The sequence below is a fragment of the Branchiibius sp. NY16-3462-2 genome, assembly GCF_001594145.1.
Classification (GTDB): Bacteria; Actinomycetota; Actinomycetes; order Actinomycetales; family Dermatophilaceae; genus Branchiibius.
The window spans coordinates 401,453-515,963 of record NZ_LVCF01000001.1 but is presented as its reverse complement, the minus strand read 5'-3'; the positions used below and the strand labels follow the sequence as shown (position 1 = coordinate 515,963).

109 protein-coding genes, 4 tRNA genes and 1 pseudogene (2 of these 114 cut by a window edge) are annotated in these 114,511 nt (G+C 67.3%); 95 read left to right on the top strand and 19 right to left on the bottom strand.

The genetic code is table 11. The annotated features are described in order from the left end of the window. Positions 1–1,763, top strand: the 3' portion of a protein-coding gene (locus AZH51_RS02470) for a plasma-membrane proton-efflux P-type ATPase (RefSeq protein WP_291520943.1). The gene continues 796 nt to the left of window position 1, outside the view; only the last 1,763 of its 2,559 coding nucleotides appear in the window; its start codon lies off the left edge, out of view; it ends in the stop codon at positions 1,761–1,763. A gap of 44 nt (positions 1,764–1,807) precedes the next feature. Further along, complete coding sequence (locus AZH51_RS02465; protein ID WP_291520942.1) at positions 1,808–1,966, top strand: hypothetical protein; 159 nt, start codon at positions 1,808–1,810, stop codon at positions 1,964–1,966. A 103-nt stretch (positions 1,967–2,069) separates the two neighbouring features. On the opposite strand, the gene rarD is transcribed toward AZH51_RS02465, so the two are convergent. After that, positions 2,070–3,002 carry an EamA family transporter RarD gene (gene rarD / locus AZH51_RS02460; protein ID WP_291520940.1) on the bottom strand — a complete coding sequence of 311 codons (933 nt, stop codon included), beginning with the start codon at positions 3,000–3,002 and terminating at the stop codon, positions 2,070–2,072. 115 nt (positions 3,003–3,117) lie between these two features. Here rarD and AZH51_RS02455 point away from each other — a divergent pair, with 115 nt between their 5' ends. Together AZH51_RS02455 and AZH51_RS02450 are read left to right on the top strand one after the other, a co-directional pair. After that, a complete protein-coding gene (locus AZH51_RS02455; RefSeq protein WP_291520938.1) occupies positions 3,118–4,065 on the top strand; it encodes an ATP-binding cassette domain-containing protein in 948 nt (315 codons plus the stop codon). Next, positions 4,062–4,880 (top strand): ABC transporter permease, encoded by an 819-nt coding sequence (locus AZH51_RS02450; protein WP_291520936.1) that lies wholly within the window; start codon positions 4,062–4,064, stop codon positions 4,878–4,880. The genes AZH51_RS02455 and AZH51_RS02450 overlap by 4 nt, the downstream gene beginning before the upstream one ends. Before the next feature lie 617 nt (positions 4,881–5,497). On the opposite strand, the gene AZH51_RS02445 is transcribed toward AZH51_RS02450, so the two are convergent. After that, positions 5,498–8,590, bottom strand: a complete 3,093-nt coding sequence (locus AZH51_RS02445) for a BTAD domain-containing putative transcriptional regulator (protein ID WP_291520934.1) — start codon at positions 8,588–8,590, stop codon at positions 5,498–5,500. Positions 8,591–8,761: 171 nt separating this feature from the next. On the opposite strand from AZH51_RS02445, the gene AZH51_RS02440 reads away from it, so the two are divergent. From AZH51_RS02440 to AZH51_RS02390, 11 genes are read left to right on the top strand one after another with little or no spacing between them, the layout of a single operon-like run. After that, positions 8,762–10,351 (top strand): aspartate:alanine exchanger family transporter, encoded by a 1,590-nt coding sequence (locus tag AZH51_RS02440; protein ID WP_291520932.1) that lies wholly within the window; start codon positions 8,762–8,764, stop codon positions 10,349–10,351. 58 nt (positions 10,352–10,409) lie between these two features. Further along, positions 10,410–10,787, top strand: coding sequence for an NADH-quinone oxidoreductase subunit A (locus AZH51_RS02435; protein WP_367188019.1), 378 nt, complete (start codon positions 10,410–10,412; stop codon positions 10,785–10,787). Between the two features lie 56 nt (positions 10,788–10,843). Then, positions 10,844–11,332, top strand: coding sequence for an NADH-quinone oxidoreductase subunit B (locus tag AZH51_RS02430; protein ID WP_367188024.1), 489 nt, complete (start codon positions 10,844–10,846; stop codon positions 11,330–11,332). Then, the gene (locus AZH51_RS02425; RefSeq protein WP_291520930.1) at positions 11,329–11,847 is read left to right on the top strand and encodes an NADH-quinone oxidoreductase subunit C; all 519 of its coding nucleotides are present in this window, start codon (positions 11,329–11,331) and stop codon (positions 11,845–11,847) included. Before AZH51_RS02430 ends, AZH51_RS02425 begins: the two co-directional genes overlap by 4 nt. Continuing rightward, positions 11,844–12,800 (top strand): complex I subunit 1 family protein, encoded by a 957-nt coding sequence (locus AZH51_RS02420; RefSeq protein WP_291520928.1) that lies wholly within the window; start codon positions 11,844–11,846, stop codon positions 12,798–12,800. Before AZH51_RS02425 ends, AZH51_RS02420 begins: the two co-directional genes overlap by 4 nt. A gap of 56 nt (positions 12,801–12,856) precedes the next feature. Then, positions 12,857–13,282: a 4Fe-4S binding protein gene (locus AZH51_RS02415; protein ID WP_291521317.1), complete on the top strand. Its 426-nt coding sequence runs from the start codon at positions 12,857–12,859 to the stop codon at positions 13,280–13,282. Next, the gene (locus AZH51_RS02410) at positions 13,279–13,797 is read left to right on the top strand and encodes an NADH-quinone oxidoreductase subunit J (RefSeq protein WP_291520925.1); all 519 of its coding nucleotides are present in this window, start codon (positions 13,279–13,281) and stop codon (positions 13,795–13,797) included. Before AZH51_RS02415 ends, AZH51_RS02410 begins: the two co-directional genes overlap by 4 nt. Continuing rightward, positions 13,794–14,099 carry an NADH-quinone oxidoreductase subunit NuoK gene (nuoK, locus tag AZH51_RS02405; protein WP_291520923.1) on the top strand — a complete coding sequence of 102 codons (306 nt, stop codon included), beginning with the start codon at positions 13,794–13,796 and terminating at the stop codon, positions 14,097–14,099. The genes AZH51_RS02410 and nuoK overlap by 4 nt, the downstream gene beginning before the upstream one ends. Further along, a complete protein-coding gene (locus tag AZH51_RS02400) occupies positions 14,096–16,066 on the top strand; it encodes an NADH-quinone oxidoreductase subunit L (RefSeq protein WP_291520921.1) in 1,971 nt (656 codons plus the stop codon). The genes nuoK and AZH51_RS02400 overlap by 4 nt, the downstream gene beginning before the upstream one ends. After that, positions 16,063–17,538, top strand: coding sequence for a NuoM family protein (locus tag AZH51_RS02395; protein WP_291520919.1), 1,476 nt, complete (start codon positions 16,063–16,065; stop codon positions 17,536–17,538). Before AZH51_RS02400 ends, AZH51_RS02395 begins: the two co-directional genes overlap by 4 nt. After that, on the top strand, positions 17,535–19,007 hold the full coding sequence (locus tag AZH51_RS02390; protein ID WP_291520917.1) for a proton-conducting transporter membrane subunit: 1,473 nt from the start codon (positions 17,535–17,537) through the stop codon (positions 19,005–19,007). Before AZH51_RS02395 ends, AZH51_RS02390 begins: the two co-directional genes overlap by 4 nt. 73 nt (positions 19,008–19,080) lie before the next feature. Here the strand turns inward: AZH51_RS02390 and AZH51_RS02385 are convergent, their stop codons facing one another. Further along, positions 19,081–19,428 carry an Lsr2 family protein gene (locus AZH51_RS02385; RefSeq protein ID WP_291520915.1) on the bottom strand — a complete coding sequence of 116 codons (348 nt, stop codon included), beginning with the start codon at positions 19,426–19,428 and terminating at the stop codon, positions 19,081–19,083. Positions 19,429–19,682: 254 nt separating this feature from the next. On the opposite strand from AZH51_RS02385, the gene htpX reads away from it, so the two are divergent. From htpX to AZH51_RS02370, 3 genes are read left to right on the top strand one after another with little or no spacing between them, the layout of a single operon-like run. Beyond that, positions 19,683–20,567, top strand: coding sequence for a zinc metalloprotease HtpX (gene htpX, locus AZH51_RS02380; protein ID WP_291520913.1), 885 nt, complete (start codon positions 19,683–19,685; stop codon positions 20,565–20,567). Between the two features lie 38 nt (positions 20,568–20,605). Next, positions 20,606–23,074 carry an aminopeptidase N gene (pepN, locus tag AZH51_RS02375; protein ID WP_291520911.1) on the top strand — a complete coding sequence of 823 codons (2,469 nt, stop codon included), beginning with the start codon at positions 20,606–20,608 and terminating at the stop codon, positions 23,072–23,074. After that, entirely contained in the window at positions 23,071–23,856 is a 786-nt protein-coding gene (locus AZH51_RS02370) for a serine hydrolase (protein WP_291520909.1), read from the top strand. Before pepN ends, AZH51_RS02370 begins: the two co-directional genes overlap by 4 nt. Positions 23,857–23,871: 15 nt before the next feature. On the opposite strand, the gene AZH51_RS02365 is transcribed toward AZH51_RS02370, so the two are convergent. Genes AZH51_RS02365 through AZH51_RS02355 form a run of 3 tightly spaced genes read right to left on the bottom strand, consistent with a single transcriptional unit; the run spans position 23,872 to position 26,268 of the window. Further along, positions 23,872–24,324 (bottom strand): MaoC family dehydratase, encoded by a 453-nt coding sequence (locus AZH51_RS02365; RefSeq protein WP_291520907.1) that lies wholly within the window; start codon positions 24,322–24,324, stop codon positions 23,872–23,874. A gap of 2 nt (positions 24,325–24,326) precedes the next feature. Then, positions 24,327–25,085 (bottom strand): SDR family NAD(P)-dependent oxidoreductase, encoded by a 759-nt coding sequence (locus AZH51_RS02360; RefSeq protein ID WP_291520905.1) that lies wholly within the window; start codon positions 25,083–25,085, stop codon positions 24,327–24,329. 37 nt (positions 25,086–25,122) lie between these two features. Further along, positions 25,123–26,268 carry an acyl-CoA dehydrogenase family protein gene (locus AZH51_RS02355; RefSeq protein ID WP_291520903.1) on the bottom strand — a complete coding sequence of 382 codons (1,146 nt, stop codon included), beginning with the start codon at positions 26,266–26,268 and terminating at the stop codon, positions 25,123–25,125. Between the two features lie 178 nt (positions 26,269–26,446). On the opposite strand from AZH51_RS02355, the gene AZH51_RS02350 reads away from it, so the two are divergent. The 6 genes from AZH51_RS02350 (at position 26,447) to AZH51_RS02325 (ending at position 32,890) form a co-directional block, all read left to right on the top strand. After that, the gene (locus AZH51_RS02350) at positions 26,447–27,046 is read left to right on the top strand and encodes a TetR/AcrR family transcriptional regulator (protein WP_291520901.1); all 600 of its coding nucleotides are present in this window, start codon (positions 26,447–26,449) and stop codon (positions 27,044–27,046) included. Positions 27,047–27,097: 51 nt separating this feature from the next. Continuing rightward, on the top strand, positions 27,098–27,703 hold the full coding sequence (locus AZH51_RS02345) for a helix-turn-helix domain-containing protein (protein WP_291520899.1): 606 nt from the start codon (positions 27,098–27,100) through the stop codon (positions 27,701–27,703). Between the two features lie 114 nt (positions 27,704–27,817). Beyond that, entirely contained in the window at positions 27,818–29,371 is a 1,554-nt protein-coding gene (locus AZH51_RS02340; RefSeq protein ID WP_291520897.1) for an ABC transporter substrate-binding protein, read from the top strand. After that, positions 29,368–30,390 carry an ABC transporter permease gene (locus AZH51_RS02335; protein WP_291520895.1) on the top strand — a complete coding sequence of 341 codons (1,023 nt, stop codon included), beginning with the start codon at positions 29,368–29,370 and terminating at the stop codon, positions 30,388–30,390. Before AZH51_RS02340 ends, AZH51_RS02335 begins: the two co-directional genes overlap by 4 nt. Beyond that, positions 30,387–31,307: an ABC transporter permease gene (locus AZH51_RS02330; protein WP_291520893.1), complete on the top strand. Its 921-nt coding sequence runs from the start codon at positions 30,387–30,389 to the stop codon at positions 31,305–31,307. The genes AZH51_RS02335 and AZH51_RS02330 overlap by 4 nt, the downstream gene beginning before the upstream one ends. After that, positions 31,304–32,890 (top strand): ABC transporter ATP-binding protein, encoded by a 1,587-nt coding sequence (locus tag AZH51_RS02325; protein ID WP_291520891.1) that lies wholly within the window; start codon positions 31,304–31,306, stop codon positions 32,888–32,890. The genes AZH51_RS02330 and AZH51_RS02325 overlap by 4 nt, the downstream gene beginning before the upstream one ends. Positions 32,891–32,988: 98 nt before the next feature. Here AZH51_RS02325 and AZH51_RS02320 read toward each other — a convergent pair whose 3' ends face one another. After that, complete coding sequence (locus AZH51_RS02320) at positions 32,989–33,486, bottom strand: YajQ family cyclic di-GMP-binding protein (RefSeq protein ID WP_109683704.1); 498 nt, start codon at positions 33,484–33,486, stop codon at positions 32,989–32,991. 106 nt (positions 33,487–33,592) lie between these two features. Continuing rightward, positions 33,593–34,489, bottom strand: coding sequence for an alpha/beta hydrolase-fold protein (locus tag AZH51_RS02315; RefSeq protein ID WP_291520888.1), 897 nt, complete (start codon positions 34,487–34,489; stop codon positions 33,593–33,595). Between the two features lie 82 nt (positions 34,490–34,571). Between AZH51_RS02315 and AZH51_RS02310 the strand changes: the two genes are divergently transcribed. Beyond that, a tRNA-Tyr gene (locus AZH51_RS02310) sits at positions 34,572–34,655 on the top strand. Between the two features lie 49 nt (positions 34,656–34,704). Here AZH51_RS02310 and AZH51_RS02305 read toward each other — a convergent pair. After that, positions 34,705–36,645, bottom strand: coding sequence for an acyl-CoA dehydrogenase (locus tag AZH51_RS02305; RefSeq protein ID WP_291520886.1), 1,941 nt, complete (start codon positions 36,643–36,645; stop codon positions 34,705–34,707). Between the two features lie 47 nt (positions 36,646–36,692). Beyond that, a complete protein-coding gene (locus AZH51_RS02300) occupies positions 36,693–37,382 on the bottom strand; it encodes a TetR/AcrR family transcriptional regulator (protein ID WP_291520884.1) in 690 nt (229 codons plus the stop codon). A 95-nt stretch (positions 37,383–37,477) separates the two neighbouring features. Here AZH51_RS02300 and AZH51_RS02295 point away from each other — a divergent pair, with 95 nt between their 5' ends. From AZH51_RS02295 to AZH51_RS02255, 9 genes are all read left to right on the top strand, one after another. Then, positions 37,478–38,758 (top strand): acetyl-CoA C-acetyltransferase, encoded by a 1,281-nt coding sequence (locus AZH51_RS02295; RefSeq protein WP_291520882.1) that lies wholly within the window; start codon positions 37,478–37,480, stop codon positions 38,756–38,758. Then, positions 38,758–40,128 (top strand): 3-oxoacyl-ACP reductase, encoded by a 1,371-nt coding sequence (locus AZH51_RS02290; protein WP_291520880.1) that lies wholly within the window; start codon positions 38,758–38,760, stop codon positions 40,126–40,128. Before AZH51_RS02295 ends, AZH51_RS02290 begins: the two co-directional genes overlap by 1 nt. Before the next feature lie 6 nt (positions 40,129–40,134). Beyond that, positions 40,135–40,998 (top strand): MaoC/PaaZ C-terminal domain-containing protein, encoded by an 864-nt coding sequence (locus AZH51_RS02285; protein WP_291520878.1) that lies wholly within the window; start codon positions 40,135–40,137, stop codon positions 40,996–40,998. 143 nt (positions 40,999–41,141) lie between these two features. After that, positions 41,142–41,214 (top strand) — tRNA-Thr (locus AZH51_RS02280). Positions 41,215–41,259: 45 nt separating this feature from the next. Then, a tRNA-Met gene (locus AZH51_RS02275) sits at positions 41,260–41,333 on the top strand. Positions 41,334–41,423: 90 nt separating this feature from the next. Then, entirely contained in the window at positions 41,424–41,594 is a 171-nt protein-coding gene (rpmG, locus tag AZH51_RS02270) for a 50S ribosomal protein L33 (RefSeq protein ID WP_109473970.1), read from the top strand. 77 nt (positions 41,595–41,671) lie between these two features. After that, positions 41,672–42,118 (top strand): MaoC family dehydratase N-terminal domain-containing protein, encoded by a 447-nt coding sequence (locus AZH51_RS02265; RefSeq protein WP_291520874.1) that lies wholly within the window; start codon positions 41,672–41,674, stop codon positions 42,116–42,118. Beyond that, on the top strand, positions 42,118–42,531 hold the full coding sequence (locus tag AZH51_RS02260; RefSeq protein ID WP_291520872.1) for a MaoC/PaaZ C-terminal domain-containing protein: 414 nt from the start codon (positions 42,118–42,120) through the stop codon (positions 42,529–42,531). Before AZH51_RS02265 ends, AZH51_RS02260 begins: the two co-directional genes overlap by 1 nt. After that, positions 42,528–43,598, top strand: coding sequence for a UDP-N-acetylmuramate dehydrogenase (locus AZH51_RS02255; RefSeq protein ID WP_291520870.1), 1,071 nt, complete (start codon positions 42,528–42,530; stop codon positions 43,596–43,598). The genes AZH51_RS02260 and AZH51_RS02255 overlap by 4 nt, the downstream gene beginning before the upstream one ends. Here AZH51_RS02255 and AZH51_RS02250 read toward each other — a convergent pair. After that, positions 43,564–44,616, bottom strand: coding sequence for an adenosine deaminase (locus AZH51_RS02250; RefSeq protein ID WP_291520868.1), 1,053 nt, complete (start codon positions 44,614–44,616; stop codon positions 43,564–43,566). The genes AZH51_RS02255 and AZH51_RS02250 overlap by 35 nt on opposite strands. Positions 44,617–44,747: 131 nt before the next feature. Between AZH51_RS02250 and AZH51_RS02245 the strand changes: the two genes are divergently transcribed. The 12 genes and pseudogenes from AZH51_RS02245 (at position 44,748) to AZH51_RS02190 (ending at position 60,149) form a co-directional block, all read left to right on the top strand. Further along, positions 44,748–44,820 (top strand) — tRNA-Trp (locus AZH51_RS02245). A 76-nt stretch (positions 44,821–44,896) separates the two neighbouring features. Continuing rightward, positions 44,897–45,163 (top strand): preprotein translocase subunit SecE, encoded by a 267-nt coding sequence (gene secE, locus AZH51_RS02240; protein ID WP_291520866.1) that lies wholly within the window; start codon positions 44,897–44,899, stop codon positions 45,161–45,163. A 100-nt stretch (positions 45,164–45,263) separates the two neighbouring features. Next, positions 45,264–46,220, top strand: coding sequence for a transcription termination/antitermination protein NusG (gene nusG, locus AZH51_RS02235; RefSeq protein ID WP_291520864.1), 957 nt, complete (start codon positions 45,264–45,266; stop codon positions 46,218–46,220). A 94-nt stretch (positions 46,221–46,314) separates the two neighbouring features. Next, positions 46,315–46,742: pseudogene (rplK, locus tag AZH51_RS02230) on the top strand (50S ribosomal protein L11). Between the two features lie 76 nt (positions 46,743–46,818). Beyond that, positions 46,819–47,541, top strand: coding sequence for a 50S ribosomal protein L1 (gene rplA / locus AZH51_RS02225; protein ID WP_291520862.1), 723 nt, complete (start codon positions 46,819–46,821; stop codon positions 47,539–47,541). 145 nt (positions 47,542–47,686) lie between these two features. Then, positions 47,687–48,496 carry a hypothetical protein gene (locus AZH51_RS02220; RefSeq protein WP_291520860.1) on the top strand — a complete coding sequence of 270 codons (810 nt, stop codon included), beginning with the start codon at positions 47,687–47,689 and terminating at the stop codon, positions 48,494–48,496. Positions 48,497–48,745: 249 nt separating this feature from the next. Continuing rightward, a complete protein-coding gene (gene rplJ, locus AZH51_RS02215; protein WP_291520858.1) occupies positions 48,746–49,378 on the top strand; it encodes a 50S ribosomal protein L10 in 633 nt (210 codons plus the stop codon). A gap of 57 nt (positions 49,379–49,435) precedes the next feature. Further along, positions 49,436–49,828, top strand: coding sequence for a 50S ribosomal protein L7/L12 (gene rplL, locus AZH51_RS02210; RefSeq protein ID WP_291520856.1), 393 nt, complete (start codon positions 49,436–49,438; stop codon positions 49,826–49,828). Positions 49,829–49,973: 145 nt separating this feature from the next. Continuing rightward, on the top strand, positions 49,974–51,155 hold the full coding sequence (locus tag AZH51_RS02205; RefSeq protein ID WP_291520855.1) for an acyl-CoA dehydrogenase family protein: 1,182 nt from the start codon (positions 49,974–49,976) through the stop codon (positions 51,153–51,155). A gap of 17 nt (positions 51,156–51,172) precedes the next feature. Continuing rightward, entirely contained in the window at positions 51,173–52,258 is a 1,086-nt protein-coding gene (locus AZH51_RS02200) for an acyl-CoA dehydrogenase family protein (protein WP_291520853.1), read from the top strand. A 380-nt stretch (positions 52,259–52,638) separates the two neighbouring features. Next, complete coding sequence (gene rpoB, locus AZH51_RS02195) at positions 52,639–56,124, top strand: DNA-directed RNA polymerase subunit beta (protein WP_291520851.1); 3,486 nt, start codon at positions 52,639–52,641, stop codon at positions 56,122–56,124. A gap of 128 nt (positions 56,125–56,252) precedes the next feature. Further along, entirely contained in the window at positions 56,253–60,149 is a 3,897-nt protein-coding gene (locus tag AZH51_RS02190) for a DNA-directed RNA polymerase subunit beta' (protein WP_291520849.1), read from the top strand. Positions 60,150–60,216: 67 nt separating this feature from the next. Here the strand turns inward: AZH51_RS02190 and AZH51_RS02185 are convergent, their stop codons facing one another. Both AZH51_RS02185 and AZH51_RS02180 read right to left on the bottom strand, forming a co-directional pair. Then, positions 60,217–62,496 (bottom strand): hypothetical protein, encoded by a 2,280-nt coding sequence (locus AZH51_RS02185; protein ID WP_291520847.1) that lies wholly within the window; start codon positions 62,494–62,496, stop codon positions 60,217–60,219. 12 nt (positions 62,497–62,508) lie between these two features. Then, positions 62,509–63,201, bottom strand: a complete 693-nt coding sequence (locus AZH51_RS02180; RefSeq protein WP_291520845.1) for a bifunctional 2-polyprenyl-6-hydroxyphenol methylase/3-demethylubiquinol 3-O-methyltransferase UbiG — start codon at positions 63,199–63,201, stop codon at positions 62,509–62,511. A gap of 234 nt (positions 63,202–63,435) precedes the next feature. Between AZH51_RS02180 and AZH51_RS02175 the strand changes: the two genes are divergently transcribed. The 9 genes from AZH51_RS02175 (at position 63,436) to AZH51_RS02135 (ending at position 76,183) form a co-directional block, all read left to right on the top strand. Further along, the gene (locus AZH51_RS02175) at positions 63,436–65,748 is read left to right on the top strand and encodes a hypothetical protein (protein WP_291520843.1); all 2,313 of its coding nucleotides are present in this window, start codon (positions 63,436–63,438) and stop codon (positions 65,746–65,748) included. A gap of 340 nt (positions 65,749–66,088) precedes the next feature. Then, positions 66,089–66,463 (top strand): 30S ribosomal protein S12, encoded by a 375-nt coding sequence (gene rpsL, locus AZH51_RS02170; protein ID WP_109683731.1) that lies wholly within the window; start codon positions 66,089–66,091, stop codon positions 66,461–66,463. Then, positions 66,463–66,933 carry a 30S ribosomal protein S7 gene (gene rpsG / locus AZH51_RS02165; RefSeq protein ID WP_291520840.1) on the top strand — a complete coding sequence of 157 codons (471 nt, stop codon included), beginning with the start codon at positions 66,463–66,465 and terminating at the stop codon, positions 66,931–66,933. The genes rpsL and rpsG overlap by 1 nt, the downstream gene beginning before the upstream one ends. 138 nt (positions 66,934–67,071) lie before the next feature. Next, positions 67,072–69,186 (top strand): elongation factor G, encoded by a 2,115-nt coding sequence (gene fusA / locus AZH51_RS02160; RefSeq protein WP_291520838.1) that lies wholly within the window; start codon positions 67,072–67,074, stop codon positions 69,184–69,186. A gap of 92 nt (positions 69,187–69,278) precedes the next feature. After that, positions 69,279–70,475 carry an elongation factor Tu gene (gene tuf / locus AZH51_RS02155; RefSeq protein WP_291521315.1) on the top strand — a complete coding sequence of 399 codons (1,197 nt, stop codon included), beginning with the start codon at positions 69,279–69,281 and terminating at the stop codon, positions 70,473–70,475. 211 nt (positions 70,476–70,686) lie between these two features. Further along, complete coding sequence (locus tag AZH51_RS02150; protein ID WP_291520836.1) at positions 70,687–72,771, top strand: S53 family peptidase; 2,085 nt, start codon at positions 70,687–70,689, stop codon at positions 72,769–72,771. Between the two features lie 174 nt (positions 72,772–72,945). Beyond that, a complete protein-coding gene (locus AZH51_RS02145) occupies positions 72,946–74,094 on the top strand; it encodes an iron-containing alcohol dehydrogenase (RefSeq protein WP_291520834.1) in 1,149 nt (382 codons plus the stop codon). Further along, positions 74,091–75,509 carry a histidine kinase gene (locus tag AZH51_RS02140; protein WP_291520832.1) on the top strand — a complete coding sequence of 473 codons (1,419 nt, stop codon included), beginning with the start codon at positions 74,091–74,093 and terminating at the stop codon, positions 75,507–75,509. Before AZH51_RS02145 ends, AZH51_RS02140 begins: the two co-directional genes overlap by 4 nt. Continuing rightward, a complete protein-coding gene (locus AZH51_RS02135; protein WP_291520830.1) occupies positions 75,509–76,183 on the top strand; it encodes a response regulator transcription factor in 675 nt (224 codons plus the stop codon). Before AZH51_RS02140 ends, AZH51_RS02135 begins: the two co-directional genes overlap by 1 nt. Here the strand turns inward: AZH51_RS02135 and mftM are convergent. From mftM to mdo, 4 genes are all read right to left on the bottom strand, one after another. After that, positions 76,176–77,108: a mycofactocin oligosaccharide methyltransferase MftM gene (gene mftM, locus AZH51_RS02130; protein WP_291520828.1), complete on the bottom strand. Its 933-nt coding sequence runs from the start codon at positions 77,106–77,108 to the stop codon at positions 76,176–76,178. The genes AZH51_RS02135 and mftM overlap by 8 nt on opposite strands. Beyond that, positions 77,105–78,637, bottom strand: coding sequence for a VWA domain-containing protein (locus AZH51_RS02125; protein ID WP_291520826.1), 1,533 nt, complete (start codon positions 78,635–78,637; stop codon positions 77,105–77,107). The genes mftM and AZH51_RS02125 overlap by 4 nt, the downstream gene beginning before the upstream one ends. A 6-nt stretch (positions 78,638–78,643) precedes the next feature. Continuing rightward, positions 78,644–79,831 carry a MoxR family ATPase gene (locus tag AZH51_RS02120; protein WP_291520824.1) on the bottom strand — a complete coding sequence of 396 codons (1,188 nt, stop codon included), beginning with the start codon at positions 79,829–79,831 and terminating at the stop codon, positions 78,644–78,646. 82 nt (positions 79,832–79,913) lie between these two features. After that, on the bottom strand, positions 79,914–81,206 hold the full coding sequence (mdo, locus tag AZH51_RS02115; protein ID WP_291520822.1) for an NDMA-dependent methanol dehydrogenase: 1,293 nt from the start codon (positions 81,204–81,206) through the stop codon (positions 79,914–79,916). A gap of 305 nt (positions 81,207–81,511) precedes the next feature. Between mdo and mftA the strand changes: the two genes are divergently transcribed. The 37 genes from mftA (at position 81,512) to map (ending at position 109,382) form a co-directional block, all read left to right on the top strand. Then, a complete protein-coding gene (mftA, locus tag AZH51_RS02110) occupies positions 81,512–81,625 on the top strand; it encodes a mycofactocin precursor MftA (protein WP_291520820.1) in 114 nt (37 codons plus the stop codon). Beyond that, a complete protein-coding gene (mftB, locus tag AZH51_RS02105) occupies positions 81,610–81,894 on the top strand; it encodes a mycofactocin biosynthesis chaperone MftB (RefSeq protein WP_291520818.1) in 285 nt (94 codons plus the stop codon). The genes mftA and mftB overlap by 16 nt, the downstream gene beginning before the upstream one ends. Next, the gene (mftC, locus tag AZH51_RS02100; protein ID WP_291520815.1) at positions 81,891–83,105 is read left to right on the top strand and encodes a mycofactocin radical SAM maturase; all 1,215 of its coding nucleotides are present in this window, start codon (positions 81,891–81,893) and stop codon (positions 83,103–83,105) included. Before mftB ends, mftC begins: the two co-directional genes overlap by 4 nt. After that, on the top strand, positions 83,105–83,851 hold the full coding sequence (gene mftE / locus AZH51_RS02095) for a mycofactocin biosynthesis peptidyl-dipeptidase MftE (protein ID WP_291521313.1): 747 nt from the start codon (positions 83,105–83,107) through the stop codon (positions 83,849–83,851). The genes mftC and mftE overlap by 1 nt, the downstream gene beginning before the upstream one ends. Further along, positions 83,848–84,627 carry a mycofactocin-coupled SDR family oxidoreductase gene (locus AZH51_RS02090; RefSeq protein WP_291520813.1) on the top strand — a complete coding sequence of 260 codons (780 nt, stop codon included), beginning with the start codon at positions 83,848–83,850 and terminating at the stop codon, positions 84,625–84,627. The genes mftE and AZH51_RS02090 overlap by 4 nt, the downstream gene beginning before the upstream one ends. A gap of 5 nt (positions 84,628–84,632) precedes the next feature. Next, positions 84,633–86,090, top strand: a complete 1,458-nt coding sequence (gene mftF / locus AZH51_RS02085; RefSeq protein WP_291521311.1) for a mycofactocin biosynthesis glycosyltransferase MftF — start codon at positions 84,633–84,635, stop codon at positions 86,088–86,090. After that, complete coding sequence (gene mftD, locus AZH51_RS02080) at positions 86,090–87,328, top strand: pre-mycofactocin synthase MftD (protein WP_291520810.1); 1,239 nt, start codon at positions 86,090–86,092, stop codon at positions 87,326–87,328. The genes mftF and mftD overlap by 1 nt, the downstream gene beginning before the upstream one ends. 89 nt (positions 87,329–87,417) lie before the next feature. Next, positions 87,418–88,704 (top strand): aminotransferase class I/II-fold pyridoxal phosphate-dependent enzyme, encoded by a 1,287-nt coding sequence (locus AZH51_RS02075; RefSeq protein WP_291520808.1) that lies wholly within the window; start codon positions 87,418–87,420, stop codon positions 88,702–88,704. Between the two features lie 2 nt (positions 88,705–88,706). Further along, positions 88,707–89,537, top strand: coding sequence for a pyruvate, water dikinase regulatory protein (locus AZH51_RS02070; protein WP_291520806.1), 831 nt, complete (start codon positions 88,707–88,709; stop codon positions 89,535–89,537). Between the two features lie 88 nt (positions 89,538–89,625). Continuing rightward, entirely contained in the window at positions 89,626–91,995 is a 2,370-nt protein-coding gene (gene ppsA, locus AZH51_RS02065) for a phosphoenolpyruvate synthase (protein ID WP_291520804.1), read from the top strand. Further along, positions 91,996–93,639 (top strand): hypothetical protein, encoded by a 1,644-nt coding sequence (locus AZH51_RS02060; protein ID WP_291520802.1) that lies wholly within the window; start codon positions 91,996–91,998, stop codon positions 93,637–93,639. Between the two features lie 77 nt (positions 93,640–93,716). After that, positions 93,717–95,303 carry a hypothetical protein gene (locus AZH51_RS02055; protein WP_291520800.1) on the top strand — a complete coding sequence of 529 codons (1,587 nt, stop codon included), beginning with the start codon at positions 93,717–93,719 and terminating at the stop codon, positions 95,301–95,303. Positions 95,304–95,966: 663 nt separating this feature from the next. Beyond that, entirely contained in the window at positions 95,967–96,236 is a 270-nt protein-coding gene (locus tag AZH51_RS02050) for a DUF559 domain-containing protein (protein ID WP_291520798.1), read from the top strand. A gap of 433 nt (positions 96,237–96,669) precedes the next feature. Continuing rightward, entirely contained in the window at positions 96,670–96,978 is a 309-nt protein-coding gene (gene rpsJ / locus AZH51_RS02045) for a 30S ribosomal protein S10 (RefSeq protein ID WP_006946210.1), read from the top strand. A gap of 16 nt (positions 96,979–96,994) precedes the next feature. Next, positions 96,995–97,648: a 50S ribosomal protein L3 gene (gene rplC / locus AZH51_RS02040; RefSeq protein WP_291520771.1), complete on the top strand. Its 654-nt coding sequence runs from the start codon at positions 96,995–96,997 to the stop codon at positions 97,646–97,648. Between the two features lie 5 nt (positions 97,649–97,653). Next, positions 97,654–98,325: a 50S ribosomal protein L4 gene (rplD, locus tag AZH51_RS02035; protein WP_291520769.1), complete on the top strand. Its 672-nt coding sequence runs from the start codon at positions 97,654–97,656 to the stop codon at positions 98,323–98,325. After that, positions 98,322–98,627: a 50S ribosomal protein L23 gene (gene rplW, locus AZH51_RS02030; protein ID WP_291520767.1), complete on the top strand. Its 306-nt coding sequence runs from the start codon at positions 98,322–98,324 to the stop codon at positions 98,625–98,627. Before rplD ends, rplW begins: the two co-directional genes overlap by 4 nt. A gap of 24 nt (positions 98,628–98,651) precedes the next feature. Beyond that, entirely contained in the window at positions 98,652–99,488 is an 837-nt protein-coding gene (gene rplB / locus AZH51_RS02025; RefSeq protein WP_291520765.1) for a 50S ribosomal protein L2, read from the top strand. 3 nt (positions 99,489–99,491) lie between these two features. Then, a complete protein-coding gene (rpsS, locus tag AZH51_RS02020; RefSeq protein WP_291520763.1) occupies positions 99,492–99,773 on the top strand; it encodes a 30S ribosomal protein S19 in 282 nt (93 codons plus the stop codon). 61 nt (positions 99,774–99,834) lie between these two features. Further along, the gene (gene rplV, locus AZH51_RS02015) at positions 99,835–100,203 is read left to right on the top strand and encodes a 50S ribosomal protein L22 (protein WP_291521309.1); all 369 of its coding nucleotides are present in this window, start codon (positions 99,835–99,837) and stop codon (positions 100,201–100,203) included. After that, positions 100,203–101,063, top strand: coding sequence for a 30S ribosomal protein S3 (gene rpsC, locus AZH51_RS02010; RefSeq protein WP_291520762.1), 861 nt, complete (start codon positions 100,203–100,205; stop codon positions 101,061–101,063). Before rplV ends, rpsC begins: the two co-directional genes overlap by 1 nt. Next, positions 101,063–101,482, top strand: coding sequence for a 50S ribosomal protein L16 (gene rplP, locus AZH51_RS02005; protein ID WP_291520761.1), 420 nt, complete (start codon positions 101,063–101,065; stop codon positions 101,480–101,482). The genes rpsC and rplP overlap by 1 nt, the downstream gene beginning before the upstream one ends. Beyond that, the gene (gene rpmC, locus AZH51_RS02000; protein WP_291520759.1) at positions 101,482–101,730 is read left to right on the top strand and encodes a 50S ribosomal protein L29; all 249 of its coding nucleotides are present in this window, start codon (positions 101,482–101,484) and stop codon (positions 101,728–101,730) included. The genes rplP and rpmC overlap by 1 nt, the downstream gene beginning before the upstream one ends. 1 nt (position 101,731) lies before the next feature. Continuing rightward, positions 101,732–102,019: a 30S ribosomal protein S17 gene (rpsQ, locus tag AZH51_RS01995; RefSeq protein ID WP_291520757.1), complete on the top strand. Its 288-nt coding sequence runs from the start codon at positions 101,732–101,734 to the stop codon at positions 102,017–102,019. Positions 102,020–102,138: 119 nt separating this feature from the next. Continuing rightward, a complete protein-coding gene (rplN, locus tag AZH51_RS01990) occupies positions 102,139–102,507 on the top strand; it encodes a 50S ribosomal protein L14 (protein WP_291520755.1) in 369 nt (122 codons plus the stop codon). A 2-nt stretch (positions 102,508–102,509) separates the two neighbouring features. Beyond that, complete coding sequence (gene rplX / locus AZH51_RS01985; RefSeq protein WP_291520753.1) at positions 102,510–102,881, top strand: 50S ribosomal protein L24; 372 nt, start codon at positions 102,510–102,512, stop codon at positions 102,879–102,881. After that, positions 102,881–103,465 (top strand): 50S ribosomal protein L5, encoded by a 585-nt coding sequence (rplE, locus tag AZH51_RS01980; RefSeq protein ID WP_291520751.1) that lies wholly within the window; start codon positions 102,881–102,883, stop codon positions 103,463–103,465. The genes rplX and rplE overlap by 1 nt, the downstream gene beginning before the upstream one ends. Positions 103,466–103,467: 2 nt before the next feature. Continuing rightward, the gene (locus AZH51_RS01975) at positions 103,468–103,653 is read left to right on the top strand and encodes a type Z 30S ribosomal protein S14 (protein ID WP_048552970.1); all 186 of its coding nucleotides are present in this window, start codon (positions 103,468–103,470) and stop codon (positions 103,651–103,653) included. A gap of 90 nt (positions 103,654–103,743) precedes the next feature. Next, positions 103,744–104,142: a 30S ribosomal protein S8 gene (rpsH, locus tag AZH51_RS01970; RefSeq protein WP_291520748.1), complete on the top strand. Its 399-nt coding sequence runs from the start codon at positions 103,744–103,746 to the stop codon at positions 104,140–104,142. 22 nt (positions 104,143–104,164) lie between these two features. Continuing rightward, the gene (gene rplF / locus AZH51_RS01965; protein ID WP_291520746.1) at positions 104,165–104,704 is read left to right on the top strand and encodes a 50S ribosomal protein L6; all 540 of its coding nucleotides are present in this window, start codon (positions 104,165–104,167) and stop codon (positions 104,702–104,704) included. 3 nt (positions 104,705–104,707) lie between these two features. Continuing rightward, the gene (gene rplR / locus AZH51_RS01960) at positions 104,708–105,088 is read left to right on the top strand and encodes a 50S ribosomal protein L18 (protein ID WP_291520744.1); all 381 of its coding nucleotides are present in this window, start codon (positions 104,708–104,710) and stop codon (positions 105,086–105,088) included. Positions 105,089–105,122: 34 nt separating this feature from the next. Beyond that, positions 105,123–105,821 (top strand): 30S ribosomal protein S5, encoded by a 699-nt coding sequence (rpsE, locus tag AZH51_RS01955; RefSeq protein WP_291520742.1) that lies wholly within the window; start codon positions 105,123–105,125, stop codon positions 105,819–105,821. Then, positions 105,821–106,003, top strand: a complete 183-nt coding sequence (gene rpmD, locus AZH51_RS01950; protein ID WP_291520740.1) for a 50S ribosomal protein L30 — start codon at positions 105,821–105,823, stop codon at positions 106,001–106,003. The genes rpsE and rpmD overlap by 1 nt, the downstream gene beginning before the upstream one ends. Positions 106,004–106,005: 2 nt before the next feature. Further along, on the top strand, positions 106,006–106,476 hold the full coding sequence (gene rplO / locus AZH51_RS01945; RefSeq protein WP_291520738.1) for a 50S ribosomal protein L15: 471 nt from the start codon (positions 106,006–106,008) through the stop codon (positions 106,474–106,476). Between the two features lie 136 nt (positions 106,477–106,612). After that, positions 106,613–107,932, top strand: a complete 1,320-nt coding sequence (gene secY / locus AZH51_RS01940) for a preprotein translocase subunit SecY (protein ID WP_291520736.1) — start codon at positions 106,613–106,615, stop codon at positions 107,930–107,932. Continuing rightward, complete coding sequence (locus AZH51_RS01935) at positions 107,932–108,516, top strand: adenylate kinase (RefSeq protein WP_291520733.1); 585 nt, start codon at positions 107,932–107,934, stop codon at positions 108,514–108,516. The genes secY and AZH51_RS01935 overlap by 1 nt, the downstream gene beginning before the upstream one ends. A gap of 5 nt (positions 108,517–108,521) precedes the next feature. After that, positions 108,522–109,382 carry a type I methionyl aminopeptidase gene (gene map, locus AZH51_RS01930; RefSeq protein WP_291520731.1) on the top strand — a complete coding sequence of 287 codons (861 nt, stop codon included), beginning with the start codon at positions 108,522–108,524 and terminating at the stop codon, positions 109,380–109,382. Here the strand turns inward: map and AZH51_RS01925 are convergent. Further along, positions 109,379–109,636 carry a hypothetical protein gene (locus tag AZH51_RS01925; RefSeq protein WP_291520729.1) on the bottom strand — a complete coding sequence of 86 codons (258 nt, stop codon included), beginning with the start codon at positions 109,634–109,636 and terminating at the stop codon, positions 109,379–109,381. The two genes, map and AZH51_RS01925, sit on opposite strands and share 4 nt — an antisense overlap. Positions 109,637–109,954: 318 nt before the next feature. Between AZH51_RS01925 and AZH51_RS01920 the strand changes: the two genes are divergently transcribed. The 3 genes from AZH51_RS01920 (at position 109,955) to AZH51_RS01910 (ending at position 114,321) form a co-directional block, all read left to right on the top strand. Beyond that, positions 109,955–111,319, top strand: a complete 1,365-nt coding sequence (locus AZH51_RS01920; protein WP_291520727.1) for an FAD-dependent oxidoreductase — start codon at positions 109,955–109,957, stop codon at positions 111,317–111,319. 81 nt (positions 111,320–111,400) lie between these two features. After that, positions 111,401–113,656, top strand: coding sequence for a sensor histidine kinase (locus AZH51_RS01915; protein ID WP_291520725.1), 2,256 nt, complete (start codon positions 111,401–111,403; stop codon positions 113,654–113,656). Then, positions 113,653–114,321, top strand: coding sequence for a response regulator transcription factor (locus AZH51_RS01910; RefSeq protein WP_291520723.1), 669 nt, complete (start codon positions 113,653–113,655; stop codon positions 114,319–114,321). The genes AZH51_RS01915 and AZH51_RS01910 overlap by 4 nt, the downstream gene beginning before the upstream one ends. Here the strand turns inward: AZH51_RS01910 and AZH51_RS01905 are convergent. Further along, positions 114,318–114,511: the final stretch of a cytochrome P450 gene (locus AZH51_RS01905; protein WP_291520721.1), read on the bottom strand. It continues 1,141 nt past the right edge of the window; only the last 194 of its 1,335 coding nucleotides appear in the window; the start codon falls outside the window, past its right edge — the gene reads right to left on this strand; the stop codon is at positions 114,318–114,320. The two genes, AZH51_RS01910 and AZH51_RS01905, sit on opposite strands and share 4 nt — an antisense overlap.

Below are 114,511 nucleotides of genomic sequence, written 5' to 3'. Positions count from 1 at the left end.
ACGGCTGGGAGTGGAAGGACGCGCTGCGGATCCTGCAGTTCGTCCTGGTCCTGCTGGTGGCCGCGATCCCGGTGGCGATGCCCGCGGTCTTCTCCGTGACGCTGGCCCTTGGCGCCTTGGCCCTGTCCAAGAAGCAGGCGATCGTGTCCCGGTTGCAGTCCATCGAGGAGATGGCCGGGGTGGACATCCTGTGTACCGACAAGACGGGGACCCTGACCAAGAACCAACTGACCCTGTCCGACCCGATCCTGTTGCACGCCACGGACGGCGCCCAGGTCGTCCTTGCCGGTGCGCTGGCCTCGCGCGCTGAGGATCACGATGTCATCGACGACGCAGTGCTCTCGGGCCTGACCGATCCGAATGCCACCAAGGCGTGGAGTGTCACCGAGTACACGCCGTTCGACCCGATCACCAAATACACCAAGGCGAAGGTCACCGGCCCGGACGGTCAGCACCTCGTGGTTGCCAAGGGTGCACCAGCGGCGATCGTCAAACTGGCCGGTGGGATCGGTCCCGATGCCGACACCGTGACCAAGACCGTTGCCGACCTGGCGGCCAATGGTCGTCGGGCGCTGGCGGTGGCCCAGTCCACCGACGACGGTGCGACCTGGCAGATCCTGGGCATCCTGCCGATGTCCGACCCACCCCGCGACGACAGCAAGGCAACGATCGATGCGGTCGAGGCCAAGGGGTTGTCGGTGAAGATGATCACCGGTGACGACACCGCGATCGCGATCGAAACCGCCAAGGAACTGGGAATGGGGACCAACATCCTGGCGGCGGCCGATGTGTTCCCCAAAGACCTGGATCCCGACAACGTCCCGTCCTCGATCGTCGATCAGATCGAGAAGGCGGACGGTTTCGCGCGCGTCTTCCCCGAGCACAAGTACGCCATCGTGAAGTCACTGCAGAAGCGCGGGCACCTGGTCGCGATGACCGGTGACGGCGTGAACGATGCTCCGGCGCTGAAACAGGCCAACTGCGGTACGGCGGTGTCCGGTGCCACCGACGCCGCCCGCGGTGCTGCGGCACTGATCCTCACGGCGCCCGGGTTGTCGGTCATCAACAGCGCCATCGATGAGGCGCGGCGCATCTTCGGGCGGATCACGTCGTACACGATCTATCGCGTGGCGCTGACGCTCACGATCATGTTCCTGGTGGTGATCGCCACGATCCTGGAGGGCTTCCAGCCGCTCACGCCGATCATGATCGTGGTCCTGTCCCTGCTGGATGACATCCCGATCATGACCATCGCCTACGACAACACCCCGGTGAGCACGACGCCGATCCGGTGGAACATGCGCCGGCTGCTGGTCAGCGCCGGCATCCTGGGGCTGTTCGCGGTGGTGCAATCACTGATCATGCTGTTGATCGCCGTGGGGCTGCGCCGGACCGGAGCCCTCGATGTCACCACCGAGGGTGCTATCCAGACGATCGTCTTCCTGCAACTGGTCACCGGTGGGCACTTGCTGATCTTTGTCACCCGCAGTGCCGGGTGGTTCTTCCAACGTCCATTCCCGGCCAAGCAGTTGTGGCTGGCGATCCTGGCGACCCAGATCATCGCGGTGCTGATGGCCGCCTTCGGCTGGTTGGTCCCGGCCATCTCCTGGGGAGCGATCCTGCTGGTCCTGGCCTACTGCCTGGTCTGGGTGTTCATCATGGGTGCGGTGCGCGTGGTGTCTGAACGGGTGCTCGACAACGGCACCCCGGTGCGCCGGCACCACACCGCGTTGGTCGAGCAGGATCTGGCGAGGGCCGTCTGAGCGCCACACATCGTGGTGGGGTCTGCCGTGAGACGATCACCGGCATGAACGCCACGCTGATCCTGGTCCTCGCGCTCGTGTTGGCGATCGTGGGAATCGTCCTGCTGGGCAAGATCCTCTGGTTGGGCGGGGTGTTGCTGGTGCTGGGGATAGCGGCGTTCCTGCTGGCGCAGAACCTGCACCGTCGCGACCTGGAGCGCTGACCCCGGTCGCGTGGCGCGGCGCAGCCGCGCGAAGGCACACCCGCGGGGCTTCATGACTTCAAGTCATGAACCGGGCGAAAACAGACTGGTCTGTTGCTCGGAGCTAGATCGCAGCCTCCTCTGCGGCGCGCGCTAGTCGCCGACCACGCGAGGCACTCATGAGTGCGTCAATCGATAGCAGGATCAACGCAATCCACACGATGCCGAAGCCGATCCAGCGTCCCCTCGTCAGGTGCTCGCCGAGCAGCGCGACGCCGCAGATCAACTGCAGCACCGGGGTGATGAACTGCATCAGCCCGATCGAGACCAGGGGCACCCGGGAGGCTGCCGCGGCGAAGAGCAGCAGCGGGAGCGCGGTGGCGATACCGGTCGACACCAGCAGCAAGGAGTGACCCACGCCGTCAGTGGTGAAGGTGGTGTCGCCGCGAATCGTGAGGAATATCAGCAGGATTGCGGCCACCGGTGCCAACACTGCGGTCTCGCTCGACAGCGACTGTAGGGCGGTGAGTGAGCCGCCGATCTTGTTCTTCAACAACCCGTAGGTCCCGAACGACAGGGCCAGTGACAGCGCGATCCACGGTGGTCTGCCGTCGTCGATCGCCAGATAGATACACGCGGCGAGGCCGATGAAGACCGCCGCAATCTGCAACGGCCGCAGACGTTCTCGTAGGACCAGCACGCCGAGGGCCACCGTGAAGAGTGGGTTGAGGAAGTAGCCGAGCGATGCCTGCGTGACGTGGCCCGTGACGACCGCCTGCACGTAGATGGTCCAGTTCGCGGCAATCGCCACACTGGCCACCGCGATCATCGCCAGCCGTCGCGGGTTGTGGCGCAGGTCGCGGATGAAGGCCGTCTGTCGGGTGATCGCCAGGGCGATCGCGCACACCACCAACGTCCACAGGATCCGGTGACACAGAACCTCCCAGGCGCCGGCCGGCTCCAGCAGATGGAAGTAGAGCGGGAAGACTCCCCAGATCAGGTAGGCCAGGATGCCGTAGGTGGTGCCCTTGGCCTCCTCGGATCGCTGCGCCGTCACCTCGCCACGGTAGCCCCGCCCGATCAGGGCCGTGTCAGTGCCATGTCAGCGCTGGGCGTGATGCTGGATCCAGTTCGCCGCACACCTGCGGCGCCCAAGTGAGAGGAGGCCCGCGATGAGCGATCCGATGATCTACGCGGAGAACCTGCACAAGAAGTTCGGCGACTTCACCGCCGTGCACGACGTCAGCCTGGCGGTGCCCGCCGGCACCGTGCTCGGCGTCCTTGGCCCCAACGGCGCGGGCAAGACCACGACCGTGCGGATGCTGGCGACCCTGTTGACGATGGACGGCGGCCACGCCACGGTCGGCGGCTTCGACGTCGCCAAGCGGCCGAGCGACGTACGTCGGACCATCGGCCTGACCGGGCAGTACGCCTCAGTGGACCAGGACCTGACCGGCACCCAGAACCTGGTCATGATCGGCCAGTTGCTCGGGCTGAAGACCAAGGATGCCAAGGCCCGGGCCGCCGAGCTGCTCGACTGGTTCGACCTGACCGAATCCGCGGGCCGGATGGCCAAGACCTACTCCGGCGGAATGCGCCGGCGCCTGGACCTGGCGGCCAGCCTGGTCGGCCGCCCGGCAGTCATCTTCCTCGACGAGCCAACCACCGGGCTGGACCCGGCCAAGCGCGAGGACATGTGGGACGTCGTACGCCGATTGGTCACCGACGGCTCGACCGTCCTGTTGACCACGCAGTACTTGGAGGAGGCGGACGCGCTGGCCGATGAGATCACGGTCATCGACCACGGCCGGGTAATCGCCCACGACACCCCTGAGGGGCTCAAGCGCGTGATCGGGGGCCAGCGCATCGTGCTGGTGCCGGCCGATCGGGAGCGGTTGGACGACGTACGCCGGGTGCTCACCGACACGACAAGCCGCACGCCCGAATTGACCGGGCGAAGCGAACTCACGGTGGCGGTCGACGACGACTCAGCCTTCCCTCAGATCGTCAACACCCTTGCCCAACAGGGGATTTCCATGAACGAGGTGTCGTTGCACCTGCCGAGCCTGGATGAGGTCTTCATGACTCTGACGGGCGACAAGAAGAAGGAGGCGGCATGAGCACGCTTGAAGCAACCAAGACCGGAACCCTCACCGCGGCCAGCACCTCGGGCGGCGGCAGCGCGCTGTGGCATGCGGTCGTCCTGGCCAAACGCAGCCTGATCAAGACCTTCCGCACCCCTGAAGCGCTGATCGATGTGACGCTGCAGCCGATCATCTTCCTGGCGATGTTCACCTACATCTTCGGTGGCGCGATCGCCGGCGGTTCGCAGCACGACTATCTGCAGTTCCTGCTGCCAGGGATTCTGGCGCAGACGATCGCCACCGCCAGCGTCAGTATCGGCCAGAACCTCAACGAGGACATCGAGAAGGGCGTCTTCGACCGGTTCCGGTCACTGCCGATCGCGCGCTCGGCGCCCCTGGTGGGGACGGTGCTGGCCGACGTGGTGCGCTATCTGATTCTCTTCACCGTGATCATGACGGTGGGCTCGTTGATGGGCTTCCGGGTCGAGACCAATCCGCTGAACCTGCTGGCTGCCCTCGTGCTGTCGATGGCCTTCGCGTTGTGCTTCTGCTGGATCTCGGTCTTCGTCGGGATGATCGCCCGCACGCCCGGCTCGGTGCAGGGCATCATGTTCATGCTCGTGCTGCCGCTGACCTTCGCCAGCAGCACCTTCGTGGCGGTCAACACGATGCCCGGTTGGCTGCAGGCCTTCGTCAACGTCAACCCGATCACCCATCTGGTCGACGTGATCCGCGGTCTGCTGCTCGGGACCCCGATGGGCGACCACCTGCTGTGGCTGGTGGTCTGGATGGTCGGGTTGCTGGTGGTCTTCGTGCCGCTGGCGCTGCGCGCCTACCGCCGCCGCGCCTAGTTGCGGGTGCTCTGCAGGTACGGTGAGCTCACCGCGGGGTGACCAGGGGGTGTGAGGTGGCGCGGAGACGGCGTGGATTCCCTTGGTATGCATTGGTCGGCGTGCCCGGTCTCGCGCTACTCACCTCCTGCGGACCATCGGTCGACGGGGGTGTTGCACTCACCAAACTTCCCGATGGCTCGGTTTCCGGTGTGGCCCTTATGTGCCACGAGGAACCGACGGGCGCTGTCCTCTACGAAGTGGCGCAGTCGTCCTCTGCATCGGACCAGGTGTTGGCCAGATGGGCTCTCGCGACTTCTGGTCCCCACGGCAAAGGGATGTTTGCCGCAGCAACCCCTGACTGGCTTGTGGAGCCTGCCCGGAAGGTTGGACTAGCCGACGGGCGCCGGTACACGCTGATCGCTGGAGGAGACAACACAGACGTCGCTTCTGCGCCGTTGAACTTCTCTCTGCGCGATCTGCAGGACCTTGACGTAGGTGGTTTCCTGATCACCTCCCGTGATGCGGAAGGCACCGTTGCGGGGAGCCTCGCGGATTTCGAGCAAGCGGCGTGTAGCTGATTGCTTTGAGGACGTCGCGCTCTGTCCAGCCGACGGTCGAGGCGAGCTTCGTCCGCTTTAACGGTTGGGAAAGAGCACGGCCGGGTCGACGTCAGCGATGGCGTCGGCCCGGTTCTTGCTCCGTCCCTTGGCGTACGCCGAGTCGAACCTTTCGCCCAGAGCGGCCCGCAGCCGCCTGGCCAGGACCGCGACGATCGGGTCCGCAGGATCGTCGATGCCACGGATCGCGGCCGCTTCGCCGAGGCATTCGGCAGCACGCTCGGGCCGGTCCAGCGACACTGCGAACGCCGCTGCCACGGCGTACATCGCCAACAACGGCATGTCAGCGGTCGCGACGGCCGACGGGTAGGCCTTCGTCAGGGCTCGGACGGCCGCGGCCCCGTCACCATCCTCGGCCTCCAGCAATGTGATCGAGGTCTGCAGCAGCGTCTGACTGTGGTCGTGGAACGCACCGGGCACCGGATGGGGATCACGCAGAAGCGCTCGCGCTTCGGCCAAGCGCTCCGAATTGCCCTCCGCGACAGCAACATTCACCAGGAACGCGTTCGGCAGGTCAGCCCCGAGCACTTCGTTCCACTGGCGGGGGATGTCCCGGATCGCGGCACGAGCAGCGTCGTACTGGCCCAGGCGCAACTGCAGGTCCATGGCACGGATGGCCAGGTACATCTCGTCGCCGCTGCGACCCAGGGTGCTGATCAACTGGCGCGCCTGCTCCAGCGAGGTCAGGGCGCGCGCGGGGTCACCGTCCTGGGCCTCCACCTGCGAACGCCGGACAAGGAAGGCTGCCGTCAGCCACCGGTCGTCCAGCGGTCCGACGAGTTCGGCCATGGCGGCCAGGGCCTCGCGCACGGCACCCTGGTCCCCGGCGTTATCCGCGACGTCGACTTCTGTTTGCAGAGCCACCGCCCGCAGCCACGGCGTCTCGTGCACCAGCGGACTGCGCGTGAGGCGCTCCGTGAGGTCGGGGACGTCCACCCAGATCGATGCCTGCAGTAGGACGATCTGCAGGTGCGGCCACTGCTCGATGAGGCCGGGGTCGGCGTCGACGTCCTGCGCCGCCTGCCGGATCTGCTCCTTGGCCGACTCCAGATCGGTGCGAGCCGTGGCGGCCAAGGCAGCCACGTGCAGCATGCGGACTGTCGCCCGGGACGCGCCGGTGACCTCACCAGGAGCGTCGAGGGCGATCTGGGTCAGCGCAACCGTCCGCTGGTCGTCGTCCAGCATGAACAGCCACCAGTTCAGTGCCAGCAGTAGATCCGTGGCGGCCTGCGCTCGATGACTGTCGGCGAGGTAGCGCAGTGCCGCCAGCAGGTTATCGGCCTCTGCCGCAAGGGAATCCAGCGCATCGACCTGCTCGGGTCCTCGCAAGCGGACATCCTGCGTGCGAGCGAAGTCCAGCGCCCACGCCGCGTGGGCATCGCGGACGCCGGGCGCGAGCCCCGCCGCGTCCAATTGGTTCAGCCCGAACTCCCGGATCGTTTCGAGCATCCGGTAGCGCACGGCGGTGCCCTCCCGGTCCACGACCAGCAGCGACTTGTCGACCAGTGACGCCAGCCGCACCTCGGCATCCGGCGCCCCGGTCACTACCGCAGCCGAGATCGCGTCTGCGCCGCCGGAGAAGACCGAAAAGCGTTGCAGGAGATCGCGTTCGGCCTCATCGAGCAGGTCCCAACTCCACGCGACGACGGCGTAGAGGGTGCGGTGCCGGGGGAGTGCCGTGCGACGACCTCCGGTCAGCAAAGCGAACCGGTCCGACAACCGCTCGGCGATCACCGGGACCGGCATGGTGCGCACCCGTGCGGCGGCCAACTCGATGGCCAACGGCAGGCCGTCCAATCGCCGTACGATCTCGGCCACGCTGTCGGACTCCGCGGCGCTCACCGGCACCCCCGCAGACGCGGCGCGGTCCAGGAAGAGTTGCACCGCCGGCGACGGGCGCAGCGGCGGCAACGGCAGCACGTGCTCCCCGTCGATGGCCAGGGGCTCGCGGCTGGTGGCGATGACTCGGGTCTGCGGCGCGCTGACCAGCAACCGTTCGATGATCGCAGCAGCTTCGTCGAGTAGGTGCTCGCAGTTGTCCACGATCAGCAGCGCCGGCCCCGAAGCCAGCGCGCCGGTGAGCAGCGCCCAGTCATCGACGGCACGCCCCGCCGCGCGCAGCCGCTCGAACACGCGCGAAGTCTGCAGGTCAAGGGCGGCGACGAACGTCGGCAGGACGGCGGCCGGCTCGCTCACCGGGGCTAGTTCCACCAGCCAGACGGGTGCGTCGTGTTCGTCGCGCCAGGCAATGCCCGCCTCGGTGGCCAGCCGCGTCTTGCCCGCGCCGCCCGGACCCAGCACGGTGACCAGCCGGTGCTCGGCCAGGTCAGCAGAAAGCTCGGCCAGTTCCGACTCGCGCCCGACGAAGCTGGTCAGGCCGGTGCGCAGCGCGCTGCCGGGGGTGCTGGCAGGCGCGCCGCGTAGCAGGTCGGCGTAGAGGTCCTGCAATGCCGTTCCCGGGTCGGTGCCCAGGGTGTCGGCCAGGGTGCGCCGGGTCTGCTCGTACGCCGCGAGCGCCTCGCTGGTCTGACCCTCCGCCCGCAGCGTACGGATGAGTTGGACGGCGAACTCCTCATCGAGCGGGTGGGTGGCGACCAGGTCGCGCAACCGGGCCGCAAGACCGGTGAGATCGCCTGCAGTTAAACGGTCTTCGATGATCGCGTGCTCAGCTTCCACCGCCTCCTGCTCGATCCGGGAGACCAGCGGCAGCGCCCAGGGCTGGTCGGCGACCACCGGCAGAGGTGGGCCGTCCAGAAGGGCCAACCCCTCGACGTACGCCGAGTGGTCACCTGACCGGCCACGCTCGATGAGTGCCTCGAACCGGTGCAGGTCGACGGCCAGGGGATCGACCACGAGCCGGTAGCCGCTCCCTGTCTGCTCGATCGTGACGCCCAGGGTGCGACGCAACCGGGAGACCAGCGCCTGCAACGCACCGGCCGGATCCGCCGGCAGGTCCGCCCAGATGGTGTCGAAGAGTTCACCGGTGGACACCGGTCGACCGGCGTCCACCGCGAGACGGACCAACAGTTGCTGCAACCGCGCGCCCGCGACGGGGATCGTCGCGCCGCTCTCGTCCTGCACCCGCAGGTCGCGAAGGACGGTGATCAGCACACCGGCGATTCTCGCAGCCCGATTCCCGGGCCCACCCCCCGCGGTTTGTGGCGGGATTGCCCTGCGGCAGCCGTCAGGAGGGGTATCGCTGCACAAACCGCAGCCCTACGCCGCAGCGGCATGTCAGGGTGGATGCATTGAAGCTGCCGTGGCCCTCGGAAGGCGGTGCGCGTGGTCCATGTCCTGCAATTCCTCGCTGACCACCCACTGATCCTGCTCAGCCTGGTGATCGCGATCGGGGCCGGCGTGGGCCGCATCCGCATCGCGGGCGTGTCGCTGGGCCCGGTGGCGGTGCTGTTCGTGTCGATGGCGCTGACTGCGTGGGGCACCGCCGAGAACATCACCCTGGAGGTGCCCGAAGTGCTGGGCAGTCTCGGTCTGGCGTTGTTCGCGTTTGCGACCGGGATCCTGGCCGGGCCGAGCTTCTTCACCACGATCCGCTCGGCCTGGCAGCTCGTGCTGGCCGTGACGGGACTACTGATCGTGGCGGCGGTTGCCGGCCAAGTCGTGGGCCACCTGTTCCACCTCGGGCCCAAGGCGATCGCCGGGACGTTCGCCGGCGCCATGAACAACACGCCGGCGCTGGCGGCCGCGGGCGGCTCACCCCAGGCGACGATCGGGTACGCGACGGCCTACGTCTACGGCGTGCTGTTCATGCTGGCTGTCACCGGCATCGCGATCGCCCGGGGGATCCGCGACCGGGACACCCCTGCCGAGGTCGTCGACGTGACCGTGCGCATCGAGGCTGACCGCGAACTCTCGTTGACCGACCTGCGGCACCGGTACGGCGACCGGTTGACCTTCTCGCGCGTAGCCCACCACTCCGACGAGGACCCCGGTCCGGTGTACGTCGAGACGACCGTCGCCGCCGGTGACCTCGTCAACGTGGTCGGACCCAAGGAGGAGGTCGACCGGCTGATCAGCGAGCTGGGGCACCGTTCCTCCCATGATCTGACGGCCGACCGGGCCGCCCTGGACTTCCGGCGGATCACCATCTCCGACCCGCGCATGGCGGGCCGGCGCGTCGCTGACGTCGACCGCGACCTGGAGGAGCGACACGGGGCAGCGATCACCCGTGTCCGGCGCGGTGACGTCGATCTGGTCGCGGCCCCGGACCTCCTGCTGCAACTGGGCGACCGGGTGCGGGTGGTAGCTGCTCCCGAGGCACTGGTCGCGATCGGCAAAGAACTCGGCGACTCCGCGCGCGGCCTGACCGACGTCAACCCGGTCGCGCTCGGCGGTGGGATCGGCCTGGGCCTGGCGATCGGGTTGATCCCCATCCCGATTCCCGGGATCGGGATGGTGTCGGTCGGCGCAGCGGCCGGCACGCTGCTGGTGGGGCTGGTGATGGGCCGGATCGGGCGGATCGGGCGAGTCGTGACGACCCTGCCGCACACTGCTGCGACCGTGATGATCGAGCTGGGACTGCTGGTGTTCCTCGCGTACGCCGGAACCCGCGCGGGGTCGCTGATCCTGGAGGCACTGGCCGGCGGCGAGGTGGTCAAACTCTTCGTGACCGGTGCGGTGATGACGACGATCGTGGGGGTCGGGATCGTGGCGATCATGCGGTGGGGCTTCAAAGTGGGCCGGATACGGCTGGCGGGCATCGTCTCGGGCACGCACACCCAGCCTGCGCTGCTGGCGTTCGCCAACACCCGCACCGGCCACGACCCACGGGTCGCCCTCGGCTACGCACTGGTCTACCCCGCCGCGATGGTCGTCAAGATCATGCTCGCCCAGATTCTTGCGGCCCTGACCTGAGGCGGGTCGGGGTGAGTCAGTCCCACGCGGGAGCGGCCAGGATCGTTAGGCTTCCGGGGTGATCGACCTGACCGGCTACCTGGTGCTTGGCTGTGTGCTGATCGCCGGTGTCGTGCTGTTCAGCGCCGCCATGGTGATGCGGCGGCTCCTCGCGCCCCGGGCCGTCGTGCCGGCGGGCCTGACCACGTACGAGTCCGGTGTCGACCCGGTCGGCGCGGGCTGGACCCAGGTCAACGTGCGCTACCTGTCCTTCGCCTTCCTCTACGTCATCTTCGCCGTGGACGCCGTCTACCTCTTCCCGTGGGCCCTGGTGCTGCGCGACCACCACCTGGGGCGTACGACGCTCGTCGAGGTGGCCGTCTTCGTCGCCATCGTGCTGGTCGGCCTGGTCCACGCGGGTCGCCGCGGGCTGCTGACCTGGGAGGACGACGCGTGAGCACCGACCTGGGAATGCCGAAGGTCGGCCCCGTGCAGCAGGCCGCACCGCGGCCGATGCGGCTGATCCTGAACTGGGGTCGGCGCTACTCGCTGTGGGTCTTCAACTTCGGGTTGGCGTGCTGCGCGATCGAATTCATCGCCGCCTCGATGGCCCGGCATGACTTCATCCGGCTCGGTGTGATCCCGTTCGCTCCCGGCCCGCGGCAGGCCGACCTGATGGTTGTCTCGGGCACGGTCACCGACAAGATGGCTCCGGCGGTGCGGCGCCTCTACGACCAGATGCCCGAGCCGAAGTACGTCATCTCCTTCGGCGCCTGCTCCAACTCCGGTGGCCCCTACTGGGATTCCTACTGCGTGACCAAGGGTGTCGACCAACTGATCCCGGTCGATGTCTATGTGCCCGGTTGCCCACCGCGACCCGAAGCCTTGCTGGACGGCATCGTCAAACTGCAGGCGAAGATCAAGGACGAGAAGCTCACCAGCGGCAATTTGCGTCGCAAGCGCGCCTCGATTCTGATGCGGGACAAGGTGCGCCAGCCGTGACCGAGACCATCGCCTGCGAACCGACCGGGTGGCTGCCCACGCTGGCCGGGCTGCGCGAGGACGGCTACGCGTTCTTTGACTTTCTGACCGCCGTGGACCAGGGGGACGACGCCGGTTTCGAGGTCGTGACCCATCTGTACCGGTTCATGGCCGACGCCACGAGCGAGATCTTCGTCAGCACCGGGCTCGAACCCGGCCAGAGTCTGCTGACCATCACCGGTCTGTGGCGGGGCGCGGCCTGGCACGAGCGGGAGACCTACGAGATGTTCGGGATCGTCTTCGACGGGTTCGATGACGGCACCGGCCTCGGACTACGACCGCTGCTGCTACCCGATGCCTTCGAGGGCAACCCGTTGCGCAAGGATTTCGTCCTCACCGCCCGGGCCAGCAAACCGTGGCCCGGTGCCAAGGATCCCTCCGACGCCACGGAGTCGCGCGACGTGCGCCCCGGCCGGGCGCCGCGGCGCAAAACGCTGCCACCCGGCGTACCTCCGGCCAGTTGGGGACCCCGATGAGCGTCGGCGAAGCGATCCTGCGGGCCGTCCTGGTGCTCGTCGGGTTCCTGGTCCTGCCCCTGGTCGTGGGTCAGAGCGAGCACAAGGTGATGGCGCACATGCAGGGCCGGCTCGGTCCGATGGAGGCCGGTGGCTTCCATGGGTGGGCCCAACTGGTCGCCGACGGAGTGAAGTTCGTCCAGAAGGAAGACATCGTCCCGCGGGCTGCGGACGGCAAACTCTTCCGGATCGCACCCGTCCTGGGGATCGTGTCCTATCTCGCGGCGCTCGCGGTCATCCCGCTCAGCCCCGACCTGGTCGGTGCCGACGTTCCTGCGAGTCTGGTGTGGGTGCTGGCCGTCGGTGGGGTCGGCACGGTCGGGACGCTGCTTGCGGGCTGGTCCAGCGGCAACAAGTACGCACTGCTGGGTGCGATGCGCGCGGCGGCATCACTGATCTCCTACGAGGTCGCGCTGATCCTGGCTGCGGCCTCCTTCGCGATCGCCGCCGGATCACTGTCCCTGGTCGGCATCGCCCACGCCTGGACGCCGTGGTGGCTGATCTGGCAACTGCCCGCCGCGTTCGTCCTGTTGGCAGCGGGAACCGCTGAGCTGCAGCGGGTTCCGTTCGACACACCCGTTGCTGACGCCGAGATCGTGATGGGTCCCTACACCGAGTACACCGGTCTGCGGTTCGCGCTCTTCCTGCTGGCCGAGTACGCCGGCATCGTGGTGCTGGCTCTGCTGGTCGCGGTCCTGTGGCTGGGTGGTTGGACCGGTCCGTTCGATGCGCACCTCGGCTGGCTCTGGACGGTCATCAAGGCCGCGCTGATCGTCTTCGTCATCATCTGGATGCGGGTGTCGTGGCCGCGGGTCCGGGTCGATCAACTGCAGCGCTTCACCTGGCTGGTCCTGGTGCCGGTCGCGTTGCTGCAGTTGCTGATCACGGCAGCGGGGGTGGTCCTGTGGCAGTAGGAAAGAACGGTGTCGGCAAAGGTCTGCTGAAGGGCCTGGCCACGACCGCCAAGACGATGGTCCACCCGGCGCACACGGTGCAGTACCCGCACGTGCAACCGGACCTGCCCGACCGCTCCCGTGGTGTGATCGCGTTGCTGGAGTCCAACTGCACCTCCTGCATGCTGTGCGCCCGGGAGTGCCCGGACTGGTGCATCTACATCGACTCGCACAAGGAGACGATCCCGGCCGGCCCGGAGGGCGGACGCGACCGGCAGCAGAACGTGCTCGACCGCTTCGCCATCGACTTCAGCCTGTGCATGTACTGCGGGATCTGCATCGAGGTGTGTCCGTTCGACGCGTTGTTCTGGGCGCCCACCTTCGACTACGCCACCACGGATATCCGGGATCTGTTGCAGGAGAAGGAGAAGCTGGGGGAGTGGCTGGCCGACGTGCCGCCGCCACCGGCGATCGACGGTGGAGCGCAGGAGGGAACGCCGTGACCGCCGCCGACCTGCTCTTCACCCTGATCGGTCTGGTGTGCGCCGGCTCGGCGGTCCTCGCGGTCACCAGCCGCCACCTGGTGCACGCGGCGCTGTGGTTGACCGTGGCCCTGGGCTCCCTGGCGGGCTGCTATCTGGTCCTCGGCGCCGAACTCGTGGCGCTGGCCCAGTTGCTGGTCTATGTCGGAGCAGTCGTCGTGCTCGTGCTCTTCGCGTTGATGGTCACCCGTACCCCGACGAGCCCCAGCCGGGAACTGAGCTCCGGCATGCTGCAACGCGCGATTGCTGCGGTGGTCTCCCTCGCAACGGCTGCTCTGCTGTCCGCCGCGCTGATCGTCGCCTTCGCGGACACGCCCGTGCGGACCGGGGGCACCGGCACCGTCGAACTAGCGCACGACCTGTTCAGCACGTGGGTGTGGCCCTTCGAACTGCTCTCCCTGCTGTTGCTGATCGCGTTGGTCACCGCCTTCGCCACCTACCGGCTGCCCGGCCGAAGCGATGAGGATTCCCGGTGATCCATCTCGCGCTGCCCTACCTGTTGGTGGGGGTCCTGTTCGGCTGCGGCCTCTACGCCACGATCAGCCGCCGCAACGCCGTGCTCATGCTGGTCGGAGTCGAACTCATCCTGGCCGCTGCCGGCCTGCTGTTGGTCACCACCTCAATGGTCCTGCGGCAGAGCGCCGGTCAGGTCGTCACGCTCTTCCTCATCACGATCGCCGCCGCCGAGATCGCGGTGGCGCTCGCGCTGGTCAGTGCCGTCTTCCGCAGCCGCGGGACCGTTGATCTGGACACCCGGGCCGAGGAGGACCGGTCGTGAAACAGATCACCGACCACCTGGGCCAGTTGACCGTGCTGTTGCCGGCGCTCACTGCCGTGCTCGGGCTCTGGGCCGGGCGCGGGAGCCGCCGATCGGCGTACGTCGTGTCCATGCTCGGCGGGCTGCTCACCCTGGCGGCGGCGGGCTGGTTGCTCTTCCACGTCACCCGGCACGGCACGGTCAGCGAGAGCACCATCGGCCCACTACCGGTCGGCGACCAACTGCGAATCCCGTTGCGACTGCAGGTTCCTGGCTGGGCGGCGATCGTCGCAGTCGCCGTCGCGCTGGTGTCGCTGGTGGTCCAAGCCTTCGCCCGCTGGTACCTGGACATGGATCCGCGCTACCAGCGGTTCGCCGCGACGGTCTCCTTGTTCACCGCTGCGATGTTGCTGGTTGTGCTGTCCGAAGACGTGTTGCTGACCCTGGCCGGCTGGGAGCTGATGGGTTGGTGCTCCTACCTGCTCATCGGCCACGAGTCGGAGCGGGGCAAAGCGCGCCGCGCCGCGCAGAAGGCCTTCCTGGTCACGCGGGTCGCCGACGCCCCCTTCACGATCGCGCTGGTCGGCCTGGCGGTGCACGCCCGCACCACCAGCATCGACGCCATCGTCGGGCTGCCCCCGGCGTCGGTCACCGCGCTGCTGGTCCTGCTGGTCATCGGCGTGGCCGGCAAGTCCGCCCAGGTGCCCTTCCAGGACTGGCTGCCGGACGCGATGGAGGGCCCGACCCCGGCCTCCGCGTTGATCCACGCGGCGACGATGGTCGCCGCCGGCACCGTCGTGCTGACCCAACTGCACCCGCTGCTGGCCGGCTGCCGGCCCGCGCTGCTCACCCTGGCGATCCTGGCCGCGGTCAGCGTGGTGCTCGCTTCGGTGCTGGCGTTACTGCAACACGACCTGAAGCGCCTGCTGGCCTGGTCCACGATCGCGCAGGTCGGCATCATGCTGCTGGCCATCGTGGTCCAACCCGCCACCGGGGCAAGCCAACTGGGCATCATGCAGTTGCTCGGCCACGCGATGTTCAAGGCGCTGCTCTTCCTGATGATCGGCTGGGCCGCGGTGCTGGCGGGCGGCACCATCGTGGAACGCATCTCCGGTGTGGCCTGGCGACGAGCCGAACTGCGCCGCCGCCTCGGGATCGGCCTGCTGGCCCTGGCCGGGGTGCCGCCACTGGTCGGCTTCGTCAGCAAGGACCTGATCATCGACGAGTCCGCCCGGCAGCTGGCGGCCACCCGTGACCTGGCACCGACCATCGCCCTGGTCGCGCTGGTGATCGCCGTACCCCTCACCGCGGCCTACTGCGCGCGGGCGTGGTTGGTCCTCACCCACCCCAGCGCCGTCGAGCGGCACGGCTACTACGACCTCATCGAGGACTCCGAGACCGTGCAGGACGTCGGTCTCGTCGAACTCCTGGAGACCACGCCCGCTCTCGGCGAACCCCAGGAAGCCGACCTCGAACCGATGACCCCCTACGACGAAGAAGCAGCCGACCTCACCGACGCAGGCCGCACCGGCCTCTGGGCGCTGGCAGTGCTGAGCGTCGTCGGTGGACTGGTCTTCTTCGCCCCCGCGCTCGGGCACCTCGACCTGACCGGGATCAGCCCGATGCTCATCGCCGGTGGCCTGGTCGCGATCGCCGCCGCCGGGCTGCTGATGCGGGCGATGTCCGTGCACACCGTCTGGGGCGATCCGATGTCGCGGGTGCCGGCCTGGCTGCGCGGCACCGCCAGCCGCGGCCTGGATGTCGACCGCGCCTACACCGCGCTGGTGGCCACGCCCGTGCTGCGCCTGAGCGACCTCGTGCGCCGCCTCGAGGGACTGCTGGATCACGCGATCGGTTCGCTGGCCGGCTGCGCGGCCTGGTTGGGGAACCGCTCCGAGCGGTTGCACGACCGCTCCCCGTCGCGAGCCATCGCCGGGATCGCCATCGGAGTGCTGGTCGTCTGCTTCCTCGGAGTCGGCCTGTGGTGAGTCTGCTGCTGATCGCGCCGTTGTTGCCGATCGTCGCCGGGATCGTCCTGACCGCCATGGATATCGGTCCCCGCCGGGTGCCGCATCGCCTCGCGTACGTCGTGTCCCTGGTGACCGCCCTGGTCACTGCTGCCGCCGTGGCCGGGATCGTGATCGCGCGACCGGTCCTCGACACCGCCTGGGTGCCGTCCATCGGGTTGCGGCTACACCTGGCCGCCGACGACATCAGCGTCCCGCTCATCGTGCTCACCGCAGCCATCCTGGTCCTGCTGGTGGCTCGCAGCACCGCGCCGCAGGGGGATCGCAACGGCCTGTTCCTCGGTAGCGTGCTCGGGGTCGCCGGAGCAGCGCTCGCGGCGTTCCTGACCAAGGACGTCATCGGCTTCTTCGTGGCCTTCGAAGTGGCGTTGGTGCCGATGTGGGTGTTGATCCGCCGGTTCGGGGAGCCGGCCGAAGCGCGCCGCGCCGCCTGGCTGTTCGTGCTCTACACCGTGCTCGGCTCGATGTTGATGCTGGCGGGCATCCTGGTGCTGGTCACGACCGCCGGGACCACCGATATGGACCGCCTGGCCCACGGGATCGGCGGATCCCACGGCACGCAGGTCGTGGCCGCCACCCTGCTGCTCGTGGGCCTCGGCATCAAGATCCCGATCTGGCCGTTGCACACCTGGCTGCCGGCGGCGCACACCGCGGCTCCCACGGCCGGTTCGGTCTTGCTCGCGGCGGTCCTGCTGAAGATGGGCAGCTACGGCATCGTGCGTCTCGTCGTCGGACCGCTACCGGACGGACTGCACTCCGTCGCACCGGTATTCGCGGTCCTGACGGTCATCGGGATGATCTGGGCGGCGCTGGTCTGTCTGCGCGAGGACCGGTTCAAGCGCATCGTGGCCTGGTCCTCGATCGTGCACATGGGCTTCGTCATGCTGGCCCTGCTCACCGGCACCGTGCTCGGGGTGCAGGCCGCGCTGTTCGGCAACATCGCGCACGCGCTGATCAGTGCCCTGCTCTTCCTGCTCGCCGGTGAACTCAAGACCCGCTGGGGCAATGACGACCTGTCCGTGGCCCACCCGGCACTGCGGGATGCCACGCCCCGGTTGGGTTTCCTGCTGATCCTGGGCGTGGCCGCTGCGATCGGAGTGCCTGCGCTCGCCGGGTTCTGGAGCGAGATTCTGACGCTGCTCGCGCTGTGGCAACACGGCCGGGAGTGGCGCTTCATCGCGATCGCTGCGGTGACGGCCGCCGTGCTCGTCGGGGCCTACAGCGTCCGGTTGCTGCGCCGGGTGTGGGCTGGCGAAGACGGTTCAACTACTGAGTTGCCGCCGTCACCCAGCCAGCCCGCCGCGGACCTGACGGTGGGCGCCCAGGTGGGACTCGGCGTACTCGCGCTGGCCATTGTCGTCCTCGGCGTCTACCCGACGGCGCTGCTGCGGCTCACCGAGGCCAGTGTCCAGGTCCTGGTCGGTGCGCGATGACGGTGACGTTCGACTTCGGTCTGCTGGCGCCGGTCCTGGTGGTCGGGCTCGCCGCCGTCGGTGTCCTGCTCGTGGACGCGGCGCTGCCGCGCCTGGGCCGGGTCCACTGGTGGCTGGCCGCGCTGACGCTCCTGGTCTCGACCGTGGTCCTGGCGGTGCGCTGGGTGCAGATCCCGGCGCGCGGGGACGCCACGTTGTGCGGCGACGGATATTGCGCGTACGGCGTGGACCGGGTCGTCCTGTCCCTGCAACTGGCCATCGCCGTCAGTGCGTTCTTCGTCGTGCTGCTGATCAGCGCCATCCCCGCTCCCACCTCCCGCACGCCCGTGCAAGTCGCGCTGCTGCTGAGCGCCACTGCCGGCGGCCTGATCGTCTGCGCCAGCCGGGATGCGGCCTCGTGGTTGATCGCCCTCGAACTGGCCACCCTGCCGACGGTCGGTCTGGTCGCGTTGCGGGCCCGCCGGTCGGCGATCGACGGCAGCCTCTCGCTGCTGGTGTCTGCTCTCACTTCGTTCGCGCTGGCCGCGATGGGGGTCGCGCTCTGGTACGCCGCGACGGGCACCCTGCGCTTCAACCAGTCGGCTGCCCTGCACGCCATCGCCGACTCCGGCCGCAGCCGGGTGCTGATCCTGGCCATCATGCTGTTGCTGGCCGGGGTGGCCTTCAAACTTTCACTGGCACCCTTCCACGCCTGGACACCCGACACCTTCGCCGGGGCGTCCGTGCCGGTGTCGGCCTATCTCGCGGTGACTTCCAAGGTGGCCGCGGTCGGTGCGCTGATCGTGGTCATCCGGTCCTTGACCGGGGTCGGGGGTGCCACCTTGTCGGTCATCGGGCTGGTCAGTGTGCTGTCCATGACCCTGGGCAATCTGATGGCGTTGCGGGAGGTGCGGATGCTGCGCCTCTTGGCCTGGTCCACCGTGGCCCAGGCCGGTTGGGTGGTGATGCCGCTGGCTCCAGCCGGGTCCGCCGCCGTCGGAGAGTCCGTGCGGTACCTGCTGATGTATGCCCTCGCGACGCTGCTGGTCTTCGCCGTGGTGACGGCCGTGGCCCACTCCCGCGGACGCAATGCGGCGCTGGATCTGACCTCCTACCACGGCCTGGCGCGCAGTCGGCCGATCCTGGGCTGGGCGATGGCGTTCGCCCTGCTCACCCTGGCCGGGGTACCGCCGGCACTGCTCGGCGTGGCGGCGAAGGTAGCTGCCATCGGCCCGGTAGTGGCTGCCCATCTGTGGTGGCTCGCGATAGCCGCCGCCATCAACACCATGATCGGCCTGGCCGTCTACCTGCGGTGGATCCTGGCCATCGTCATCCGGGACGGCCGGACGCCGGCCGCGGATCTGCGGTCGGTCGCTGGCAGCGACAGCGACGCGATCGCCCCGGTGCATTCGATCGTGGTGGTGGTGCTGGTCCTGGCGCTGATCGCGGCGTCGGTGTGGCCGCAGCTGCTGTTCGGACTTCCGGGCTGATCCACGCGTGACGAAGGGCCGGCTGGATCAGCCGGCCCTTCGTCGCGAACGCACTGCTCAGTGCTTGCTTGTGTCAGTGCTTGTGCGCTGCCTCGTAGGCGTCCAGGACCTCGGCCTTGATCCGGCCGCGGTCGGCGACCTGGTAGCCGTGGTCCTTGGCCCACTCGCGGATCTTGGCCAGCTGCTCACGGTCTGCCCCCGTGGCGGAGGAAGTGGCGGAGCCGGTGCGCTGCTTGCGGCCACCGACCCGCTGGGCGTGGCCCGTGTAGAGCGCGAGTGCCTCGTCGAATTCCTTGGCTTCCTGCGCCGTAAGGTCAATTACGTAGTCCACTCCCCGGAAGGAGAATGGGATGCTTTCGCCGTCGACAACCTCGACTCGGGAAATGTCCGAGATGGTGATGATCTGCGTCCGCTGGGCCATACGAAAGACTCCCTTGATTTGGTTCGTTGTCACATTATTCACAACAAATTGAGACATCCACGTCTCCTGAGCCGTGCTGAGGCGGCTCTGACGTTGCAGTTTGCACGTTCGTTCAGGTGGTGCAACAAGCAAATTACCCGATGCGATGAGAATATTCGAATTACACCACACTTGAGTTTAGACACTCAGGCCAATTTGGTATAGGCGTGTTACCGGCTGCAGCCGGTAACACGCCCGGGAACGTCTTCGCGCGCATGGACGTTACCCCTGATATGCCGCATCGCCATTACAACGGGTTGAAGACGACCCTGCTCTTCGCCGCAATCTGGGCATTGTTGCTGGCCATCGGCTCACAGGTGGCTGGTGGCCGCTTCATCTGGCTGTTCGCCCTGCTCGGGGTGGGCACCACGTTCTACGGCTACTGGAACAGCGCCGCTCTGGCGATCAAGTCCATGCAGGCCTACCCCGTCACCGAGGCACAGGCGCCCGGTATGTACCGGGTGGTGAGAGAGCTCTCCACGGCCGCCGGTAAGCCCATGCCCAAGCTGTACATCTCTCCGACCCAGGCACCCAACGCCTTCGCGACCGGCCGTAACCCGGCCAATGCGGCAGTGTGCTGCACCGAGGGCATCCTGCAGTTGCTCGACGAGCGTGAACTGCGCGCCGTGCTCGGACACGAGTTGATGCACGTCTACAACCGGGACATCCTCACCTCATCGGTCGCCGCGGCGCTGGCCGGCGTGATCACCGCAGTCGCCCAGATGATGCTGTTCTTCGGAGGCGGCGACAGGGAGCGGCCCAACCCGCTGGCCCTGCTGGCGATGTCCTTCCTGGCCCCGGTCGCCGCCGCCATGATCCAGATGGCGATCAGCCGGACTCGCGAGTTCGACGCCGACGAGGACGGCTCCCGGCTCACCGGTGACCCCCTTGCGCTCGCCAGTGCCTTGCGCAAGATCGAGGCCGGAGTGCTGCAGGCGCCGCTTGCCCCCACCCCGAAGGTGGTCAACACCAGCCACATGATGATCGCCAATCCCTTCCGGGCGCAGGATGTTTCGCGGATGTTCTCCACACACCCCCCGACGGCTGAGCGCGTGCTGCGACTGGAGGAGCAGGCTCGGCAACTCGGGCAGCGGGGCTGATCACCGCGCGACTACCTGGGGCTGGCACAGTGGCTGCCATGCCATTGCTCTACCAGGCCGAAGCGCAGGCGCGGTCCGCGCTCATCCAGGTCACGTCGTACGACGTGGATCTGGATCTGACCGATCCGGGCGAGACGTTCGCCTCGACCAGCACGATCACCTTCACCGCACGCGAAGCCGGTAGCGAGACCTTCGCCGAGGTCGTCGCCCAGGAACTGGGCGACGCGACCCTCAACGGGCGCGCGCTGGATCCGCCGGTCGATGGCCGCCTTCGTCTGCCCGATCTGGCCGAGAGCAACGTCCTTCGGGTCAGCGGCACCTTCGCCTACTCCCGCGACGGGCAGGGCTTGCATCGCAGCGTGGATCCGGCCGACGGGCGGGTCTACATCTACGGGATGTCCTTTCTCGACGCTGCACCCCAGGTGTTCGCCTGCTTCGACCAGCCGGACCTCAAGGCGCCGTTCGACGTGCGGGTCACGGCCCCCGAGGACTGGGTGGTGGCCGGCAACGGACATGCCGAAATGGTGTCCCGCGGCCGCTGGGTGCTGGCGACCACACCACCGTTGGCGACGTACTTCGTGACGGTGTGCGCCGGTCCGTACGCGACCGTCGAGCGCGAGCACGACGGGATAGCGCTCGCCGTTCATGCGCGGGCCTCGATGGCGCAGCAGTTGAGTGAGCAGGCCGATGACATTCTGACGGTCACCGAGCGCAGTTTCGACTACTACCACCGGCTGTTCGGGATTCGTTATCCGTGGGGTGACTACCACCAGTTCTTCGTACCCGAATTCAATGCCGGGGCCATGGAGAACCCTGGTTGCGTCGTGTTCCGTGACCAGTACATCTTCCGGGGCCAGCCGACCCGCGGTGAGTTGCTGTCCCGCGCAAGTGTCATCGCCCATGAAATGGCCCACCAGTGGTTCGGCAACCTGGTCACGATGCGCTGGTGGGACGATCTGTGGCTCAACGAGTCGTTCGCCGAATACATGGGTTACCGAACGACCGCGGTCGCCAACGAATTTCCCGACGCCTGGGCGCGGATGGGGATCGAACGCAAAACCTGGGGGTATGCCGAGGACCGGGGCCCGGGAACCCATCCCGTAGCCGGGTCGGCAGCCGGCGACAATTACACCGCGCTCACGAACTTCGACGGCATCTCCTACGCCAAAGGCGCCAGTGTGCTGCGGCAACTGGTCGCTTGGATGGGCGACGAGGCCTTCCTCGCGGGCGTGCGCGCTCACCTGAACGCGCACCGCTTCGGCAACGCGACCCTGGCCGACTTCCTGGCTGCCATGCAGGAGGCCAGCGGTCAGGACGTGGCGACCTGGGCGGATGCCTGGTTACGGACCACGGGGGCGGACACTTTCTCGGTCGGGCTCACCGACGGTGTCGCCACGCTGACCTGTACTCCGCCCGCGGAGCCGGCTGACCGGCGGCATGTGATCGAGATCGGAGCGTTTGCAGGCGGTCAGGAGACCGCGCGGTTACCGCTGGTCGTGGACAAGAGCGTGACCCCCGTGCCGGAGGTGCCGCTCGGCGCCGCTGTCGTCGTGCCCAACGCGTCCGACGAAACCTGGGCGCAGGTCGACCTGGACGAGCACAGCTTGCAATTGCTTCCCGCGGAGCTGGCAGAGATCCCGGACCTCGATGCGCGGCAGGTGATCTGGTCCTCTCTCATCGAAGGGGTGGGCCGGGTGGTGCTCGACCCGCGCCGCGCGCTGGAGGTGTTCGCCGCAGCATGGCCGGGCGAGCAGAGTGACGTCGTCGCGGGTCCGGTCGGTGTGAAGGCCGCCTTCCTGTTCGCGGGTGACTACCTGCCCTACGAGGAGCGTGAGGCGGCGATCGCTACGGTGGCGCAGGCGGCAGCACACCGGCTCGCCGTACTCGAAAGCACTGATCCCGCAACTATTTCCGCTGCCCGACTGCTTGCCGGAACCACCACCGACGAGGACTTGTTGGAGGCGTGGACGCGGGGGGAGCAGCTACCGCTCACGCTGACCGAGGATCGTGATATCCGCTGGTCGGCTCTGCAGCGGTTGGCCGCGCTCGGACTCACTGACCAGGACTCCATCGATGAGATGCGTCGCAGCGACAGCACACTCACCGGTGCCCTCGCTGCCCGCGCTGCTGCGGCAGCCATCCCGACCGAGGCTGCTAAAGCGCGCGCGTGGGCGGACCTCATCGGTGGGGGATTGTCGAACTACGAGGCGGCCGGCGTGGCCGGGTCGTTCTTCTATGTGACCGACGCCGGGAGTGTCGAGTTGTTGCGCCCGTACGTCGATCGCTTCTTCGCCGAGATACCCGGCCTGTCCTACGGCGAATTCGCGCTCGCCAGGATCGTGGCCGCAGGCTTCCCGTTGGCGATCACCGAGCCCCGCACAGCGGACCTGGCCCAGGCGGCTATCAACACCGACGGCCTGACGGCGAGCGCGCGTCGCGCGCTCGTGCAGGGCCTGGCCCTGTTGCAGGACGCGTTGCGCTCCCACGAACGGTTTTCTGCCTCATGACGGTCCGGTGGAGTGTGTTCGTGGCGCCGGTGGGTCAGCCGGAATCGCCCTGGGCGCAGGAGAATCCAGACCTCGTGTTGCCCACGGCCTCGGTCGGCAAACTGGTGTTGCTCGGTGAACTGGCCCGGCAGATCGAAGCCGGCTCGATCGACCCGGCTGAGCGGGTCACCTGGACCGACGAGGACTTCCTGCACGACTCCGGTCTGTGGCACGTGCTGGACCAGCGCGACCTGACCATCGCCGACGCCGCGCGCCTGGTAGGGGCGGTCAGCGACAATCTGGCTACCAACGTGCTGCTGCGTCGGGTGGGTCTGCCCGCCGTGCGCGCCTACGGGGAGCGTCTTGGTCTTCCCCCGATGGAGTTGCTCGACTTCGTCCGCGAGGAGCGGGACCTGTCTGTCCCGGGAGTGGCCCGGACTCTCTCGGTAGGCAGTGCCAGGTCGCTGTGGAACTACATGGACCTGCTGGCCGCCGGGAAGATCCCCGCGCTGGTTGCCCAATGGCTGTCGCTGGACACCGATCTGTCCATGGTCGCCTCAGCCTTCCTGCTCGACCCTCTTGCCCACACGCCGTACGACGCGGACGACGTCCTGCTCATCAACAAGACGGGCACGCTGAACGAGGTCCGTGCGGACGTGGGCCTGGTGGAGTCGGAAGGCGTTAGGGTCGGCTACGCCGCGATCGCTGAATTCGACCGCGCTGCAGGGGAATTGGTGCCGGTGATGGCCCGGATGCGACAGATCGGGGACGCCATCCGCGAACGGATGACGCCCCCGACCTGAGGGAACGCAGCAGCGTCAGGGCACGATCAGACTGACCGTCTCGGCGACGCAGGCCGGCCGGTCACTGCCGTCGATCTCGACGGTCACGCGACTGACCACCTGGACGCCCTTGGGCCCTGGGATCACCTCGGCCAGTTCAACGCCGGCCCGCACCCGGGAGCCGACAGGAACCACCGAGGGGAAGCGAACCTTGTTGGAGCCGTAGTTGATTCCCATGCTGACGCCCTCGATCTTGTAGACCTCCCAGCTCAGCATCGGCAACAGCGACAACGTCAGGTAGCCGTGTGCGATGGTCGTGCCGAACGGTCCGGCGGCCGCCTTCTGCGGATCCACGTGGATCCACTGGTGATCACCGGTCGCATGCGCGAAGGTGTCGATCTGCTGCTGGGTGATCTCGTGCCACTCGCTGTAGCCGAGGTGTTCGCCAACAGCAGCGGTGAGCTCATCGACCCCGGTGAAGATGCGCACCCTCAGTCCTTCGGTCCGCCGGCGACGTAGATGACCTGACCGCTGACGAAGCCGGCCCCCTCGCTCACCAGGAACGACGCGGTGTGCGCGATGTCGGCAGGGGTGCCGACCCGGGCCACCGGGATCTGGGTGGCGGCCGCCTTCTTGAACTCCTCGAAGTCCATCCCCACCCGGGCCGCGGTAGCAGCGGTCATGTCGGTGGCGATGAAACCGGGGGCGATCGCGTTGGCCGTGACGCCGTACTTGCCCAACTCGATGGCCAGGGTCTTGGTGAAGCCCTGCAGGCCCGCCTTGGCCGCCGAGTAGTTCGCCTGACCCCGGTTACCCAGCGCCGAGGTGCTGGACAGGTTCACGATCCGGCCGTACTTCGCGTCGACCATGTGCTTCTGGACGGCGCGGGCCATCAGGAAGCTGCCGCGCAGGTGCACGTTCATGACGGTGTCCCAGTCATCGACGCTCATCTTGAACAGCAGGTTGTCGCGCAGCACGCCGGCGTTGTTGATCAGCACGGTGGGAGCGCCGAGCTCGGCGGCGACGCGATCGACCGCGGCCTGCACCGACGCTTCGTCGCTGACGTCGGCACCCACGCCGATCGCCGTACCCCCGTTAGCGGTGATCTGCTTGGCGGTCGCCTCGCTGGCGGCCTCGTCGAGGTCGATCACCGCGACCTTGAAGCCGTCCTGCACCAGCCGCTCGGCCACGCCGGCGCCGATGCCGCGGGCGGCGCCGGTGACGATGGCAACTCGGGTTTCTTCACTCATGTACGTGACTCCTTTGTCAGTTGTTGTCGGTCGGCGCTTAAAGACCGAGGTCGCGACCGATCAGTTCCTTCATGATCTCGTTAGAGCCGGCCCAGATCTTGGTGACCCTCGCGTCGCGCCAGGCGCGCGCCACGCGGTACTCGTTCATGAAGCCGTACCCACCGTAGAGCTGTACGCACTCATCGAGTACGTCGTTCTGCACCTGGGCGCTCCACCACTTGGCTTTCGCGGCGTCCACCGGGGTCAGTTCGCCCTTGGCGTGCGCGGCGATGCAGTCATCGACGTAGGCCTGGGTGACCTCGATCTTGGTGACCAGCTCGGCGATCTTGAACTTGTTGTGCTGGAAGGTGCCGATCGGCTGACCGAAGGCCTTGCGTTCCTTGGTGTATTCGATCGTCTCGGTGAGGATCTGCGCGGCGTGGGCGGTGTTCGAAACGGCGGCGCCGACCCGCTCCTGGGGCAGGCGCTGCATCATCGAGATGAAGCCCATACCCTCCGGGCCCAGGCGGTTCTCGTCGGAAACGCGGACGTTCTCGAAGAACAGTTCGGCCGTGTCGGACTCCTCCTGGCCGACCTTGTCCAGCTTGCGGCCGCGGGTGAAGCCGGGCATACCGTCCTCGACGACGAACAAGGTGATGCCCTTGGCGCCCTTGGTCGGGTCGGTCCGCGTCGCGACGATGACCAGGTCGGCCTGGTAGCCGTTGGTGATGAAGGTTTTGGAGCCGTTGATGACCCACTCGTCACCGTCCTTGACGGCGGTGGTCTTCAGCGCGGCCAGGTCGGACCCACCGGAGGGCTCGGTCATGCCGATGGCGATGATCTTCTCGCCCGAGGCGATACCCGGCAGCCAACGCTGCTTCTGCTCCTCGGTGCCCAGGTCGACGATGTAGGGCGGGCACACGTCGGAGTGGATGCCGAAGCAGGAAGCAGTAGCTGCGTTGAATGCGGAGATCTCCTCAGCCACCACCGCGTTGAAGCGGTAGTCGTCGGCTCCGGCGCCGCCGTACTCCTCGGGGATGTCCAGCGACAGCAGACCCTGCTTGCCGGCGTCCAGCCAGATGTCGCGCGAGATGGTCTTCTCGGCAATCATTTCCTCGGCACGCGGGCGCAGGGTGCGCTCGACGAATTCACGCACGCTCGCACGGAACGCCTCATGGTCTTCGTCGTAGATGTTGCGGGGCATATCGGCTCCTCGGGTCGGTGCGGTTGCGGCTGTGCGTCGGTCGTGACACATTGACTGGTGACTAAGCGCTTGCTTAGTGCATCCCTTCCAGTGTCGCACCGGGCTTGTGGACAGTCAACGAGGACGATCCAGCTAGGGTTGGGCACCGATGGCGGCCAGCGAGACGGAGGTGACGACGGTGGCAACCCAACCAGCAGAATCAGGGGCAGATCTGACCCGCTCCCGGCTCATTGACGCTGCCCGGAAGGCTTTTGGGGAGAAAGGCTTTCATGCCACCACCACCCGCGACATCGCCTCCGCCGCCGGTCTTAGTCCCGCCGCCGTCTACGTGCATCACCGCACGAAGGAGGATCTGCTCTACGCGATCTCCCGGGCCGGGCACGAAGAGATCCTTGCCGATATGCGCGCTGCGATCGCGGGAGCGGCTGATACCCCGGGCAAGCTCGAAGCAGTGATCTACGCGATGGTGCTGCGGCACACCCGGGAGTACGCGACGGCACGGGTGGTCAACTACGAACTCGATGGTCTGTCGGCGCAGCACCGCGAGGACATCGAGAAGCTGCGGGCCCAGATCCAGGGCATCGTGCGGCGTCTCCTGCGGGCAGGTACTGCCGAGGGATCGTTCACGGTGGACGACGTCCGGATCACCTCGAATGCGATCGTGGCGATGGCCATCGACGCGGCGCGCTGGTACCGCCCGGCCACCGATCCCGCACCCGAACGTATTGCCAGCCACCATGCCCGGATGGCATTGCGAATGGTGTCCGCAGCCGAATGAGCTGAGTCCGGCGCCGGGGCACGGGTGCGACCATGGCCTACTCTGATCGCCATGTCCGCCCGATCCATCGAGGCCACGGACGAGTTGAATCGCACCGTCGCGGCCATCGGCACCATCGTCCGGCGTGAGCGCAAGCGCCGAAGGCTCACGGTGGATGCACTGGCCAAACGCTCCGGCGTCAGCTTCGGCCGGATCAGCGAACTCGAGCGCGGGCTTGGTAATCCCTCCCTGCAAACCCTTCAGCGAGTAGCGAATTCGCTGGATCTGCCGATGCAGCAGCTGCTCGCGGATCAGGGACCGGACGACGAGCACGTGGTGCGCGCCGATCAGCGGTACGTGATGTCGGAGTACGGAGCGCAGGATGCTGGCCCCAGTGTGCGCCGTGAACTGCTGACACCCCGGGGCATGACGACGTTGCAGGTCATCCGGTCGACGGTGCCGCCGCACTTCACGAACGAGCACGCGCCGTTCCGGCACATCGGCACCGAGAGCATCTTCGTGGTGGAAGGTGTGTTGGAGATCGTGCACGGCAAGCGTGAGGTGACGTTGCGCTCCGGTGACGCCATGTCGTACCGCTGTTCCGTGCCGCACTACTGGGCCAATTCGACGGATCGTCGCTGCGTTTTGATCGGGTCGTTCAGCCCGTTCGAGGACTGATCTGCTCAGGACGCTCGTGTTACGAGCGTGCAACGAGTTGCTTCTAATCATTGTGGGCACCGGCCCCACGCCACATACTGATGAACAATCAGCAAACTGATCGTGGGAGAGCTCATGCGCAAGATCCTGATCGCGGCTGCGGCCGCGGGAGCGGTTGCCCTCGCCGGCTGTTCGTCCGGTGGCGGCGTCAACCTGAACGGATCCGGTTCTGGATCCGCCTCTGCCGGCGGGAGTGGGGCCGCCAACGCCGGAGGCTCGCTGACAGCAGCGATCTCGGCAGAGCCCGACCAACTCGACCCGAACAAGACCTCGTCGTACGCCTCCTTCGAGGTCCTGGAGAACGTCTACGACACGCTCGTGCAGCCGGACGCCAAGGGCCAGATGCAGCCCGACTTGGCCACCTCGTGGAAGACCTCGAGCGATCAGTTGACCTGGACCTTCGCCATGCGTGACGGCGTGAAGTTCTCCGACGGCACCCCGCTGAACGCCAAGAACGTCGTCTACACCTTCGACCGGATCATCAAGGGCAAACTGTCGCCGTCGTGGCGCTTCGCCTCCGTCAGCTCGGTGACCGCACCTGATGACAAGACGGTTCAGATCAAGGTCAAGACTCCGACTCCCAACCTGCTGACCCTGATCGGCGGCTTCAAGGGCCTCGGCATCGTCGAGGAGAAGAACGTCACCGACAACAAGATCGGTCGCAGCCCCGTCGGCAGCGGACCGTTCGTGGTGTCGGAGTGGGTCAGCGGTGACCACATCACGCTGAAGCCGAACGCCAACTACTGGGGCCCCAAACCCAAGCTGGCCTCGGTGACCTACCGCTTCATCTCCGATGGCAACACCGCGATCACGGCACTGAAGAACGGCGAGATCCAGTGGACCGACGTGATCCCGCCGCAGCAGGTGAAGGGTCTGGAATCCAACTCCGCCGTCAAGACCGCGGTCGTTCCGAGCAACGACTACCAGTACCTGACGATGAACCAGAAGCGTGCACCGTTCAACAACGTCGCGGTCCGTCAGGCGATCGCCTGGGCCATCGACCGGCAGGCGATCGTGCAGGCGACGACCTACGGCACGGGTACCCCGAACCAGTTGGCGATCCCGAAGCAGTCGCAGTGGTACACCGAGTACAACAAGTACTCCAAGAACGAGGACAAGGCCAAGCAGTTGTTCGCCCAGGCCGGTTACAAGGGCGGCACGATCAACTTCATGGCGACCTCGGACTACCCGGAGACGGTGACCACGGCGCAGATCATCGCCAGCGCGCTGCAGCCCTACGGCATCAACGTCAAGATCAAGACGGTCGACTTCGCGACGTTCCTGTCCGACCAGGGCGCGGGTAACTGGGACATGTACATGATGAGCTGGATCGGCAACATCGACCCGGCGGAGTACTACTTCTCCCAGCAGCGCACCGACCAGGCGTTCAACTTCCAGCACTACTCCAACGCGGAAGTCGACAAGTTGCTCGACGCCGGTGCCATCGAGACCGACCAGGCCAAGCGCAAGGAGGACTACGCCAAGGCGGCGACGATCGTGGCGGACGAGGCGAGCTACATCTACCTCTACAACCCCGCGGTCATCCAGGCGTGGTCGCCGAAACTGACCGGGTACGAGGCGCGTAGCGACAAAGCGATCCGCTTCGGCTCGGCGTCGATCAGCCAGTGACGGTCACGGAGCCGGCCACCCCGACACCCGCCGACGCCCCCGCGAAGGGGCGCCGCGAGGTGCGGGGGGCCGGCCTCCTGCGTTTCCTGCGGACGCGGCTGATCTATTCGGTCATCGTGCTTTTCGGGGTCAGCATCCTGGCCTTCTCGATCGTGCACCTGGTGCCGGGCGACCCGGTCCGGATCGCCCTCGGCACGCGGTACACACCCGAGGCCTACGACGCGTTGCGGCAGGCGTCCGGGCTCGACCGTCCGCTGCTGCTGCAATATTTCCAGTACGTCGGGCACGCAGTGACCGGCGACCTGGGCGTCAGCTTCCGGTCCGGTCAGCCGGTCACGACGGCACTGCTCTCCCGGTTACCGGCCACCATCTCGCTGGCCGTCGTCGGAATCGTCATCGGTCTGGCGATCTCCTTGGTCGCCGGGGTCTGGGCGGCCATGCACGAAGGTGGCGTCGGCGACGGATTGATCCGGCTGGCAAGCCAGTTCGGTGTTTCGGTGCCCGACTTCTGGATGGGTCTGCTGTTGATCAGCCTGTTCTCGGCGAAGCTGGGCTGGCTGCCTTCCTCGGGCTACACCGCCATCACCGATGACCCCCTGGACTGGTTGCGGCACGTGATCCTGCCCGGTGCCACCGTCGGCCTGGTCGCGGGCGCGATCATGACGCGCTACGTGCGCTCGGCCGTGCTCGACGTACGGTCGATGTCCTACGTGCGCACCGCAAAGTCCAAGGGTCTGCCGCCGCGAATCGTCACGTTCCGGCACATCGTGCGCAACGCGCTCATCCCGATCGTCACGATCACCGGTATCCAGTTGGCGACCATCCTGGGCGGCGTCCTCGTCGTGGAGGTTGTCTTCGCCTGGCCCGGGTTGGGCAACCTGGTCTACACCGCAGTGCAGAACCGCGACTACCCGCTGATCCAGGGGTCCATCCTGCTCATCGCGGCCATGTTCCTCCTGGTGAACTTCATCGTGGACGTGATCTACGCGCTCGTCGACCCGAGGATCCGCCTGTCATGACCTTCAGCCCTCTTGAGATCGAGCCGACCCTTCCCGAGGACGAGGGGGCCGAGGAGGATCTGCGCATCCCTGCGTGGCGGCTGCTGATGAGCAACCCCATCACCTTGATCAGCATCCTCGTGCTGGTCGTGGTCGTGATCATCGCGATCATCGGCCAGTGGATCGCGCCCTACGGGATCAACGACATCGACGTGCCACGGGCACTGCAGGGTCCCTCGAGCGCGCACTGGCTCGGCACCGACGATCTGGGCCGGGACATCTTCTCCCGGATCCTGGTCGCAACCCGGGTATCCATCCAAGTCGCCGTCGTATCAGTGCTTTTCGCGTTCGTCATCGGAGTCACGCTCGGCATCGTGTCGGGGTACGTGGGTGGCTGGGTCGACGCCGTCCTGATGCGCGTGGTCGACGTGATGTTCGCTTTCCCGGTGATCCTGCTGGCGCTGGCCATCATCGCGATCCTGGGTCCGAGCGTCGCCAGCACCACCTTGGCGATCGGCGTGGTCTACACACCGATCTTCGCCCGGGTCGCGCGGGCCAGCACGCTGTCCGCCCGCACCGAGACCTTCGTGCAGGTCTCCCAGACAATGGGGACGCCGACCTGGCGGATCCTGGTGAAGCGGATCCTGCCCAACATCGCGGCGCCGCTGATGGTGCAGACCTCCCTGTCGCTGGCCTTCGCGATCCTGTCCGAGGCTGCGCTGTCCTTCCTCGGTCTCGGGGTGCAGCCTCCGCAACCCTCCTGGGGCCGGATGCTTTACGACGCACAGGGTTTCGTCGGTCAGGCGTGGTGGATGAGCATCTTCCCCGGTGCAGCGATCTTCATCACGGTGCTGGCCTTCAACTTGGTCGGTGACGGCCTGCGGGATGTCATGGATCCCAAGCAACGCTCGATCATGGAAGCGAGGAAGCGGCGATGAGCGAGGTGGTGCTCGATGTCCGTGACCTCAAAGTCAGCATCGGCCGGCGGGAGATCGTGCACGGTGTCTCGTTCGCGGTCGAGAAGGGCGAGACGCTGGGCATCGTCGGCGAGTCCGGCTCCGGCAAGTCGCTGACGGTGCTGGCCGCGACCGGTCTGCTCGATGCACCCGCCTCGCGGGTGTCCGGTTCGAGCAAACTGTCGGGGCAGGAATTGGTGGGTGCATCCCCGGCCGCGCTGCGTGCGGTCCACGGCAACACTGTCGGTTTCGTCTTCCAGGACCCGGCCACGTCGCTCAACCCGCTGCTCACCCTCGAGCGCCAGATCACCGAGCCGATCGAGGTGCACCGCCACGCGAGCCGGCGTGAGGCGCGCACAAGAGCGCTGGAACTGCTTGAGGCGGTAGGGATTCCGAAACCGGAAGCCCGGCTCTCGGCGTACCCGCACCAGTTGTCCGGCGGTCAGCGGCAGCGGGTGATGATCGCCGTCGCCCTGGCCAACGACCCCGAACTGCTGATCGCGGACGAACCCACGACCGCCCTGGACGTGACCACCCAGGCGCAGATCATCGACCTGGTCAAGGACCTGCAGCAGCGCACGGGAACTGCCGTCGTGTGGATCAGTCACGACCTGGGTGTCATCAGCCGGGTGTCCGAGGACGTGCTGGTGTTGCGCGGCGGGGCCGCGATCGAGCACCGCCCGATCCTCGAACTACTTGACGACCCCAGTGACGCCTACACCCAGGAGTTGCTGCAGGCCCGCCCGGTCATCGGTAAATACCAGCCGGCGCCGGCGGATCCGGAGCAGCCGGTGGTCCTGGAGGTCTCCGGCCTCGACGTGCGCTTCTCCGTGAGTACGCCGAGTGGCAAGGAGGAGGTGCACGCGGTCGATGACGTGTCGTTCACCCTGCGACGCGGGCACACGCTGGGGATCGTGGGGGAGTCCGGCTCGGGGAAGTCGACCATCGCCAACGCACTGACGGGCATCGTCCCCGCCGACGCCGGATCGGCGATCCTGGAGGGCGACGAACTCCTGGGCAAGCGGCGGTCGCGGCAGGTGCGGCGCAAGCTGGCGATGGTCTTCCAGGATCCGTTCTCGTCACTGGATCCCAAAGCGCGCGTGAAGGATTCGATTGCCGAGCCGTTGATTGTGCATGGTCTGGCCAAGGGCTCTCGCGACGAGCGGATCCGGGAGTTGCTCGGTCTGGTCGAGCTGCCGCCGCAGATGGCCCAGCGCTATCCGCACGAGTTATCCGGCGGTCAGCGGCAACGCGTGTCGATCGCCCGCGCGCTGGCGCTCGAGCCATCGGTGATGATCCTGGACGAGGCCACCGCGTCGTTGGACGTCTCGATCCAGGCGAAGGTGCTGGCGCTGCTCACCCAGTTGCAGCAGGACCTCGGGCTGACCTATCTGTTCATCGCGCACGACCTGGCGATCGTGCAACAGATGAGCCACGACGTCCTCGTGCTGCAGAACGGCAAGGCACAGGAATACCGGTCTGCCGCAGAGCTTTTCGCCAACCCGGAGTCGGACTACACGCGCACCCTGCTGGACGCCGTACTCCCCGAACGCCCGGTCAGCTGACGGCGCCAGACGTCGCCCCGCTCCCACGGTTGGCACGCGATTGTCGTGTAAGGCCGATCAACGCCGTTAACAATCCCGTGCCAAAAGGGATTGGCGGGCTACCGGTAATTCGTGAACTGCAGAGCGACGTCCAGGTCGGCCGCCTTCAGCAGGCGCTGGACTTCCTGCAGGTCATCGCGGGACTTGGAGGTGACGCGCAGTTCGTCGCCCTCGATGCGGGCCTTCACCGACTTGGGGCCCTCGTCGCGGATGATCTTGGAGATCTTCTTGGCGTCCTCCTGGCTGATGCCCTCCTTCAGGGCCGCCTCCAGCCGGTACTCCTTGCCGGACAGCTTCGGCTCACCGTCGTTGCTCAGATCCAGCACCTTGAGGGAGACGCCGCGCTTGATCAGCTTGCTCTGCAACACATCGAGGACGGCCAACGTGCGCTCCTCGCTGTTGGCCTTCATCAGGATCTTCTCTCCCGACAGGCTGACCTCGGCGTCGACGCCCTTGAAGTCGTAGCGGGTGCTGATCTCCTTTGCCGCCTGGTTGACGGCGTTGTTGATCTCCTGGCTGTCCAGCTTGCTGACGATGTCGAACGAGGAATCGGCCATGGTGGGCTCCTTTGCTACCGGTCGGGTCTGTCTCCAGTATCCCGCTCCTATGCGATTCGCTCCGACCCGCCGTCACTTGTCCATGCTCGGTCGCGCGTCCATCGCGTCAGGACCAGAGCCAGCGCATCGCGTCGGGCAGGAGAGCGCCGCCATGATTCGGGTTATGCCCACCATCGCCGACAACCAATCTGAAGTCCCACCCGGCGCGGGCCAGCGCTGCACCTGTCTCGAGCGCCTCAGCGAACCAGTTGTCACGTTGGGCGTTCCAGTTCAGATCGCGGTGAGCGGCGTGCAGGAAAATGCGCAACCGCCCGGCGGGTTGTTTGCTGATGAGACCGGGGTACGGGTTCCCGCCCGGCATCTGAGCGAAGCTCGCGTTGAAGGCGATCACTTTGCCGATGGCGTCCGGGCGGATCCACCCGGCCGTGAAGGCCGCGTTTCCGCCACTGCTTCCGCCGCATACGCCTCGGTTTACCGGCTCCGGTGAGATCGCATCCGTTTGCGCTATCCGCGGCAGCAACTCGTCGACGAGCAGTGCCGCGTACCTATTGTCGAACGCGTCGTACTCTGCGTTTCGGTTCTTGATCGGACCCTCGGGCGTCTCGAGGATCCCCGGGTCGACGAAGACTCCGATCATCTGCGGGAGCGCGCCGTCTGCGGCGAGATTATCGAGAAGGACCGCGCCCCGCACTGCCGCACTCGGATCCAGATACCACCAACCGTCGTTGAAGAACATCACGGCGCTCTCGATCGATGGGTCGTGACCGGCAGATCTATGCAGCCAGACGCGACGCGTAGTCCCGGGGAACGCATCGCTCTCGTGAGCAAAAGCCTCGAGTGTGCCGGTTGGCACGCCTACTCGGGGTGCGGAGTCGGCCCCGTACGCATAGGTAACGCCCTCTTGCGAGTGGGGAATCGGGGCGTAAGGGACTTCGGTGGCCACGGAAAGAAGGTATCGGCTGACGCCAACGATCTGGGGGCATGGCCGCTGGTCGCCGACCACCTCCGCTCACGCTCCCTCGCCGCCGCAAGACGATTCGCTCCGACCCGCCGTCACTTGTTATCCTCGGTCCCGCGTCCATCGCGCCAGGTTGCCCGAGCGGCCAATGGGAGCGGACTGTAAATCCGTCGCGAAAGCTACGAAGGTTCGAATCCTTCACCTGGCACCAGACGCACCGAAGGCCCGGTCACCGACAGGTGACCGGGCCTTCGCCTTGTTTACTGAGCGATTGGCGCCACGATCAACTGTTCCGGTACGCCGAGTGCCCGGGTCAGCGTGTCCACCTCCGGCCGTAGCGCCTGGCAGAGGTCGTTGACGGAGGCAGTCACCAACCGGGACCGCTTGTCGGTCAACCGGCCGTGCTCCAGGAACCACGCCTTGTCGGCCTCGATCGAGGACAGCGCGTAGAGGTCGATGACCTTGTCCAGCAGGTCGCGCGCAGGTCCCTTCGGCATCGACTGCCAGGCAGTGGTCGCCTCGGTCAGGATGAACTCCTCGATGTGGGCGCGCGCCGCCTCCAGCACGTGGTCCTGGGCGTTGTTGAACAACTCGAAGGCGTTCTCCCGGGTGGCCCGGCGCAGTCGCTTACCCAACGTCTCCAGCAGGTGGTCGGCGCGCTCGCGGAACATCCACAGCTGCCAGCCCCGGTTGTCCAGCGCCGTCTCGTCGTTGCGCGGCGTGACCGCGTCGACCAGCTTCTGCAGCCCCGCGCGGCCGGCGGTCTTCTCTACGATGGTGTCGCCGACCTGGCGGGTGATCAGTCCGATCAGGTCCGCCGCGTCGAGATCGGAGAAGGTCTCCTTGTACTCGGTCAACAAACCCTTGGCGACCAGCTGCAGCAGCACCGTGTTGTCGCCCTCGAACGTCGCGAAGACATCGGTGTCGGCCCGCATCTGCCCCAACTCGTTCTCGCCCATGTAACCCGCGCCGCCGCACGCCTCGCGACAGGTCTGGATCGTGTCGATCGCGTGCCACGTGCTCAGCGCCTTCATCCCGGCCACCAGGCCCTCGAGCTCGCGCTGGCCCTGCTCGTCGGGGTGCGCCTGCTCGCCCTGCAGCGCCTGCAACCGGCTGGTCAGCTCGTTCTGGGCGAAGGACAGTGCGTACGACCGCGCCAGGCGGGGGAACAGTTTGCGTTGGTGCGCGAGGTAATCCAGGATCACGGCCTCCTGCTCGACACCCGGCGCCTCGAACTGCCGACGCTGCGTGCCGTAGCGCAACGCGATGACCAGGGCCTTCTTCGCCGACGCGGCGGCACCGCCACCGACGCAGACCCGGCCGCGCACCAGCGTGCCCAGCATGGTGAAGAAGCGCTTGTTCTCGCCCTCGATGGGCGAGGTGTAGCTGCCGTCCTCGGCCACGTCGCCGTACGCGTTCAGCAGGTTCTCCCGCGGCACCCGGACGTGGTCGAAGAAGAACGTGCCGTTGTCCACCCCGGGCAGACCAGCCTTCGGGCCGTTATCGCCAATCGTCACGCCCGGCAAAGGATTACCGTCTCCATCACGCACGGGGACGAGTACGGCGTGCACCCCCTGGCTGCCAGAAGGAACGATCAACTGGGCGAACACCACCGCCATCTGCGCATCGCGTGCCGCGTTGCCGATGTAGGTCTTGATCGAGCTCGGGGTGGGGGAGTGCAGGACGAAGTCGCCGGCTTCGACGTCGTAGGTCAGCGTGGTCTCCAACCGCTGCACGTTCGAGCCGTGCCCCTCCTCGGTCATCGCGAAGGAGCCGAGCAGCTTGCCGGTCATGATGTCTTCGAGGTACGCCGCGTGGTGACGCTGGGTGCCCAGGCGCTGGACCGCGCCACCGAAGAGACCGAACTGAACACCGGTCTTCACGGTCAGCGACAGGTCGCCGTACGCCTGCATCTCGAAGAGCACGCAGGAGGCGCCGTAGTCGTACTCCCCGCCGTACTGGGTCAGGAATCCGATTCTGCCGTAACCCTTTTCGGCCAGAGACAGTAGTTGCGCGGTGACCCGGGCACGGTTCTCCTCGATCGATCGCCCTGGCTCGCCCAGTACCATCTGCGGCTCGATCTCGGCCCGGAAGCGTTCGCGCAACTCGCGCCACGGCCCATCGAGCAGGGCACGCAGTTGGTCGGCCCGGGCGTCGGCAGGCACGCCGGCCTCGGGAGTCTCGGTCAGGGTGTTCGACATTGATCTACCCTCTCGTGTCGCCCACGGGCGGTCCGTAGGCCCGTGGTTCAGTGCTGGTCGTGCTGGTTCAGGTCCAGGACGCCACTCAGGCCGACGCTGGCGAACCGCGCCAGGTGCCGCACGACCGCCTCGCGGGGTTCCCGGTCGGGGTCAGCGAGCCAGCGGTCCGAGGCCTGCCGGACGAAGCCGACCAGGCCGTGCGCCCAGCTGGCCGCAGCGCTGGTGTCCTCACCCCGGGCCAGCAGCGCGGCCCGGAAGATTTCCGTCAGGGATTCGGCGATCGCATCCGTCAGCCCGATCACCGGATCGGTCTCCGGCGGCAGATCAACCAGGGGTCGCCGGGTCACGAACCGGTACACCTCAGGATCACGTTCGACCAACGACAGGTAAGAGCCGATCACCGCGGTCAGGACGTCGTAGGGGTCGCCTTCGAACAGATCATCGGTACCGGCCTGGATGCCATTGGCCGCCATGGCCTTGCCGAAATCGCCCATGATGATGTCATCGACGGCCTCGCACACGGCCAGATACAGCCCGAGGCGGTCGCCCAGATGGCGGTAGATCACGGTCTTGGACGTACCGGCCTCGGCCGCGATCTCGTCCATCCCCACGGTCGCCCCGTGAGCGCGGATCGCGCGCAACGCGGCCTCGACCAGTTCCCTGCGCCGTTCCGCGCGGTGCGCTGTCCAGCGGGTATCCCGCCCGTCGGGGCGCGTCGCCGGTTCGATGGTGGACATGACGTTAGAGTATCCGAAACCCGGCGTACCTGCTACTCTCGGTATCGGTAAAAATACCCCGTGGTGGGGTCCGGTCCAGCATCAGGAGATCTGCGATGAGCAGTCCACGCGACGTCTATGTCCTCGGCGGTAACCGCCTGCCGTTCGTCCGTTCGGGGGGTAAGTACCTCAAGGCGTCCAACCAGGACATGCTGACCGCGGCCATCGACGGCCTGGTCGCCCGCTACGGCCTGGGTGGCGAGCAGATCGGCGAGGTCGCCGCCGGCGCCGTCATCAAGCACGCCCGCGACTTCAACCTGACGCGTGAGTCCGTGCTCGGCTCCCACCTGTCGCCGACCACCCCGGCGTACGACGTGCAGCAGGCCTGCGGGACCGGCCTGGAGACTGCGATCCTGACGGCCAACAAGATCGCCCTCGGGCAGATCGACTCGGCGATCGCCGGTGGCTCCGACACCACCTCGGACGCCCCGCTGGCCCTCAACGACGATCTGCGTCGCACCCTGATGAAGGCGAACTACTCCAAGACCACCGGTGACAAGCTCAAGGCCCTGGCCGGCATCCGCCCCGGCCAGTTGGCGCCGGAGCAGCCCAAGAACGCCGAGCCGCGCACCGGTCTGGCGATGGGTGACCACCAGGCGATCACCACCAAGGAGTGGGGAATCACCCGCGAGGCCCAGGACGAGTTGACCGTCAAGAGCCACCAGAATCTCGCCGCCGCCTACGACCGCGGCTTCTTCAACGACCTGCTCACCCCCTACCTGGGCGTGAGCAAGGACAACAACCTGCGCCCGGACACCTCTGTGGAGAAGCTGGCCAAGCTCAAGCCGGTCTTCGGCAAGGGTGAGGGTGCCACGATGACCGCGGGCAACTCGACCCCGCTGACCGACGGCGCCTCCGTGGTGCTGCTGGGGTCGCGCGAATGGGCCGATGAGCGCAAGATCGAGCCGCTGGCTCGGTTCGTCGACGGCGAGGCTGCTGCGGTCGACTACGTCAACGGTGCCGAGGGCCTGCTCATGGCCCCGCCGTACGCGATCGCCCGGTTGCTCAAGCGCAACAACCTGACGCTGCAGGACTTCGACTTCTACGAGATCCACGAGGCCTTCGCCGCGACCGTGCTGTGCCACCTGGCCGCCATGGAGAGCCCCGAATTCTGCAAGGTGCGCCTGGGTCTGGACGCGCCGCTCGGCTCGATCGACCGCAGCAAGCTGAACGTCAACGGATCGTCGCTGGCTGCGGGGCACCCGTTCGCCGCCACCGGCGGTCGCATCGTGGCCACCCTGGCCAAGATGTTGCACGAGAAGGGCTCTGGCCGCGGGCTGATCTCCATCTGCGCCGCGGGTGGTCAGGGTGTCGTCGCGATTCTGGAGGCAGTGTGATGGCTGACAACTACAGCAACTTCGTCAACAAGAACCCGCTCGGTAAGAAGCTGGCCGGCACCGTCGGGCTGCCCAAGCCGCCGGTTCTGCGCCGCTACGAGCCGGGCCAGGACCTGACCACCGGCCCCGTCGCGATCGGCTCCTTCGACGGCGGCAACGTCGCCAAGGCGCTGACCTCCATCGTCGAGTCCTCCGGGTCCACGGTCATCAACGCGACTCCCGACACGACGTACGAGAAGGGCTCCCTCGGAGCGGCGGTCTACGACGCCACCGGGCTGCGCACGATCGATGACCTGGAGACCTTCCGGGCCTCCTTCGCCCCGGCGGTGAAGGCGCTCGGCAAGAGCGCCCGGGTGCTGATCATCGGCACTCCGCCGGCCGAGCAGGAGGAGCCGGAGGCGGCCGCCGCCCAGCAGGCGCTCGAGGGCATCATGCGCTCGATCGGCAAGGAACTGTTGCGCGGCGCCACCGCCAACCTCATCTGGTTGTCCCGGGATGCGTTCGACGAGCCCGAGGTGCTCGCCTCGCCGGTGCGCTTCTTCCTGTCCAGCCGATCGGCGTACGTCGGGGGGCAGCCCCTGCGCGTCGGTGCGGCTCCCGTGCCCGAGGTCGAGGACTGGCGGGTACCGCTGCAGGGTGAGGTCGCGGTCGTGACCGGTGCCGCGCGCGGGATCGGCGCCAAGATCGCCGAGGTCTTCGCCCGGCAGGGCGCCACGGTCATCGTGGTGGACATCCCGGCCGCCGGTGAGTCGCTGTCCAAGGTCGCCAACAAGATCGGCGGTGTTGCGCTGCAACTCGACATCACCGCGCCGGATGCCGGCCAGAAGATCGCCGAGGCAGTGGCCCGCAAGGGCGACAAGCTCGCGGCGATCGTGCACAACGCCGGGATCACCCGCGACAAGCTGTTCGTCAACGACGACACGGCTCGTTGGGGCAGCGTCATCGCGGTCAACATCAAGGCGGAGATGGCGATCAACGCCACCCTGCTGGACCCGACCCTGCCCGGTGGCCTCAAGGACGGCGGTCGGATCATCGGCGTCGCCTCCACCTCCGGCATCGGCGGCAACCGCGGCCAGGCCAACTACGCCGCCTCCAAGGCCGGTGTGATGGGTCTGGTGCGTGCCGAGGCGCCGGAGCTCGCGCCGCGACAGATCACCATCAACGCCGTCGCCCCGGGCTTCATCGAGACCGAGATGACCGCCAAGATCCCCTTCGCCACCCGCGAGGTCGGCCGGCGGATCAACGCGCTCATGCAGGGCGGTCAACCGGTCGACGTGGCCGAGGCCATCGCGTTCCTCGCCGAGCCGGGTTCGGCCGGGGTGACCGGGCAGGTTCTGCGCGTGTGCGGTCACTCCCAGCTGGGAGCCTGAGCCGGCGTGACTGACACGATCGATCTCACGTCGTCGCCGGTCCTCGCCAAAGTCTTCGCCGGTGCGGTCGCGTCCTCACGCGGCCGCACCGGCAAGGGCGGTCTGCCGGATCTGAAGGTCCGGCAGTCCGGCGTCACCATCGACATCAACGCGCTCGCGGACTATGACCACGTCTGCGGTTTTCCGTTGCTCAACGAGCTTCCCATCACGTACCTGCACAATCTCGTATTCCCTTTGCAGGCAACGCTGTTCGCTGACAAGAGGTATCCGTATCCGTTGATGGGAAGCGTCCACCTAAGCAACAAGCTGACCCAGCACCGTCCGGTGTTGCTCAGCGAGGAGCTCACCCTCGAGACGTGGGCGACCAACGCCCGGCCGCACCGCGCAGGCGTCCAGGTCGACGTCATCTCCCAGGTGTTCGTCGGGGAGGAGTTGGTGTGGGAAGGCCTCGCGGTCTACCTCTATCGCGGTCAGAAGATTGCGGGGGACGTCCCGGAGAAGGTCGACACCGGTGACGGTGTCGACGGTGCGGGTGCGATCTGGCGGCTGCCCGGTGACCTCGGGCGGCGATTCTCCCGGGTCAGCGGTGACGTCAACCCCATCCACATGTCCGGGCTGTCGGCGAAGGCCATGGGCTTCCCGACCGCCATCGCTCACGGGATGTGGAGCCAGGCCGCGATGTTGGCGGCGTTGGACTCCCGTCTCCCCTCGGCGTACGTGACGGAGATGGAGTTCCGCAAGCCGGTCAACATTCCCGGCACGGTCACGTTCGTTGCCCGCCCCGGTGGCCAGGACGGTTCGTGGGAGATGTCGCTGCGCAACCTGAAGAAGGGCACCGAGTTGGTGCGAGGGAGCGTGCGAACGCTCTGACCTCCTGGCCCTCGGTCTGTCGCAGACAGACCGAGGGGGCGCCTCGATTTCAGGTTCCCGGCCCACCTGAGGTAGCCTCTTCGTCGCGCTGCTAGCGCACAAAAACCCTTCGGAAGAAGGACGTTTGTGCGCCTGCGGAGCCGGCCCCTATAGCTCAGTCGGCAGAGCGTCTCCATGGTAAGGAGAAGGTCAACGGTTCGATTCCGTTTGGGGGCTCTGATGAACGTCTGGAATGCCCAACGCATCCCGGGTGTTGATCGAGGCGGGGTAGCTCAGCTGGTTAGAGCGCACGACTCATAATCGTGAGGTCGCGGGATCGAGCCCCGCCCCCGCTACTGGCGCAAGTCAATCGCTGACCACCCCGTCAGCAACGTCCGGATCCTCCGGACTACGAAGTCCCAAGAACACCGAGAGCAGGTTGCCCCGTGGCTAGCAAGAGCGCAGACGTCCGCCCGAAGATCACTTTGGCGTGCACGGAGTGCAAGGAGCGCAACTACATCACCAAGAAGAACCGCCGCAACAACCCCGACCGGGTTGAGCTGGCCAAGTTCTGCTCGCGCTGCGGTAAGCACACCGCGCACCGCGAGACGCGCTGAACCGCTTCGCATCGCCTTCGCGCGGCGCCACCCCGGCCACCGGGGTGGCGCTTTCGCATGCCCGTTAGATTGAGGCCATGCCGGTCAACCCAGCGGTGCAAGGGCGCACCTATCCAGCCATCCGCCCGTACGTCGTGTCCCGGGCCAAGATCGGCGAGTTCGCTGCCGCTGTGGGCGCCTCCGATCCCGCTCACACGGATCCCGTAGCGGCGCGCGAGCGCGGTTTCGCCGATGTCATCGCGCCGCCGACCTTCGCCATCCTGATCGCCCAGCAGGCCGAGGGCGCCGCGATCCTCGACCCCGAGGCCGAGATCGACTTCGCCCGGCTGGTGCACGGCGAGCAGTCCTTCACCCACCACCGGCCGCTGGTCGCCGGGGATGAGGTCACGGCCGCTACGACGGTGGACTCGGTCCGCTCGGCGGGCGGGCACTCGATGGTGACGCTCTCAACCGCGATCCAGACCGTTGCCGGTGAACCCGTATGCGCCGCGCGCAGCGTCCTGGTGATCCGAGGGGATGCCTGATGACCGACCTGAGCACGATCGCCGTCGGCGACGAACTGCCTGCCCTCACGGTCGATGTCGACCGGGCCCGGTTGATCCGCTACGCCGGGGCCAGCGGGGATTTCAACGTCATCCACTGGGACGAGCGCTTCGCGACCGCCGTGGGTCTGCCGGACGTGATCGCGCACGGTATGTGGACCATGGGCGCGGCCGGCGAGATCGTTGCCCGGTGGATCGGTGACGCCAGCCGCATCACGGGGTACAGCACGCGGTTCAGTGCGCCGGTGCCCGTCCCCTATGAGGGCGGCGCACAGATTGACGTGACCGGTGTCGTCAAGAGCATCGAGGACGGCGTCGCCACGGTCGATCTCACCGCGACCAGCGGTGGCGCGAAGGTGCTGGCCAAGACGAGCCTCACGGTCAGTCTGCGGTGAAGGAACTCTCCGGCGAGCCGCTCGCCGAGCACACCACCATGCGGGTCGGTGGCCCGGCGGCGCGGTACGTGATCGCCGAGACCACCGACGAACTCGTCGACGCCGTCCGGGAGGTCGACGACGCCGACGAACCGCTGCTGGTCCTGTCCGGCGGCTCCAACCTGGTCATCGGTGAGGCCGGCTTCCCGGGCACCGTGGTCCAGGTCGCGAACACCGGAGTGCGCACCGAATCCCTCGATGAGTGCAGCGGCGCCTACGTCTGGGTGTCCGCCGGCGAGCCGTGGGACGACTTCGTGGCCTATGCCTGCGAGCAGGAGTGGTCCGGCCTGGAGGCGCTGTCCGGGATCCCCGGGCTGGCGGGAGCCACCCCGGTGCAGAACGTCGGCGCCTACGGTCAGGAGGTCGCGCAGACGATCGCGCAGATCCGCACCCTGGACCGGGTCACCGGGATGATCCGCACCTTCGGCGTGGCCGACGCCGCCTTCGCCTACCGCGACTCGATCTTCAAACGCACCCGCATGGACGCGTTCGGCGGCCGGTACGTCGTGCTCGAAGTGGCGTTCCAACTGCACCCCCAGCCGTTGTCGACCCCCGTCCGGTACGCCGATCTGGCCACCCAGCTGGGTATCGACCAGGGCCAGCGGGCGCCCCTGGGTGACGTCCGCGAGGCAGTCCTCGCGCAGCGCCGACGTCGCGGCATGGTGCTGGAGGCCGCTGATAAGGACACCTGGTCGTGCGGGTCGTTCTTCACCAACCCGATCGTCACGCCAACCGTTGCCGACGAGGTTGCCGAGCGTGCGGGGGAGGCGCCGCCGCGGTTCGCCGCCCCGGACGGTCTGGTGAAACTGCCGGCGGCCTGGTTGATCGAGCGGGCCGGTTTCGGGAAGGGCTACGGGCTGCCCGGCCCTGCCGCGCTGTCCACCAAGCATCCGCTGGCGATCACCAATCGAGGCGGCGCCACGGGCGAGCAGATCGTGGCCCTGGCCCGCGAGGTGCGCGACGGGGTGCAGGACAAGTTCGGCGTGACGTTGGTCAACGAGCCGGTCCTGGTAGGTCTGGAGCTGTAGCCAGCCAGTCGTCGATCTCGCCCAGGATGGCGGTCTTGGTCTCCGAGGGAGCTAGCGACGCGTGCACTGACGAGCGCGCGAGATCGGCCAATCCCTCGTCGGAGAAGCCCTGTTCGCGGGCCAGCGCGTACTGGTCGACCAACCGGCTGCCGAAGAGCAACGGATCGTCGGCACCGAGCGCGATGGTGGCGCCGGCATCGACGAGCGTGTGCAGCGGCACCTGCGATGCGTCTGCGTAGACCCCCAGTGCGATGTTCGAGCGCGGGCACACCTCGAGCGCGACGCCCTCGTCGACGACCCGCGCCAGCACCGAAGGGTCCTCGACGCTGCGCACCCCGTGCCCCAACCGGTCCGGGGCCAGGGCGTCCAACGTCTGCTGCACCGATTCGGGGCCGAGCAGTTCCCCTGCGTGCGGCACCCGGGCCAGACCGGCCCGACGGGCGATCGCGAACGCCGGTGCGAAGTCATCGGTGTCGCCGCGACGCTCGTCGTTGCTCAACCCGAAGGCGAGGACCTCACCGGGTCCATGGCCGGCGTACCGCGCGGCGAGGCGCGCCAGGGTGCGGGCATCCAGCGGATGGCGGATCCGGGAGGCGGCCACGATGATCCCCACACCGGTGCCGGTGGCGGCGCTCGCGGCCCCGGCCTCGTCCAGAATCACCTCCAGCGCGGGTCCGATGCCGCCCAGCGGCCCTGCGTACGACGTCGGATCGACCTGCAACTCCAGCCACCGGGAGCCCTCGGCGGCATCAGCCTGAGCAGCCTCGCGGACCAGTCGGCGCAGGTCGTCCTCGCCGCGTACGCAGGCCCGGGCCGCGTCGTACAACCGCTGGAAACGGAACCAGCCGCGCTCGTCGGCGCCGGACAGTTTCGGCGGCCAGCCGCTCTGCAGTGCATCGGGCAGCCGCACCCCGCGCTCGGCCGCGAGTTCGTGCAGGGTCGGCAGGCTCATCGAGCCGGTGAAGTGCAGATGCAGATGCGCCTTGGGCAACGTGTTCAGATCGCGTGCCCCGGCCATGCCCCCGACCGTACCTGCGTCCGAGTTATGAGCATCGCCACCCGGCACCGTATGCTTGACCCACCGGTGAAAACCTCAGGCTGTTTTGGCATGCCCGAGGAGCCCTTCCCAAGGGGCCGGATTTTCACCGAAGGGCACTAGCTCAATTGGTAGAGCACCGGTCTCCAAAACCGGGGGTTGGGGGTTCAAGTCCCTCGTGCCCTGCGAGGCCGCCGCGTGGCAACGCGCGGTGGTGACCAAGGCGTCCGCCAGGACGTCCGGACCAACGGAAGCAGACGACGTGACGCAGGCCAGCACGACGGATCGCGGTGAGGCGCAGGACGCCACACCGGCGAAGCGTGGGCTGTTCTCGCGCATCTGGCTGTTCATCCGCCAGGTCATCGCCGAGATGCGCAAGGTGGTCTACCCGACGCGTCAGGAACTGGTGAACTACACCGTCATCGCGGTGGTGTTCATCTGCGTGATCATGGCGTACGTCGTGGGTCTGGACCAGGTGTTCAGTCACCTGGTCAGCTGGATCTTCGGGTCGTCCGGGACGTCCTCCTGACGTACGGCGCCCGCCACTAGGTGCCCACATCGGGTGCCGCTGGGCAGGCTGGGCGCGCCGCGACGCGAACACATCGAATCAACCAAGGGAAGCAAGGGTCATGACGGATCAGTGGACGCCGAACCTCGACGAGATCGACAACGATCTCGATGTCGCGGACGGCGATATCGACTCCGCACAGGCCGAGGCGACCGACGACACCGAGTTCTACGCCGAGGAGACCGCGATCCACGACGCGGACACCGGCGAGGAACTGGCCGCCGAGCCCATCGATGACGAGACCATCGATGAGGCCGTCGCCGAGGACGAGGCCGAGCAGGCCGTCGACGCGCAGCGCGACGCGATCGCCGATGAGGCCGAGGTGCTGGCTGACGAGGCCGCCAACCCCGAGCTTGCCGAGGCCATCGAGGAAGAGGCTGTCGCCCTGACGGCCGAGGAGCAGCGCGAGGCGTTCATCGCCGACCTGAAGTCGCAGTGGGGCGACTGGTTCGTGATCCACTCCTACGCCGGTTACGAGAAGCGCGTGAAGGCCAACCTCGAGACCCGCATCATCTCGCTGAACATGGAGGACTACATCTTCCAGGTCGAGGTCCCGATGGAGGAGTACCGCGAGATCAAGAACGGCCAGCCGAAGACCGGCACCCGCGTGCGGATGCCCGGATACGTGCTGGTGCGGATGGAGCTGACCAACGACTCGTGGGTCGCGGTGCGGCACACGCCGGGCGTCACCGGCTTCGTCGGCAACGCCCACGAGCCGAGCCCGCTGACGATCGATGAGGTCGTCACGATGCTCAACCCGGTCTTCGAGGACCAGACACCCGAGGGCGAGGCCCCGGCTCCGACCAAGACGGCCCCGAGCCGCGGCGGTGCGGCCACCCCGGTCGAGGTCGACTTCGAGGTCGGCGAGTCGGTCACCGTCATGGAGGGTCCGTTCGAGACCCTGCCCGCCACGATTTCCGAGATCAACATCGACACTGCGAAACTGAAGGTGCTGGTCTCGATCTTCGGCCGCGAAACGCCGGTCGAACTGTCGTTCAACCAGGTCGCCAAGATCTGATCCGCGACATCACCGCTGCGGCCAACCGGTCGTGGCAATGCAACCGGGTCATCGCCCACGGCGTAGGCCCACCACCAAGTAAGGAAACACGAGCATGCCCCCCAAGAAGAAGGTCCCCGGCTTCACCAAGCGGCAGACCCGGGCGGGGCCGCCCCCCCCGCCCCGCCGGTCGGTCCGGCGCTGGGTCAGCACGGCGTCAACATCATGGAGTTCGTCAAGGCGTACAACGCTGCGACGGAAGCCCAGCGCGGCAACGTGATCCCGGTGGAGATCACGGTCTACGAAGACCGCTCCTTCACCTTCATCACCAAGACCCCGCCGGCCGCCGAGCTGATCAAGAAGGCCGCAGGCGTCGCCAAGGGCTCCGGTGAGCCGCACAAGACCAAGGTCGCGAAGCTGACCAAGGACCAGGTCCGGGCGATCGCCGAGCAGAAGATGGCCGACCTGAACGCCAACGACATCGAGATGGCCGAGCGGATCATCGCCGGTACCGCTCGTTCGATGGGTATCGACACCCCGTAATAGCCAAAGCACCACGTGGTTGGGCCAGCGCTGGCCCGCACAACCACAACTCCCGCACCACAACCAAGGAGAAATCATGAAGCGCAGCAAGTCCTACCGCGCCGCGGACAGCAAGATCAACCACGACGAGGTCTACAGCCCGCTCGAGGCCGTTCGCCTGGCCAAGGAGTCGGCCACCACCAAGTACGACTCGACCGTCGAGGTCGCGTTCCGTCTGGGTGTCGACCCGCGCAAGGCCGACCAGATGGTCCGTGGCACCGTCAACCTGCCGCACGGCACCGGTAAGACCGCCCGCGTGCTGGTCTTCGCCAACGGTGACAAGGCCGCTGCGGCCGAGGCCGCCGGCGCCGACTTCGTCGGTTCCGATGACCTGATCGCCAAGGTCGCCGGTGGCTGGACCGACTTCGACGCCGTGGTCGCGACCCCTGACCTGATGGGCAAGGTCGGCCGCCTCGGTAAGGTGCTCGGTCCCCGTGGCCTGATGCCGAACCCGAAGACCGGCACCGTGACGATGGACGTGGCCAAGGCCGTGTCTGACATCAAGGGCGGCAAGATCGAGTTCCGCGTCGACAAGCACTCCAACCTGCACTTCATCATCGGCAAGGCATCGTTCGATGAGAAGGCGCTCGTGGAGAACTACGGTGCGGCGCTGGATGAGATCCTGCGTCTGAAGCCGGCTTCGTCCAAGGGCCGTTACATCAGCAAGGCGACCATGTCGACCACGATGGGCCCGGGTATCCCGCTGGACTTCAACAAGACCCGCAACCTGCTCGAGGACGACGCGACGGCCAACGCCTGATCGTTCCCGGCACCACAACCCGCGCACCCCAGGTGCGCGGGTTGTGTGCGTCTGCGCGGCTTATCACCCGCGCATCTGTCGGGAACCCGCGCAAACAGGCGATCGGCGTACGTCGATCGCCTGGTTTCTCGTCTACGATCACCGGGTGCGCCGCCCACTGATCGCCCTCGCCCTGCCCGTCGTCGCCCTCGGGCTGGCTTCCTGCGGGAAGACCGTCAGCGTGCCGACGCCCGCGGGCACGGGCACGGCAGCCGTGGCGGGCGCGACCTCGACGACCAGCAGCCAACCGACCTTCACCGTCGGCCAGACCGTGTCCGCCAAGCAGTTCGAGCAGCTGTCCGAGGCCGCTGCCCGCGACGCTGGATCGGCCCACCTGAAGATGTCGATGATGGACGATGCGGTCACTGCCGACGGCGAGATCTCCTACAAGGGCGGTGGCCAGGCCCTGAAGATGGACATGTCCGCGATGGGGATGGACATGCACATGATCTACGTCGACAAGATCGCCTATTTGAAGATGACCATGCTCGGCGACAAGTACGTCAAGCTCGACCCCAAGGGTGACGACGAACTCAGCAAGAGTTTCGGATCCAGCCTAGGCGGAATGTCGTCACTGAATGGTCTTGGCCCGCTTGGTGATTCGGTGAAGTGGACCGTCACGAAGTCCGGCCCGGACGGCACGACGCTCACCACCAAGCTCACCCGCGAGGCCTTGGGACAGCTGGCCAAGGCGGAAGGCAAGAGCTCGAGTCTGGACGGGCTGCCGGCCGGCGACATCACGATGACCAGCACGCTGGACGCCAAGAACCGGCCCGAGAAGACCGTCATGCAGGTCGGCGGCAAGACGATGATGACGATGACCATCTCGGACTGGGGCGTGCCGGTGACGATCACTGCTCCGCCGACCAGCCAGGTCACGACCGCGCCGAAGGATCTGGACTCCGTGGGCGCCTGAGAAGGGCGCCTGAGAAGGACGCCTGAGAAGGACGACGATTTGGCTGGGGGCGGCCCCACGCCGTACCCTGATAACACCAATGACCGCCGGTTGTCGGCTGGGTTCTCCCAGAAGACTGAAGGTCCGCATGAAGCGGCGACCTGCGCAGGTGAGCTTGAGAGCACGTTTCCCGTGAGCCCTGGCGCATCTGCGCTGGGGCTCTTTTTCGTGAGGTCCTGACCCACCGGCACACCCACGAAGGAGGTCCGCATGGCGAAGGCTGACAAGTCCGCTGCCATTGCCGAACTCACGGACAAGTTCCGAGAGTCGGGCGCGGCCGTGCTGACCGAGTACCGCGGCCTGACCGTGGCGCAGCTGACTGAGCTGCGTAACTCGCTGCGCGAGCACGCGACCTACGCCGTGGTGAAGAACACGCTCACCGAGCGCGCCGCCAAGGAAGCGGGAGTCACCGCTTTCGACGGCATGCTCGAGGGTCCGTCCGCGATCGCCTTCGTCACCGGTGACCCGGTCGAGGCGGCCAAGGGCCTGCGCGACTTCGCCAAGGCCAACCCGCTGCTGGTCATCAAGGGCGGTGTGCTTGACGGCAAGCCGCTCGAGGCCGGTGACATCACCAAGCTTGCGAACCTCGAGTCTCGCGAGACCCTGCTGGCCAAGTTGGCCGGGGCGATGAACGCCTCGCTCAGCCAGGCCGTCTACCTGTTCGCCGCTCCGCTGAACCAGGCCGCTCGCACGGTCGACGCTCTGCGGGCGAAGGTCGAGCAGGAGGGTCCGGTTGCCGAAGCGGCACCGGCTACCGAAGAAGCCCCGGCAGTAGCCGAGGCCGACGCCCCGGCGGCAGCCGAGGCAACCGAAGACGTCGCCGAGGGTGGCGACGAGAGCTGAATCTCAGCTCAATCCAGTTAAAACAGCCACTCACGGCATAACGAAAGGACGCCAATCATGGCGAAGCTCAGCACCGAAGAGCTCCTTGACGCTTTCAAGGAGATGACCCTGATCGAGCTCTCTGAGTTCGTGAAGGAATTCGAGGACACCTTCAACGTCACCGCGGCCGCTCCGGTTGCGGTTGCCGCTGCGGGCGCCCCGGCTGCGGGCGGCGGCGACGGCGCTGCCGCTGCGGAGCAGGATGAGTTCGACGTCATCCTGACCGCCGCCGGCGACAAGAAGATCCAGGTCATCAAGGAGGTCCGCGCGCTGACCTCTCTGGGTCTGAAGGAAGCCAAGGACCTCGTGGACGGCGCCCCCAAGCCCGTCCTGGAGAAGGTCGACAAGGCTGCGGCCGAGAAGGCCAAGGAGCAGCTCGAGGGCGCCGGCGCATCCGTCGAGCTCAAGTGAGCTAATCCCTCCCTGTGAAAGGGGCCCCTCCGGATTCGTCCGGAAGGGCCCCTTTTGCGTGCCTACTGAGCAACCGCTTACCCCGCGGTGGTGAGCACGATCACTGGCTCATTACAGTGGGTCCCAGCCGAACTCTGGAGGGCTCATGCGTCTCGAACTGACCGACGAGGACCGCGCATTCCAACAGGAGATGCGCGACTTCTTCACCACGAAGGTGCCGCAGGATCTACGGGACCGCTGGGCCGCCGGAGGTGAGGTCGACCCGAAGGACTTCATCGAGGCGCAGCAGACGCTGAACGCCGCCGGCCTGGCCGTACCGCACTGGCCCACCGAATGGGGCGGCCGGGGCTGGAGCGACCTGGAGCGGCACATCTATCTGCAGGAGATGCAGGCCGCCAGTGTGCCGCCGCCGTTGGCGTTCAACGCCAACATGGTCGGCCCCGTGATCGCCGCCTTCGGCTCGCAGGAGCAGAAGGAGCGCTTCCTGCCCAAGACCGCCAACCTCGACATCTGGTGGTGCCAGGGCTTCTCCGAGCCGGACGCCGGGTCGGACCTGGCCAGTCTGCGCACGACCGCTGTCCTCGACGGCGACGAGTGGGTGGTCAACGGACAGAAGACGTGGACGACCCTGGGCCAGTACGCCGACTGGATCTTCGCGCTGGTCCGCACCGACCCGCAGGCGGCCAAGAAGCAGCAGGGCATCTCCTTCCTGCTCATCGACATGAAGACACCCGGCATCACCGTGCGCCCGATCAAGCTCATCGACGGCGGCCACGAGGTCAACGAGGTCTTCTTCGAGAACGTCCGTGTCCCGGCCGACCAACTCGTGGGTGAGGTCAACGCCGGCTGGACCTACGCCAAGTTCCTGCTGGGCAACGAGCGCGTCGGTGTCGCACCGGTCGCAAGTATCAAGAAGGTGCTCGCCACCGCGAAAGCCCGTGCGGCACAGACGCGTACGCACACCGGCACGCTTCTGGACGAGCCCCTGGTCGCGGCCCGAATTGCCGAGTTGGAGGCGAGCGTCGCAGCGCTGGAACTCACCGTGATCCGGGTCGCCGCCGGTTCGAAGGAGGGCCAGCCGGACCCGGCATCATCGATCGTGAAGCTGCGCGGCACCCAGTTGCAGCAGGACGCCCTGGAGTTGCTCGCCGACATCGCCGGGCCGGCCTCGCTGCTGTGGCAGCAGCCGGAGGACACCTCCCTCGAAGCGTGGACCGCGCACGCCACCCCGACCTACCTCAACTTCCGTAAGGCCTCGATCTACGGCGGTTCCAACGAGGTGCAGCGCCAGATCATCGCCGGCGGCATCCTCGGCCTGCGGGCCTGAAAGGACACGACACAGCCATGGACTTCACGTTCGAAGAAGAACAACTGGCGCTGCGCGACGCCGTCGCCGAACTGGCCAAGCGGCACCAGCCCGAATCCACCGGCGGCGAGGTGGCCACCGGTCCGCAGCCGCTGGACAAGGCAGCCTGGACCGCGATCGCCGAGACCGGCCTGATCGCGTTGCCGTTCGCCGAGGACCTGGGCGGAGCCGACGCCTCGGCTGTGGAGGTGAGCGTCGCGGCCGTCGAACTGGGCCGCGGACGGATCCAATCGCCGTACGCCGATGCCCTGGCCGCCGCGACCCTGCTGGCCCGCCTGGGCACCGACGAGCAGCACGAGCAGCTGCTCGCCCCGCTGCTGGGCGGTGACACCCTGGTGGTCACGGCGATCGCCGAACCCGGCTGCGCGTGGTCCCTCACGCCGTACGACGTGACCGCACGGCAGGAGGGTGACGCCTGGCTGCTGGACGGGGTCAAGGAGCCCGTGCGCTACGCACCCGATGCGAGCCACGCGATCGTCGCGGCGAAGGTGGGGGAGCAGACCGGACTATTCGTCGTCGAGACCGGCGGCGAGGAGCGCGTGGCCCTGGACGGTACGCCGGGTGCGCCGCTTGGTGAGCCGGGCGCGGCCACCGATGAGGCCCTGCGCGCGGCCGCCAACCTGGCCATCCTGACGGTGGAGAGCGAGGCGTTCGGTGCCATGCAGGGGGCGCTGGACCTGACCGTCGGCTACCTCAAGACCCGCAAGCAGTTCGGCGTGCCGCTGGCGACCTTCCAGGCGCTCACCTTCCGGGCCGCCGACATGTACGTCGCCCTGGAGTTGGTGCGCAGCAGTGTGCTCTACACCGCGATGGCGCTGGCCGCCGACCCGCTGGACGACCTGGCCGCATCCCGCCTGAAGGTGGTCGCCGGCCGCAATGCCCGGCTGGTCGGGCAGGAGGCCATCCAGTTGCACGGTGGCATCGGCATGACCGCTGAGTACGCCGTGGGCCACTACACCAGCGCGATCACCGACATCGAGCACTCCTGGGGCGACACCACCTACCACCTGGCGCGGCTGGCCGGTCAGGTGCGGGAGTACCCCGAGGTGTCGGTCCTGCGCTGAGGTGTTTTTCCGCGCGGGTGCTTGACGAGGGCCCGTGGGCGGGTGCACAGTCGTGGGACGCGCTGCGGGGGCAGCGACGGATCGGCCTTACGGCTCGGTGGCCTCTCGTGCCCCGGAATTCCGTCGGGTTTACTTCACTTGCCTGATCGGGTATGGTATTGCTTTGCGCTGCCCGTGTCCGCCCAGCCCTTTGCTCAGATGAGCTTGATCCAGCCCGGATATCACGCAGACCGCGTCGCCCGCCCGAGCGCCTCCCGCGCCGGCAGTCGATTTGACGGTCGGTGATCGTCGTGCCCGCGATCAGCAGCTGATCAACAGGTTAGGTCATCGACGCAGGTAGCCGACCGAACCGCCCGTAAGGCCTGTGGAAGGACCCATCCTTGGCTGCCTCGCGTACTGCGACCAATACCCTCTCGTCGGCGAAGACGGCTTCGGGCCGTCTCTCGTTCGCCAAGATCCGCGAACCTCTGGAGATGCCGGACCTGCTGGCTCCCCAGACGGAGAGCTTCGACTGGCTGCTCGGAAACGAGCGCTGGCAGGAGCGCGTAGCTGCCGCAAAGGCAGCCGGACGTGAGGACATCAACGACCGTTCCGGTCTGGAGGAGATCTTCGAGGAGATCTCTCCGATCGAGGACTTCTCCGGCTCGATGAGTCTGTCGTTCCGTGACCACCGCTTCGAGGAGGTCAAGTACACGACGGAGGAGTGCAAAGAGAAGGACATCACCTACGCGGCGCCGCTGTTCGTCACCGCGGAGTTCATCAACAACAACACCGGTGAGATCAAGAGCCAGACGGTGTTCATGGGCGATTTCCCGCTCATGACCGAGCGCGGCACCTTCATCATCAACGGCACCGAGCGTGTCGTGGTCTCCCAGCTGGTGCGTAGCCCGGGTGTCTACTTCGAGCGCAGCATCGACAAGACCTCCGACAAGGACGTCTACACCGCCAAGATCATCCCGAGCCGCGGTGCCTGGCTGGAGTTCGAGATCGACAAGCGCGACACCGTCGGTGTGCGCGTGGACCGCAAGCGAAAGCAGTCGGTCACGGTTCTGCTGAAGGCGCTCGGCCTGTCCGAGGCCGACATCCTGGAGCAGTTCGGCCAGTACGACAGCATCCGCGCGACCCTGGAGAAGGACCACACGGTCACCCAGGACGAGGCGCTGCTGGACATCTACCGCAAGCTGCGCCCGGGCGAGCCGCCGACCACCGAAGCGGCCCGCAACCTGCTGGACAACCTGTACTTCAACACCAAGCGCTACGACTTGGCCAAGGTCGGTCGTTACAAGGTGGACAAGAAGCTGGGTCTGCAGGTCTCGCTGAACAAGTCCACCCTGTCGGTTGACGACATCGTGGCCACGATCAAGTACCTGTGCGCCCTGCACGCCGGCGAGCCGGTCATGCGCGGGTTCCGTAACGGCGCCGAGACCGACCTGCGGGTCGAGGTCGACGACATCGACCACTTCGGCAACCGCCGGATCCGCAACGTCGGTGAGTTGATCCAGAACCAGGTCCGCACCGGTCTGTCCCGGATGGAGCGCGTCGTCCGCGAGCGCATGACCACCCAGGACGTCGAGGCCATCACGCCGCAGACCCTGATCAACATCCGGCCCGTCGTCGCCTCCATCAAGGAGTTCTTCGGCACCAGCCAGTTGTCGCAGTTCATGGACCAGAACAACCCGCTGGCCGGTCTGACGCACAAGCGGCGTCTGAACGCGCTGGGCCCGGGTGGTCTGTCCCGTGACCGCGCCGGCATGGAAGTTCGTGACGTGCACCCCAGCCACTACGGCCGGATGTGCCCGATCGAGACGCCGGAAGGCCCGAACATCGGTCTGATCGGTTCGCTCGCGTCCTACGGCCGGATCAACGCGTTCGGGTTCATCGAGACCCCGTACCGCAAGGTCGAGAACGGCGTCGTCACCGATGAGGTGCACTACCTCACCGCGGACGAGGAGGACGAGTTCGTCAAGGCGCAGGCCAACGCCCCGCTGAACCCCGACGGTTCGTTCGTCGAGGAGCGGGTCCTGGTGCGCGTCAAGGACGGCGAAGCCACCGACGTCCCGGCCGACGAGGTCGACTACATGGACGTGTCCGCACGTCAGATGGTGTCGGCGTCCACCGCGCTGATCCCGTTCCTGGAGCACGACGACACCTCGCGCGCCCTGATGGGCGCCGCGATGCAGCGTCAGGCCGTGCCGCTGGTCCGTTCCGAGGCGCCGCTGGTCGGCACCGGGATGGAGTACCGCGCCGCGCTGGACTCCGGTGACGTCATCCGGGCCGAGAAGGCCGGTGTCGTGCAGGAGGTCTCCGCGGACCTGGTGACCGTCGCCAACGACGACGGCACCTACATCACCTACCGCGTGGCCAAGTTCACCCGCTCCAACGCGGGTACCTGCTACAACCAGCGCGTCGTGGTCACCACCGGTGACCGCCTCGAGGTGGGCTCGGTCATCGCCGACGGTCCGGCAACGGACGGTGGCGAGATGGCTCTCGGAAAGAACCTGCTCGTGGCATTCATGCCGTGGGAGGGCTACAACTTCGAGGACGCCATCATCTTGTCCCAGCGGTTGGTGCAGGACGACGTACTCTCCTCGATCCACATCGAAGAGCACGAGATCGACGCCCGCGACACCAAGCTGGGCCCGGAGGAGATCACCCGGGACATCCCGAACGTCTCCGAAGAGGTCCTGGCCGACCTGGACGAGCGCGGCATCATCCGCATCGGTGCCGAGGTACGCGATGGCGACCTGCTGGTCGGCAAGGTCACGCCCAAGGGTGAGACCGAGTTGACCCCGGAGGAGCGCCTGCTGCGCGCCATCTTCGGTGAGAAGGCCCGTGAGGTCCGTGACACCTCGATGAAGGTCCCGCACGGCGAGACCGGCACGGTCATCGGCGTCAAGGTCTTCGACCGCGAGGAGGGCGATGAGTTGGCGCCCGGCGTGAACCAGATGGTCCGCGTCTACGTCGCCAACAAGCGCAAGATCACCGACGGTGACAAGCTCGCCGGCCGCCACGGCAACAAGGGCGTCATCTCCAAGATCCTGCCCGTCGAGGACATGCCGTTCCTGGAGGACGGCACCCCGGTCGACGTCGTGCTGAACCCGCACGGTGTGCCGCGCCGGATGAACCTCGGGCAGATCCTGGAGTTGCACCTGGGCTGGGCCGCGAGCCGCGGCTGGCAGATCGAGGGCAGCCCCGACTGGGCCAAGCAGATCCCGGCCGACGCCCACGAGGCGCCCGCGGGTTCGCGCGTGGCCTCCCCGGTGTTCGACGGTGCGAGCGAGGAAGTCATCTCGGGTCTGCTGGACTCGACGACTCCGACCCGCGACGGCCAGCGCCTGATCGGTCACGAGGGCAAGACCCGGCTCTTCGACGGTCGCTCCGGCGAACCGTTCCCGGAGCCGGTGTCGGTGGGCTACATGTACATCTTGAAGTTGCACCACCTGGTCGACGACAAGATCCACGCCCGCTCCACCGGTCCGTACTCGATGATCACCCAGCAGCCGCTGGGCGGTAAGGCCCAGTTCGGTGGCCAGCGCTTCGGTGAGATGGAGGTGTGGGCCCTGGAGGCGTACGGCGCCGCCTACGCACTGCAGGAGCTGCTCACCATCAAGTCCGATGACATCAACGGCCGCGTGAAGGTCTACGAGGCCATCGTCAAGGGCGAGAACATCCCCGAGCCGGGCATCCCCGAGTCGTTCAAGGTGCTCATCAAGGAAATGCAGTCGCTCTGCCTCAACGTCGAGGTGCTGTCCAGCGATGGTCAGGCGATCGACCTGCGCGAGAGCGACCAGGAGGTCTTCCGCGCCGCGGAAGAACTCGGGATTGACCTGAGCCGGCGCGAGCCGAGCTCAGTCGACGAAGTCTGAGACTTCCAACGGTGAGGTACGCCGAGAGGCCGGCCGATCGGCGTACCTCACCTCCCGTCCGATTGACCAACGCCATTTCAGACTCAGAACTTTCAGACTTCGCTAGGTAACAAGAAGGAAGGCACACCGTGCTGGACGTCAACTTCTTCGACGAACTGCGTATCGGCCTCGCTACCGCTGACGACATCCGTCAGTGGAGCCACGGTGAGGTGAAGAAGCCCGAAACCATCAACTACCGCACCCTCAAGCCCGAGAAGGACGGCCTCTTCTGCGAGAAGATCTTCGGCCCCACCCGGGACTGGGAGTGCTACTGCGGTAAGTACAAGCGCGTCCGCTTCAAGGGCATCATTTGTGAGCGCTGTGGCGTCGAGGTCACCCGCTCCGCGGTGCGCCGTGAGCGGATGGGTCACATCGAGCTCGCCGCGCCGGTCACCCACATCTGGTACTTCAAGGGCGTTCCGTCGCGCTTGGGCTACCTGCTCGACCTCGCCCCGAAGGACCTGGAGAAGGTCATCTACTTCGCGGCGTACATGATCACCTCCGTCGATGAGGAGCAGCGGCACGCCGACCTGCCCTCGCTGGAGGCGCAGATCGAGGTCGAGAAGAAGGAACTGATCAACCGTCGCGACGACGAGATCAACACCCGCGCCAGCAAGCTGGAGACCGACCTGGCCGCCCTGGAGGCTGAGGGCGCCAAGGCCGACGCGCGTCGCAAGGTGCGCGACTCCGCCGAGCGCGAGATGACCCAGATCCGCCGCCGCTACGACCAGCAGGTCGAGAAGCTCGAGCAGGTGTGGGACCGGTTCAAGAACCTCAAGGTCCAGGACCTCGAGGGCGATGAGACCCTCTACCGCGAGATGCGTGACCGGTTCGGTCTGTACTTCGAAGGTGGCATGGGTGCGGCTGCTCTGCAGAAGCGCCTGGAGACCTTCGACCTGGACGCCGAGGCGGCCTCGCTGCGCGAGACCATCGCCACCGGTAAGGGTCAGCGCAAGACGCGCGCCCTCAAGCGGCTGCGGGTGGTCACTGCGTTCCAGCAGACCAAGAACCACCCCACCGGGATGGTCCTGGACGCCGTGCCGGTCATCCCGCCGGACCTGCGCCCGATGGTGCAGCTGGACGGTGGCCGCTTCGCGACCTCCGACCTGAACGACCTCTACCGCCGGGTCATCAACCGCAACAACCGGTTGAAGCGACTGCTGGACCTCGGTGCGCCGGAGATCATCGTCAACAACGAGAAGCGGATGCTGCAGGAGGCTGTCGACAGCCTCTTCGACAACGGCCGTCGTGGCCGTCCGGTCACCGGACCGGGCAACCGTCCGCTGAAGTCGCTGTCCGACATGCTCAAGGGCAAGCAGGGCCGGTTCCGTCAGAACCTGCTCGGTAAGCGCGTGGACTACTCCGGCCGTTCGGTCATCGTGGTCGGCCCGCAGCTGAAGCTGCACCAGTGTGGTCTGCCCAAGCAGATGGCCCTGGAGCTGTTCAAGCCGTTCGTGATGAAGCGTCTGGTCGACCTGGACTACGCGCAGAACATCAAGTCGGCCAAGCGCAAGGTCGAGCGCGCCAACCCGGTCGTGTGGGACGTCCTCGAAGAGGTCATCCGTGAGCACCCGGTGCTGCTGAACCGTGCGCCCACGCTGCACCGTCTGGGTATCCAGGCGTTCGAGCCGCAGCTGGTCGAGGGTAAGGCCGTGCAGATCCACCCGCTGGTCTGCACCGCGTTCAACGCCGACTTCGACGGTGACCAGATGGCCGTGCACGTGCCGCTGTCCGCCGAGGCGCAGGCCGAAGCACGCATCCTGATGCTCTCGAGCAACAACGTGCTGAAGCCGGCCGATGGTCGACCGGTGACCATGCCCTCCCAGGACATGATCACGGGTATCTACCACCTGACCTCCGAGGCGGGCCGCGCCGAGGTGAGTGACGGCGTACTGCGCTCGTTCTCCAGCCCGGCCGAAGCCCGGATGGCGTTCGACCGCGGCGAGATCAAGCTCGGTTCGGCCATTTCGGTGCGCGTCGCCGACCAGGTGCCGCCGGCCGGCTACGAGCTCGCCGACGACGTGGTCGTCGATGAGCTGGGCCGCGCTGCCTTCGTGACGATCGAGACCACGCTGGGCCGGGTGCTCTTCAACGAGACGCTGCCCGAGGACTACCCGTTCCTCAACGCGACGATCGACAAGAAGACGCTGTCCGGTGTGGTCAACGACCTCGCCGAGCGGTACCCCAAGACCCAGGTCGCCGCGTCGCTGGACGCGCTCAAGGAGGCCGGTTTCCACTGGGCGACGCGTTCGGGTTGCACCGTGGCGATCTCCGATGTGCGCACCCCGGACAACAAGGAGCAGATCCTTGCCGGGTACGACGCGAAGGCCGCCAAGGTCCAGAGCCAGTTCGACCGCGGTCTGCTGACCGACGACGAGCGCCGTCAGGAGCTCATCGAGATCTGGACCCAGGGAACCAACGAGGTCGCGGCCGAGATGGAGCGCAACTTCGACAGCACCAACCCGATCTACCGCATGGTGGCCTCGGGTGCGTCGGGTAACTGGTACCAGGTCCGGCAGATCGCCGGTGCGCGTGGTCTGATGGCCAACCCGAAGGGCGAGATCATCCCGCGTCCGATCAAGTCCAACTTCCGTGAGGGCTTGTCGGTGCTGGAGTTCTTCATCTCCACGCACGGTGCTCGTAAGGGTCTGGCGGACACCGCTCTGCGGACCGCGGACTCGGGTTACCTGACCCGCCGGCTGGTCGACGTCTCCCAGGACGTCATCATCCGCGAGGACGACTGCGGCACCGACCGCGGTCTGGTCATGCCGATCTCCCAGGAGACCCCGGACGGCAGCCACGTCGAGCACGAGTCGGTGGAGACCTCGGTCTACGCCCGCAACCTCGCCGAGGACGTCGTCATCGACGGTGAGGTGCTGGCCGCGGCCGGCTCCGACCTGGGTGACGTCAACCTGGACAAGCTGATCGCCGCCGGCGTGCGCGAGGTCAAGGTCCGCTCGGTGCTCACCTGTGAGTCCCGCGTCGGTACCTGCGCCATGTGCTACGGCCGGTCCCTGGCGACCGGCAAGCTGGTCGACATCGGTGAGGCCGTTGGCATCATCGCGGCCCAGTCCATCGGTGAGCCCGGCACCCAGCTGACGATGCGTACCTTCCACACCGGTGGTGCTGCTGCTGGTGACGACATCACCCGCGGTCTGCCGCGTGTCGTCGAGCTCTTCGAGGCCCGCACGCCCAAGGGTGTCGCGCCGATCGCGGAAGCGGCCGGCCGGGTCGTCATCGAGGAGACCGACAAGGCACGTCGTGTGCTGATCACGCCGGACGACGGTTCCGAGGAGCAGGCCTACCCGGTCAGCAAGCGGGCCCGTCTGCTGGTCGCCGACGGCGAACACGTCGAGGTCGGCGCCCAGCTGGTGCAGGGTGCCATCGACCCCAAGCAGGTGCTGCGCATCCTGGGTGCCCGCGAGGTGCAGAAGCACCTGGTGGACGAGGTCCAGGCCGTGTACCGCCTGCAGGGTGTGGCGATCCACGACAAGCACATCGAGGTCATCGTGCGTCAGATGCTTCGTCGCGTGACGATCATCGAGGCCGGCGACACCGACCTGCTGCCGGGCGAACTGGCCGAGCGTGGCCGGTTCGAGGACGCCTCGCGTCGCGCGGTGGCCGAGGGCGGTCGCCCGGCGTCGGGTCGTCCGGAGCTGATGGGTATCACCAAGGCGTCGCTTGCGACCGACTCGTGGCTCTCGGCGGCCTCCTTCCAGGAGACCACCCGGGTGCTCACCGAGGCGGCCATGCACGCCAAGAGCGACCCGCTGCTCGGCCTGAAGGAGAACGTCATCCTGGGCAAGCTGATCCCGGCCGGAACCGGTCTGCCGCGCTACCGCAACGTGACGGTGGAGCCGACCGAGGAAGCCAAGGCGCAGCTGTACGCCCTGCCGGACTACCAGCCCTACGACTACCCGGTCTTCGGTCCGGGCTCGGGTGAGGCTGTGCGTCTGGACGACGTGTCGTTGGGCTTCGATTCCTAAGCAATCTCCGACACCACCGGCAGCGGCCCGGGATCGCAAGATCCCGGGCCGCTGCCCGTGTCTGAGGTCAGGGGTGGTTCAGCCGCCAGACGGTGGCACCCGGGTTGCTGTACTCCTTGGTGGCGTACGGCGCCAGGTCGACCCCTGGGTCGGTGAGCGTGTCCACGTAGACCCACCGCACGCCCAGATCCCACAGCCGCCGCTGCGCCGCGGCCGTCGGATCGATGAAGAACTGGTCGTTCAGCTGCAGCAGAGCAGGGTCATAGAACGGCGCGGTCATCATCGTGCGGCCCTTGGAGTACTTCGCCGTGATCGTGGGTGCGTAACCCCATCCCTCGACGAGCATCTGCCGGCCGCTGTAGGCGGCCACCAGGAAACGCCGGCTGTCGCATGTTCGCGTCGGGCGAGCCGATGAACAGTGCCGGTTGGTCATCACGACATCGTTCGTTCCGGCGTGCTGACTGATGTAGATCGCGGCGTCGAGTTGATTCTGGGTCACCGCCCCCGGCCAGGCCGCAGTGCGCGGTTTGCCGGCGTGGTGGGTGCTGCTGATCCGCGCAGAACTGTCGCCCACGCTGTCTGCCCACGACCAGATGCCGGTGAAGAGCACGGCTGCGGTGCTCACCGCAACGAAGGTGGTGAGCCGCTGACGACGGGTCAGCGTCGCGGCGATCAGCCCGGCCAGCACGCACGCCGCCACGCCCAGCGCGAGCAGTAGCAGGGCCCGGGTCGGGCGGCCGGGTTCCACCTTGATCAGCGCACTGGGTATCCGGTACGCCGCGAGGCCGGCGACCGCTGCCAGCAGGACGCCCAGGGCGATCACCCGCCGCGACTGCCCACGCCACCAGACCATCGCGCCCGCCGCGCTGAGGACGACGGCGATGGGAATGGCCTGGATCCGGAAGTAGTTCTGGCTGGCTCCGGCTTGCACGAAGAGGGCCGGTGCGACCGCGCCGGCGCCGACGGCACCGATGAGCAGCCACACCAGGGGATCGCGGCGGCCGAGGTGCTCGTCGCCACTGAGCAGCAGCACCGTGCCCATCGCGGCCCTGCTCATACCCCACAGCACCATGAAGATGCCGCCGACGACCAGCAGCCAGGGCGTCGTACTGCCACCGATGGAATGCAGCAGCCAGTTGGCCTGCACGGCCTGCCGGGGATCCAGGGTCAAGCCGTCCGCAGACCCGCCGAAGATGACCTTCGCGGCAATGACCAGCGCGAGGAGCACCAGGAGCAGATCGGTGGCCACCGGGCGCACCATCCGGCGCATCCACACAGCGCTGATGACCAGTGCCAGCGCCAGACCGGCCGCGACGAGGGGGGTTGCCGATCCTTTGGCACCGACAGCGCTGATCGCCAGCACCAGGACGGCGCAGGCCCCCACCGGCCCGCGATGGCCACGCAAGCGGAAAGTCAGCACGGCGATCAACGCCATCAGCACCATCAGGCTGGGAGCCAGGGTCGGTGACAGCGGGGTGATCGGGTTCTGGTAGCCGGCGGAGGCCCAGAAGGTCGCGCTGTTGGAGAACATCGCCAGAAGGACCGCCACTGCGGCAGCGGCAGAACTACCGGTGATCCGCAGCGCCAGCGCACCGATCGCCAGGGTGCACAACGGCGCGAGGAGCGCCGGAGCGAATCGCAGGACCACATCCGCTGCTGGCACGTTGGCCACGGCGGACAGGTGACCCATCCAGGCGTGGGCGAACCAGTGGTACTCGAACGACTCGCCTTGGATCATCGGCCAGGTCCGCGGGCCGCGGTACCGCAAGGCCTGGGTCAGCGCGACCTGGAAGTACTGGTCGACGTGGGGGAAGCCGATCGCGCCGGAGGGCCAGCGCAGTTCGTTCTGGGTGAAGTAGCCCCACAGATCGCGAACCGTGCCGAGGCTGGCCACCACCAGCACGAGCGGTAGCCACCATGTGGTCTGCCGGCAGCGGGCCTGCCGGATCCGACGACGGGTTTGCGGTACGGCGAGAAGACCGACGATGCATGCCACCGGGATGGCGGCACTGAGCAGCGGGCTGTCGGCCAGTCCGCCGAGGACCTGCACCGGCACGCTGAGGGTGAAACCGCAGGCGAAGCCGCAGGTGAGGTCCTCCAGAAGCCAGCCGGACCGGGGGCGAATGCAGCGCCAGATCAGAACGCCGGGCAGCCACTGCAGTACGACCAGCACTGCCACCAACCGCAGGAGGGAGCCGACCGGCAGACCGGTGTGGACCGCGAGGCCCAGGAAACCGGCCAGCAACGCCCCTGTGACGACAGCGATCCACGCGGAGCGTGCCCGGTCAGTAGGGATCCAGGGCCGACCCGGAGTGAGTGCCGCGTCGGCTGCCGCGACGTGGGTCATCGATCGTGCGGCTCAGGGGCGGTGGGCGCGCAGCCAGAGTGAGACCCCGGGCAGGGACCGCACGGGAAGGTGGCGTTCGGCTTTGACAACCGTCCCCAACGCCGAGTTCACCAACGGATGCGGCCGGTCAAGGTCGCTGCCGCTGGTGGACTTGCGGCGCAGCCACACCACGGGACGCAGCAGGACCATCCACGACCAGCAGGTGTCGACGACCAGTCCGTTGCGCTCCAGAACCGAGGTCAGGGTGTCGCGGGTGTAGCGGCGCACATGGTCGACCGCTTCGTCGTGGGCCGACCAGAGTTTGGGATCTGCGGGAACCGCGATGATCACGCTTCCGCCCGGCCGCAGAGCGCGACGGATCTCCGCCGCCGCTGCATCGTCGTCCGGAATGTGTTCCAGCACATCCAATGCCACGACCAGGTCGAGGGACTCATCCGCGAGCGGCAGCGCGGTGGCGTCGGCACGCACGACCGTCAGACCGCGTGCCGCTCCGACCTCGGCGCCCTCCTCCCCGTACTCCAGGGCAGCGGCGCGCCAGCCACGCTTGAGCAGCACTCGCGTGTTACCCCCGCCGGCCGCCCCAATGTCGCAGGCCACCCCGGCGGGCAGGTCCTTGACCATCGTTTCCAGAATGTGTCGACGCTCTGCGTACCACCAATGCCGGTCCTCGACCTCGGCGAGCATGCGTACTTCGTGGCCTTTCACGGTCGCTTACAATACGCAGGTATTCCGGAAGATTGCGCAACTGACGCCAACCGGACCGTCGATGTCTTCCTGCTTCTGCGATCCGGATGTCGTCAGTCGGGCATTCTGCGCCTGCGACCGCGCGCCTCACTGCAGGCGAGCTGGGTCAGTACCTATAGTGGCGGCGTCATTTTGCCCGCAGCACGGGCCAATCGTGGGTCGGGTCGATCCGTACCCCGTCAGGAATGAGAGACCATGAGCGTCGTGGACGCCGCTCCCGACGTCCGCCGGATTTCTCTGTCGCGTTGGGTACCACCGCTGCTGGGCGTTCTGGTCTACCTCGGTTGTTTCCGAGCGTCGTCAGCGGCTGGCGTCGACGCGTCGGACCTCCTGCGTTGTACGGCGTACTGGGTGCTGGGCGTCGTGGTGCCAGGCTGGTTGGTGCTGCGTACGGCGATCGGCCCCTCCGTCTCCTGGCTGGCGGAGATCTGTTTGGGCGCGTGCACCGGTCTTGGCCTGGAACTGGCGTCCTGGATGGTGCTGTCGTTGCTGGGTCAGCAACACCTGGTGCGCTTCTGGCCGCTGCTGGCACTGCTGGTACTCGTGCGCGCGTCCTGGCGTCAGCGGTTGCGCGAACGACCGACCGGCCGGATTCCGTTGCCCTGGCTGATCGCGATGACCGTCGCAGTGCTGGTGTTGATCCGGATCATCTTCCTGCGTTTCCTGAACTACTACGGTCCGCCGTACGACGGGCGCGCGATGTACCCCGACATGCAGTGGCACATGGGGTTGGCCGCGGAAGCCACCCGATCGTTCCCGCTCATGGTTCCGCAGGCGGTCGCGGCAGGTGACCTGCGCTACCACTGGTTCGTCGATGCGCACGTCGCGATCGAGTCGCTGACGACCGGAACCTCGGTCCAGCTGATCCTGGCCCAGCTGTACATCCTGCCGCTGATCCTGCTCATCGTCGGGATGAGCGCGACCCTGGCGCACGTTCTGTCGGGCCGCGCGTGGGCCGGCGGTCTCGCCGGAGTGCTGGCGACAGCCACCACCAACCCCACCCTGTGGCCGAACATCTATCAGGGCCTCGCCCCGTTCATCGCGGCGTCCCCGACCCAGATCTACGCACTGCCCCTGAGCTTCTTCGCGATCTTCGCCATGACCTTGCTCCTGCGCCGCCAACCCGGGCAGGGGAAGGCGGGCGGTCTCTGGCTGATCTTCGGCATCGCGGCATTCGCCATCTGTGGTGCGAAAGCCTCTGCTCCGCCGGTCCTCCTGGGTGGAGCATTGGCGGCGCTGACAGCGACGATCCTGTTCCGCCGGCGGGAGCTGGTCAGGACGGCCGCGGTGATCTCGGTCGTCATGGCGATCGTGACGGTGATCGCCACCAAATTCGTGAGCGGGGGCAACACCGCCAGCGGCGTGCAATTCATGGCGGCGCTGTCCAGGACACCGATGTACGACGTGTTGGTCGGCTACCCCCAGAACTACAGCGAGCATGCCCCGGTCATCCCCGGGCTCTTCCGCCCCTGGGTGCTCAGTGGCGTGCTGGTCTTCGAGTTCTGGCGGCTGGCAGGCCTCCTGGCGGCCGTCCTGCTGCTGTTCTCCGCGCTGCGTCGTCGGCCGGAGGCGTGGTTGTTGGTCGGTTGCACCGCCGCAGCACTCCTGGGGTTCCTGCTGGTGCGACAGCCGGGCCTCAGCGAGGTGTACTTCATCCGGGGGGTGGCCCCGCTGGGCGGCGTCATGGTGGCCTGGCTGCTGGCGGAGCACCTACCCGGTACGAAAGGCAATGGTTCTGGTGCGCGCTTCGTGGTGCCGGTGGTCTGGGTGGTCACGGCCACCGTCGCGATCCTCGTCGCGATCGGGATGACGCGAACCGCCCACACTCCCGCGCCGACCACGGTCGCGGCGGTACATCACACCATTCGCCAGGCCGCCCTGGTCACGGCGGCGGGGATCGCCGTCGTCGCGGCCGTGGCCGCGATCACCTGGCGGCTCAGTGCCCGGTCGGTGGCGCAGTCCGCCGGGGTGCCCATGGCCGTCGTCGCCGGAGCACTCGCGGGGCTGCTGGCTGCCCCCGTGCTGTCCGCCCCCTGGGCTCAGGCAACCACCGGCCCCTCCGGTCCGAGTAAGTCACCCAGCACCGTCGCGACCCGCGCGCAGGCGACCGTCGGCGAGTGGATCAACGAGAATCTGCCGGCCGACGCCGTACTGGCGACCAACACCCACTGCCGGGGTAAGGAGCAGCAGGTCTGCTCCGCCAACCAGTGGTGGATATCGGGTCTCGGCGGTCGGCGCGTGTTGGTCGAAGGCTGGTCGTACGAGACGAAGTCCGCCGCGAAGCGAGCGTTCTCCAACGCCTTCTTCGACCAGGATCTGCTGCGCCGCAACCAACTGGTGTTCACCCGCGCCGATCCGAGCGACCTGGCCTGGGTGCGCGGCCAAGGGGTCAGCTACCTGGTCGCGGTGAGCACCGCCACCGAGGTCTCGCCACGCCTGGCCGCCGAGACAGACATGGTCTTCCAGGACGGCGCAATCCGGGTGTTCAAACTGCGTCCGACCGGCTGACACCCCGGCCCGGGGAAGGGCGGTAGCGGTGATTTGGCCGCTTCTGCACGCGGCAGTAGACTAGATAACCGTGCGTGGGCTCTGCCCTGCCCTCGATGATTTCCGCAGCTGGACCGTTCAGTTGGATAGTTCAGTGTTGCGGGCCTCGTAAGCATCAGACCACCACACGTCCTCGCCGGGCAGTCGGATCGTATCCGGAAGTGCGGGGGAGGACGCCGAACCGACACGCCCGAGTGCGGGGGTCGGAGAGGTGAGTTCAAGGAGTTCCACTTCGCGGAGCGTCCGAGCGCGCACCGCGACAAGCGAACAGACAAGATTCGACGATTACGGAGACAACAGGTTGCCTACTATCAACCAGCTCGTCCGCAAGGGTCGGCAGGACAAGGTCACGAAGTCCACGAAGCCGGCCCTGAAGGGCAGCCCCCAGCGACGCGGCGTCTGCACCCGCGTTTACACCACGACCCCGAAGAAGCCGAACTCGGCGCTTCGTAAGGTCGCCCGCGTGAAGTTGACCTCGGGTATCGAGGTCACCGCGTACATCCCCGGCGAGGGCCACAACCTGCAGGAGCACTCGATGGTGCTGATTCGCGGTGGCCGTGTGCGCGACCTGCCGGGTGTGCGCTACAAGATCATCCGTGGCTCGCTGGACACCCAGGGTGTCAAGAACCGCAAGCAGTCCCGGTCCCGTTACGGCGCGAAGATGGAGAAGAAGTAATGCCTCGTAAGGGTCCTGCTCCCAAGCGTCCGCTGCTGAACGACCCCGTCTACTCCTCCACCCTGGTGACCCAGCTGGTCAACAAGGTGCTGCTGGACGGCAAGAAGTCAGTGGCCGAGCGCATCGTGTACGGCGCCCTCGAGGGTTGCCGTGAGAAGACCGGCACCGACCCGGTGGTCACCCTCAAGCGCGCGCTGGACAACGTCCGGCCGAGCCTGGAGGTCAAGTCCCGCCGTGTTGGTGGCGCCACCTACCAGGTGCCGATCGAGGTCAAGCCGAACCGTGCGACGACCCTGTCGCTGCGCTGGTTGGTCGGCTACTCGCGCCAGCGTCGCGAGAAGACCATGACCGAGCGTCTGATGAACGAGATCCTCGATGCCTCCAACGGCCTGGGTGCCGCTGTGAAGCGCCGCGAGGACACGCACAAGATGGCCGAGTCCAACCGGGCCTTCGCGCACTACCGCTGGTGACCCGCCGGTCCGGCTGGTGGGTTACCGCCCGCTGGCCGGACCGCACGGTACGCCGCGTGGTCGCCTCAGGCGCCCACTCGCCGTACCTCCCCCTAACTTCACATCACTCACACACCGAGCGAGACGAGAAGAGACAACGTGGCACAGGACGTGCTGACCGACCTGAAGAAGGTCCGCAACATCGGCATCATGGCGCACATCGATGCCGGTAAGACGACGACGACCGAGCGCATTCTTTTTTACACGGGCGTGAACCACAAGATCGGTGAGACGCACGACGGTGCGTCCACGACCGACTGGATGGAGCAGGAGAAGGAGCGGGGTATCACCATTACCTCCGCTGCCGTCACCAGCTTCTGGAACGGTTACCAGATCAACATCATCGACACCCCGGGTCACGTGGACTTCACCGTCGAGGTGGAGCGTTCGCTGCGCGTCCTGGACGGCGCCGTCGCCGTCTTCGACGGCAAGGAGGGCGTCGAGCCGCAGTCGGAGACCGTCTGGCGGCAGGCCGACAAGTACGACGTGCCCCGCATCGCGTTCGTCAACAAGATGGACAAGATGGGCGCCGACTTCTACTTCACCGTGCAGACGGTGAAGGACCGCCTGGGTGCTGAGCCGCTGGTGCTGCAGCTGCCGATCGGCGCGGAGAACGACTTCGTCGGCGTGGTCGACCTGGTCGAGATGCGTGCGCTGGTGTGGCCGGGCGACGCCAAGGGTGATGTCACCATGGGCGCCAAGTACGAGATCCAGGAGATCCCGGCCGACCTGCAGGACAAGGCCCAGGAGTACCGCCAGGCTCTCGTCGAGCGCGTCGCGGAAGCTGACGACGCCCTGATGGAGAAGTACCTCGAAGGTGAAGAACTCACCGTCGAGGAGATCAAGGGCGCCATCCGCAAGCTGACCGTCACCTCGCAGCTCTACCCGATCCTGTGTGGTTCGGCGTTCAAGAACCGCGGCGTGCAGCCGATGCTGGACGCGGTCGTGGACTACCTGCCCTCGCCGTTGGACGTGCCCCCGATGGTGGGTCACAAGCCGGGCGACGAAGAGGTCGAACTGACCCGCGCCCCCAGCGTCGACGAGCCGTTCTCTGCGTTGGCGTTCAAGATCGCGGCGCACCCGTTCTTCGGGTCGCTGACCTTCATCCGGGTCTACTCGGGTCGCATCGCGGCCGGCACCCAGGTGCTCAACTCGACCAAGGGTCGCAAGGAGCGCGTCGGCAAGCTGTTCCAGATGCACGCCAACAAGGAGAACCCGGTCGAGGAAGCTGTCGCCGGGCACATCTACGCGGCGATCGGTCTGAAGGACACCACGACCGGCGACACCCTGTGCGACCTCACCAACCCCATCGTCCTGGAGTCGATGACCTTCCCGGAGCCGGTTATCTCCGTGGCCATCGAGCCCAAGACCAAGGGTGACCAGGAGAAGCTCGGCGTCGCGATCCAGAAGCTGGCCCAGGAGGACCCGACCTTCCAGGTCGAGCTCGACGAGGAGACCGGCCAGACGATCATCAAGGGCATGGGCGAACTCCACCTGGACATCCTGGTGGACCGCATGCGCCGCGAGTTCAAGGTCGAGGCGAACATCGGTAAGCCGCAGGTGGCCTACCGCGAGACGATCCGCCGTGCGGTGGAGAAGTACGACTACACGCACAAGAAGCAGACCGGTGGGTCGGGTCAGTTCGCGAAGGTCCAGGTCACCCTGGAGCCGCTGGACACCCACGAGGGCGAGCTGTACGAGTTCGTCAACGCGGTGACCGGTGGTCGCATCCCGCGGGAGTACATCCCCTCGGTCGACCACGGTATCCAGGAGGCCATGCAGCTGGGTGTCCTCGCCGGCTACCCGCTGGTGGGCATCAAGGCGACGCTGGTCGACGGTGCGTACCACGACGTCGACTCCTCCGAAATGGCGTTCAAGATCGCCGGTTCGATGGTGCTGAAGGAGGCTGCCCGCAAGGCCGACCCGGTCCTGCTGGAGCCGATGATGGCCGTCGAGGTGCGTACCCCTGAGGACTACATGGGTGACGTCATCGGTGACCTGAACAGCCGCCGTGGCCAGATCCAGGCCATGGAGGACATCAGCGGCGCCAAGATCGTTCGCGCGGTCGTGCCGTTGTCGGAGATGTTCGGGTACGTCGGAGACCTGCGGTCCAAGACCCAGGGTCGGGCGAACTACACGATGCAATTTGATTCGTACGCGGAAGTTCCGAAGAATGTCGCGGACGAGATCATCAAGAAAGTCCGGGGCGAGTGACAGGCGAACGCCTGTCAGCCAACCGGTAACGAAAGAAAACCAATCGGCGCCGCCCCGGCGCTAGAAACCAGTCCTTGAAGGAGGACCCCAAAGTGGGTAAGGCCAAGTTCGAGCGGACCAAGCCGCACGTCAACATCGGGACCATCGGTCACATCGACCACGGTAAGACGACGCTGACGGCTGCGATCTCGAAGGTGTTGCACGACAAGTTCCCGGACCTGAACCCCCAGTTCGCGTTCGACGAGATCGACAAGGCTCCCGAAGAGAAGCAGCGCGGTATCACCATCTCCATCGCGCACATCGAGTACCAGACGGAGAAGCGTCACTACGCGCACGTTGACTGCCCGGGTCACGCTGACTACGTCAAGAACATGATCACCGGTGCCGCCCAGATGGACGGCGCGATCCTGGTGGTGGCCGCGACCGATGGTCCGATGCCGCAGACCAAGGAGCACGTGCTGCTGGCCCGTCAGGTCGGTGTTCCCTACATCGTGGTCGCCCTGAACAAGGCGGACATGGTGGACGACGAGGAGATCATCGAGCTCGTCGAGATGGAGGTCCGCGAACTGCTGTCCTCCTACGAGTTCCCGGGCGACGACGTCCCGGTTGTGAAGGTCTCGGCGCTGAAGGCGCTCGAGGGCGACCCGACCTGGGCCAAGTCCGTCGAGGACCTCATGGACGCCGTGGACGAGTACATCCCGGACCCGGAGCGCGACACCGAGAAGCCGTTCCTGATGCCCGTTGAGGACGTCTTCACGATCACCGGTCGTGGCACCGTCGTCACCGGTCGTATCGAGCGCGGTGTGCTGAACGTCAACGAGGAGGTCGAGATCGTCGGCCTGCGTGAGGGCCCGGCCGTGAAGACGACCGTCACCTCGATCGAGATGTTCAACAAGATGCTGGACAGCGGCCAGGCCGGCGACAACGCCGCCCTGCTGCTGCGCGGTATCAAGCGCGAGGACGTGGAGCGCGGTCAGGTCATCGCCAAGCCGACGACCACCACCCCGCACACCGAGTTCGAGGCGTCGGTCTACATCCTGTCCAAGGACGAGGGTGGCCGTCACACGCCGTTCTACGACAACTACCGTCCCCAGTTCTACTTCCGCACGACGGACGTGACTGGTGTCGTGAAGCTGCCGGAGGGCACCGAGATGGTCATGCCCGGTGACAACACCGAGATGACCGTCACGCTGATCCAGCCGATCGCGATGGACGAGGGTCTGAAGTTCGCTATCCGTGAGGGCGGTCGTACCGTCGGCGCGGGTCGCGTCACCAAGATCATCAAGTGATCTTCGGCGGGTCCGCCCGCCACTGATCGCCAGAAGGCCCCGGGGGTTCCCCGGGGCCTTCTGCCATACCCAGGGATTTCCCAGGATATTGGTAGGTAGTTGGCAGGTGGCGTAAGGATTTCAGGAGCCTGTGCGCGCGCAGGATCGAAGGTGCTGCCGACCACCATCCCGGCCGCAGCATCTCCGGTAGTCATCTCCTGAAAGGCGCCCCATGCGTCGTACTATCACCGCGCGTGCCGCGGTCGCGGCCGGCTCAACCGCCGTCCTGGCCATCGCGTTCGCCGCACCCTCTGTTGCCAACGCCGCCGAAACCGGCGGCCGTCACGTCTTGAACGGCAAACCTGCCTGGGCCGCGCAGGCCGCGCGCGTCGGAGCCGTCCCGTCGAACACCGGCCTGAACTTCAAGGTCGTCCTCAACCTGCGTGACGAAGCCGGGGCCGAAGCCCTCGCCACGGCGGTGGCCACCCCCGGCAACGCGAACTACCACAAGTACGTGTCGGCGGCCCAGTGGCGCTCGCGATTCGCGCCGACCGACGCCCAGGTCGCCCAGGTCACCAGCTGGCTGAAGGGCCAGGGCCTCACCGTGGGGCAGATCCCGGCCAACCACCGCTACGTCACGGTGTCGGGCAGCACTGCCAAGGTGAACAAAGCGTTCGGTGCCTCGATGAGCCACTTCAAGTACAAGGGCCGCACCGAGACCGCTCCGTCGGCTCCGCTGAGCGTTCCGACGAACATCGCCGGTCTGGTGGCGGGCGTGTCCGGGCTGGACAGCACGCTGCGCGCCGTGCCGTCCACGAGCACCGGCAACAGCACGCACAGTGTGTCCACCGACAAGGCGGCGCCGGCCACGAAGGTCACTAGCGATGACACGCTGCCCGGCCCGCCGGCCGTGTTCGTCAACTCCGGCCCGTGCTCCAACTACTACGGCGAGAAGACCGCCACCGGGCTACCCGTCCTACCCGGCGTCACCAACCCGATGCCGTATGTGGTCTGTGGCTACAAGCCCGGACAGATCCGGAGCGCGTACGGCGAGGACCAGCTTCTCAAGGCCGGGTACGACGGCCGTGGGGCGACCGTTGCGATCATCGACGCCTACGCGTCTCCGACGATCCTGCCGGACGCGCAGAAGTACGCCCAGCGCAATGACCCCAGCCACCCGCTGCGCGGTTACCAGTTCAGCCAGTCGCTGCCGGCCAGCTACAACTCGATCGATGAGTGCGGTGGCAACGGGTGGTACGGCGAGGAGACCCTCGACGTCGAAGCCGTCCACGCGACGGCCCCGCAGGCCAACATCCTGTACGTGGGTGGCGCCAGCTGCTACGACAGCGACCTGAACTCGGCGTTGAACACCATCGTCGACAACCAACTCGCGATGGTCGTCAGCAACTCCTACGGTGACGCGGGCGAGCCGACGTCGATCGCTGATGTCGCTGACTCGCACCAGAGCGCCATCCAGGCGGCTGCCGAAGGTATCAGCCTGCTGTTCTCCTCCGGTGACAACGGTGACGAGGTCGCGGATCTGGGCTACCGCAGCGTCGACTACGAAGCCTCCGACCCGTACGTCACCGCGGTGGGTGGCACCTCGTTGGCGGTGAAATCCGACGGCAGCTACGGCTGGGAGCAGGGCTGGGGCACCGGCAAGTCCACGTTGACCAATGGCGCCTGGACCCCGGTCCCGCCGGCCTACGTCTACGGCGGCGGTGGCGGCACCAGCCAGTTGTTCAAGCAGCCGTCCTACCAGAAGGGCGTCGTCCCGGCCTCCATCAGCAACTACTTCGGCAAGGGTGCCTACCGCGCCGTGCCGGACGTGGCGATGGACGCCGACCCGCAGACCGGTTTCCTGGTCGGCGAGACCCAGGCGTACCCCGATGGCTCCACCAAGTACTCCGAGTACCGCATCGGTGGCACCTCGTTGGCCAGTCCGTTGTTCGCCGGCGAGGTCGCCATCGCCGATCAGGTCGCCGGTCGTTCACTGGGCTTCCTGAACCCGACGATGTACAAGCTGTCCGGCTCGCCGACGTTCAACGACATCGCCAGCACCGGGGTCAGCCAGGCTGTGGTCCGGGTCGACTACGTCAACGGCGTCGACGCCAGTGGCGGGCTGCGCACCACCGCCCGCACCATCAACCAGACCGGCACGATCTTCACCCGCAAGGGCTACGACGACGTGACCGGTGTGGGGACGCCGAACGGAGTGAACTTCTTCATCGGCATCGCTGCCAGCAAGAAGCTCGGCGCGGGTGGCGGTGGGATCAAGCACACCGGGCCCGTGACCGTCGCCAAACCGCTGCGGTAATCCGCGGTTCATCGCACCCTGGGGGCCGGCTTGCCTGCGCAAGCCGGCCCCTCGGCGTACGTCGATGAACGGTTGATGCGACCTGGTCGCATCTGGACGCAACCAGGCTGCAACCTCTACGTGACTAACGTCACATTGTTGCCCGTTGTCGCGCACCCAGGGAGCGCCCCGCTCGTGTCGTTGTCGAAATTCCATGCGCCGGAGATCGTGTTCGGCCCCGGCTCGTTGGCCGAGGCCGGTTTCGCGGCCGCTCGGCTCGGGGCGCGCCAACCCTTCGTCGTGACCGATCCTGGGATCGTGGAGGCGGGCTGGACCGCCGAACTCCTGGAGCATCTGGCTGATGCGGGCCTGCGGGCGAGCGTGTGGACGCAGGTGACCCCCAACCCCAAGGACCACGAGATCCGGGCGGCGCACGCGGCGTACGTCGATCGCGGCGCCGACGTGATCGTCGCCATCGGCGGGGGCTCGGTCATGGACGCTGCCAAGGGAGTGGCGATCCTGGCGGGCAACGGCGGCGACATCCTGGACTACCGCGGGGTGGACCAGATGACCAACCCGATCCCACCGCTGATGATGATCCCGAGCACGTCCGGCACGGGCGCGGACGTCTCGCAGTTCTGCATCGTCACCGACACCGAACGCTCGGTGAAGATCACCGTGATGGGCCGGGCGCTGGTGCCGGACCTGTCGATCACCGATCCACGACTGCTGCAGACAATGCCCGAATGGCTCAACGCCGCGACGGGTTTGGATGCTCTGACGCACGGCATCGAATCGTTCGTCTCCCTCGCTCACAATCCGCTGGCGGACCTGCATGCAGTGTCGGCGGTCGGACTGGTCGGCCAGCATCTGCGCGACACCATGGACCGGCCCGACGACCTCGATGCGCGCCGCGGGATGGCCGAGGCGAGCCTGTCGGCCGGCCTGGCGTTCAGCAACGCGATCCTCGGTGCGACGCACGCGATGAGCCACCAGGTCGGGGGTCTGCTGGATGCGCCACACGGCGTGATCAACGGGGTGCTGCTGCCACACGTCGTACGTTTCAACGCCGCAACGGCTCCCGAGCGGTTCCTGCCCCTGGCGCACGCATTCGGATTGCCTGCGGCAGAGGCGGATTCGTCCGTGGCCGCGGATTGGCTGGCCGACCGGATCCGGGTGCTCGCCGACCAGGTCGGGGTCCCCAGCGGGCTGAAGGTCCTGGGTGTGACACAGGAGAACTGCCGGCTGCTGGCGCGCAACGCGCTGGACGACGCCTGCCTGACCACCAATCCGCGCCCTGCCGATGAGGACGATCTCGCAGCGCTGTTCGAGGCGGCCTTGTGAGTGCCCCGCAGCCGCGTGACCTGGAGTCGCTCACCGGTGTGCGGTCGGGCAAACGGTCCTACTACCGGGAGTTGCAGCGTTCTGACGAACGCCTGGCGCGCGCCGTCACGGCGATGGACTCCATCTCCCGTGCCCTGGTGCGCACCGTGGAGGGTCCGCGCGGGTTGCTGGAGGAGGTCGTCCGGGCTGCTCGCGAGCACTGGTCCGCCGAGTGGGCGGTCCTCGCGCTCGCTGACGGCGCCCTGCCGGGCAGCCGGCCGCGCCTGATCGTGCACGACGCCGCGGGGCGGACGGTCAGCACCGCCCTCGACCTTCCCGACCCGATCCGGGAGGAAGTGCAGCGGCTGGCTGCGGGTGATCAGGCCGCAGGTCCGCAGCGCGTCGGGACGGCGCGCTGGGTGCGGGTGGCGATGACCCTGGAAGGTACGCCGATCGGTGGCCTCTCGGTCTATCACCGGCACGCCGGTGGTGACGTGGGGGAGGACCTTGCCGTGCTGCGCATCCTGGCCAGCCAGGCGGCGGTCTCGCTGCACACCTCCGAGCAGTACCAGGCCGGACTGGCGCTGCACCGGCGGGCGCAGCAACTGAACGACCAGACCGCGATCCAGGCCCGGTTCCTCGCCGAACGCACCGCTGCGCTGCACGTCGCCGAGCGTCAATTGGTCGTCGCCGGGCAGCGGCAGCTGGTCGACGAGGAGCGGCACCGGATCGCCCGGGAGTTGCATGACACGGTCAGCCAACAGGTGCTGTCCGTGGGGATGGCCGTCGAGTTGGCACGTCGCGATGCGCAGGAGCTGGGAGAGTCAGCCTCGCCGATCCAGGACCAGCTAGCCGTGGCGAGGGACTTGTCCGCCAGCGCGGTGGAGCAGTTGCGGCAGGCGATTTACGCTCTGCACCAACCACATTCGGACACTGTGCGGACGTTGCCTGAGTTACTCGATGCCCTGCTGGACCAGCACACCGGCTCCTTCGAGACGGCGCTGCGAGTCGAGGGTGACGCCGTCGAGCTGGCCGAGGACGTGCACCACGAGCTGACCCGCGCGGTCGGTGAGGCGCTGTTCAACGCCGCGGTGCACGCCGCGGCGACCCGGGTCGTCGTCCGGGTGCGCTACCGGCCCAAGCTCCTGATCGTGACCATCGCCGACAACGGCACCGGTGATCCCCTGGCGCTGCGGCAGCATCTGCGGGTGTCGGCGCGCAGCGCCGGGGACGGTCGCCATCGGGGGCTGGCCAACATGCAAGAACGGATGACCCGGCTCGGTGGTGCGATCGGTTTCCGCCGGGCACGCATCGGTGGGGTACGGGTGGAGCTGAAGCTGCCCCTGCCGGTGCGCGGGAAGAGCGAGACCGGGCTGGTCGGACAACTGTTACGGAATCCGGCGCAACCTGCGCCGGCCGCGGAAAGGACTGCGTGATGGCCGGATTGGACCCAACGAGTGGAACGACGCTGGCGACCGTCGACATCGTCCTGGTCGATGACCATGCGATCGTCCGGCAGGGTGTCCGCTCGATCCTCGAACGCGAACCGGACTTCCGGATCGTCGCCGAGGCAGCGACGGCAGCCGAGGCGATGGTCGTGGTGGCGCGCGCCCGGCCCGCGGTCGTCGTACTCGATCTCAAACTCTCGACCGCCTCTGACGCCGAAGGTCTCGACCTGTGCCGGCAACTGGCCGACGAGCACCCGGAGGTCGGTGTGCTGGTGCTCACCACCTTCCTCGACGATGCACTGGTCCTGCAGGCAGTCCGTGCGGGCGCGCGCGGCTATGTGGTCAAGGATGTCGACACCTCGGCGCTGGTGCGAGCGATCCGGGACGTGAACCGCGGGGAGAGCGCCTTCGATGCGCATAGCGCGGCTGCGATGGTCCGCGGACTGAACGCGCCCAGCCCCGAGCAGAAGCACGAACTGACCGAGCGGGAGCGGGAGGTCCTGGTGCTGTTGGCACACGGACTGTCCAACAAGGACATCGGCGGGCGGCTGTTCATCTCCGAGACCACCGCGAAATTCCACGTCGGCAACATCCTGCGCAAGCTGGGAGTGTCCCGGAGGGCCGAAGCCGTCTACGCCGCAAGCAAACTCGGCGTCATCTAGGTTGTTGCCGGCCACGATCGGGCTGGTCGATGATGAGCCAGCCGCCGTGGAATTCGTGGGTGCGGAACGGGCACCCCGTCCGTTCTCCCCAACCGTGCAGGTCCACAAGACTCAGCGTCCGCAGGTGACCGAACGCCTCATCCGGTTCTTCCTCGAAGGGAACGGCGACCACGACCCGTTGGCGGGCCACACGTAGCGCCTCTGCGATGGCCCGCGCGCCGTGCTCGTCGTCGAGGTGCTCCAGCAGATGGATCAACAGGACCGTGTCGGCGCTGTCATCCTCGAAGGGCAGCGCGGCGGCATCCGCGCAAAAGGTGTCCAGCGGCACCCCCAGTCGCCCGGCCATCGCGTCGAGCAACCGGACCGTCCCCGGGGACAGGTCTCCTGCGGTCACTTGTAGGCCCCGGCGGGCCGCGAGCAACGACAGGAAACCGAAACAGGCACCCGCCTCCACCACCTCGCGGCCGACGATGCGCTGGAGTGCGTAGTGGTAGACGGGCACGAAATCGGCGATCCCACCCCGGGGACGTCCGAGCAGGTGCGGCGCAGCCAGCAGGGCATCGATACGGCGGATCGTGTTGCGGTAGTAGAGTTCCCAGGCCCTCAGCGGGTCAGGATCAACGCTGCGCACCACGCCGGTGAAGAGCCGCTCGAACAGGTCGCCGCCACGCACCCACCCTGGCTCGAACAGCTGGTTCTGCAGCAGGCCGGTCAGGTCTTCGTCGATCTCGTCGTCCCGCAGGCAATGCCGCACCCAGAGGTGCTGACCACGCGCGGAGACCTCGAAGTGGGCAGTCAGGGCGACCAGTGTGCCGCCAGCCGGGCGACCACAGTTCTGCCGGGTCACGGTGACCAGCTGATCCTGGTAGCTACCGTCGACCAGCGGCCCGAACGGGTCGATCGGTGTCTGGACTGCCGGGGTCATCGGGGAGCCACCGCCATGGTGTGCGACAGGTCCTCCAGGCCGGTGAGTCCACGCACCACCTGGACCCGGTCACAGAACTCCGCGTAGAGCGGCAGATCGCACCGGCCGAGGCCCCAGGAGAAGCGTGGTTCCGGGGTCAGCCAGATGGTGTGCCGGGCGCGACGGGCCATCTCCTCGAAGGCATTGATCCCCGGATCGTGGCCGTTGCCGCGGCCGTCGCCCAGGACCATCAGCGTGCTGCGCCGGGTCAGGGCCGAGCCGTACTCCTCCAGGAACTCCTCGAAGGAGGTGCCGTAGTCAGAGTCGGCGTCCACGTCGATCAGACCGCCGGCGGGCAGACCGGCCATGATCAGCGACAGTGCTTCGTCGATGCGGTGGTCGGCGAACAGGTCCGTCACTTCGACGACCCGGTCCACGAAGACGAACGTGCGCACCGAGGTGGCCAGGCTCTGCAAGGAGTGCACCAGGTGCAGGGTGAACCGCGCGGTCGCCCGCACCGACAAGGACGCATCGACGAGTACGACGAGCCGCGGCCGATCGGGCACCTTGGCTACCGTGACGGGCCGGAAGGGGATCCCGTCGTAGCGCATGCTGGCCCGCATGGTGCGTCGGCCGTCGACCGTGCCACGGGTCGACACCGCTCGGCGCGGTCGCGGTGACCCATGGAGGCTGTGCAGGATCCGACGGATCGCGAGCTCCATGGTGAATCGCTCTGATTCGTCGATGGTTTCGGCCTGCGCCGCTTCGTACTCGCGCAATTCGACCTCGGCCGCGCCGTCGAGCAATTGCTGTAGGTGGCGACGCAGACTCTCCGGCAGTGCCTCCAGCAGGGGGGCCAGTTGTTCGCGCATCCGCTTGAGGTCGGCCGGATCCTCCTGGTCGCCAGCGGTATCCAGATCGTCAGCCTCACCCAACCAGCCGAGCAGCGCCATCTCCTGGGCCACGGACAACTCGGTGTCCAGTTCGAGACCGGCCTTGTTGCTCAGCGCGCCGGGCATCCCGGGATTGTGCAGCCGTGAGGTGGACAACTGCAGACGAGCCGCCTCCTCCTGCAGCGTGCCCGGCTGGTTGGACAGCACGACCTCCTGGGTGCTGGCCGCCAGGTCCACCTTGTTCGCCTCCTGGTGCAGGTTGTACTGCTGCGCCAGGTCCTCGGGGTTGAAGAAGTCCCGGATGTCGTCCGGCTTGCCGTGCGAGTGCCCCTGCTCGGGATTGTCGCCGGGGGAGTCGGACAACGTGAACGCCTCCACGTCGCCGGTGTCGGAGAGGTCATCGTGCGCGTGGCCGTGCTCCTCCGACTCCTCGAAGACCGGACGCAGCGCGAAGAAGGCGTCGAAGACGCGTTCGAAGGTCTCCAGGTCGCGGCGGTCCTTGATCAGAGTGCCGCGCAGCGCGCTGCGGGTCACCTCGCGGTCGGCCAGCACACCGGGCTGACCGACCGCGGTGATCGCATCGAGCGTCTCGGAGACGCTGATGCGCACCCCGAACAGGCGCAGGAGCCGGACGAACCGGTGGACGGCACCTTCCATGTCAGATCACAGGGCGCGTTTGCGCGCCGAACGAGCGGTGTCGCTGGCCGTTTTGGGTGCGGCCTTCCCGGGCGGCTTCACCCCGCCGTAGTACCCCTCGTCGTGCCGACCGGGAGCGTCCTTGGCGCGACGTACGGCGGCCCCGTCCGGTTCCGCCTGCGGCTCCTCATGGTGGTGGTCATGCCCGTGGCCGTGGCCATGACCGTGCCCATGGCCATGACCCGGAACCTCCTGTGGTACTTCGGCATTGGGATCGATCAGGCGCGGCAGCGCAGCCCGCGCCACCTTGACGTCCCGGTCGTATTTCACGACGACCGACAGCGTGTCGGAAAGTACGGCGGCGGTCAGCCCGCTAGCGCCGAGGACTGCAAGGGTGCGGGCCCAGTCGATCGTCTCGGAGATGCTGGGCGCCTTGCGCAGGTCCAAGGAACGCAGGCCCCGGACCACCTGGACCAGTTGGGCGGCCAGCGCATCCGACAATCCGGTGTCCTTGGAACGGATGATCTCCAGCTCCCGGTCGGCGGCCGGATAGTCCGCGAACAGATGCAGGCACCGCCGCTTGAGAGCCGCGGACAGATCGCGGGTGTTGTTCGAGGTGAGGATCACCAGCGGGATGTGCGTGGCCTCCACCGTGCCGATCTCAGGAATGGAGATCTGGTATTCGGCGAGCAGTTCCAACAGCACGGCTTCCAGGGCCTCGTCGGCACGGTCGATCTCATCCACCAGCAGGACGCAGGGCTGCGGAGAGACCAGCGCCTCCAGCAGCGGCCGGTGCGCCAGGAAGCGGGAGGAGAAGAAGACGCTGTCCTGGGCGGCGATCCGGTCGACCGCCTCCGAGATGGTGTCGGTGTCGGCCACCAGTTGGCCGATCTTCTCGCGCAGGATCTGGGTGTAGAGCAGTTGCTTGCCGTAGTCCCATTCGTAGAGGGCCTTGGTCTCGTCCTGGCCCTCGTAGCACTGCAGCCGCAACAGACGCCGGCCGGTGGCTTCCGCCAACGACGACGCGAGCTGGGTCTTCCCGACGCCGGCCGGGCCTTCGACCAGAAGAGGCTTCTCCAGGCGGCTCTGCAAGAAGACCGTCGTCGCCAACTGGTCATCGGCGAGATAGCCGACGTCGGCGAGGCGGTCCTTGGTGTCCTGAACGTCTTCGAATTCCTCTGTGCTGGTGTCGGTCTCGCGCATTGCGACGCTCACGGCTCCTCCTGATCGGCGCTGACGGGGGATGGTGCGGGCAGCGGTGGGCCGGCGCATGCGAACGTCGGCCCACCGCGGGATCTCACGTGAGCAGGTCGTCCAGATCACCGTTCATGCAGTGATCCACGACGGGCCGCACCGTGTCGAAGGTGCACTCGCGGGCGTTGCCCGGCGTACATGCGTCGCCCAGGACGTGGTTGGTGATGCGGTCCACGTCCGCGGCGTCGCCCTTGATCACCGGAGCGTTCTCGTAGAACTTCGTGGGGCCTTTGCCCAACCGGTTCTTGGAGTAGCTCAACTCCGTGACGTCGGTGAACTTCTCGGTGATGTTCACGTCCCGCAGCAGCCGGATCGCGGCAGCAAGGGCGGCGTCGGCGGCCTGCACGTCGGTCATCCCGTGGGTGTCCACGCCCATGGCCGGTGCCAACTCGGCGTACCGCTTGAAGTTGGCGGACATGTTGAACGCCCAGACCCGGGGCAGCGCTATCGCGTTGTTCAGGCCGTGGTGGGTGTCGTAGAACGCGCTCACCGCGTGCGAGATGGAGTGGATGATGCCCAAGCCGCCGGAGTTGAACGCCTGGGCCGCGATGTACTGCGCGTACATCATGCCCTCGCGGCCGGCCAGGTCCTGACCGTTCCAGGTGGCGGCGCGCAGGTTGTCGTTGGTGAGCTTGACGGCGTAGAGCGCGTTGCCCAGCGACGGTGCGAAGTTCAACCGGGACACGTAGGGCTCACTGGCGTGCGCGAGCACGTCGAAGCCGCACTGGGCGGTGTAGTCGATCGGGCAGTCGTAGTAGAGCACCGGGTCGTCGATCGCCAGCGAGGTCACCGACGCGTCGTCGAACGCGACGTACTTGTGCGGGTTGTCCGGGTCAGTGGTCGTGTCGGTGATGACGTACGCCCAGGAGGTCTCCGAACCCGTTCCTGCAGTGGTGGATACGGCGATGTGCGGTGGGTTCTTCGGGTTCTCGGACATGTTGAAGCCCTCGAACTCGTTGACGTTGCGTCCGTCGTGCGCGACCGAGATGCGGGCGCCTTTGCACGCGTCGTGCGACGAGCCGCCGCCGATGGAGACGAACGAGTCGCACTTGTTCTCCTGGTAGAGCGCGACGGCGTCCATGACGTTGTAGTCCTTGGGGTTGGACTCCACCTTGTCGTAGACCACGACCTCGAGGCCGTGATACTTCATCGACTCCACGATCTTGTGGACGATGTCGGTGCCGCGCAGACCCGAGGTCATGACCAGGGTCTTCTTGAAGCCGAGCTTGAGGGCCTCCGGGCCGATCAGCTCATGCGAACCCGGACCCATGAGGGCGCGGGGGAAGGGGTGGAACTCCTTGATGGGGAACGGTTTGAGCAGTTCTTCGACCTGCACCGTGGGCCTCCTCGTCGAGACGGGCATTCGTCCGTAGTGGATGGTGACAACTCCGCACGCTAGGTAGCCGTGGCCGGGGTGGAACAGACCAGGATGCAAAGACCCTCCGGGCATGCGGGTGATACCTGCCCGGGTGCGGCGCCCCTACCTGTCCGTTCGGGTAGGTGGCGTGCGACAAGGTCGCGGATGGCGCTGTGCCACAGCCGGTTTCCTCTACGAACGGGTAGGTGGAACTGGCCTGCCAGCCGGTGCCGAGCGGCGTGCGTGCTGCCTAGCGTGAGAGCACCCAAGGAAAGGACGCCATCATGGCTGAGCTGGACCCGACCGAAGTGCCGGAGACCCCGGTGAACGTCCAGGAGGACGTCGAGGACGCGTTGATCGAGGACGTTTCCATCGACGGAATGTGCGGCGTGTACTGATGCTGCACGAGCGCTGGCGTCTGAGCGCCACGGTGGCCCTGCGGCCCGAACCCTTCGGGGCACTGGCCTACGACTTCACCACGCGGCGGCTCAGCTTCCTCAAGACACCGCAGCTGGTGCGTGTCGTCCGTGCGCTCGACGCCAGCGCTGACGTCCAGGCCGCGCTGGAGAGCGCAAGCGTTCCGCCCGAGCAGTGGGACCTGTACCTGACTGCGCTGCGCCGCCTCGCCGGTAGCGGCATGTTGACCTCCGAAGGAGTCGCCGCATGACCATCCTCGAATCTCCTCCCGCACCCGGCCGGTTGGTCGATCAGTTCGAACACGGGCTGGACGCCCCGATCTGCCTGACCTGGGAACTGACCTACGCCTGCAACCTGGCGTGCGTGCACTGCCTGTCCTCCTCCGGTCGCCGCGACCCCCGCGAGCTCACGACCGACGAATGCCTGCGCCTGATCGATGAGTTCCAGCGGATGCAGATCTTCTACGTCAACATCGGTGGTGGAGAACCCACCGTGCGTTCCGACTTCTGGCAGATCGTCGAGTACGCCGTGAACCACCAGGTCGGAGTCAAGTTCTCCACCAACGGTTTTCGCATCGACGCGGCCCGCGCGAAGTGGATCGCCTCGACGGGCTACCTGGATGTGCAGATCTCCCTCGACGGCGCCACCGCCGAGGTCAACGACGCCGTCCGGGGCCGCGGCACCTACGACAAGGCGCTCGAGGCTCTCGGCCACCTGGCCGACGCCGGCATGAAGGACACCAAGATCTCCGTGGTCTGCACCCGGCACAACATCGGGCAGCTGGACACCTTCAAGGCACTGGCCGATCGGTACGGCGCCCAGTTGCGCCTGACCCGGCTGCGCCCCGCCGGCCGCGGCGCCGACACGTGGGGCGAACTGCACCCGCTGCCGGAGCAGCAGCGCGAGCTTTACGACTGGTTGGTCGCCAACGGTGAGAACGTGCTCACCGGGGACTCGTTCTTCCATTTGTCGGCGTACGGCGAGGCGTTGCCCGGTCTGAATCTGTGTGGCGCCGGCCGCGTGGTGTGTCTGGTGGATCCCGTGGGGGAGGTCTACGCGTGCCCGTTCGCCATCCACGACCGGTTCAAGGCCGGCAGTATCCGGGACGCGGGTTTCGCTGCGGTGTGGCAGGATTCGGCACTCTTCAAGCAGTTGCGTGAACCCCAGAGCGGTGGTGCGTGCACCATGTGCTCGGCGTACGACTCCTGCCGGGGTGGCTGCATGGCCGCGAAGTTCTTCACCGGTCTGCCGTTGGACGGCCCGGACCCGGAGTGCGTCAAGGGCAACGGTGCCATTCCGCTGCAGGGCGTGGACCCGGCCAACCGGCCCTCCCCGTCGCAGGATCACTCGCACTCCGGCCCGGTGCGCAACCAACCGGTGCCGTTGACCCTGCAGCGCCGTCCGCCGTCCCGCTCGTGCGATGAGAACCCGCTGGCCGGAATGGGCAGCGTCCAGCGGTGATGCCTGGCTCCGCCGTGCCGTCGTTGTGCGTCGCGCACTCACCCGAGGTCACCGCACAGGGTGCCCCGATGCTGCTGGTCCCTGTCGGATCGGTCGAGCAGCACGGCCCGCACCTGCCGTTGGGCACCGACGGGGTCATCGCCCAGGCGGTGACCGCGCGGGTCGCCGCGGCGCTGCAGGCAGAGGGTCGGCCGGTGAGTGTCGCCCCCGCGGTCGCGTACGGCGCGTCAGGGGAGCACGAGGGTTTCGACGGCACGGTCTCGATCGGCCAGGATGCGTTATCCCTGCTGCTGCTCGAGCTGGGCCGATCCGCCTGCCGGTGGGCGGGTTCGGTGATCTTCGTGAACGCGCACGGCGGCAACGGCGTTCCGATCGTCCGCGCGGTGGAGCGGTTGCGGTACGAGGGCCGGGCCGTGGCGTGGGTGCCGGTGGTTCTCCCGCACGCGGATGCCCACGCCGGCCGGGCCGAGACCAGCATGATGCTTGCGTTGCAACCGGGCGCGGTGCGGATGGACCTCGCGACACCGGGTGTCCTCACCCCGGTGGCCGAGCTGATGGACCGGCTGCGGGCCGGCGGGTTGAAGGCCGTGACCCCGTCAGGTGTGCTCGGTGACCCGGTCGGAGCGAGTGGCGAGGAAGGCGTCGCCCTGCTGGGCGCTGCCGTCGCCGACGTCCTGGAGCGCGTACGCCGACCTGACGTTGACGAGCACGGCCAGTTGCGGGCGTGTCCGGTAGGTGTGTCGTGACGACGGCGGTCGTGACCGGAGCCGCCCGCGGTCTCGGTGCCGCAGTGACCCGGCGACTAGTGGACCGCGGACTGCATGTCGTTGCCGTCGACGCAGCTGAACACGTCGTGGCACCGGTCGACTACCCCAGAGCATCACCGGCGGATCTGATGGCACTGCAACAGGTTTCGCAGGACGTCAGCATCGCGCAGATCGATGCCGCGCAGCAGGGGGAGTTGCACGACATCGTCGAGAGGGCGGTCGGCCAGCACGGACCGCTGGTCGCCGTGGTCGCTGCGGCAGCGACGATCGAAGGCGGCCAGCCGCTCTGGGAGACCGATCCCGAGGTTCTGGAGCGGCTGTGGCACAACGATGTTCGCACCGTATGGGCCACAGCTGCCGTGACCGTGCCACACCTGCTGGCCGCCGCCCAGGAGGGTCACGACGCTGCGTTCGTGGCCATCGCGTCCGCGGCGGCCCATCGCGGCTTGTGGCACCTGTCGGCCTACTGCACGGTCAAGCACGCGGTGCTCGGCCTGGTGCGAGGGCTGGCCGCTGATCTGAAAGGGACCGGAGTCACCGCGGTCGCCGTGTCGCCCGGCTCGATGGACACCCGCATGCTGGCCGAGACCGCGCGGATCTACGGGCTGCCCGACACATCCCCGCTGGCCGAGGCGCAGACCACCGGCGCCGCCCTGACCCCCGAAGAGGTCGCCGCCCTGGTGGAGACCGCCTGCTTCAGCGGGCCTGCCCTGCACGGCAGTGTCCTGCACGCCGATGGGGGGTTCACCCTGTGAGCGTCATGACCGCGCAGGCCGTGCGACCCGGGCCGCCACCCCTTGGCATGCGGGTGACCCTCGCCGAGTCCGTCGTCCGGTGTGCCGACGGACAGGTCCTCTTCGATACGGCGTCCGGTGTCCAGATCCGCCTGCGGCCCAAAGCGGTCCAGATCCTCGGCGACAATCGCGACCTGGTGGTGAGCGACCCGGCCGGCGCACGGTTGGCCCGCCTACTCCTCGACCGTGGCCTGGCTGATCCGGTCTGGGGTGACGAGACCGGCGCCGCACCGACCGACGTCACCGTGGTGATCCCGGTCCGCGACCGTGCCGAGCAGGTGCGACGGTTGGTCGCGACACTGCCGCCGCAGGTGCCGGTGGTGATCGTGGACGACGGCTCGCTCGATCCGCAGTCGCTGACCAACCTCGGCAGGACCGTCGTCCGCCACGAGACCTCCCGCGGACCGGCCGCCGCACGCAACACCGGATTAGCCCACGTGGCAACGGATTACGTGTGCTTCCTCGACTCGGATGTCACCGTGGAAGAAGGCACGCTGACCCGGTTGCGGCGCGAGTTCCTGGACCCGGCGGTCGCCATCGCCGGACCCCGCATCCTCGGTCTGCCGCTCGGGCCGGAGGCGGGACGTATCGCGCGCTACGAGGCCGCTCGTTCCTCGCTGGACCTGGGCAAGCGGGCCGGCCGGGTCGCCCCGGCAACCCGGGTGTCTTATCTGCCCAGTGCGGCGTTGATGGCCCGCGTCGCCGCCCTCGACAGCGGGTTCGACGAGGACATGCAGGTGGCTGAAGACGTCGATCTGGTCTGGCGGGTGGTCGCCGCCGGCTGGACCGTTCGGTATGTCCCGCAGAGCACGGTCCGGCACGACCACCGCGTCGGTGCGGCGGCCTGGCTGGAACGGAAAGCCTTCTACGGCAGTGGTGCTGAACCGTTGACCCGCCGCCACGGTGACCTGGTGGCGCCGCTTCGTCTCGACCCGCTGTGTGCGGTGGCGGTAGCCGCCCTGGCCAGCCAACGCCGCTGGTCGGTGCCCATTGCTGCCGTCGCCGCCGGAAGTCACCTGGCCCTGATGGCCAGCCGCACCGGGCCGCCACAACAACGGCTGCCCACGGGCAGCACCCTCACCGCGATGACGTTGGTCGCCACCGGATGGCAACTGACCTCGGCGATCACCCGGCATCACTGGCCGGTGGCAGCCCTGGCCGCGTTGACGTCCCGGCGTGCGCGGCGCGTGGTCGCCGTCGCCGCCGTCGCGGAGGGGATCGCCGACTACCGGCGGGTGCGTCCGGAGCTGGACCCCGCGACGTACCTGCTGCTGCACCGCGCGGACGACCTGGCCTACGGCTTGGGCGTCTGGGCCGGTGCCGTGCGCGGCCGGTCCATCCGACCGCTGCTTCCCGCGTGGACCCGGCCGTGGCGCCGGGGGACCGCGCAACCCACCCACGACCCAGCACAAGGAGAAAACTGATGGCACACAGGTGGTTTGAGACGGTCGCGGTCGCACAAGAGCGTGCGAAGCGGCGCCTGCCGTCCTCGGTCTACAAGGCCCTGCTCGCCGGCTCGGAGAAGGGCACGACGTACGCCGACAACACCGCAGCGTTCGCGGAACTCGGCTTCGCCCCGCACGTCGTCGGCTCCACCCCTGAGCGCAGCCTGGCCACGAGCTTCCTCGGTCAGCCCGCCGCGATGCCCGTGATGATCTCCCCGACCGGAGTGCAGGCGGTCCATCCCGACGGTGAGGTGGCGGTGGCCCGCGCCGCCGCAGCGCGGGGAATCCCTATGGGGCTCAGTTCTTTTGCCAGCAAGCCGATCGAGGAGGTCGCTGCTGCCAACTCCCAGACGTTCTTCCAGATGTACTGGATGGGCAGCCGCGAGCAGATGGCGCGGCGGATGGCCCGGGCCCGGGAGGCCGGTGCGGTCGGACTGATCGCGACCACCGACTGGTCCTTCTCCAACGGTCGCGACTGGGGCAGCCCGATCATTCCGCAGTCGATGGATCTCAAGACGATCGTCACCCGCTCACCGGAGGCGTTGATGCGGCCCAAGTGGTTCCTGGAGTTCGCCAGGACCGGGCGGCCACCGCAGTTGCAGGCGCCGAACCTCAACGAGCCGGGACAACCGGCACCCGGCTTCTTCGAGGCGTACTACGAGTGGATGCAGACGCCGCCGCCCACCTGGGAGGACATCGCCTGGATGAAGCAGGAGTGGGGCGGCACCTTCCTGCTCAAGGGCGTCTGCCGGGTCGACGACGCACTGCGCGCGGTCGATGCGGGCGTCGACGGCATCTCGGTGTCCAACCACGGCGGCAACAACCTCGACGGGACCCCCGCCAGCATCCGCTGCCTGCCCGCCGTGGCCGACGCCGTCGGCGACCAGATCGATGTCCTGCTCGACGGTGGTGTCCGCCGGGGCAGCGACGTCGCCAAGGCAGTCGCGCTGGGGGCCAAGGCGGTCCTGATCGGCCGGGCCTACCTGTGGGGCCTGGCCGCGGGCGGCCAACCCGGTGTCGAGAACGTGCTGGACGTGCTCAACGGTGGTCTCGACTCCGCGCTGCGTGGTCTGGGGAAGGCCAGTGTGCAGGACCTGGCGCCCAGCGACGTGTTGGTGCCGGACGGATTCACCCGGGCCCTCGGCGTACCTGCGGTCATCCAGGAGGCCCCGGCGCAGGTCGAGCACCGGGTCGCCCAGGCGGTCGCTGCCGGGTGAGGTGCGTCCGCAGTGCGAACGCACCTGCGGGTGGGGTTGTCCGGCCTGGAAAGATGGGCGGGCAGCAGTTCGACGCGAAGGAGCCTCCCGTGGCCGGGCCCACCCTGTCCCATTCCGACATCGCACCGCCGCCGGAGGATCCGGCCGCGTTCCTGGCTGCCCAACGATCGGCGTACGACGATCTGGTGGCCCAGGGTCTGAAGTTCGACCTGACCCGGGGCAAGCCCGGTCCTGAGCAGCTGGACCTGTCCGAAGCGCTGCTCACCCTGCCGACCACCCACACCTCCGGTGGGGTCGACGTGCGCAACTACGGCGGCCTGGAGGGTCTGCTCGGTCTGCGGGAGCTGTTCGCCGGACTGCTCGGTGTGCAGGTCAGCCAGCTCGTCGCGCAGGGCAACGCCAGCCTCACCCTGATGAAGGACGTGCTGGTCGACTGCATGCTCAAGGGCCCGGTCGACGGGACACCGTGGAAGGACCAGGGGCCGATCAAGTTCATCTGCCCGGTGCCCGGCTACGACCGGCACCACGCGCTGCTGGAGTGGCTCGGCATCGAGATGATCCCGGTCCCGATGGAGGCCGACGGTCCCGACGTGGCCGCTGTGGAGGCGCTGGTCAAGGACGACCCGAGCATCAAGGGCATGTGGTTGGTGCCGACCTACGCCAACCCCTCCGGCTCGGTCACCGAAGCCGACAAGGCCGCGCGGCTCGCGGCGATGCCTACTGCTGCAGCCGATTTCAAGATCCTGTGGGACAACGCCTACGGCTTGCACCACCTCACCGAGGTCGAGACCAAGACCGCCGACATCATCTCCCTGGCTGCCGCGAACGGTCACCCCGACCGCCCGATCATGTTCGCCTCGACCTCGAAGATCACCTTCGCCGGTGCCGGCGTCTCCTTCCTGGCCGCCAGCGAGTCGAACGTGAAGTGGTTCCTCAAGCACCTGGGGATGGGCTCGATCGGCCCGGACAAGGTCAACCACCTGCGGCACCTGGAGTTCTTCAAGGACGCCGACGGGGTGCGCGCGCACATGCGCAAGCACGCGGAGATCATCAAGCCGAAATTCGATGCGGTGCAGGAAGTGCTGTCGACCCGGCTGGGTGCCTACCCGCACATCGCCACCTGGACCGAACCGATCGGCGGCTACTTCGTCAGCCTCGACGTCCTGCCCGGCACCGCCTCGCGGGTCGTGCAGTTGGCCAAGGAGGCCGGCGTCGCGCTGACCCCGGCCGGTGCATCGTTCCCCTACGGTGACGACCCGCAGGACACCAACATCCGCCTGGCGCCGACCTTCCCCTCGCTGGAGGAGGTGCGGGTCGCGATGGAAGCGGTCGCGACCTGCGTACTGCTTGCTGCTGCTGAGAAACTCGCGGGCTGAGCATGCAGGCGCCCGCTGCTGCGATCCCGGTCTTCTTCCTGGCCGGCGGCACCGGGATCTCGGCGGAGACGCTGGGCAACATGATCCTGCAGCAGTTCCCCGAGGTGGAGTTCACGCGGCACAAGTACCCGTTCATCACCACGGTCGAGCAGGCCCTGAAGGTCGTCGAGGTGATGGACGCCGCGTGCACCGACGAGGTGCAGGCGCTCGCGTTCTCCACGGTGGCGCCGGACGACGTACGCAACGCCCTGGGGACCACGCGGGCGGCCATGATCGACATGTTCGGCTCCCACCTGGACACCGTCGAGCGCCTGCTGCACGTACAGGCCGCACGCGCCTCCGGGAGCGCGCACGGTCTGGGAGACATCGGGCGCTACGACGCCCGGATGAAGGCGGTCGAGTTCGCCATCGAGCACGACGACGGTCAGAGCCTGCGACACCTGGCCAAAGCCGATCTGATCCTGACCGCGCCATCGCGCTGCGGTAAGACCCCGACCACGATGTACCTCGCCCTGACCCACGGTCTGCTGGTCGCCAACTACCCGTTGGTGGACGAGGATTTCGAGTCCACGTCGCTGCCCCGCCCGATCGCGCCGTACCGGGACAAGTTGTTCGGCCTGCTGTCCACGCCGACCCGGTTGTCCCAGGTCCGCAGCGAGCGGCGGCCGGGCAGTAAGTACGCCTCCTTGGCGCAGTGCAGTTGGGAGTTGCGCAGCGCCGAAGCGCTCTTCCGGCAGCAACGCATCCCCTACGTGGACTCCTCGACGATGTCGGTCGAGGAGATTGCCGCCGTGATCCAACAACAACGGGCAGGAGGCCCGCGTCCAGGCTGAGCGGCTGCTCTAGGATCCGCACTCAAGGCCCGTCATCACCATCCGTCTTCGCCGGCCGGCGAGAAGTACAACCAGTAAGGGTTTAACGATGAGCAACATCGAGTGGTTCAAGGACCTCGGCCTCGCCGACGTGGAGACGGTGGGCGGCAAGAACGCCTCCCTGGGTGAGATGGTGCAGCACCTGTCCAAGGCGGGGGTGTCGGTGCCGAACGGCTTCGCCACGACCGCCGAGGCCTACCGGCGCTTCCTGGACGAGTCGGGCCTGACCGAATCGATCAACTCCCGGCTGGCCGCGCTGGACGTCGATGACGTCCAGGAGTTGGCGCGGGTCGGCGCCGCGATCCGGCAGGAGGTGGAGGACCGCCCGTTCCCGGCCGACCTGGAGGCAGACATCCGGGCGGCGTACGACGAGTTGACCGCTGACGCTCCCGACGCCACCTGGGCGGTGCGCTCGTCCGCGACGGCTGAAGACCTGCCGGATGCTTCGTTTGCCGGCCAGCAGGAGACCTTCCTGAACATCAGCGGCATCGACAACATCCTGCACGCGATCAAGCTGGTCTTCGCCTCCCTCTACAACGACCGGGCCATCGCCTACCGCGTGCATTCGAACTTCGACCACTCAGCGGTCGCCCTGTCGGCCGGCATCCAGCGGATGGTCCGCTCGGACATCGGCGCCTCGGGCGTGATGTTCACGATGGATACCGAATCCGGCTTCGACGATGCCGTCTTCATCACCTCGGCCTTCGGTCTGGGCGAGGGCGTCGTGCAGGGTGCGGTCAACCCCGACGAGTTCTACGTCTACAAGCCCGCTCTGCGCGCCGGCCGGCCCGCGATCCTCAAGCGCGGCGTCGGTGCCAAGGCCACCAAGATGGTCTACACCGGATCCGCGGTGGTGGGGGAGACCACCGAGTTCGTACCCGTCGACGTCGCCGAGGCAGCACGGCTGTCCCTCACCGACGACGAGGTCACCGAGCTCGCGACGCACGCCCTCAAGATCGAGGAGCACTACGGCCGCCCGATGGACATCGAGTGGGGCCGCGACGGTGTCGACGGCAAGCTCTACATCCTGCAGGCCCGCCCCGAGACCGTGAAGTCGCGCCAGAGCGGCTCGACGCTGCAGCGGTTCGTGCTCAAAGCGCGCGGACCGGTGCTGAGCGAGGGCCGCGCGATCGGGCAGAAAGTCGGGTCGGGCGCCGTACGCAAAATGACGACGCTGGACACGATGCACGAGTTCAAGCCCGGCGAGGTCCTGGTCGCCGACATGACCGACCCGGACTGGGAGCCGATCATGAAGCGCGCCAGCGCGATCGTCACCAACCGCGGCGGGCGCACGTGTCACGCGGCGATCATCGCCCGTGAGCTGGGCATCCCGGCCGTGGTCGGCACCGGCGACGCGACCTCGGCGCTCGCCGACGGCGCCGAGGTGACCGTGTCCTGCGCCGAGGGGGACACCGGCTTCGTGTACGACGGGTCGCTGGATTTCGAGGTCCAGGAGACGGCGCTGGACGAGATGCCCGAGATCCCGGTGAAGCTGATGATGAACGTCGGCACCCCGGAGCAGGCGTTCGAGTTCAGCCGGCTGCCCAACAAGGGGATCGGGCTGGCCCGGCTGGAGTTCATCATCAACCGGCAGATCGGTATCCACCCGCGGGCGCTGCTGGAGCTGGACGACCAAGAGCCGGGCATCAAGGCGGAGATCGAGGCGTTGATCAGCGCGTACGACTCGCCGCGGGAGTTCTTCGTCAAGCGGGTCGCCGAGGGAGTCGCTACTCTCGCAGCGGCTTTCGCGCCCGAGCCGGTCATCGTGCGGATGTCGGACTTCAAGTCCAACGAGTACGCCGGGATGCTCGGCGGGCAGCGTTACGAGCCGCACGAGGAGAACCCGATGATCGGCTACCGCGGTGCGTCGCGGTACCTCTCGCCGGACTTCGAAGAGTGCTTCGCGATGGAGTGCGAGGCGCTGCGCTTCGTGCGTGAGGACATGGGCCTGACCAACGTCAAGGTGATGATCCCGTTCGTGCGGACCCTCGCCGAGGCCGAGGGCGTCATCTCGCTGCTGGGCAAGTACGGCCTGAAGCGCGGGGAGAACGACCTGCAGGTCGTGATGATGTGCGAGGTCCCGTCCAATGCGGTGATCGCCGACCAGTTCCTGGAGCACTTCGACGGCTTCTCGATCGGGTCCAACGACATGACCCAACTGACCCTTGGTCTGGACCGTGACTCCGGTCTGGTCGCTGCGGGCTTCGACGAGCGGGACCCTGCGGTCAAGGAAATGCTGACGATGGCGATCGCGGCGTGCCGCAAGCAGGGCAAGTACGTCGGCATCTGCGGCCAAGGGCCCTCGGACCACCCGGACCTGGCCGACTGGTTGCTGGAGCAGGGCATCGAGTCGATGTCGCTGAACCCGGACACCGTGGTGGAGACCTGGTTGCGGTTGGCCAAGAAGGCGAACGCCTGAGTGGTCTACTGCACCGCGTGCGGTGACACCAACTGGGCAGATCAGCGGTACTGCCCGACGTGTGGCCGCGACCTGCATCCCGAGCGGGCGACCTCGCCCGAGCCGCAACCCGCTCAGCCGCTCCCCGATCAGGTGGGGTACGACGAGCAGCCGGCGATCGACGTACCCGCGCCTGATCCTGCCCCGGCTCCCGTCCGGTCGGGGTGGCGCCGATGGCGTTGGCCGGCCGCCGCGCTGGCCGTTGCACTGGTGGCCGCCGGCGGGACAGCAGCGGTGTGGCCCCGGGGGCAGGCGCCTGCTACGGGCCAGTCGGACCCGACGGCTATGTCGGTCGATCTGGGCGCTCATCCCAAGCTGGCCTGGAAGCACGACCTGACCCAGTGGGCGCCGGGATGCACCGGGACGGACGTGACCTCCAGGGATTACTGCGAGGCCGAGACTGTCGCAGTGAGCGAGAAGTATCTGGTCGTGCAGGTGAAGCCCACCAAGGGTGTCGAGGAGTTGATCGGCGTCAATCTGCAGACCGGTGCCTTCGCCTGGCGTCACGAGTTGCCCGCTGGCACCTTGTCGACCTGCCGGTCCGATGACGACGACCTGTGGTGCATCGCCGTGACCGGTTCGCCGCAGCCCCCGCCGACCGACGCCGATGACGCCCAGTCCACTGAGGCCGCCGGGCCGGCCCAGATTCTGGCCATAGACACCGACACCGGGAAGGCCAAGGGCTCCTCGGCGCTGGGCTCCAGTGGCCTGCACGATTTTCTGGCCGTTGGCTCCGATTTCGTGCTCGTGTCCAGCCAGTCGAGTGACGCCAGCCCGGACAGTCAGGACGGTCAGGCCGCGACCACCGTTCCGATGGACGTGCGCAGGTTCGACGCGAAGGCGGACGGCGCGTGGCAGCAAACACTGCCCAAAGGCGTGACCAACGCCGGCTACGGCGCGCCGGTCCTGGAGGTGGGCGGCGTCGACTACGTCGGGTATCTCACCGACGCCAAGGACCAGGGCATCGGCTTCGACGCGGCCGACGGTTCGGTGAAGAAGCTGGCCGCAGGAGCCGCTGTTGCGATCTACCGCGGGCAGCTGGTGACCCTGCGGGGGCAGGACCACTACGCGATCAATGGCCACGCTCTGCAGGGCGGCGCGGGCATACCCATCGCCACCGACAACGCTGCGCAAGCGCCGCTGATCACCCTGCCGGACGACGCCGCCAACAACGACGGTGTCAACGGGGACTCGACTCAACTGCACGAGAGCGACCCGCCGTACAAGATCTCCCGCACCGTGCCCGGCGTCGCGCGCGCGTTCTGCGGCGGGCGGTTGTTCACCGAGACGTCCGCACCGATTACCGACACCAGTGACAATTCCCCGGACACTCAGACCGCCACGTTGCGGGCGATCGACCCGGCAACCGGTCATGTCGACTGGCACTCCGAGACGCAGGACGGCGAATTCGTGATCTGCTCCGGCACGAACGTCGCTGTGAGCCGGTCGGGGGGCATTGCCGGGCTCGCGATCAGTAGCGGCAAGAAGCAGTGGTCGGTCGCTGTCCCTGCTGCACTGATGTTCGGGGGTTGGACCAAGTCCGGCGTACTGCTTCAGAGCTACGACGGCCCGTCGGCTCGTTCCTTCGCATATCTGTCGCGCTGACCCGGTGCGGATTAGCGCGGTTGTCGATAACCCGGAGCTGGTGTTTGCGAGTGGCCACGAAAGCTAACGTCTGATCCGTGTACTGCACGGCATGTGGCGACACCAACTGGGCGGACCTGCGGTACTGCCCCTCGTGTGGCCGCGACATCCATCCTGAGCGGGAGGCGCTGCCGTCGCCACGAGCCGGTCAGGTACTACCGGGTCAGGTGGGGTACGCCGAGGAGCTCGCGATCGACGTACCTGCGCCTGACCCCGTTCCTCCTCGGCGGCGCCGGGGGCTGATGCTCGCAGCCGCCGCCCTCGCTGTCCTGCTGGTCGGCAGCGGACTCGCCTGGTGGCGGACTTCGGCCGGAGGCGACAGCAATGGTGATCCGGCCTTCGCGGTCTCGTTCAGCGGCACGCCGAGCGTGCGGTGGCAGCACACACTGAAGGACTGGGCTCCGGAGCTCAATTGCTCAACCGCCAGTGGCGCAGATGACGTTGATGGTGCTGGGTGTAGTGCAAGTGTGGTCACCACTTCTGACCGATTCGTCATCGTGCAGGGTTCGCACGGCATGGACCGCAACCTGTTGCTCGCCGTCGATAAGGCCAGCGGCGCCGTGGCCTGGAAGCGACCCCTGCCCTCAGGAGTTGATGTCTCCTGCGCCGGGGACGACTCGCGAGTCTGGTGCTTGCTCAACCCGCGGTCTGCGTATGCCGACTACACCGCGGACCCGGGGGAACCCGCGCGGCTGATGGTCTCCGCGACCGGCGGCGCTGATGAGGGAAACACCAAGCTGGGCACCGGTGACCACGTGCTCGTGGGAGCCAGCGACGGAGCCGCATTCGTTGGTGCGCAGGACCTCGCCAAGGAAGCGGAAGGCGCACAGAAAGCCGCGCCGTTCACGCTGATCAAGTTCGACGGCGCTGGGAAGCAGCAGTGGAGTACGGCGGTGCCCGGGGGAATCGCTGATAGCGCGGCGGCCGGCCCTGTCCTGCGCGACGGCGATGTCGACTATCTCTTGCAGGGCGCCACCGCGGACGGCGGGGGTTTGGGATTCCTGGACGGCGACGGTGCCTTCCAGCGGATTGCCGGAGGGGGCGTCGAGGGCGTGTTCCGGGGCGCGCCGGTCAGCCGCCCGAAAACGGGTGGGACCTGGATCGGCGGTCAGCAGATCAGCAACGACGATCCCGTGCTCCCGTACTGGCGGGACAGCAACGACTTCCCACTGATCACCGCCGACAGCGGCCGTGGGGGCGAATCGGCGATGGCCCGGGTCCGCTCGGACGCGCCGCCGTACGCTGTGCAACGCACGGTCACCGGCGTGCCTCTGGCCTACTGCGGCGGTGCCCTGATCGTGCTGGGCGACCCTGATCCTGGGTTGGGGGGAGTCGCCTTGCGATCGGTGGACCCCCGGACCGGACACGTGAACTGGGCTGTCACCGTGCCTGATCCGGCCGAGTTCGTCATCTGCGGCTCCGGACAGATTCTGGTAGGCGGCGCTGAGATCAACAATGACGCAGCCGGTGGGATCAGCGGCTACGCGGCAGGCACGGGTAAGCGGCTGTGGACATCGCACCTTCCCGCGCAGTCAATGTTGGCCAACGTGGATCGCCACAGCCTCGTGTTTGCGCAGATGGGTACGGGGGACGAGTCGCTGCAGCAGATCGCGTTGGTCAGCTGATCGCTCGTCTGTTGTCCACAGATGTTGGCGGGCGGCGTCGGAGGCTCCGTGACTCGGCCACGCTGACCGGATGGACGTGATCTCGCGACAGAAGGCGCAGTTGCGCGGCGTGAGCGAACGGGATCTGCAGCGCCTGGTGGCCGAAGGCTCGTGGACCAAGTTGCGTCGCGGCTGGTACCTGATGCGAGGCGTCGCGGACGAGCAGGACCGGCATCGGCAGTTGATGCACACCTTCCTGGCTGAGCACGCGGGCACGGCAGTCGCCGGATACGTGTCCGCGGCGGTCCATCACGGGCTTGCGTTGTATCGCCCAGATCTCTCGACCGTGCATCTGTGCCGGCTTGGTAGCGGGCGGTCCAAGCGGGTCCCCGGGTTGCACCTCCATCCGGCACTGCGCGGCCATCCGCCACTGGACGGCGTCGAACACATCGCCACCACAGTTGTGCAGCTGACGTCGGTCGATCTAGAGGCAGGACTGGTGGCCGCCGACGACGCGCTGCACCGACGGCTGATCACAGCGGCCGACCTGGACACAGCGTCCCTGGGTCGCCAGTTCTCGCTGGGCGCGCAACGGGTGCGGCAGCTGGTGACCAGGGCCGATGCCGACCACGAGTCTGCGGGGAGACGCTGTCCGCACTGCGATTGGGCGAGGCTGGTATCGCGGTGGTCGCGCAGTTCGTCGTGCCCGGGACAGCGCGGTGGACTCGCGACGGCAAGGGATACCGCACCGATTTCCGCGTCGTCGGCACCCGGGTGCTGGTGGAGTTCGACGGGGCCACGAAGTACGACGAGCCCGGCGCTCTCTGGCGCGAGAAACTGCGGGAGGACCGGATCCGCTCTCTCGGGTGGATCGTCGTGCGCCTGACCTGGTCGGATCTGTTCCACGGGCGGGCGGCGGCGAAGGTCCGGGCTGCGCTGGCGATGGCTTCTTAGATTTGCGCGGCTTATCGACAGACGCGCGGCTTACAACCCGCGCGCCTGTCGATAACCCGCGCAAATGCCCTGTGAGCACGCTCCCTCGCCGCCGATTTGGCCGGGTCGCGCCCTCTCTGGCACACTAGAACGGTTGCTTGACGCGCGCCCATGTGCCGTCCCGGGCTGAGAAGACCGGGGAAGTACGACGAGCGCCGCCTCATCGCGAGCAGGAGCTGGACCTGGTTCTCCCACGGGAGACGAGCAGGGCCGCACAGCAGTGATGGGAAGCGTAAGCAGGTCGATCCGGTAGGAACGACCGCCCCACCCATGGGAAATGTGAGTGGTTGTGCCACGGGCACAGCGCGACACGCCCGACCGCGGGGGGCGGACGAACCGGCGGGTCGATCACAACAGTTTTGTAGGTAACCCGGCGAGAGAGAGACGCACGCGAATGGCGGGACAAAAGATCCGCATCCGGCTGAAGTCGTACGACCACGAGGTCATCGACTCTTCCGCGCGCAAGATTGTGGACACCGTGACTCGTGCCGGTGCGACGGTGGTGGGCCCTGTGCCGCTGCCCACGGAGAAGAACGTTTTCTGCGTGATCCGTTCGCCGCACAAGTACAAGGACAGCCGCGAGCACTTCGAGATGCGCACGCACAAGCGGCTCATCGACATTGTTGACCCGACGCCGAAGGCCGTCGATTCGCTCATGCGTCTCGACCTTCCGGCGGACGTCAACATCGAGATCAAGCTCTGAGCGGGGGTAAGGACACATGACCACCACTGCTACCAAGACCATCAAGGGAGTGCTCGGCGAGAAGCTGGGTATGACCCAGGTCTGGGATGAGAATGGCCGCCTCGTGCCGGTCACCGTCATCCAGGCCGGTCCCTGCGTCGTCACCCAGGTGCGCGGCGAGGCTGACGGCTACGACGCCGTCCAGCTCGGCTGGGGTCAGATCGACCCGCGCAAGGTGACCAAGCCGCTCGTGGGCCACTTCGAGAAGGCCGGGGTCACCCCGCGCCGTCACCTGGTGGAGCTTCGCACCGCGGATGCCGCTGAGTACGAGCCCGGCCAGGAGATCACGGTCGAGGCTTTCGAGGCCGGCCAGAAGGTCGATATCGTCGGCCGCACCAAGGGCAAGGGCTTTGCCGGTGTGATGAAGCGCCACGGTTTCCACGGCGTCAGCTCCTCGCACGGTGCCCACAAGAACCACCGCAAGCCGGGTTCGATCGGTGGCTGCGCCACCCCGGGCCGCGTCTTCAAGGGGATGCGCATGGCCGGCCGCATGGGCGGCGTACGCCAGACCACCCAGAACCTCACGATCCACGCCGTCGATGCCGACAAGGGCCTGCTGCTGGTCAAGGGTGCCGTTCCCGGCGCTCGTGGCCGCGTGGTCCTCGTCAAGACGGCTGCCAAGGGAGCCTGAGTCTCATGACCACTATTACGATCACTGACCCCGCGGGGAAGCAGGCCGGCAGCATCGAGCTGCCCGCCGAGATCTTCGACGTGGCCACCAACGTGCCGCTGATCCACCAGGTCGTCGTCGCGCAGCTGGCCGCCGCCCGCCAGGGCACCCACTCCACCAAGACCCGCGGCGAAGTCCGCGGTGGTGGCCGCAAGCCCTACCGCCAGAAGGGCACCGGCCGCGCCCGCCAGGGTTCGACCCGTGCGCCGCAGTTCGCCGGCGGTGGCGTTGTGCACGGTCCGAAGCCGCGGGACTACTCGCAGCGGACCCCCAAGAAGATGAAGGCCGCCGCCCTGCGCGGGGCCCTCTCGGACCGCGCCCGTCACGGTCGCATCCACGTGCTCAGCTCGGTCGTCGCCGGGGACGCCCCCTCGACCCGCGCCGCTGCTGCGCTGCTGGGTGGGCTCACCGAGCGCAAGAACCTGCTGGTGGTGCTGGACCGCGGCAACGAGAACGCGCTGCTGTCCGTGCGCAACCTCGCCGACGTGCACGTGCTGTACGCCGACCAGCTGAACACCTACGACGTGCTGTGCGCTGACGACATCGTCTTCACGCAGGCCGCGCTCGAGGCTTTCCTGGGCAAGGGTGGCGAGCCGGTTGACACCGTCGCCGCAGACGAGAAGGAGAGCGCGAAGTGAGCACCAGCATCCAGCGCAAGGACCCCCGCGACATCCTGATCGCGCCGGTCGTGTCGGAGAAGTCGTACGCCCTGTTCGACCAGGGCAAGTACACCTTCATCGTCGACCCGAGCGCCAACAAGACGGAGATCAAGATCGCCGTCGAGCAGATCTGGGACGTCAAGGTCGACTCCGTGCACACCCTGAACCGTCAGGGCAAGACCCGCCGGACCCGCAACGGTGCCGGTAAGCGCAAGGACACCAAGCGCGCGATCGTGTCCCTCAAAGAGGGCGCCATCGACATCTTCGGCGAGATCAGCTGAAGCGACGAGGACTGAAGGACTGACATGGCAATCCGCAAGTACAAGCCGACGACCCCCGGTCGCCGTGGCTCGTCGGTGGCCGACTTCGCCGAGATTACGCGTACGACCCCCGAGAAGTCGCTGGTCAAGCCGCTGACGAAGACCGGTGGCCGCAACGCCTCGGGTCGGATCACCACCCGGCACATCGGTGGCGGTCACAAGCGCGCTTACCGCGTGATCGACTTCCGTCGCAACGACAAGGACGGCGTGCCGGCCAAGGTCGCTCACATCGAGTACGACCCGAACCGCACCGCGCGCATCGCGCTGCTGCACTACGCCGACGGCGAGAAGCGCTACATCATCGCGCCGAACAAGCTGCGCCAGGGCGACTTGATCGAGAACGGTCCGGCCGCCGACATCAAGCCCGGCAACAACCTGCCGCTGCGCAACATCCCGACCGGTACCGTCATCCACTGCATCGAGCTGCGGCCCGGTGGCGGCGCCAAGATCGCGCGTAGCGCCGGCAGCCGTGTGCAGCTGGTGGCCAAGGACGGCCCGTACGCCCAGCTGCGTATGCCGTCCGGTGAGATCCGCAACGTCGACGTGCGCTGCCGCGCCACCGTCGGCGAGGTGGGCAACGCCGAGCAGAGCAACATCAACTGGGGCAAGGCCGGCCGTATGCGGTGGAAGGGCAAGCGCCCGACCGTCCGTGGTGTCGCGATGAACCCGGTGGACCACCCGCACGGTGGTGGTGAGGGCAAGACCTCCGGTGGTCGCCACCCGGTCAGCCCCTGGGGACAGGCCGAGGGCCGTACCCGTCGTCAGAACAAGTCGAGCGACAAGCTCATCGTTCGTCGCCGTCGTACTGGAAAGAAGCGCTAAGCCATGCCCCGTAGTTTGAAGAAGGGCCCGTTCATCGACGACCACCTGGCCAAAAAGGTGGCGGCGCAGAACGAAGCGGGCACCAAGACCGTGATCAAGACCTGGTCCCGCCGGTCGATGATCACCCCCGACATGCTCGGCCACACGCTGGCCGTGCACGACGGCCGCAAGCACGTCCCGGTCTTTGTGACCGAGTCGATGGTCGGCCACAAGCTGGGTGAGTTCGCTCCCACTCGGACCTTCAAGGGTCACGAGAAGGACGACAAGAAGGGCCGCCGTCGCTGACGCGGCGGGGTAACGGAGCACCCAGATGAGTACTAAGACTGACGAGAGCAAAGGGACAGCGATGCAAGCCAAGGCGCAGGCACGCTACGTACGCGTGACGCCGACCAAGGCGCGGCGCGTGGTGGACCTCATCCGCGGCAAGCAGGCCACGGATGCCATCAACGTGCTCACCTTCGCGCCGCAGAGCGCGAGCGAGCCGGTGCTGAAGGTTCTGCGCAGCGCGATCGCGAACGCCCGGTTCGAGGCCGACAAGAACTCGACCGCGTTCGACGAGCGTGAGCTGGTGGTGACCGAGGCGTACGTCGATGAAGGTCCCACCATGAAGCGGTTCCGGCCGCGTGCCCAGGGTCGGGCCAGCCAGATCCTCAAGCGCACGAGCCACATCACCGTGTATGTCACCCAGCCCGAGAGCAAGGATGGAGGCCGCTGATGGGTCAGAAGGTCAACCCGAACGGTTTCCGTCTCGGTATCACCACCGAGCACAAGAGCCGCTGGTTCGCGGACAGCTCCAAGGTGGGTCAGCGCTACCGCGACTACGTCAAGGAAGACGTCGCGATCCGCAACCTCATGGCCAAGGGCATGGAGCGTGCCGGCATCTCCCGCGTGGAGATCGAGCGCACCCGTGACCGTGTCCGCGTCGACATCCACACCGCCCGTCCGGGCATCGTGATCGGTCGCCGCGGTGCCGAGGCCGACCGCCTGCGCAGCGAGCTGGAGAAGCTCACCGCCAAGCAGGTGCAGCTGAACATCCTCGAGGTCAAGAACCCCGAGGCTGACGCCCAGCTGGTCGCCCAGGGCATCGCCGAGCAGTTGTCGGCCCGTGTGAACTTCCGTCGTGCGATGCGCAAGGGCATGCAGTCCGCGCAGCGCGCCGGTGCCAAGGGCATCCGGGTGATGGTCTCCGGTCGTCTGAACGGCGCCGAGATGAGCCGCACCGAGTTCTACCGCGAGGGCCGCGTTCCGCTGCACACCCTGCGCGCCAACATCGACTACGGCTTCTACGAGGCGCGTACGACGTTCGGCCGCATCGGCGTGAAGGTCTGGATCTACAACGGCGACCTGACCGCCAAGGAACTGGCTCGTGAGCAGGCTGCTGCGCCGTCGCGTCCGGCCCGTGGCCGTCGTGACGACCGCCGCGATGACCGTCGTGACTCGCGTCGCCCGCGCCGCGAGGACGCGGAGCAGCCGCAGACCGTCGAGGCCGGTGTGGTCGAGAACGACCAGCAGCCGGCCCAGGAAGCCGTCGCGCAGGTCGCGACCGTTGAAACCGCCGAAGGAGGCGAAGCCTGATGCTGATCCCGCGTCGTGTGAAGCACCGCAAGCAGCACCACCCCGGCCGCAGCGGCGCCGCCAAGGGCGGCACCACCGTGGCGTTCGGTGACTACGGCATCCAGGCCCTGGAGCCGGCGTACGTCACCAACCGGCAGATCGAGTCCGCTCGTATCGCCATGACCCGCTACATGAAGCGTGGCGGAAAGGTCTGGATCAACATCTACCCGGACCGTCCGCTGACCAAGAAGCCCGCCGAGACCCGCATGGGTTCCGGTAAGGGTTCCCCGGAATGGTGGGTCGCCAACGTGAAGCCGGGTCGCGTGATGTTCGAAATCTCCGGTGTTGAGGAGGATGTGGCCCGCGAGGCGATGCGCCTGGCGATTCACAAGCTGCCGATGAAGTGCCGGTTCATCTCCCGTGAAGGCGGTGACTTCTGATGGCAGTAGGTAGCAAGGACCTGGCTCCGGCCAAGTTGCGCGAACTTGACGACGAGTCGTTGAAGTCGGAGTTGGCCAAGGCGAAGGTCGAGCTGTTCAACCTGCGCTTCCAGTCGGCTACCGGCCAGCTGGAGAACAACTCCCGGCTGCGCGCGGTCAAGAAAGACATCGCTCGGCTGTACACCGAGATGCGTGAGCGTGAGCTCGGCATCGGACGTGCACCCGAGTCCAGCAAGCAGGAGGGCTGACATGGCCGACACCCAGACGAACGCCCCGGAGACCGGTGCGCGTAACCACCGCAAGACCCGCCAGGGCTACGTGGTCAGCGACAAGATGGACAAGACCGTCGTGGTCGAGGTCGAGGACCGCAAGAAGCACGCCCTCTACGGCAAGGTCATGAAGCACACCAGCCGCCTGAAGGCGCACGACGAGAAGAACGAGTGCGGCGTGGGCGACCTGGTGCAGATCATGGAGACCCGTCCGCTGTCGGCGCAGAAGCGCTGGCGCGTGGTCGAGATCCTCGAGCGCGCCAAGTAATCAGCGCCTGACCCTCGGGTACGTCGATCGGTTGCCGAGCGCCGTACCAACCCAGACCCATATCCGTTCCGCAAGGCTCACGGACTCGTGAGAACCAGTGAGACGACAGGAGAAGAACTGTGATCCAGCAGGAGTCGCGACTGCGAGTCGCCGACAACACCGGTGCCAAGGAGATCTTGTGCATCCGGGTGCTCGGTGGTTCCGGACGTCGCTACGCCGGCATCGGTGACACCATCGTGGCGACCGTCAAGGACGCCATCCCGGGTGGCAACGTCAAGAAGGGCGATGTCGTCAAGGCGGTCATCGTCCGGACCAAGAAGGAGCGTCGTCGTCCCGACGGCAGCTACATCAAATTCGATGAGAACGCGGCCGTCATCCTCAAGACCGACGGCGACCCGCGTGGTACGCGCATCTTCGGCCCGGTGGGCCGCGAGCTGCGCGACAAGAAGTTCATGAAGATCATTTCGCTGGCCCCGGAGGTGCTGTGAACATGGCAACTCGTACGCCGAAGATGAAGATCAAGAAGAACGACCTCGTCCAGGTCATCAGCGGCCGCTCGCAGGCCAACGGTGGCGACAAGGGCAAGCAGGGCAAGGTCATCGCCGTGTACCCCGAGACCCAGCGGGTGCTGGTCGAGGGCATCAACCGCGTGACCAAGCACGTGCGGGCCGGCCAGCCGGGCAGCAGCTCCGGTGGCATCGAGGTCGTTGAGGCGCCGATCCACGTGTCCAACGTGGCGATCGTCGACCCCGAGACCAAGAAGCCGACCCGGATCAAGACGCGGGTCGAGAGCGTGGAGCGCGACGGTCGCACCAAGACGGTGCGCACCCGGGTGTCGGTTCGCTCCGGTAAGGACCTGTGATGACGACTGTTGAGAGCACCGAAGAGACGACCACCAAGGTCACCCCGCGCCTGAAGACGCGGTACGCCGAGGAGATCCGTCCCGCGCTGCAGAGCCAGTTCGAGATCCCGAACGTCATGCTCGTGCCCACCGTGACCAAGGTCGTGGTGAACATGGGTGTCGGCGATGCGGCCAAGGACTCCAAGCTGATCGAGGGCGCCATCCGCGACCTCAGTGCGATCACCGGCCAGGCGCCGACCGTGACCAAGGCCCGCAAGTCCATCGCGCAGTTCAAGCTGCGCGAGGGGATGCCGATCGGCGCGCACGTGACGCTGCGCGGCGACCGCATGTGGGAGTTCCTCGACCGGCTGATCTCCATCGCGCTGCCCCGTATCCGTGACTTCCGCGGTCTGTCGGGCAAGCAGTTCGACGGGAACGGCAACTACACCTTCGGTCTGACCGAGCAGTCGATGTTCCATGAGATCGACCCGGACAAGATCGACCGCGTTCGCGGTATGGACATCACGGTCGTCACGACCGCCACCAGCGACGACCAGGGCCGCGCGCTGCTCAAGCAGCTCGGGTTCCCGTTCAAGGAGAACTGATCATGGCTAAGACCGCACTGATCAACAAGGCCAACAAGAAGCCGAAGTTCGCCGTACGCGCCTACACCCGCTGCCAGCGCTGCGGCCGGCCGCACTCGGTGTACCGCAAGTTCGGCCTGTGCCGTATCTGCCTCCGCGAGATGGCGCACCGGGGCGAACTGCCCGGCGTGACCAAATCCAGCTGGTAAGACCACCCAACCTTCATTCCGAAACAACTACACCGTAGGTCGGTCCCGCGCAGCGGGAACTGAAACCCCGGTGAGGGAGGGCAAGAGCCCATGACCATGACCGATCCGATTGCGGACATGCTGACGCGCGTCCGCAACGCCAATTCGGCCCACCACGACTCGACGTCGATGCCGTACTCCAAGCTGAAGTCGCACATCGCCGAGATCCTGCAGGCCGAGGGTTACATCGCCGGTTTCCGCGTCGAGGACGCGGCCGTCGGTAAGACGCTGATCATTGACCTGAAGTACGGCCCCAACCGCGAGCGTTCCATCGCGGGTGTGCGCCGGATCTCCAAGCCGGGTCTGCGCGTCTACGCCAAGTCCACCAACCTGCCCCGAGTCCTCGGCGGCCTGGGGGTGGCGATTCTGTCCACGTCGTCCGGTTTGTTGACCGACAAGCAGGCGGCCTCCAAGGGTGTTGGCGGGGAAGTCCTCGCCTACATCTGGTAATCGGGAAAAGGAGAGTACTGCGATGTCACGTATTGGACGTCTCCCGGTTTCCGTGCCCAGTGGCGTGGATATCACCATCGACGGTCAGTCCGTTGCGGTGAAGGGTCCCAAGGGTCAGTTGAGCTTCGTTGTCCCCGAGCCGATCTCGGTCGCCAAGGGTGAAGACGGCGCACTGCAGGTCAGCCGGCCCAACGACGGCCGCGACGCGCGGTCCCGGCACGGCCTGACCCGCACCCTGATCAACAACATGGTCATCGGTGTCACCGAGGGCTACACCAAGAAGCTGGAGATCCACGGCACCGGTTACCGCGTGACCGCCAAGGGCAAGGACCTCGAGTTCGCCCTGGGTTACAGCCACCCGATCCTGGTGAAGGCGCCGGAAGGCATCACCTTCGCCGTCGAGAACCCCACCCGGTTCTCGGTGTCCGGGATCGACAAGCAGCAGGTCGGCGAGGTCGCTGCAAACATCCGCAAGCTGCGCAAGCCCGACCCGTACAAGGCCAAGGGCGTGCGCTACGAAGGCGAGCACATCCGCCGCAAGGTCGGAAAGGCTGGTAAGTAAGCCATGGCAAACGCCAGGATCGTCAAGCGTTCGAGCACCCGTTCGGCCGCCCGCAACCGCCGCCACTTCCGGCTGCGCAAGAACCTCACCGGTACGCCGGAGCGCCCCCGTCTGGTGGTGACCCGCAGCTCGCGGCACGTCTTCGTGCAGGTCGTCGACGACACCGTCGGCCAGACCGTCGCGTCGGCGTCGACCATGGAAGCGGATCTGCGCGGCTTCGAGGGTGACAAGACCGCCAAGGCCAAGCGCGTCGGCGAACTCGTCGCCGCTCGTGCGAAGGAAGCCGGCATCGACGCCGTCGTCTTCGACCGGGGCGGTAACCGCTACACCGGCCGCGTCGCCGCCATCGCCGACGGCGCCCGTGAAGGCGGGTTGACTCTGTGATGACCGTATTTTCGATTGAGATGAGGAAGAACTGATGGCTGGACCGCAGCGTCGCGCCGCTGGCTCCGCCCAGGGGACGACCGACTCCAACACCGAGAACACCGGCGACCGTCGCGACAACCGTCGCGGTGGTGGCCGTGACGACCGCCGCGACAACCGTCGTGGCGGCAACGACGACCGCAACCAGTACCTGGAGCGCGTCGTCACCATCAACCGCGTCGCCAAGGTCGTGCAGGGTGGCCGCCGGTTCAGCTTCACCGCGCTGGTCGTGGTGGGCGACGGCAACGGCACCGTGGGTGTCGGCTACGGCAAGGCCAAGGAAGTCCCGGCCGCTATCGCCAAGGGTGTCGAAGAAGCCAAGAAGAACTTCTTCCGCGTCCCGGTGATCGCCGGCTCCATCCCGCACCCGGTGCAGGGTGAGGCCGCCGCTGGTGTCGTCATGCTGCGTCCGGCCTCCGCCGGTACCGGTGTGATCGCCGGTGGTCCGGTGCGCGCCGTCCTGGAGTGCGCCGGTGTCCACGACGTGCTGTCCAAGTCGCTGGGCAGCAGCAACCCGATCAACATCGTGCACGCGACCGTGGCCGCGCTGAAGGGTCTGGAGCGGCCCGAGGCCGTTGCCGCCCGTCGTGGTCTGCCGCTGGACGCGGTGGCCCCCGTGCGGTTGCAGCGTGCGCTGGCAGAGGACGCGGCCGCCAAGGCCGACGCTGCCAAGACCGCGAAGGTAGGTTCCTGATGGCTTCCCTGAAGGTGACCCAGACCCGTTCCGAGATCGGCGCCAAGGCCAACCACCGCGAGACGTTGCGCTCGCTGGGCCTCAAGCGCGTCGGTCACACGGTGGTGAAAGAGGACCGTCCCGAGTTCCGCGGCATGGTCCAGACGGTTCGCCACCTGGTGACCGTTGAGGAGATTGACTGACGATGACTGACAAGACTGACAAGGCAGAGGGCCACGCCCTCAAGGTGCACCACCTGCGGCCCGCCCCGGGCGCCAAGACCGCCAAGACCCGTGTGGGTCGCGGTGAGGGCTCCAAGGGTAAGACCGCCGGCCGTGGCACCAAGGGCACCAAGGCCCGCTACCAGGTGCCGGCCGCCTTCGAGGGTGGTCAGACCCCGATCCACATGCGGCTGCCGAAGCTGCGCGGCTTCAAGAACCCGTTCAAGGTGACCTACCAGGTCGTGAACCTGGACAAGATCTCCGCTCTCTTCCCCGAGGGTGGTCAGGTCGACGCGGACACGCTGGTTGCCAAGGGCGCGGTCCGCAAGGGTCAGCCGATCAAGGTCCTCGGCACCGGTGAGTTGAAGGTCAAGGTCGACGTCACCGCCGCGAAGTTCTCGGCTACCGCCAAGGACAAGATCGAAGCTGCGGGCGGCACGATCACCCTCGGGTGATCGTTCACCCAAAGCGACGACGTACTTGCTCAACGCACACGCCTCGGCGCAGGTCCCGGTTCGTCCGGGCACCGGCGTCGAGGTGTTGCTGTCTGGCCTGTGTAACCTCAGGCGAGAACTGACGTAGGAGGACCTTGTGCTAGGCGCTTTCGGCCGCGCATTCAGAACCCCCGAGCTGCGGAACAAGATCTTGTTCACGCTCGGGGTCATGGCCATTTTCCGGCTGGGGTCCCATATCCCGACGCCCGGTATCGACTTCAGCCTCGTCCAGCAGTGCCAGCGGGCCGCCAGCGGCAGCCAGAGCCTGCTGGGCCTGGCGAACCTGTTCTCCGGCGGCGCCCTGCTGCAGCTGTCGATCTTCGCGCTGGGCATCATGCCCTACATCACCGCGAGCATCATCGTGCAGTTGCTGACCGTGGTGATTCCACGGTTCGAGACGCTGCGTAAAGAGGGCCAGGCCGGACAGCAGAAGCTGACGCAGTACACCCGCTACATCACGATCGGTCTGGCGCTGCTGCAGTCGGCGACGCTGGTGACAGCCGCCAAGGCCGACCCCTCCCGCTTGCTGGGTGGTACGTCGCTCACCTGCCCGACCGTGATGAGCGACGACAGCCCCTTCACCCTGGTGCTCATGGTGCTGGTGCTGACCGCCGGCACCGGTCTGATCATGTGGATGGGTGAGCAGGTTACCGAGCGCGGCGTCGGCAACGGTATGTCGCTGTTGATCCTGACCGCGATCGCCTCCAGCGTGCCCGCCTCGGTCTGGGCCACCCGCCAGCAGGGTTGGGGTCAGTTCGTGCTGATCATCCTGCTGGGCATCCTGATCACCGCCGCGGTGGTTTACGTCGAGAACTCCCAGCGCCGGATCCCGGTGCAATACGCCAAGCGCACCATCGGGCGCAAACAGTACGGCGGCACCTCGACCTACATCCCGCTGAAGGTCAACATGGCGCAGGTGATCCCGATCATCTTCGCGACGTCCCTGTTGTCGCTTCCGGTGCTCATCGCGCAGTTCGTGCGCCCTGCCAACGGGGCCAGCAGTGGCTGGTCCGAATGGGTGCTGAACAACCTGGCCCGCAGCGATCACCCGACGTACATGATCGCCTACACCGTGCTGATCATCTTCTTCACGTTCTTCTACGTGTCGATCACGTACCAGCCGAACGAAGTGGCCGATAACCTCAAGCAGTCAGGATCGTTCATCCCCGGAGTGCGGGCGGGCAAGGCGACGGCGGACTACATCAGCTACGTGCTGAACCGCATCACCGTCGTCGGTGCACTGTGGTTGGCGTTCATCGCGCTGATCCCGGTCATCGCGCTGGCCAAGTTCAACGCGGGCGGCAACTTCCCGTTCGGTGGTGCATCGATCCTGATCCTGGTGAGTGTCGGCATCGACACCTACAAGCAGATCGAGTCCAAGGTGCAGCAGCACCGTTACGAAGGGTTCTTGCGCTGATGCGATTGATCATCCTCGGTCCGCCCGGAGCGGGAAAAGGCACCCAGGCCGAGCGGCTGGCCGCCCACCGCGGTATCCCGCACATCTCGACCGGTGACATCTTCCGCGCCAACATCAAGAACGAGACGCCGCTGGGATTACAGGTCAAGGACATCCTGGCCTCCGGCGGTTACGTGACCGATGAGATCACCAACCAGATCGTCGCGGACCGGCTCGCCGAACCCGACGCGGCGCAGGGCTTCCTGCTGGACGGCTACCCGCGCACGCTGGCCCAGGTGGACGCCCTGGATGACTACCTCGCCGGGCAGGGCCTGAGCCTGGATGCGGTCATCGAGTTGACCGTCGATCAGGACGAGATCGTGCAGCGGATCCTCAAGCGCGCCCAGACCAGCGGACGCGCCGACGACACCGAGGAAATCATCCGCGAGCGCCAGGACATCTACCAGCGCGAGACCGCGCCCCTTGCCCAGCGGTACGCCGATCGCGGACTCCTGCGCCAGGTCGACGGCCTGGGCAGCATGGACGAGGTCGAAGCGCGCATCGGCGCGGTGCTGGACACCGTCGGCGACGAACAGCCGGCCTGAGTTTCGTGTTCGGCCGGGAGCAACTGCCCACCAAGTCCACCGACCAGCTTCTGGCGATGCGCCGGGCCGGTCTGGTGGTGGCGCAACTTCTCGCGGCCGTCCGGGACGCCGTACGTGATGGCATCACCACCGCCGACCTGAACGACGTCGCGGCCGAGGTGATCGCCCGCCACGGTGCGACGTCCAACTTCCTGGGCTACCACGGGTTCCCGGCGGTGATCTGCACCTCGGTCAACGAGCAGGTCGTGCACGGCATCCCTGGTGAGCAGGTGCTGCACACCGGGGACCTGCTGTCGGTCGACGCCGGCGCCATCGTCGATGGCTGGCACGGGGACAGCGCGATCAGCCTGGTCGTCGGGGGTCCGGAGCACGGTCGACCGGAGGATCTGGCGCTGATCGAGGCCACCCGGGAGTCGATGTGGGCCGGGATCGGCGGCTTCCGCGAGGGTCGTGGGGTGTACGAACTCGGCGGCGACATCGAGGACAGCGTGCACGCCGCCGCGACCGGCTATCGGGAAGCCGGTCTCGACCTCGACTTCGAGATCGTCGACGGGTACACCGGTCACGGCATCGGTCGTGAGATGCACATGGAGCCAACGGTTTTCAACGAGCGGGTCAGTGCCAAGGGTCCTCGGGTGCGGGTGGGTGCCACCGTGGCCATCGAGCCGATGGTCACCCTCGGCACGTTCGAGACCGAGGAACTCAGCGACGGGTGGACCGTCGTGACGCTCGACGGATCACGGGCCGCGCACTGGGAGCACACCGTGGCCTGCACCCCGGGCGGGTTGTGGGTGCTCACGGCGCAGGACGGCGGCGCTGCGGAACTGGCTGCGCACGGCCTGCCGTTCGCTCCGTTGGGCGACTAGCCGGTCGCGGGGCTCCACGAGCGCTCGGGGTTGCCTGGGGCCGGTGGGGCAACAACGGCTGCGTGATCGGATGCCGTGCCCACCGGCGCGCTGCCGGTGGATACTCGCCCACCGGCACGTTGGGCGAGTTGCTCGAATGCGTGGGTGGTCACCGGATCGGGGGCGCTGGCCGGGTGGTTGGTGGCAGCGGCGACTGCGGTGAGTGCGGCGATTGCGACCAGGGACACCAGCAGGGGTCTGCTCTGACTGCTCATCCGTCAACCTCGTTGTTGCCTCGAGCGACCGGTGCCGGTGGCTCGTTTCCCACACTGCTGGACAGGAGCCGGATCCAGGCGAATCCGGACACCATCCACACAGCGCCTGCAAAGGATGTTTGTACATTTAACTGAACGCAGGGTGAAGGCACACCGGGGAGGGTGGGAATTCATCGTGTCGGATGGCCGGATCGTGGACACCTTCAAACGTTATGGAATACATAACCTAGTGTTGGGGTGCCATTTCGCGGTGACCCCTCGCCGAGTTAGGATGGCCTTAGTTTCTGAACCGCCCCCTGTTGCTGATGGAGCACCCCATTGAGTAGGCATCTGCGCGTCGCCATTGTCGGCGCTGGTCCCGCCGGGATCTACGCCGCGGACATCCTGACCAAATCGGATCGGGACGTGAGCGTCGACATCCTCGAAGCGGATCCCACCCCGTTCGGCCTGATCCGCTACGGCGTGGCCCCGGACCACCCGCGGATCAAGGAGATCGTCAAGGCGCTGCACCGGGTGATGAACCAGCCGCAGATCCGCTTCTTCGGCAACGTCTCCTACGGCGATGATCTGAAACTCGATGACCTGCGGCAGTTCTACGACGCGGTCATCTTCGCCACCGGCGCCCGCCGCGACCGCGACCTGGACATCCCGGGCATCGACCTGGCCGGCTCCTACGGCGCCGCGGACTTCGTCGCCTGGTACGACGGGCACCCCGAGGCGCCGCGCACCTGGGACTTCCAGCCGCACGCCGAGGAGATCGCCGTCGTCGGCGTCGGCAACGTCGGTCTCGACGTCGCCCGGATCCTGGCCAAGACCGCCGATGAGTTGCTGGTCACCGAGATTCCGGACAACGTCTACGACGGACTGAAAGCCAACGCCGCCAAGGACATTCACGTCTTCGCCCGCCGTGGTCCGGCACAGGTCAAGTTCACGCCGATGGAGCTACGCGAGTTGTCGCACAGCCCGAACATCGACGTCGTCGTCCACCCGGAGGGATTCGAATTCGACGAGGGGTCGATGGATGCGCTGCGCAACTCCAAGAGCCAGAAGCTGACCGTCGACGTCCTGCAGAACTACCTGGCCAAGGACGAGACCGGTGCCGCACACCGCATCCACATCCACTTCTGCAACAACCCGGTCGAGGTGCTCGGCGAGGACGGCCAGGTGGTCGGTCTGCGCACGGAGATCACCGAACTCGACGGCACCGGGAACGTCCGGGGGACCGGTGAGTTCAAGGACTGGCCGGTGCAGGCGGTGTACCGCGCGATCGGCTACTACTCGGACAACCTCAGCGGGCTGCCGTTCGATGCTGCCCGGGGTGTCGTGCCCAACGACGGTGGCCGCGTCCTGGAGATCGACGGATCGCCGCTGCCGGGTGCCTACGTCACCGGCTGGATCAAGCGCGGCCCGGTCGGTCTGATCGGCCACACCAAATCCGATGCGGCACAGACGATTTCCATGGTGTTGGAGGATGCGGACCAGCTGGCGGCTCCCGAGTCGCCGCGGCCGGAGGCGGTCGAGCGCTATCTGGCCGAGCGGGGTATCGAGTTCACCACGTGGGAGGGCTGGCAGCGCCTCGATGAGCACGAGCGGTCATTGGGGGAGAACCACCAGCACACCCGCGAGCGGGTGAAGGTCGTCCCGCGCGAGGACATGGTGCGCATCGCCCGGGTCACCGCCTGAGCCCGCACCCGGCGTACGCCGATCGACGGTCGGCACGCCCCTGATGTTCCTACCCACCCTTCAGCTGTCACGCTGGACCCCGTGACCACGCTCGATGTCCCCGCCGCCTCCTGGTCACGCACGATGGAGCGGGTCTCGCGGGGGTTCTACGTCGGTGCCTGCGTGCTGTTCCTGGCGGTGATGTGGGGCAGCACGGCCAACCTGCTGCTGGACTCCGCGCCCGGAACGATCGCCGGGGTGGTGACCACGCTGGCCCTGGTCGCGCTCGCTGCCTCGGTGTGGCGCTGGGGTTTTCGCAGCGACGTCGCCGTCGTCGTCGCAGCGGTGGCGGCAGCTACGGCGCTGGTCTGTGGACTGGGCCGGGTGGGTTTCCGCGCCGATGGCGCCGGTTGGTGGGTGACCATCGTGCTCGCGCTGCCGTTGTTGTACGTCCTGCTGGGTCTGCCGGACTGGCGGGGCGTAGTGCTCGCATCGCTGGTCGTGGTGCTGGCGGTGGTCGCCCGGTGGGTCGTGGACCCGCAGCGTCCGGCGCTGGCCGTCGTCGAAGTTCTCGGCGCGTGTGCGGCGGCGATCGCCACCGCCCAGGCCGCCAGCCTGCTGCGCCGGGTCGGCGAGGTGAACGATGCCCGAGAGCGCCGTCAGGTGGTCCAGCTGACCGCAGAGGCCCGCTCGGTCGGTCAGGAGGCGCACACCCGCTGGGTCGACCGGTTCCTGCACGACGAGGTCGCGCACGCGTTGCGGGCGGTGACGTTGAGCGAGCGACTGGACCGCGCGGAGGTGCGGTCCATCGCCGCCGAGGCGACCGATCGACTGACCGATCTGAGTGCCACCGATCCGCCGACAGTCGATCTGGGTGGCGTTCTCACCGAGGTCGCCGGTGAGAGCGGGCTGGCGGTCGAGCTCGACCTGGCGTCGGTGACCATCGCGCCGGATGTCGTCGACGTTGTCGCGGCGGTGGTGCGTGAGGCGCTGCGCAACGTCCGCCGGCACGCGGGCGTGCGGGAAGCCCGGGTCGTGCTGCGCGACGACGGCGGGGACATCGTTCTCGACGTGATCGACCGCGGCCGGGGGTTCAAGCCGGCCCAGGTGCCGCGTGATCGGTACGGCGTCCGCGATGGGATCGTGGCCAGGATGGCAGACATCGCCGGTACGGCGACCATCACCTCTGACGCGAACGGCACCCGGGTGCGGCTGCAGTGGGCCGCCGAAACCGGCGACGACACCGACTGGGTCGACCAGATCCGGGCCCGACGCGTCGCAGTGCTGATCAGCGGGCCGTTCGTCGTGGCCTGTGTGTTGCAGTGTGCCCTGCGCGCCGGTGACCTGCGGCATCCGTGGGCGGCCGTCCTGGGCACCGTGCTGGTGGTCCTGGCGTGGTGTTTCGGAGCCTGGGCCTACCGGCGGCGCGACATCGGCTGGCGGATGCACCTGGTCATGGTCGCGGTCGCGTGTGCGGCGATCGCCCTGAACGCCTACGCCCTCCCCTCCGGAGCGGCCGATCCGACGTTGTTCTGGTTGGCTTCCTCGACCATGCCGTTGGTGGCCTTCTCCGTCGTCGGGCGCTCGCTGGTGGAGTGTGCGCTCGCCGTGCTCATCGTCGCGACGTTCCCGATCGCTCTGCTGGTCAGCACCGGTGCGAGCCTCAACCAGATCCTGGGGTTGGCAGGCGCGTTGTTCGCACCGTTCGCGCTGGCGCCCCTGATCCTCGGTGGCGCGTGGTGGACCAAGCGCGGAGTACGACGAGCCCTGCAGGACAACGAGATCCGGCAGCACAGTGTGCTGCGTCAGGTCGAGGCTGATCTACGGGAGCAAGCGCTGCGCGACCGGGTCGGTGACCTGCGGGCCCGGATCCAGCCGTTCCTGGCCGATATCGCTCTTTCTCGCAGCGACCCGCGTGCCCTTCCCGTACGGCGCCGGGCGGCGGTGCTCGAAGCCTGGGTCCGCGACGGGTTGGGTGGGCCGACGACGCGATGGCCGTCGGATCTGACCGCGCCGGTGCACCGGCTGCGGGAGGGCGGCGCCCAGGTGACCTTGAGCCAGCTGACACCGATGCCGCGCGAGCATCTGTCGGTGGTCGCTGACGTGCTAGGCGTGTTGGCCACGTCGGCGCCGGCCCGCGTCGGCGTATCAAGCACGGCCGGCCCGGACGGCACGCGGACCACTGTCACCGTGCGACCGGTGGGGCAGGAGGCGGTCGAGCGGATCACGGCGCTCGGCGTGGGTTCCCTGCGAACGGACGGATCGACGTACCTTGTGGTGCAGTTTGATTCGGCTGCGGTGTCCGGAGTTCCCCGGACTGTCGCCGATGCGTCGGGCTCGGCGATGATGCAACGGTGAGCGAGCACCAGGCGGACGAAACCCCCGATCTGATCCGGATCGGGGTTGTCGACGACCACCCGATCGTGCTGCGCGGAGTGATCAGCGGACTGGCCCAGATCGCGCCGGACATCCAGGTCGACTTCCTGGTCTCCAGCGTCAAGGATCTCGACTGGGAACGCAGCGCCCGACCCGACGTGGTGCTGCTGGACGTGGACCTCGATGACGGCAGTGACCCCGAGGCGAACGTGGCGGTGGTCGTGAGTCGCGGGCTGCGCGTCCTGCTCTTCACCGCGAGCACCCGGCCGGCCCAGTTGCGGGCGCTGGTCAGTGCGGGGGCTTTTGGTCTGGCGCTGAAGTCCGACCCCGAGGAGGACCTGGTCGAGGCGATCCGCTCGGTGGCGGCGGGGGAGTTCGCGGTGTCCAGTCACTTCGCGGAGGCGCTGCTGACCGAGCCGGGACTGATGGCCTCACTCGCCCCACGCGAGGTGGAGGTGCTGCGGCAGCTGGCGGCCGGCGTACCCAAGAAGGCGATCGGAAAGTCTCTGCCGCAACCGGTTTCGGCGCGCACAGTGGAGACCTACGTGCAACGGATCGCCGCACGGTACGCCGAGTTGGGGCGGCCCGTGAGCAACCTGTACGCCTCACTGCGGGAGGCGACCAAGGACGGGTACGTCGACCTCTAGCTCACCTGCGCGGGCAGCGTCCGCCAGCCGCGCAGGATGCGGGTCGGGCGGCGCTGCGCACCCGGCAACAGGGTGACGTCGGGGTAGCGGTCGAAGAACGACTTCAGCCCGACCTCACCTTCCATCCGCGCCAGTGCTGCGCCGAGGCAGTGGTGCCGGCCCGCGGAGAACGACAGGTGATCGCGGGCGT

What these genes read in the sequence shown, in the direction of transcription:
- rplV (WP_291521309.1), top strand. Translation starts at nt 99,835, where the DNA reads ATGCAAGCCAAGGCGCAGGCACGCTACGTACGCGTGACGCCGACCAAG.
- AZH51_RS02200 (WP_291520853.1), top strand. Translation starts at nt 51,173, where the DNA reads ATGGACTTCACGTTCGAAGAAGAACAACTGGCGCTGCGCGACGCCGTC.
- rplL (WP_291520856.1), top strand. Translation starts at nt 49,436, where the DNA reads ATGGCGAAGCTCAGCACCGAAGAGCTCCTTGACGCTTTCAAGGAGATG.
- rplX (WP_291520753.1), top strand. Translation starts at nt 102,510, where the DNA reads ATGGCAACTCGTACGCCGAAGATGAAGATCAAGAAGAACGACCTCGTC.
- htpX (WP_291520913.1), top strand. Translation starts at nt 19,683, where the DNA reads ATGGACGTTACCCCTGATATGCCGCATCGCCATTACAACGGGTTGAAG.
- rplF (WP_291520746.1), top strand. Translation starts at nt 104,165, where the DNA reads ATGTCACGTATTGGACGTCTCCCGGTTTCCGTGCCCAGTGGCGTGGAT.
- AZH51_RS02125 (WP_291520826.1), bottom strand. Translation starts at nt 78,637, where the DNA reads ATGGAAGGTGCCGTCCACCGGTTCGTCCGGCTCCTGCGCCTGTTCGGG.
- AZH51_RS02135 (WP_291520830.1), top strand. Translation starts at nt 75,509, where the DNA reads ATGGCCGGATTGGACCCAACGAGTGGAACGACGCTGGCGACCGTCGAC.
- rpmC (WP_291520759.1), top strand. Translation starts at nt 101,482, where the DNA reads ATGGCAGTAGGTAGCAAGGACCTGGCTCCGGCCAAGTTGCGCGAACTT.
- AZH51_RS02385 (WP_291520915.1), bottom strand. Translation starts at nt 19,428, where the DNA reads ATGGCCCAGCGGACGCAGATCATCACCATCTCGGACATTTCCCGAGTC.
- rplA (WP_291520862.1), top strand. Translation starts at nt 46,819, where the DNA reads ATGAAGCGCAGCAAGTCCTACCGCGCCGCGGACAGCAAGATCAACCAC.
- AZH51_RS02290 (WP_291520880.1), top strand. Translation starts at nt 38,758, where the DNA reads ATGGCTGACAACTACAGCAACTTCGTCAACAAGAACCCGCTCGGTAAG.
- AZH51_RS02300 (WP_291520884.1), bottom strand. Translation starts at nt 37,382, where the DNA reads ATGTCCACCATCGAACCGGCGACGCGCCCCGACGGGCGGGATACCCGC.
- AZH51_RS02185 (WP_291520847.1), bottom strand. Translation starts at nt 62,496, where the DNA reads ATGACCCACGTCGCGGCAGCCGACGCGGCACTCACTCCGGGTCGGCCC.
- rplE (WP_291520751.1), top strand. Translation starts at nt 102,881, where the DNA reads ATGACGACTGTTGAGAGCACCGAAGAGACGACCACCAAGGTCACCCCG.
- AZH51_RS02340 (WP_291520897.1), top strand. Translation starts at nt 27,818, where the DNA reads ATGCGCAAGATCCTGATCGCGGCTGCGGCCGCGGGAGCGGTTGCCCTC.
- mftM (WP_291520828.1), bottom strand. Translation starts at nt 77,108, where the DNA reads ATGACCCCGGCAGTCCAGACACCGATCGACCCGTTCGGGCCGCTGGTC.
- AZH51_RS02370 (WP_291520909.1), top strand. Translation starts at nt 23,071, where the DNA reads ATGACGGTCCGGTGGAGTGTGTTCGTGGCGCCGGTGGGTCAGCCGGAA.
- rpsH (WP_291520748.1), top strand. Translation starts at nt 103,744, where the DNA reads ATGACCATGACCGATCCGATTGCGGACATGCTGACGCGCGTCCGCAAC.
- AZH51_RS02265 (WP_291520874.1), top strand. Translation starts at nt 41,672, where the DNA reads ATGCCGGTCAACCCAGCGGTGCAAGGGCGCACCTATCCAGCCATCCGC.
- AZH51_RS02455 (WP_291520938.1), top strand. Translation starts at nt 3,118, where the DNA reads ATGAGCGATCCGATGATCTACGCGGAGAACCTGCACAAGAAGTTCGGC.
- mftE (WP_291521313.1), top strand. Translation starts at nt 83,105, where the DNA reads ATGCCTGGCTCCGCCGTGCCGTCGTTGTGCGTCGCGCACTCACCCGAG.
- AZH51_RS02360 (WP_291520905.1), bottom strand. Translation starts at nt 25,085, where the DNA reads ATGAGTGAAGAAACCCGAGTTGCCATCGTCACCGGCGCCGCCCGCGGC.
- rpsJ (WP_006946210.1), top strand. Translation starts at nt 96,670, where the DNA reads ATGGCGGGACAAAAGATCCGCATCCGGCTGAAGTCGTACGACCACGAG.
- AZH51_RS02390 (WP_291520917.1), top strand. Translation starts at nt 17,535, where the DNA reads ATGACGGTGACGTTCGACTTCGGTCTGCTGGCGCCGGTCCTGGTGGTC.
- rplB (WP_291520765.1), top strand. Translation starts at nt 98,652, where the DNA reads ATGGCAATCCGCAAGTACAAGCCGACGACCCCCGGTCGCCGTGGCTCG.
- AZH51_RS02415 (WP_291521317.1), top strand. Translation starts at nt 12,857, where the DNA reads ATGGTCCACCCGGCGCACACGGTGCAGTACCCGCACGTGCAACCGGAC.
- mftD (WP_291520810.1), top strand. Translation starts at nt 86,090, where the DNA reads ATGGCACACAGGTGGTTTGAGACGGTCGCGGTCGCACAAGAGCGTGCG.
- rplC (WP_291520771.1), top strand. Translation starts at nt 96,995, where the DNA reads ATGACCACCACTGCTACCAAGACCATCAAGGGAGTGCTCGGCGAGAAG.
- AZH51_RS02465 (WP_291520942.1), top strand. Translation starts at nt 1,808, where the DNA reads ATGAACGCCACGCTGATCCTGGTCCTCGCGCTCGTGTTGGCGATCGTG.
- rplR (WP_291520744.1), top strand. Translation starts at nt 104,708, where the DNA reads ATGGCAAACGCCAGGATCGTCAAGCGTTCGAGCACCCGTTCGGCCGCC.
- AZH51_RS02345 (WP_291520899.1), top strand. Translation starts at nt 27,098, where the DNA reads ATGTCCGCCCGATCCATCGAGGCCACGGACGAGTTGAATCGCACCGTC.
- pepN (WP_291520911.1), top strand. Translation starts at nt 20,606, where the DNA reads ATGCCATTGCTCTACCAGGCCGAAGCGCAGGCGCGGTCCGCGCTCATC.
- AZH51_RS01935 (WP_291520733.1), top strand. Translation starts at nt 107,932, where the DNA reads ATGCGATTGATCATCCTCGGTCCGCCCGGAGCGGGAAAAGGCACCCAG.
- AZH51_RS02150 (WP_291520836.1), top strand. Translation starts at nt 70,687, where the DNA reads ATGCGTCGTACTATCACCGCGCGTGCCGCGGTCGCGGCCGGCTCAACC.
- rpsG (WP_291520840.1), top strand. Translation starts at nt 66,463, where the DNA reads ATGCCTCGTAAGGGTCCTGCTCCCAAGCGTCCGCTGCTGAACGACCCC.
- rpsE (WP_291520742.1), top strand. Translation starts at nt 105,123, where the DNA reads ATGGCTGGACCGCAGCGTCGCGCCGCTGGCTCCGCCCAGGGGACGACC.
- AZH51_RS02260 (WP_291520872.1), top strand. Translation starts at nt 42,118, where the DNA reads ATGACCGACCTGAGCACGATCGCCGTCGGCGACGAACTGCCTGCCCTC.
- nusG (WP_291520864.1), top strand. Translation starts at nt 45,264, where the DNA reads ATGACGGATCAGTGGACGCCGAACCTCGACGAGATCGACAACGATCTC.
- AZH51_RS02250 (WP_291520868.1), bottom strand. Translation starts at nt 44,616, where the DNA reads ATGGCCGGGGCACGCGATCTGAACACGTTGCCCAAGGCGCATCTGCAT.
- AZH51_RS02205 (WP_291520855.1), top strand. Translation starts at nt 49,974, where the DNA reads ATGCGTCTCGAACTGACCGACGAGGACCGCGCATTCCAACAGGAGATG.
- rplD (WP_291520769.1), top strand. Translation starts at nt 97,654, where the DNA reads ATGACCACTATTACGATCACTGACCCCGCGGGGAAGCAGGCCGGCAGC.
- AZH51_RS02320 (WP_109683704.1), bottom strand. Translation starts at nt 33,486, where the DNA reads ATGGCCGATTCCTCGTTCGACATCGTCAGCAAGCTGGACAGCCAGGAG.
- rplJ (WP_291520858.1), top strand. Translation starts at nt 48,746, where the DNA reads ATGGCGAAGGCTGACAAGTCCGCTGCCATTGCCGAACTCACGGACAAG.
- rpsS (WP_291520763.1), top strand. Translation starts at nt 99,492, where the DNA reads ATGCCCCGTAGTTTGAAGAAGGGCCCGTTCATCGACGACCACCTGGCC.
- AZH51_RS02430 (WP_367188024.1), top strand. Translation starts at nt 10,844, where the DNA reads ATGCGGCTGATCCTGAACTGGGGTCGGCGCTACTCGCTGTGGGTCTTC.
- AZH51_RS02070 (WP_291520806.1), top strand. Translation starts at nt 88,707, where the DNA reads ATGCAGGCGCCCGCTGCTGCGATCCCGGTCTTCTTCCTGGCCGGCGGC.
- AZH51_RS01975 (WP_048552970.1), top strand. Translation starts at nt 103,468, where the DNA reads ATGGCTAAGACCGCACTGATCAACAAGGCCAACAAGAAGCCGAAGTTC.
- mftC (WP_291520815.1), top strand. Translation starts at nt 81,891, where the DNA reads ATGACCATCCTCGAATCTCCTCCCGCACCCGGCCGGTTGGTCGATCAG.
- AZH51_RS02450 (WP_291520936.1), top strand. Translation starts at nt 4,062, where the DNA reads ATGAGCACGCTTGAAGCAACCAAGACCGGAACCCTCACCGCGGCCAGC.
- AZH51_RS02355 (WP_291520903.1), bottom strand. Translation starts at nt 26,268, where the DNA reads ATGCCCCGCAACATCTACGACGAAGACCATGAGGCGTTCCGTGCGAGC.
- AZH51_RS02325 (WP_291520891.1), top strand. Translation starts at nt 31,304, where the DNA reads ATGAGCGAGGTGGTGCTCGATGTCCGTGACCTCAAAGTCAGCATCGGC.
- mftF (WP_291521311.1), top strand. Translation starts at nt 84,633, where the DNA reads ATGACCGCGCAGGCCGTGCGACCCGGGCCGCCACCCCTTGGCATGCGG.
- rpmD (WP_291520740.1), top strand. Translation starts at nt 105,821, where the DNA reads ATGGCTTCCCTGAAGGTGACCCAGACCCGTTCCGAGATCGGCGCCAAG.
- AZH51_RS02175 (WP_291520843.1), top strand. Translation starts at nt 63,436, where the DNA reads ATGAGCGTCGTGGACGCCGCTCCCGACGTCCGCCGGATTTCTCTGTCG.
- AZH51_RS02305 (WP_291520886.1), bottom strand. Translation starts at nt 36,645, where the DNA reads ATGTCGAACACCCTGACCGAGACTCCCGAGGCCGGCGTGCCTGCCGAC.
- rplP (WP_291520761.1), top strand. Translation starts at nt 101,063, where the DNA reads ATGCTGATCCCGCGTCGTGTGAAGCACCGCAAGCAGCACCACCCCGGC.
- AZH51_RS02295 (WP_291520882.1), top strand. Translation starts at nt 37,478, where the DNA reads ATGAGCAGTCCACGCGACGTCTATGTCCTCGGCGGTAACCGCCTGCCG.
- mftA (WP_291520820.1), top strand. Translation starts at nt 81,512, where the DNA reads ATGGCTGAGCTGGACCCGACCGAAGTGCCGGAGACCCCGGTGAACGTC.
- rpsC (WP_291520762.1), top strand. Translation starts at nt 100,203, where the DNA reads ATGGGTCAGAAGGTCAACCCGAACGGTTTCCGTCTCGGTATCACCACC.
- AZH51_RS02330 (WP_291520893.1), top strand. Translation starts at nt 30,387, where the DNA reads ATGACCTTCAGCCCTCTTGAGATCGAGCCGACCCTTCCCGAGGACGAG.
- AZH51_RS02420 (WP_291520928.1), top strand. Translation starts at nt 11,844, where the DNA reads ATGAGCGTCGGCGAAGCGATCCTGCGGGCCGTCCTGGTGCTCGTCGGG.
- ppsA (WP_291520804.1), top strand. Translation starts at nt 89,626, where the DNA reads ATGAGCAACATCGAGTGGTTCAAGGACCTCGGCCTCGCCGACGTGGAG.
- rplO (WP_291520738.1), top strand. Translation starts at nt 106,006, where the DNA reads ATGACTGACAAGACTGACAAGGCAGAGGGCCACGCCCTCAAGGTGCAC.
- rpsQ (WP_291520757.1), top strand. Translation starts at nt 101,732, where the DNA reads ATGGCCGACACCCAGACGAACGCCCCGGAGACCGGTGCGCGTAACCAC.
- AZH51_RS01925 (WP_291520729.1), bottom strand. Translation starts at nt 109,636, where the DNA reads ATGAGCAGTCAGAGCAGACCCCTGCTGGTGTCCCTGGTCGCAATCGCC.